Annotated in this window: 114 protein-coding genes (1 of these 114 running past the window's edge); 82 read left to right on the plus strand and 32 right to left on the minus strand. The window is 38.3% G+C overall.

The genetic code is table 11. From position 1 onward, the window contains the following. Together LB467_RS01995 and LB467_RS02000 are read left to right on the plus strand one after the other, a co-directional pair. On the plus strand, positions 1 to 198 hold a 198-nt coding region (locus tag LB467_RS01995), incomplete at its 5' end, for a hypothetical protein (protein WP_394371754.1). Positions 199 to 492: 294 nt separating this feature from the next. After that, a complete protein-coding gene (locus LB467_RS02000) occupies positions 493 to 1,014 on the plus strand; it encodes a DUF4136 domain-containing protein (protein ID WP_224472360.1) in 522 nt (173 codons plus the stop codon). 146 nt (positions 1,015 to 1,160) lie between these two features. Here LB467_RS02000 and LB467_RS02005 read toward each other — a convergent pair whose 3' ends face one another. From LB467_RS02005 to LB467_RS02020, 4 genes are all read right to left on the minus strand, one after another. Beyond that, complete coding sequence (locus LB467_RS02005; protein WP_224472361.1) at positions 1,161 to 1,514, minus strand: hypothetical protein; 354 nt, start codon at positions 1,512 to 1,514, stop codon at positions 1,161 to 1,163. A 240-nt stretch (positions 1,515 to 1,754) separates the two neighbouring features. Next, on the minus strand, positions 1,755 to 3,374 hold the full coding sequence (locus LB467_RS02010; protein WP_224472362.1) for an OmpA family protein: 1,620 nt from the start codon (positions 3,372 to 3,374) through the stop codon (positions 1,755 to 1,757). A gap of 12 nt (positions 3,375 to 3,386) precedes the next feature. Then, positions 3,387 to 4,328 (minus strand): PorP/SprF family type IX secretion system membrane protein, encoded by a 942-nt coding sequence (locus LB467_RS02015; protein ID WP_224472363.1) that lies wholly within the window; start codon positions 4,326 to 4,328, stop codon positions 3,387 to 3,389. A gap of 26 nt (positions 4,329 to 4,354) precedes the next feature. Continuing rightward, positions 4,355 to 8,590, minus strand: coding sequence for a gliding motility-associated C-terminal domain-containing protein (locus LB467_RS02020; protein ID WP_224472364.1), 4,236 nt, complete (start codon positions 8,588 to 8,590; stop codon positions 4,355 to 4,357). A gap of 206 nt (positions 8,591 to 8,796) precedes the next feature. On the opposite strand from LB467_RS02020, the gene LB467_RS02025 reads away from it, so the two are divergent. The 8 genes from LB467_RS02025 (at position 8,797) to LB467_RS02060 (ending at position 17,031) form a co-directional block, all read left to right on the plus strand. After that, positions 8,797 to 9,675, plus strand: coding sequence for a tetratricopeptide repeat protein (locus LB467_RS02025; protein WP_224472365.1), 879 nt, complete (start codon positions 8,797 to 8,799; stop codon positions 9,673 to 9,675). Positions 9,676 to 9,767: 92 nt separating this feature from the next. Then, a complete protein-coding gene (locus LB467_RS02030; RefSeq protein ID WP_224472366.1) occupies positions 9,768 to 11,120 on the plus strand; it encodes a UDP-N-acetylmuramate--L-alanine ligase in 1,353 nt (450 codons plus the stop codon). Positions 11,121 to 11,372: 252 nt separating this feature from the next. Beyond that, positions 11,373 to 12,074 carry a RadC family protein gene (radC, locus tag LB467_RS02035; protein ID WP_224472367.1) on the plus strand — a complete coding sequence of 234 codons (702 nt, stop codon included), beginning with the start codon at positions 11,373 to 11,375 and terminating at the stop codon, positions 12,072 to 12,074. 9 nt (positions 12,075 to 12,083) lie between these two features. Beyond that, positions 12,084 to 13,373, plus strand: a complete 1,290-nt coding sequence (locus LB467_RS02040; RefSeq protein WP_224472368.1) for a polysaccharide deacetylase family protein — start codon at positions 12,084 to 12,086, stop codon at positions 13,371 to 13,373. Further along, the gene (locus tag LB467_RS02045; RefSeq protein WP_224472369.1) at positions 13,360 to 14,049 is read left to right on the plus strand and encodes a YjjG family noncanonical pyrimidine nucleotidase; all 690 of its coding nucleotides are present in this window, start codon (positions 13,360 to 13,362) and stop codon (positions 14,047 to 14,049) included. The genes LB467_RS02040 and LB467_RS02045 overlap by 14 nt, the downstream gene beginning before the upstream one ends. Positions 14,050 to 14,096: 47 nt before the next feature. Then, entirely contained in the window at positions 14,097 to 14,651 is a 555-nt protein-coding gene (locus LB467_RS02050; protein WP_224472370.1) for a hypothetical protein, read from the plus strand. Between the two features lie 2 nt (positions 14,652 to 14,653). Beyond that, complete coding sequence (locus LB467_RS02055) at positions 14,654 to 16,060, plus strand: DUF5723 family protein (RefSeq protein ID WP_224472371.1); 1,407 nt, start codon at positions 14,654 to 14,656, stop codon at positions 16,058 to 16,060. A 104-nt stretch (positions 16,061 to 16,164) separates the two neighbouring features. After that, complete coding sequence (locus tag LB467_RS02060; RefSeq protein ID WP_224472372.1) at positions 16,165 to 17,031, plus strand: hypothetical protein; 867 nt, start codon at positions 16,165 to 16,167, stop codon at positions 17,029 to 17,031. Here LB467_RS02060 and LB467_RS02065 read toward each other — a convergent pair. Next, on the minus strand, positions 17,025 to 18,299 hold the full coding sequence (locus LB467_RS02065) for a replication-associated recombination protein A (RefSeq protein ID WP_224472373.1): 1,275 nt from the start codon (positions 18,297 to 18,299) through the stop codon (positions 17,025 to 17,027). The two genes, LB467_RS02060 and LB467_RS02065, sit on opposite strands and share 7 nt — an antisense overlap. Positions 18,300 to 18,384: 85 nt before the next feature. Between LB467_RS02065 and LB467_RS02070 the strand changes: the two genes are divergently transcribed. Next, entirely contained in the window at positions 18,385 to 19,137 is a 753-nt protein-coding gene (locus LB467_RS02070) for a rhomboid family intramembrane serine protease (RefSeq protein WP_224472374.1), read from the plus strand. A 26-nt stretch (positions 19,138 to 19,163) separates the two neighbouring features. Here LB467_RS02070 and rlmB read toward each other — a convergent pair whose 3' ends face one another. The 9 genes from rlmB to LB467_RS02115 all read right to left on the minus strand — a co-directional run bounded on the left by rlmB (position 19,164) and on the right by LB467_RS02115 (position 36,421). Next, positions 19,164 to 19,904 carry a 23S rRNA (guanosine(2251)-2'-O)-methyltransferase RlmB gene (rlmB, locus tag LB467_RS02075; RefSeq protein WP_224472375.1) on the minus strand — a complete coding sequence of 247 codons (741 nt, stop codon included), beginning with the start codon at positions 19,902 to 19,904 and terminating at the stop codon, positions 19,164 to 19,166. Between the two features lie 105 nt (positions 19,905 to 20,009). After that, the gene (locus LB467_RS02080) at positions 20,010 to 21,386 is read right to left on the minus strand and encodes a SusD/RagB family nutrient-binding outer membrane lipoprotein (protein WP_224472376.1); all 1,377 of its coding nucleotides are present in this window, start codon (positions 21,384 to 21,386) and stop codon (positions 20,010 to 20,012) included. 11 nt (positions 21,387 to 21,397) lie between these two features. Next, positions 21,398 to 24,577, minus strand: coding sequence for a SusC/RagA family TonB-linked outer membrane protein (locus LB467_RS02085; protein ID WP_224472377.1), 3,180 nt, complete (start codon positions 24,575 to 24,577; stop codon positions 21,398 to 21,400). A gap of 437 nt (positions 24,578 to 25,014) precedes the next feature. Continuing rightward, positions 25,015 to 25,758, minus strand: coding sequence for a hypothetical protein (locus LB467_RS02090; RefSeq protein ID WP_224472378.1), 744 nt, complete (start codon positions 25,756 to 25,758; stop codon positions 25,015 to 25,017). A gap of 6 nt (positions 25,759 to 25,764) precedes the next feature. Then, a complete protein-coding gene (locus tag LB467_RS02095) occupies positions 25,765 to 29,109 on the minus strand; it encodes a VCBS repeat-containing protein (RefSeq protein WP_224472379.1) in 3,345 nt (1,114 codons plus the stop codon). A gap of 4 nt (positions 29,110 to 29,113) precedes the next feature. Continuing rightward, positions 29,114 to 30,484 (minus strand): aryl-sulfate sulfotransferase, encoded by a 1,371-nt coding sequence (locus tag LB467_RS02100; protein WP_224472380.1) that lies wholly within the window; start codon positions 30,482 to 30,484, stop codon positions 29,114 to 29,116. A 131-nt stretch (positions 30,485 to 30,615) separates the two neighbouring features. Then, positions 30,616 to 31,500 carry a hypothetical protein gene (locus tag LB467_RS02105; RefSeq protein ID WP_224472381.1) on the minus strand — a complete coding sequence of 295 codons (885 nt, stop codon included), beginning with the start codon at positions 31,498 to 31,500 and terminating at the stop codon, positions 30,616 to 30,618. A gap of 17 nt (positions 31,501 to 31,517) precedes the next feature. Then, a complete protein-coding gene (locus tag LB467_RS02110; protein ID WP_224472382.1) occupies positions 31,518 to 33,179 on the minus strand; it encodes a SusD/RagB family nutrient-binding outer membrane lipoprotein in 1,662 nt (553 codons plus the stop codon). 26 nt (positions 33,180 to 33,205) lie between these two features. Continuing rightward, positions 33,206 to 36,421, minus strand: a complete 3,216-nt coding sequence (locus LB467_RS02115) for a SusC/RagA family TonB-linked outer membrane protein (protein WP_224472383.1) — start codon at positions 36,419 to 36,421, stop codon at positions 33,206 to 33,208. 793 nt (positions 36,422 to 37,214) lie between these two features. On the opposite strand from LB467_RS02115, the gene rpsL reads away from it, so the two are divergent. The 39 genes from rpsL (at position 37,215) to ctlX (ending at position 61,917) form a co-directional block, all read left to right on the plus strand. Beyond that, entirely contained in the window at positions 37,215 to 37,589 is a 375-nt protein-coding gene (gene rpsL / locus LB467_RS02120; protein WP_057482239.1) for a 30S ribosomal protein S12, read from the plus strand. A gap of 23 nt (positions 37,590 to 37,612) precedes the next feature. Beyond that, the gene (gene rpsG / locus LB467_RS02125) at positions 37,613 to 38,089 is read left to right on the plus strand and encodes a 30S ribosomal protein S7 (RefSeq protein ID WP_224472384.1); all 477 of its coding nucleotides are present in this window, start codon (positions 37,613 to 37,615) and stop codon (positions 38,087 to 38,089) included. Positions 38,090 to 38,094: 5 nt separating this feature from the next. Continuing rightward, on the plus strand, positions 38,095 to 40,206 hold the full coding sequence (fusA, locus tag LB467_RS02130; RefSeq protein WP_224472385.1) for an elongation factor G: 2,112 nt from the start codon (positions 38,095 to 38,097) through the stop codon (positions 40,204 to 40,206). A 10-nt stretch (positions 40,207 to 40,216) separates the two neighbouring features. Continuing rightward, positions 40,217 to 40,522: a 30S ribosomal protein S10 gene (gene rpsJ / locus LB467_RS02135; protein WP_037319211.1), complete on the plus strand. Its 306-nt coding sequence runs from the start codon at positions 40,217 to 40,219 to the stop codon at positions 40,520 to 40,522. Positions 40,523 to 40,688: 166 nt separating this feature from the next. Continuing rightward, positions 40,689 to 41,300, plus strand: coding sequence for a 50S ribosomal protein L3 (gene rplC / locus LB467_RS02140; protein WP_224472386.1), 612 nt, complete (start codon positions 40,689 to 40,691; stop codon positions 41,298 to 41,300). Next, entirely contained in the window at positions 41,300 to 41,929 is a 630-nt protein-coding gene (gene rplD, locus LB467_RS02145) for a 50S ribosomal protein L4 (protein ID WP_224472387.1), read from the plus strand. The genes rplC and rplD overlap by 1 nt, the downstream gene beginning before the upstream one ends. Positions 41,930 to 41,934: 5 nt before the next feature. Next, the gene (gene rplW, locus LB467_RS02150; protein WP_224472388.1) at positions 41,935 to 42,225 is read left to right on the plus strand and encodes a 50S ribosomal protein L23; all 291 of its coding nucleotides are present in this window, start codon (positions 41,935 to 41,937) and stop codon (positions 42,223 to 42,225) included. 9 nt (positions 42,226 to 42,234) lie between these two features. Further along, on the plus strand, positions 42,235 to 43,062 hold the full coding sequence (rplB, locus tag LB467_RS02155; RefSeq protein WP_224472389.1) for a 50S ribosomal protein L2: 828 nt from the start codon (positions 42,235 to 42,237) through the stop codon (positions 43,060 to 43,062). Positions 43,063 to 43,068: 6 nt separating this feature from the next. Beyond that, positions 43,069 to 43,347, plus strand: a complete 279-nt coding sequence (gene rpsS, locus LB467_RS02160) for a 30S ribosomal protein S19 (RefSeq protein ID WP_057482232.1) — start codon at positions 43,069 to 43,071, stop codon at positions 43,345 to 43,347. An 8-nt stretch (positions 43,348 to 43,355) separates the two neighbouring features. Continuing rightward, positions 43,356 to 43,763: a 50S ribosomal protein L22 gene (gene rplV, locus LB467_RS02165; protein WP_224472390.1), complete on the plus strand. Its 408-nt coding sequence runs from the start codon at positions 43,356 to 43,358 to the stop codon at positions 43,761 to 43,763. Between the two features lie 7 nt (positions 43,764 to 43,770). Next, entirely contained in the window at positions 43,771 to 44,490 is a 720-nt protein-coding gene (rpsC, locus tag LB467_RS02170; RefSeq protein WP_075324949.1) for a 30S ribosomal protein S3, read from the plus strand. Between the two features lie 19 nt (positions 44,491 to 44,509). After that, positions 44,510 to 44,929: a 50S ribosomal protein L16 gene (gene rplP, locus LB467_RS02175; RefSeq protein WP_224472391.1), complete on the plus strand. Its 420-nt coding sequence runs from the start codon at positions 44,510 to 44,512 to the stop codon at positions 44,927 to 44,929. 12 nt (positions 44,930 to 44,941) lie between these two features. Next, a complete protein-coding gene (rpmC, locus tag LB467_RS02180) occupies positions 44,942 to 45,133 on the plus strand; it encodes a 50S ribosomal protein L29 (protein ID WP_037319233.1) in 192 nt (63 codons plus the stop codon). 18 nt (positions 45,134 to 45,151) lie between these two features. Then, complete coding sequence (rpsQ, locus tag LB467_RS02185) at positions 45,152 to 45,409, plus strand: 30S ribosomal protein S17 (protein WP_037319236.1); 258 nt, start codon at positions 45,152 to 45,154, stop codon at positions 45,407 to 45,409. Next, positions 45,409 to 45,777: a 50S ribosomal protein L14 gene (gene rplN, locus LB467_RS02190; RefSeq protein WP_037319239.1), complete on the plus strand. Its 369-nt coding sequence runs from the start codon at positions 45,409 to 45,411 to the stop codon at positions 45,775 to 45,777. Before rpsQ ends, rplN begins: the two co-directional genes overlap by 1 nt. A gap of 12 nt (positions 45,778 to 45,789) precedes the next feature. Further along, entirely contained in the window at positions 45,790 to 46,101 is a 312-nt protein-coding gene (gene rplX, locus LB467_RS02195; RefSeq protein ID WP_037319242.1) for a 50S ribosomal protein L24, read from the plus strand. 2 nt (positions 46,102 to 46,103) lie between these two features. Next, positions 46,104 to 46,655 (plus strand): 50S ribosomal protein L5, encoded by a 552-nt coding sequence (gene rplE, locus LB467_RS02200; RefSeq protein ID WP_224472392.1) that lies wholly within the window; start codon positions 46,104 to 46,106, stop codon positions 46,653 to 46,655. Positions 46,656 to 46,657: 2 nt separating this feature from the next. Continuing rightward, entirely contained in the window at positions 46,658 to 46,927 is a 270-nt protein-coding gene (gene rpsN, locus LB467_RS02205; RefSeq protein WP_079733676.1) for a 30S ribosomal protein S14, read from the plus strand. 66 nt (positions 46,928 to 46,993) lie between these two features. Then, a complete protein-coding gene (rpsH, locus tag LB467_RS02210; RefSeq protein ID WP_224472393.1) occupies positions 46,994 to 47,392 on the plus strand; it encodes a 30S ribosomal protein S8 in 399 nt (132 codons plus the stop codon). A gap of 19 nt (positions 47,393 to 47,411) precedes the next feature. Next, positions 47,412 to 47,954 (plus strand): 50S ribosomal protein L6, encoded by a 543-nt coding sequence (gene rplF / locus LB467_RS02215; RefSeq protein WP_224472394.1) that lies wholly within the window; start codon positions 47,412 to 47,414, stop codon positions 47,952 to 47,954. 12 nt (positions 47,955 to 47,966) lie between these two features. After that, positions 47,967 to 48,320 (plus strand): 50S ribosomal protein L18, encoded by a 354-nt coding sequence (gene rplR, locus LB467_RS02220; protein ID WP_075324943.1) that lies wholly within the window; start codon positions 47,967 to 47,969, stop codon positions 48,318 to 48,320. Positions 48,321 to 48,326: 6 nt separating this feature from the next. Continuing rightward, a complete protein-coding gene (gene rpsE / locus LB467_RS02225) occupies positions 48,327 to 48,851 on the plus strand; it encodes a 30S ribosomal protein S5 (protein ID WP_224472395.1) in 525 nt (174 codons plus the stop codon). A gap of 13 nt (positions 48,852 to 48,864) precedes the next feature. Further along, complete coding sequence (rpmD, locus tag LB467_RS02230; protein WP_224472396.1) at positions 48,865 to 49,047, plus strand: 50S ribosomal protein L30; 183 nt, start codon at positions 48,865 to 48,867, stop codon at positions 49,045 to 49,047. Between the two features lie 9 nt (positions 49,048 to 49,056). Continuing rightward, a complete protein-coding gene (gene rplO / locus LB467_RS02235; RefSeq protein ID WP_224472397.1) occupies positions 49,057 to 49,509 on the plus strand; it encodes a 50S ribosomal protein L15 in 453 nt (150 codons plus the stop codon). Between the two features lie 11 nt (positions 49,510 to 49,520). Further along, positions 49,521 to 50,858, plus strand: coding sequence for a preprotein translocase subunit SecY (gene secY / locus LB467_RS02240; protein WP_224472398.1), 1,338 nt, complete (start codon positions 49,521 to 49,523; stop codon positions 50,856 to 50,858). A gap of 2 nt (positions 50,859 to 50,860) precedes the next feature. Then, positions 50,861 to 51,076, plus strand: a complete 216-nt coding sequence (gene infA, locus LB467_RS02245; RefSeq protein ID WP_013073244.1) for a translation initiation factor IF-1 — start codon at positions 50,861 to 50,863, stop codon at positions 51,074 to 51,076. A 118-nt stretch (positions 51,077 to 51,194) separates the two neighbouring features. Then, on the plus strand, positions 51,195 to 51,311 hold the full coding sequence (gene ykgO / locus LB467_RS02250) for a type B 50S ribosomal protein L36 (protein WP_013305171.1): 117 nt from the start codon (positions 51,195 to 51,197) through the stop codon (positions 51,309 to 51,311). A gap of 2 nt (positions 51,312 to 51,313) precedes the next feature. After that, the gene (rpsM, locus tag LB467_RS02255) at positions 51,314 to 51,688 is read left to right on the plus strand and encodes a 30S ribosomal protein S13 (RefSeq protein WP_224472399.1); all 375 of its coding nucleotides are present in this window, start codon (positions 51,314 to 51,316) and stop codon (positions 51,686 to 51,688) included. A gap of 8 nt (positions 51,689 to 51,696) precedes the next feature. After that, entirely contained in the window at positions 51,697 to 52,083 is a 387-nt protein-coding gene (gene rpsK, locus LB467_RS02260; RefSeq protein WP_037319270.1) for a 30S ribosomal protein S11, read from the plus strand. Between the two features lie 91 nt (positions 52,084 to 52,174). Then, positions 52,175 to 52,780: a 30S ribosomal protein S4 gene (rpsD, locus tag LB467_RS02265; RefSeq protein ID WP_224472400.1), complete on the plus strand. Its 606-nt coding sequence runs from the start codon at positions 52,175 to 52,177 to the stop codon at positions 52,778 to 52,780. A gap of 20 nt (positions 52,781 to 52,800) precedes the next feature. Next, positions 52,801 to 53,793: a DNA-directed RNA polymerase subunit alpha gene (locus LB467_RS02270; protein ID WP_224466047.1), complete on the plus strand. Its 993-nt coding sequence runs from the start codon at positions 52,801 to 52,803 to the stop codon at positions 53,791 to 53,793. Between the two features lie 69 nt (positions 53,794 to 53,862). After that, complete coding sequence (gene rplQ / locus LB467_RS02275) at positions 53,863 to 54,372, plus strand: 50S ribosomal protein L17 (protein WP_224472401.1); 510 nt, start codon at positions 53,863 to 53,865, stop codon at positions 54,370 to 54,372. Positions 54,373 to 54,501: 129 nt separating this feature from the next. After that, on the plus strand, positions 54,502 to 55,614 hold the full coding sequence (carA, locus tag LB467_RS02280; protein ID WP_224472402.1) for a glutamine-hydrolyzing carbamoyl-phosphate synthase small subunit: 1,113 nt from the start codon (positions 54,502 to 54,504) through the stop codon (positions 55,612 to 55,614). An 83-nt stretch (positions 55,615 to 55,697) separates the two neighbouring features. After that, positions 55,698 to 56,306 (plus strand): DUF3575 domain-containing protein, encoded by a 609-nt coding sequence (locus tag LB467_RS02285; RefSeq protein WP_224472403.1) that lies wholly within the window; start codon positions 55,698 to 55,700, stop codon positions 56,304 to 56,306. Further along, complete coding sequence (locus LB467_RS02290; RefSeq protein ID WP_224472404.1) at positions 56,288 to 56,968, plus strand: hypothetical protein; 681 nt, start codon at positions 56,288 to 56,290, stop codon at positions 56,966 to 56,968. The genes LB467_RS02285 and LB467_RS02290 overlap by 19 nt, the downstream gene beginning before the upstream one ends. A gap of 253 nt (positions 56,969 to 57,221) precedes the next feature. Continuing rightward, on the plus strand, positions 57,222 to 58,508 hold the full coding sequence (gene eno, locus LB467_RS02295) for a phosphopyruvate hydratase (protein WP_224472405.1): 1,287 nt from the start codon (positions 57,222 to 57,224) through the stop codon (positions 58,506 to 58,508). 199 nt (positions 58,509 to 58,707) lie between these two features. Continuing rightward, positions 58,708 to 59,991 carry a citrate synthase gene (locus tag LB467_RS02300; RefSeq protein WP_224472406.1) on the plus strand — a complete coding sequence of 428 codons (1,284 nt, stop codon included), beginning with the start codon at positions 58,708 to 58,710 and terminating at the stop codon, positions 59,989 to 59,991. Positions 59,992 to 60,074: 83 nt separating this feature from the next. Continuing rightward, the gene (locus LB467_RS02305) at positions 60,075 to 60,986 is read left to right on the plus strand and encodes a dimethylarginine dimethylaminohydrolase family protein (RefSeq protein WP_224472407.1); all 912 of its coding nucleotides are present in this window, start codon (positions 60,075 to 60,077) and stop codon (positions 60,984 to 60,986) included. Between the two features lie 4 nt (positions 60,987 to 60,990). Further along, positions 60,991 to 61,917: a citrulline utilization hydrolase CtlX gene (ctlX, locus tag LB467_RS02310; RefSeq protein ID WP_224472408.1), complete on the plus strand. Its 927-nt coding sequence runs from the start codon at positions 60,991 to 60,993 to the stop codon at positions 61,915 to 61,917. A gap of 465 nt (positions 61,918 to 62,382) precedes the next feature. On the opposite strand, the gene LB467_RS02315 is transcribed toward ctlX, so the two are convergent. After that, positions 62,383 to 63,873 (minus strand): BCCT family transporter, encoded by a 1,491-nt coding sequence (locus LB467_RS02315; RefSeq protein WP_224472409.1) that lies wholly within the window; start codon positions 63,871 to 63,873, stop codon positions 62,383 to 62,385. A gap of 72 nt (positions 63,874 to 63,945) precedes the next feature. Then, on the minus strand, positions 63,946 to 65,391 hold the full coding sequence (locus tag LB467_RS02320) for an SDR family oxidoreductase (protein WP_224472410.1): 1,446 nt from the start codon (positions 65,389 to 65,391) through the stop codon (positions 63,946 to 63,948). Between the two features lie 69 nt (positions 65,392 to 65,460). Between LB467_RS02320 and LB467_RS02325 the strand changes: the two genes are divergently transcribed. Continuing rightward, on the plus strand, positions 65,461 to 65,664 hold the full coding sequence (locus LB467_RS02325) for a hypothetical protein (RefSeq protein WP_224472411.1): 204 nt from the start codon (positions 65,461 to 65,463) through the stop codon (positions 65,662 to 65,664). Between the two features lie 2 nt (positions 65,665 to 65,666). Here the strand turns inward: LB467_RS02325 and LB467_RS02330 are convergent, their stop codons facing one another. Continuing rightward, positions 65,667 to 66,299: a MarC family protein gene (locus tag LB467_RS02330; RefSeq protein ID WP_224472412.1), complete on the minus strand. Its 633-nt coding sequence runs from the start codon at positions 66,297 to 66,299 to the stop codon at positions 65,667 to 65,669. Positions 66,300 to 66,407: 108 nt separating this feature from the next. Further along, a complete protein-coding gene (locus LB467_RS02335; protein WP_224472413.1) occupies positions 66,408 to 66,833 on the minus strand; it encodes a hypothetical protein in 426 nt (141 codons plus the stop codon). 89 nt (positions 66,834 to 66,922) lie between these two features. Between LB467_RS02335 and argS the strand changes: the two genes are divergently transcribed. From argS to LB467_RS02355, 4 genes are all read left to right on the plus strand, one after another. Beyond that, positions 66,923 to 68,701, plus strand: a complete 1,779-nt coding sequence (gene argS, locus LB467_RS02340; RefSeq protein WP_224472414.1) for an arginine--tRNA ligase — start codon at positions 66,923 to 66,925, stop codon at positions 68,699 to 68,701. Between the two features lie 204 nt (positions 68,702 to 68,905). Next, positions 68,906 to 70,234 (plus strand): signal recognition particle protein, encoded by a 1,329-nt coding sequence (gene ffh, locus LB467_RS02345; RefSeq protein ID WP_224472415.1) that lies wholly within the window; start codon positions 68,906 to 68,908, stop codon positions 70,232 to 70,234. Positions 70,235 to 70,286: 52 nt separating this feature from the next. After that, positions 70,287 to 70,655, plus strand: a complete 369-nt coding sequence (locus LB467_RS02350) for a four helix bundle protein (protein WP_224472416.1) — start codon at positions 70,287 to 70,289, stop codon at positions 70,653 to 70,655. Positions 70,656 to 70,689: 34 nt separating this feature from the next. Then, the gene (locus tag LB467_RS02355) at positions 70,690 to 71,592 is read left to right on the plus strand and encodes a bifunctional 5,10-methylenetetrahydrofolate dehydrogenase/5,10-methenyltetrahydrofolate cyclohydrolase (RefSeq protein ID WP_224472417.1); all 903 of its coding nucleotides are present in this window, start codon (positions 70,690 to 70,692) and stop codon (positions 71,590 to 71,592) included. Positions 71,593 to 71,700: 108 nt separating this feature from the next. Here the strand turns inward: LB467_RS02355 and LB467_RS02360 are convergent, their stop codons facing one another. The 4 genes from LB467_RS02360 to rluF all read right to left on the minus strand — a co-directional run bounded on the left by LB467_RS02360 (position 71,701) and on the right by rluF (position 74,494). After that, positions 71,701 to 72,102, minus strand: coding sequence for a YkvA family protein (locus LB467_RS02360; RefSeq protein ID WP_317196333.1), 402 nt, complete (start codon positions 72,100 to 72,102; stop codon positions 71,701 to 71,703). Positions 72,103 to 72,132: 30 nt separating this feature from the next. After that, a complete protein-coding gene (locus LB467_RS02365; RefSeq protein ID WP_224472418.1) occupies positions 72,133 to 73,152 on the minus strand; it encodes an AI-2E family transporter in 1,020 nt (339 codons plus the stop codon). An 18-nt stretch (positions 73,153 to 73,170) separates the two neighbouring features. Then, the gene (locus tag LB467_RS02370; protein ID WP_224472419.1) at positions 73,171 to 73,593 is read right to left on the minus strand and encodes a VOC family protein; all 423 of its coding nucleotides are present in this window, start codon (positions 73,591 to 73,593) and stop codon (positions 73,171 to 73,173) included. A gap of 85 nt (positions 73,594 to 73,678) precedes the next feature. Further along, a complete protein-coding gene (rluF, locus tag LB467_RS02375; protein WP_224472420.1) occupies positions 73,679 to 74,494 on the minus strand; it encodes a 23S rRNA pseudouridine(2604) synthase RluF in 816 nt (271 codons plus the stop codon). A 133-nt stretch (positions 74,495 to 74,627) separates the two neighbouring features. Between rluF and LB467_RS02380 the strand changes: the two genes are divergently transcribed. The 4 genes from LB467_RS02380 to dnaG all read left to right on the plus strand — a co-directional run bounded on the left by LB467_RS02380 (position 74,628) and on the right by dnaG (position 79,218). Further along, positions 74,628 to 75,188 carry an RNA polymerase sigma factor gene (locus tag LB467_RS02380; protein WP_224472421.1) on the plus strand — a complete coding sequence of 187 codons (561 nt, stop codon included), beginning with the start codon at positions 74,628 to 74,630 and terminating at the stop codon, positions 75,186 to 75,188. Beyond that, positions 75,175 to 75,936, plus strand: a complete 762-nt coding sequence (locus tag LB467_RS02385) for a hypothetical protein (protein ID WP_224472422.1) — start codon at positions 75,175 to 75,177, stop codon at positions 75,934 to 75,936. Before LB467_RS02380 ends, LB467_RS02385 begins: the two co-directional genes overlap by 14 nt. A 56-nt stretch (positions 75,937 to 75,992) precedes the next feature. Continuing rightward, complete coding sequence (locus LB467_RS02390; RefSeq protein ID WP_224472423.1) at positions 75,993 to 77,045, plus strand: porin family protein; 1,053 nt, start codon at positions 75,993 to 75,995, stop codon at positions 77,043 to 77,045. A 208-nt stretch (positions 77,046 to 77,253) separates the two neighbouring features. Then, the gene (gene dnaG, locus LB467_RS02395; RefSeq protein WP_224472424.1) at positions 77,254 to 79,218 is read left to right on the plus strand and encodes a DNA primase; all 1,965 of its coding nucleotides are present in this window, start codon (positions 77,254 to 77,256) and stop codon (positions 79,216 to 79,218) included. Here the strand turns inward: dnaG and LB467_RS02400 are convergent. Both LB467_RS02400 and nadE read right to left on the minus strand, forming a co-directional pair. Beyond that, positions 79,211 to 79,849, minus strand: a complete 639-nt coding sequence (locus LB467_RS02400) for a response regulator (RefSeq protein ID WP_224472425.1) — start codon at positions 79,847 to 79,849, stop codon at positions 79,211 to 79,213. The genes dnaG and LB467_RS02400 overlap by 8 nt on opposite strands. Positions 79,850 to 79,962: 113 nt before the next feature. Then, the gene (gene nadE / locus LB467_RS02405; RefSeq protein ID WP_224472426.1) at positions 79,963 to 80,754 is read right to left on the minus strand and encodes an NAD(+) synthase; all 792 of its coding nucleotides are present in this window, start codon (positions 80,752 to 80,754) and stop codon (positions 79,963 to 79,965) included. A gap of 105 nt (positions 80,755 to 80,859) precedes the next feature. Here nadE and gldB point away from each other — a divergent pair, with 105 nt between their 5' ends. From gldB to LB467_RS02420, 3 genes are all read left to right on the plus strand, one after another. Further along, positions 80,860 to 81,819, plus strand: a complete 960-nt coding sequence (gldB, locus tag LB467_RS02410; protein WP_224472427.1) for a gliding motility lipoprotein GldB — start codon at positions 80,860 to 80,862, stop codon at positions 81,817 to 81,819. Next, positions 81,819 to 82,157, plus strand: coding sequence for a gliding motility protein GldC (gene gldC, locus LB467_RS02415; RefSeq protein WP_224472428.1), 339 nt, complete (start codon positions 81,819 to 81,821; stop codon positions 82,155 to 82,157). The genes gldB and gldC overlap by 1 nt, the downstream gene beginning before the upstream one ends. Positions 82,158 to 82,237: 80 nt before the next feature. Next, the gene (locus LB467_RS02420) at positions 82,238 to 82,597 is read left to right on the plus strand and encodes a GTPase (protein WP_224472429.1); all 360 of its coding nucleotides are present in this window, start codon (positions 82,238 to 82,240) and stop codon (positions 82,595 to 82,597) included. Positions 82,598 to 82,601: 4 nt separating this feature from the next. Here LB467_RS02420 and yihA read toward each other — a convergent pair whose 3' ends face one another. Together yihA and LB467_RS02430 are read right to left on the minus strand one after the other, a co-directional pair. Next, positions 82,602 to 83,219 carry a ribosome biogenesis GTP-binding protein YihA/YsxC gene (gene yihA / locus LB467_RS02425; RefSeq protein WP_224472430.1) on the minus strand — a complete coding sequence of 206 codons (618 nt, stop codon included), beginning with the start codon at positions 83,217 to 83,219 and terminating at the stop codon, positions 82,602 to 82,604. Positions 83,220 to 83,287: 68 nt separating this feature from the next. Further along, positions 83,288 to 84,055, minus strand: coding sequence for an alpha/beta fold hydrolase (locus LB467_RS02430; RefSeq protein WP_224472431.1), 768 nt, complete (start codon positions 84,053 to 84,055; stop codon positions 83,288 to 83,290). Between the two features lie 280 nt (positions 84,056 to 84,335). Between LB467_RS02430 and mraZ the strand changes: the two genes are divergently transcribed. From mraZ to ftsZ, 13 genes are all read left to right on the plus strand, one after another. Next, entirely contained in the window at positions 84,336 to 84,803 is a 468-nt protein-coding gene (gene mraZ / locus LB467_RS02435; protein WP_224472432.1) for a division/cell wall cluster transcriptional repressor MraZ, read from the plus strand. Continuing rightward, positions 84,790 to 85,686: a 16S rRNA (cytosine(1402)-N(4))-methyltransferase RsmH gene (rsmH, locus tag LB467_RS02440; RefSeq protein WP_224472433.1), complete on the plus strand. Its 897-nt coding sequence runs from the start codon at positions 84,790 to 84,792 to the stop codon at positions 85,684 to 85,686. The genes mraZ and rsmH overlap by 14 nt, the downstream gene beginning before the upstream one ends. Positions 85,687 to 85,699: 13 nt before the next feature. Further along, complete coding sequence (locus tag LB467_RS02445) at positions 85,700 to 86,017, plus strand: FtsL-like putative cell division protein (protein WP_224472434.1); 318 nt, start codon at positions 85,700 to 85,702, stop codon at positions 86,015 to 86,017. Beyond that, the gene (locus LB467_RS02450; protein WP_224472435.1) at positions 86,018 to 88,009 is read left to right on the plus strand and encodes a penicillin-binding protein; all 1,992 of its coding nucleotides are present in this window, start codon (positions 86,018 to 86,020) and stop codon (positions 88,007 to 88,009) included. It abuts the gene before it with no gap. After that, positions 88,006 to 89,472 (plus strand): UDP-N-acetylmuramoyl-L-alanyl-D-glutamate--2,6-diaminopimelate ligase, encoded by a 1,467-nt coding sequence (locus LB467_RS02455; RefSeq protein ID WP_224472436.1) that lies wholly within the window; start codon positions 88,006 to 88,008, stop codon positions 89,470 to 89,472. The genes LB467_RS02450 and LB467_RS02455 overlap by 4 nt, the downstream gene beginning before the upstream one ends. Positions 89,473 to 89,507: 35 nt before the next feature. Then, positions 89,508 to 90,746: a phospho-N-acetylmuramoyl-pentapeptide-transferase gene (gene mraY, locus LB467_RS02460; protein ID WP_224472437.1), complete on the plus strand. Its 1,239-nt coding sequence runs from the start codon at positions 89,508 to 89,510 to the stop codon at positions 90,744 to 90,746. Between the two features lie 6 nt (positions 90,747 to 90,752). Continuing rightward, positions 90,753 to 92,120, plus strand: coding sequence for a UDP-N-acetylmuramoyl-L-alanine--D-glutamate ligase (gene murD, locus LB467_RS02465; protein ID WP_224472438.1), 1,368 nt, complete (start codon positions 90,753 to 90,755; stop codon positions 92,118 to 92,120). Positions 92,121 to 92,246: 126 nt separating this feature from the next. Then, on the plus strand, positions 92,247 to 93,455 hold the full coding sequence (locus tag LB467_RS02470) for an FtsW/RodA/SpoVE family cell cycle protein (RefSeq protein ID WP_224472439.1): 1,209 nt from the start codon (positions 92,247 to 92,249) through the stop codon (positions 93,453 to 93,455). A 98-nt stretch (positions 93,456 to 93,553) separates the two neighbouring features. Then, entirely contained in the window at positions 93,554 to 94,645 is a 1,092-nt protein-coding gene (gene murG, locus LB467_RS02475; RefSeq protein ID WP_224472518.1) for an undecaprenyldiphospho-muramoylpentapeptide beta-N-acetylglucosaminyltransferase, read from the plus strand. A 61-nt stretch (positions 94,646 to 94,706) separates the two neighbouring features. Beyond that, positions 94,707 to 96,062, plus strand: coding sequence for a UDP-N-acetylmuramate--L-alanine ligase (gene murC / locus LB467_RS02480; RefSeq protein ID WP_224472440.1), 1,356 nt, complete (start codon positions 94,707 to 94,709; stop codon positions 96,060 to 96,062). Beyond that, entirely contained in the window at positions 96,052 to 96,768 is a 717-nt protein-coding gene (locus LB467_RS02485) for a cell division protein FtsQ/DivIB (RefSeq protein WP_224472441.1), read from the plus strand. The genes murC and LB467_RS02485 overlap by 11 nt, the downstream gene beginning before the upstream one ends. A gap of 3 nt (positions 96,769 to 96,771) precedes the next feature. Beyond that, complete coding sequence (gene ftsA / locus LB467_RS02490; RefSeq protein WP_224472442.1) at positions 96,772 to 98,139, plus strand: cell division protein FtsA; 1,368 nt, start codon at positions 96,772 to 96,774, stop codon at positions 98,137 to 98,139. Positions 98,140 to 98,165: 26 nt separating this feature from the next. Further along, the gene (ftsZ, locus tag LB467_RS02495) at positions 98,166 to 100,217 is read left to right on the plus strand and encodes a cell division protein FtsZ (RefSeq protein WP_224472443.1); all 2,052 of its coding nucleotides are present in this window, start codon (positions 98,166 to 98,168) and stop codon (positions 100,215 to 100,217) included. 82 nt (positions 100,218 to 100,299) lie between these two features. Here the strand turns inward: ftsZ and LB467_RS02500 are convergent, their stop codons facing one another. From LB467_RS02500 to dacB, 5 genes are all read right to left on the minus strand, one after another. Further along, positions 100,300 to 100,503 carry a hypothetical protein gene (locus tag LB467_RS02500; RefSeq protein WP_224472444.1) on the minus strand — a complete coding sequence of 68 codons (204 nt, stop codon included), beginning with the start codon at positions 100,501 to 100,503 and terminating at the stop codon, positions 100,300 to 100,302. Positions 100,504 to 100,631: 128 nt separating this feature from the next. After that, on the minus strand, positions 100,632 to 101,189 hold the full coding sequence (locus LB467_RS02505; RefSeq protein ID WP_224472445.1) for a hypothetical protein: 558 nt from the start codon (positions 101,187 to 101,189) through the stop codon (positions 100,632 to 100,634). Between the two features lie 23 nt (positions 101,190 to 101,212). After that, on the minus strand, positions 101,213 to 102,739 hold the full coding sequence (locus LB467_RS02510) for a helicase HerA-like domain-containing protein (protein WP_224472446.1): 1,527 nt from the start codon (positions 102,737 to 102,739) through the stop codon (positions 101,213 to 101,215). A 193-nt stretch (positions 102,740 to 102,932) separates the two neighbouring features. After that, entirely contained in the window at positions 102,933 to 103,985 is a 1,053-nt protein-coding gene (locus tag LB467_RS02515; RefSeq protein ID WP_224472447.1) for a S66 peptidase family protein, read from the minus strand. A 29-nt stretch (positions 103,986 to 104,014) separates the two neighbouring features. After that, positions 104,015 to 105,349: a D-alanyl-D-alanine carboxypeptidase/D-alanyl-D-alanine endopeptidase gene (gene dacB, locus LB467_RS02520; RefSeq protein ID WP_224472448.1), complete on the minus strand. Its 1,335-nt coding sequence runs from the start codon at positions 105,347 to 105,349 to the stop codon at positions 104,015 to 104,017. 218 nt (positions 105,350 to 105,567) lie between these two features. On the opposite strand from dacB, the gene LB467_RS02525 reads away from it, so the two are divergent. Both LB467_RS02525 and LB467_RS02530 read left to right on the plus strand, forming a co-directional pair. Continuing rightward, a complete protein-coding gene (locus LB467_RS02525; protein ID WP_224472449.1) occupies positions 105,568 to 107,028 on the plus strand; it encodes a M14 family metallopeptidase in 1,461 nt (486 codons plus the stop codon). Positions 107,029 to 107,086: 58 nt separating this feature from the next. Beyond that, positions 107,087 to 107,719 (plus strand): 7-carboxy-7-deazaguanine synthase QueE, encoded by a 633-nt coding sequence (locus LB467_RS02530; protein ID WP_224472450.1) that lies wholly within the window; start codon positions 107,087 to 107,089, stop codon positions 107,717 to 107,719. 195 nt (positions 107,720 to 107,914) lie between these two features. Here LB467_RS02530 and LB467_RS02535 read toward each other — a convergent pair whose 3' ends face one another. Then, positions 107,915 to 108,487 (minus strand): DUF2911 domain-containing protein, encoded by a 573-nt coding sequence (locus LB467_RS02535; protein ID WP_224472451.1) that lies wholly within the window; start codon positions 108,485 to 108,487, stop codon positions 107,915 to 107,917. Positions 108,488 to 108,732: 245 nt separating this feature from the next. Here LB467_RS02535 and asnB point away from each other — a divergent pair, with 245 nt between their 5' ends. The 5 genes from asnB to secDF form a co-directional block, all read left to right on the plus strand. After that, positions 108,733 to 110,352 (plus strand): asparagine synthase B, encoded by a 1,620-nt coding sequence (asnB, locus tag LB467_RS02540; RefSeq protein WP_224472452.1) that lies wholly within the window; start codon positions 108,733 to 108,735, stop codon positions 110,350 to 110,352. A gap of 183 nt (positions 110,353 to 110,535) precedes the next feature. Beyond that, a complete protein-coding gene (gene gyrB, locus LB467_RS02545; RefSeq protein ID WP_224472453.1) occupies positions 110,536 to 112,476 on the plus strand; it encodes a DNA topoisomerase (ATP-hydrolyzing) subunit B in 1,941 nt (646 codons plus the stop codon). A gap of 231 nt (positions 112,477 to 112,707) precedes the next feature. Further along, entirely contained in the window at positions 112,708 to 113,730 is a 1,023-nt protein-coding gene (locus LB467_RS02550; protein WP_224472454.1) for a DUF6588 family protein, read from the plus strand. A 91-nt stretch (positions 113,731 to 113,821) separates the two neighbouring features. Further along, positions 113,822 to 114,748 (plus strand): malate dehydrogenase, encoded by a 927-nt coding sequence (locus tag LB467_RS02555; protein ID WP_224472455.1) that lies wholly within the window; start codon positions 113,822 to 113,824, stop codon positions 114,746 to 114,748. A 165-nt stretch (positions 114,749 to 114,913) separates the two neighbouring features. Next, a protein-coding gene (gene secDF, locus LB467_RS02560) for a protein translocase subunit SecDF (RefSeq protein WP_224472456.1) crosses the window boundary here: on the plus strand, positions 114,914 to 115,343 show its 5' portion. The gene runs 2,579 nt beyond the window's last position; the window shows 430 of its 3,009 coding nt (coding positions 1-430); it begins with the start codon at positions 114,914 to 114,916; the stop codon falls past the right edge of the window.

Below are 115,343 nucleotides of genomic sequence, written 5' to 3' on the forward strand. Positions count from 1 at the left end.
AGTAAGAAAGCTTTAGTAGCGGTCAGCCATAAGATCATCATAGCAACGTATTTTATTCTTAAGAATAAAGAGGCCTATAAAGAGCCCTTGTTGCAAATCGAAAAAGCGGAGCAGAAGCGTAAAGTGAGGGAAGTTCAAAAAACAGTTGGCCACCTGCGAAAACTGGGATTTGATGTAAGGCTTACTCCGGTAGCCTAAAGATAAACCTGGAGCTCGTTTTTTTTACTAGGAAATTAAACCTGTGTATGAAATTGAGTCGAAAACTGGATAAGCACAAACACTTGTCGTAAAGAAGGGTAGCAATACCTTTTGGAAGCACGTATATGAAAATTTACATCTTTCTTATCCTTTTATAATCACGTATCTCTTAAATATAGATCACCATTATAATTGGGCCTATAGCACACTTTAAATAGTGGAAACCGGTCATAGAGCAGTAAGCCCTACGGGAGAGTTTTGGCCCTAATTGATTAAAAATAAAATAAAACACATATGAAACTAATAAAGTTACTATTTGTATTTGCATTGCTGTCATCTTGCAATGCACCAAAAGCGATTTATGATTATGATGACACGGTAAATTTTAATACTTACAATACATACCAACTTTTTCCAGATTTTCAGTCCGGGCTTTCCCAATTAGATGAAACCAGGTTAATTACTAGTTTAAAGAATGGAATGGAAGTGCAGGGCCTTTCAAATTCAGAAGAGCCCGGAATTTATGTGAATGTTTATTCCCGGGAATTTATGGATCAGAACCGAAGCAATGTTGGCATTGGAATTGGAGGCGGAGGCCGGCATGGTGGAGTAGGAGTTTCCGGCGGGATTCCCATGGAGAATAATTCCGTTGTTCTGGAAGTCACAATCGACTTTATAGATGTTGCTGAAGATTCTCTGGTTTGGCAGTCGGTTGTAGAAAGCAAGTTCAACCCAAATGCTTCTCCCGAACAACGCCGGGCAATGTTTGATAAGATCGTTAAGAAAGCCCTTGAGGGGTATCCTCCTAAGGAATAAGCATCCTCAAATTTTCATAAAAACAGTGCAATTTGCGGGATTACCAGCGAGCAAGAAGTTTGGATCGAGATTGATTTTAGCATTGTTTTATTATGCACATTGTTTCTATTTTCTATTCAATTTAGATTCTGTATTTGTTACTTCTTTTATATGTGCATTCCAGCGCTATGACTCCCATTTTTCTCTATTTCATTTAGAAATTGTTTGCCCCGGTTTTTTAATCCCTCATTGGGGTTTAATTCCCCGAGGCTTGCCTCGAAATTATAAAATAGTTCTTCATTCATACCTCGTGGGCTTGCCCCGAGGTTGTTGATTCCTTTTCTTGCATTGCTCATACCTATGTAAAAGATATCCCTCGGTTCAACTGTTTGTCCATTAAGGTTTTTGTCGGTAAAAGCTAAAAGATAGTTTCCCGGGTAATTTCCATCTTCTATATTTTTATAATTCCCAAAAAGTGGTTCCCATTTCTTATTTAAAATTTTCTGAATTTTATCAGTCATACATAAAGCCTTTTTTAATCCCTAATTGAGGTTTAATTCCCCCCGAGGCTGGCTTCGAAATTATAAAATAGTTTTCCAATTCATACCTCTCGGGCTTTCCCCGGGGTTCTTGATTTCATCTTTTAAAATTTAGCAATAAAAAAGCCCCGGAAAATTTCCGGGGCTTTTCACATTTTGGTTGGTTAGTTAGTAGCTAACCTATGGAAGATTATTCTTCCATTTCTTCAGAACTTATAGTGATTAATTCATTATAGTAAATTCACTACGTCTGTTCTTAGCATACTGCTCTACAGTACAACCTGTCGGTTCGGTACAGTCGTTAAGTGGCATGCTTTCTCCATAACCCTTAGAAGTTAATCTGCTACGGTCTATACCGTTTTCAACAAGATACTCTAAAGTAGAAGCTGCACGTCTTTCAGACAGTCCCATATTGTATTGATCTGAACCTCTAGCATCAGCGTGAGAGCCAATTTCAATTTTAAGTTCAGGATACTTGTTCATAATATTTACAACTTTATCAAGAGTTGGTTTAGACTCGTCTTTAATAGTTGATTTGTCAAAGTCGAAGTAAATGTTTCCGACATCTCTTAATTGTTGTCTACCAGTTTCAAGGTTTGTTTCTCTGTCATCAAAATCAACAACCGGAGGAACATAATCTTCTCTGGTGAAAACATAAAGGTTATCTGACCCTCTTCTGTTAGAGGCAAGATATCCTTTTTGGTTTTCTTCATCAATTATAAAAGCGAAATCATCGTGACCACTGTTAACTGTGCTTCCAAGGTTCTGAACTTCAGAAAAATCTCCTTCAGTTCTAAATACATCCAGGTTGCCAAATCCCTGATGACCATCTGAAGAGAAGTAAAGTACTCCTTCTTCACTGATGTGAGGAAATTGCTCGCGGTTAGGAGTATTAACTCCGGTACCAAGATTTTGTGGTTCACCATAAGTTCCGTCTTCGTTTACATCTACTACGTAGATATCAAAAGAGCCTTCAGAACCTGGCATATCGCTGGCAAAGTAAAGTTTGCTGCCATCTGCACTTAGGCTTGGGTGTTCAGTGGAATATTCATCACTTGTGAAAGGAAGGGCTTCAATATTGCTCCATTCGCCATCTACCATTTCAGCACGGAAAATTTTAATATGTGCAACTCTAATTCCTTCTTCGTTCTTCACTCTTTTCTCGCTGTTACGGTCAAAAAACATTACCTGACCATCCTGGCTAAAAGTAGCAGAGCTTTCGTGCTCATCGGTATTAATAGCATCAGAAAACAAAACGATGTCACTTAATTCTCCGTCTTCAGACATTTCAGCTGAGTAAAGATCTAAAGTTGGTTTTTTGTTCCAGGGATAAATTGGTCGCTCTTGGTTTCTTGTTGAAGCGAAAGTAATTCGATCTCCATAAAAAGCAATACCAAAATCGGCTGAAGAACTGTTGTTCATGATTTGATTAGTGGTATAAACGTGAGGACCAGTTGTATCCAATTTACGTGCAAAATCCTCATAGCTTATAGCTTCACCAGTATAATCACTCATATACTCATCAGCTTCATCCTGTTCTCCAATTGCACGTAAAGAATGTGCAAAGCGAAATTGATATTCAGGAGCTGCAATCTCTTCGTGTCTAAGGAAAAGTGTGCGGTAAACTTCCGCAGCTTCTTCCATTTGATTTGTGTAGAAATAAGCATCTCCAAGGTTTTGTAAAACCTCCTGATTTTTATCTACAACTTTTTCATAAGCTTCTGCAGCGTCCATGTAGGCTCTTTGAGCAAACAGTTTTTCTGCCTTCTTTATTTCAGCACTTTGCCCAAAAGCGGCAAGTCCTATAAAAAGAATAAAAAGTGTACTATATAAATTTTTCATATTATTCGTTTTTTAGAAGAATCTAGGTGATTTGTCATATCCTTTGGTAAGGCCAAACAGGTCAAGATCAAATAACAACATGATCTCGTGAGTTCCACCTAAATTGTAGTTGGCGAACCTTGAGGTGAAATGATCGTAAGCATAACCTACACGTAGGGCTGGTGTTATCTTAAAGTTCACCAAACCTGTAATGGTTTCATTAAATCTGTAACCAACACCGGCTTCTAGCCTGTCATATAACAAAACGTTTGCAGTAACATCTACTGCCAACGGAGCACCTTGAACACCTCTTGCCATAAAAGCAGGCTTCAATTTAAGATCTGGGTTAAGTTGAAAAACGTATCCACCGGTTAAATAGTAGTGGATTGCTTCTTCGCCTAAAGCCGCAAGGCCTTGTTCGTTCTCAATGTATTTTGAAGTAAATACGTTAGGGGCAGAAGCACCTAAATAGTAATTATCTCCAAACCAAAAAGCACCTAGTCCAAATACAGGAAAAACTTCGTTTACGTTTTCCAAGGCTGGATCTGTAGGATCGTTTGCACGAAGGCCGGAAAGGTTCGCGTCAAAAGTGGTAAGTCCACCTTTAAGACCGAAAGATAGTTTGCTGTCTCCACCTGTTGGAAGCACATAAGCGAAATCGGCAGTTATATTGTTTTCTTTAACAATACCGCCAATTTCATCGTGAACTACAGTTAGACCAAGCTCTACTCTTTCACTCACCGGGGTGTGGGCAAAGAAGTTGGCGGTGCTTGGAGCACCGTCAACATTTTGCCATTGAGATCTGTAAATACCCCCCAGATTTAGCATACCAGGATCATCGGTAGCATAAGCTGGGTTAATTACACTCATATTATACATATACTGAGTGAACAGCGGGTCTTGCTGAGACATACCCTTAATGGAGAAAAGGATAATGCCTGTAAATATTAAATATTTTGTGATTGTTTTTTTCATTTCTTTCTAATGTTTATCCTTTTATATTATCTGTTCAAGTATACTTTACCCTGACGTGGCGATGTGCTTCCGTCGTTAAAGTCTACCACATAGAAATATACACCTACAGGTAGTACATCGTCTCCCAGACTTCCGGATTGATTAGCAGTTCCATCCCAGGTAGGAGTAGAGGCATTACCTTTATACACTGCATTACCCCATCTGTTAAAGATCGTAATGTTGTAGTTTGGATATTCTCTTTCAATATTTTCTATTACGAACCTGTCGTTTCTACCGTCTCCATTTGGCGTAATAGCTTCCGGGAAAAGTAGTGCGCAGTCTTCAAGAGTAACTGTAACAGCTAATCTTTCTGAACTTTCGCAACCGTTATCTGAAATTAGAGTAGCGTAGTAAGTAGTCCCATCATTTAGCATAGCATTGTTACTTAACGCAGTCATACTTTGGGCTGAATCGTACCAGGTTACTTCTCCGCTTTCATTGATTTCGGCAGTAAGGTCTGCGATTGTTGGATCGTCAAACTCACATAGTTCATAATCTGAACTGATGGTTGGAGCAGGAGAATCTACAATGTTTACCATTATCATAGCAGCATCAGATTCACATCCGTTGTCTGATGATTGAGTCACATAGTATTCACCATTAACCAAAACGTCTTCTTCACTAACCATCATAGTTAGATCGGCATCAGAATACCAGGTTAAGTTGGTTCCTTCAGCTTCAAGACGCGCTGCCGTTTCACCATCTATCGCACAGAATGCAACAGATTCGTTTGTGGTTGGAGCTTCAGGAGCTTCTCCAAGCGTTATAGTGATCGTAGCCATATCATCTTCACCACATTCACCATCTTCAACCATTACGCTATAGATAACTTCGTATGTTCCAACTTCAAAAGCTGAAGGATCCATAATGCCTTCGGCGATAACTTCACCGTCTAAAGTAAACTCTCCATCCATATCTGCATCTGCAGAAATAAATGAGAATAGATCCTGAAGGCCATCGTTACTACAAATGTTTACTTCCATATCCTCACCGGCATGAGCACCTTGTTGAACTTCGATAGTGAAAGTAGTACTTGCTTCACCTTCTACACAAGGAATGTCTTCGCCCACTGTGTAGGTAATTTCAAAGCTTCCAGCTCCTACCATTGATGGACTAAAGATTCCATCTTCGTACCCTTCAAAAACACCGTCTTTATTCGCATCATCAGATAAATAAGTGAATAGATCTATGTCTGCATCACTTGAGCATACTGTTTGATCTTCGATCTCACCGGCATCTGCTTCTACGGTTTCTTTTACGGTAACAGAAAGTTCTACAGAATCAGGGCATTGTCCTTCTCCTACTGTATAAGTAGTGGTAAAAGTTCCAATTTGGTTACCGCTATCGTACTGGTCTATAAATTCCTGTAAGGAAGGACTAAATGTTCCTTCTCTTGAAACGCCTTCATCTAAAAGATCTAGATAAAATTCTCTTAATATAGTTTCAGATCCTTCAAACATACCGTCAAGGATATCCTGGTTGCAAATAATAGTGGAGTTATCTTCACCGGCATCAGCGCTGTCTATCACTTCAATTACAAAAGAAGTACTGGCTTCACCTGTTACACAAGCATCATTATCTTCACTTACGGTATAAGTAATTGTGTATCCGTCTTCATTTGACCCAATAGAAGAATCAAACATTCCGTCATCTACTCCTTCTCCAGTAAAAGTACCTCCTTCAACAGCTCCAGATCCTTCAAGATAATCGGAAAGATCTATCATGCCTTCGTTTGAGCAAACTGTTTGATCGTCAATTTCACCGGCATCCGCTGGTTCTGTGTCAATAATTCTAACTGTTAATTCTGTAGAATCTTCACAATCTTCGTTTGCTAAAGTGTATGTTGTAGTAAAATCACCTAATCCGTCTTCATCGTTCTGATATTGATTGGCTATTTCTGCAGGAGTTGGATTAAAAGTTCCATCTGTGGCAACCCCTTCATCCAAAAGACTTAAATAATACTTTCTTATTTCATCTATACTAGGGAAAGTTTCTTCCACATCAGTGATACAAACTTCACCAATAGCATCTTCGCCGGCACACCCTGGTTCCGTTGGGTCTGTTGGATCACTCGTCACTGTAACAGTTACAATAGCTGAATCTTCACAGCTTTCAGTTCCTATTGTATAAGTATAATCTCCAGGCTCATCAGTTGCAGGATCAAAAGTCCCGTTTCCTGGACTCCAGGTTCCACCTTCGTCAGGAGTTCCTTCCAGAAAGTCAAAAAGGTTAACGGGCTCATCATCTTCATTTAAAGTGACACTTCCATCTTCCCCGGCATCTACGTCCTCTACAATTCTAACTGTAAGTTGTACTGAATCCGTACACTCATCGTTGGACACTGTATAGGTTGTTGTAAAATCACCTAAACCATCTTCATCATTTTGATATTGATCAGCTATTTCTGTAGGTGTTGGATCAAAAGTTCCATCTCTGGAAACTCCTTCATCTAAAAGGTTTAGATAATATTTTCGGATTTCATCTATACTTGGAAAAGTTTCCTGAACATCAGCCTCACATACAACTCCAAGGGAGTCGGTTCCTGCAAGGTTAGGGCATTCTGGTTCTTGCAAATCAACCTCTTCTATTACAACTGTAAAGTTTAAAATCTCACAAGAATTTCCGTTGTAGGATACTTGATAGGTTCCTTCTGGATTTTCTGGGTCTAGTTCTGCGAAGGCTACTTCTAATTGCGGATCAAAAGCATTTTCATCGGGAACTCCATCGAAAAATGGAGAAAATCTGTCCACAAGATCATTCAGAATTTCTTCCTCAGTCATGCCTTCCAATTCAGAGGGATCTATATCAATAGTAATATTTTCTTCGCTTACTTCATTCACTTCTAATGTAAAAGTGGCTTCATCAGAACCGTTTACACAAGAATTATCCTCGTTAACAGAGTAGGTTATAGTATAGGTTCCTGCTCCTTCTTCCGAAGGGTTGAAAACGCCATCTTCAAATGGTGCAGAAAACTCACCGGTTTCAATAGCATCATCACTTAAAAAGCTATAGAGATCGAAATTTTCATCCTGGTCAACACAATATGTGGATGAAAAATCATCACCTGCTTCAGCTTCTTCAGCCGCAATTATTGTAATTGTTAGGTCTACGGAATCAGTACAATTATCTTCTCCAATTGTGTATGTAGTTGTAAACTCTCCCAATCCATCCTCATCGTTTTGATATTGATCTACAATTTGGTCAATCGTTGGATTAAATGTTCCATCTGCTGGAACCCCATCCTCCAATAAGCTTAAATAAAAGTTTCGTACTGCATCATTAGAAGGAAAAATTTCCTCTACATCTGATTCACATACAATTCCATCACCTTCCTGCACTCCGGCATCTGGCCCTTCAACAAGTTCTACTGTAACTGCAGTTCTATCAGCAGCAGGAGTTTCACAAGGTGGTGCAGGACTATCACTATCATTCACTACCTGTGCAGCATAATAAGTTTGACCATCGATTAATTCAGTGCTTTCTGATAATGGTTCATTTGCATTTAGAGAACGATACCATCTAATTGCCTGGGTATTATCATAAGTTCCAGTGGCCTCAAGGTCGGCTACAGTAGCACTTTCGCAAAATGTTTGTGGGGTAGTTGCGGTAGGACCTTCAATAGTAATTGGGTTGAATCTCACCGCAGTTCTTAGGGATGCGCAAACATCGTTTTCCGCATCTTCTCCAGCGGTTGGGACCTGTCCTACAAAGTAGCTTTCTCCACCTTGAAGATTGTCAGTAGAATTCATTGGAGTTGTTCCAAATTCTGAATCATATACTTCAATAGAATAAGCTAAATCGGCTTCAAAGAGTGACGCCAGATCTCCAGCATTAAAATCCTCTGATGCACAGGAAGTAAATTCAAAACCTGGGGATCGTGAATTTGTAATGTTGTTTACGGGGCGTTGTTCACTATTTACAGTTACTGCAACTTCAATTCTGTTACAATCTCCTGATGTTGAGCCGGCCCAATAGGTTCCGCTCGATAGCACTTCTCCTGAAGGAATAGGCTGCGTGTCGTTCTCATTATCTGCAGTTTGGTAGATCGCATCGCCATCGGTCGAAATATCGCCAACAGTTTCTAAATAACAGAAGGTCTGTTCAGCGTCAGTTCCTCCTGTCGTGGGGCATGTTTGTCCAAACGAGGGCAAGGTTCCAATTAACATAATAAAGGCGAAAAGGAACCAGTTTGTTCCCTTCCTCCCAAAAGTAAAATTTTGCATAGGCTAGGTGTTAAAATTCAATTATTAGTATTAGGTTTAAATAATTTTAGCAGCACAAATATTAAAATAATTTTTAACATTGTTAGTTAAAGTATGTACTACTTTAACAATTTTTATCATTTGGCACTGATTGTGTTCATTTATGTTGAACGGCACTTGGTGCTCTATGTCGAAAATCGCAATAAATTTATGAAAAAATTAATAGGATGACCAAGAAATTATTAATAATCAGGATATTTCTCTTTTCAATTGTGACAACAGCTGCGGCCCAACCGTCTATGGAAACCGGGGAAGAATATCTTAAAAAAAACCAAATAAAACAGGCGAAAAAGGTTTTTCTTGATCATCAGGATAATTTAAAGGCCATAGAGTATCTGGGAGATATCGCCAGTTTCGAAAAGAACTGGGATGATGCTATAAATTATTACGAAAAACTGGTGGAATACCAGCCTAACTCTTCGGGTTATAACTTCAAACTTGGAGCTGCTATGGGAATGCAAGCTAGGGAAGCTTCTCAATTTAAAGCAGCTTTAATGTTGGGTGATATTAAATCTTACCTGAACAAAGCAGCCGAATTAGACGAGAACTACGCTGAAGTTCGTCGGGCGTTAGTTGAATTCTATATGCAATTACCTTCTATAGTTGGTGGAAGTAAAGATTTGGCTCAGCAATATGTAAAAGAATTGCAGGCAATTAATAAAGTAGATGCTTATTTGGCTCAGGCTTATATTCATAAAATCGAAGAAGACCGGGAAGCAACAAAAACCGCCATATCTAAAGCCCTGGAAGAGGCGAAAAAGAATAAAAGCCTGGTGGAACGTAATTACCTTAATTTTGAATTAGGGGAAAGAGCTGCTTCTTTAGAGGTTATGCCCGATATGGCTGTAAAATTTCTTGAAAGTTATATAGAAAATTATAATTACAAAGATTTAAAATCTCCTGCCTGGGCGCATTTTTATATCGCTAAAATTCTGGCCTCACAAAATAATCAGGATAAAGCCTTAACTCACATAAATAAAGCTTTGGCCAATAAATTTAATTTTCCGGAGGCAGAAAAACTTAAGCAACAAATTTTAGAGTTGTAAGCTAAAGGCTTTTCCTCATGTCTTAACTATATTTGTAGCCAGTTAAAAGAGTTGGAAATAGCCAGATTAATTGGCGCACGAAAGAAAATCTAATGAAACTTCATTTTATAGCAATAGGCGGTAGCGCTATGCATAGCCTTGCCCTTGCATTGCACGAAAAAGGAAATACTATCACCGGCAGCGACGACGCTATTTACGAACCCTCCAAATCGGCTTTGGAGAAAGTAGGTTTACTACCCGGGGAATTCGGTTGGTTTCCGCAAAAGATAACACAAGATCTGGATGCGGTTGTGCTGGGAATGCACGCCAAAAAAGATAATCCCGAATTAAAGAGAGCCGGGGAATTAGGCTTGAAAATCTATTCTTATCCTGAATTCCTTTTTGAACTCTCTAAAGAAAAAACCCGGGTGGTGATTGGAGGTTCCCACGGAAAAACTACGATTACGGCTATGATAATTCACGTGATGCATTATCACGGAAAAGAAATTGATTACATGCTTGGCGCGCCTGTTCGGGGAATTGAGGGTACAATTAATTTAAGCGATGAGAATGATTTTATGCTGATTGAAGGCGACGAATACCCGGCTTCCGCAATAGATCTTCGGCCAAAATTTCATTTGTATCAGCCTAATATAGCTTTGCTAAGTGGCATCGCCTGGGATCATATTAATGTTTTTCCAACTTTTGAAAACTACGTTGAGCAGTTTCAAATTTTTATAAGCTCAATAGTAAAAGGAGGCATTCTTGTTTATAACGTAGAAGATGAAACCCTAAAAAATCTGGCTGAAAATACCGAAAACCAAATAAGAAAGCATCCCTATTTCACGCCGGAATATCACGTAGAAGATGGAGAAACTATTCTGGAAACTTCGGAAGGTGATATGCCATTGGAAATCTTCGGGAGACATAATATGAATAACCTGGCCGGCGCAAAATGGATTTGCCAGCATATGGGGATTGATGAAGATGATTTCTATGAAGCGATGATGGAGTTTGAAGGTGCCGAACGAAGGTTGGAGAAAATTTATGAAAATGGGAATGCAATTCTTTTTAAAGATTTTGCACATAGCCCTTCTAAAGTAAAGGCCAGTAATCAGGCCGTAAAAGAGCAGTATCCCGATAAAAAACTAATAGCTTGTTTAGAATTACACACTTTTAGTAGTCTTAATTCAGAATTTATTCAAGAGTATAAGGATACTTTGAATAAGGCTGATGAAGTAATTATTTTCTACTCTCCAGAGGCAATAGCGCAAAAACAAATGCAGTTTATTTCTGCAGAAGACATAAAAGTGGCATTTAATAAGTCGGATCTGGAAGTAATTTCTGAAACTTCAGAATTAAAAGATATTCTTGAATCTAAAGATTTTAATAATTCCGTTTTACTTTTAATGAGCAGCGGGACTTTTGGAAATTTAGACCTGGAGGAGGTGAAGGCTTTATTTTAGTTAGTCCAATGTCCATTTGAGACGAGATATTAATCATCTTTTTATCGATGTGATTTCGGTCAGGTTGGTGTTGTAAATTTTGCGTCCATCATCATATTGGTTTCATTTCAAATCCCTCAATGAGGGATTGATTCCCCGTGGCTTGCCTCGAAATTATAAAATAGTTTTCCAATTCATACCTCGTAGGCTTGCCCCGAGGTTCTTGATTAGTTTTGAGGATGATAAAGAATCATTTTTTATCTTTATAAAACTATGAGGCAGGAAAATCAAATTGGTTTTGGAATTAAATCCTGGGCAGAAGACGATCGGCCCAGGGAAAAATTGCTTCAAAAAGGTAAACTAAGCCTAAGTGATGCTGAACTCATAGCCATTTTAATCGGGTCTGGAAGTCGGAATGAATCTGCCGTGCAATTAAGCAAACGTATTTTAGCTTCCACTGGAAACCAATTGGGTGATCTCGGGAAACTTTCAGTAAAAAAACTTTGTGAATTTAAAGGAATAGGTCCTGCGAAAGCCGTAAGTATTGTGGCAGCGATGGAACTTGGCCGCCGTCGAAGGACAGAAGAAGCTTTAGAAAAAAAGAAAATTACCTCCAGCGCTTCGGTTTTTGAATTAATGCAGCCTATAATCGGCGAGTTGTATCACGAGGAGTTCTGGATTATTTATCTTAATAATTCGAATAAAGTTATTGAGCAATTACAACTCAGTAAGGGCGGGATTACCGGTACACTTGTAGATGTGCGTATCACGCTAAGAAAAGCGTTGGAAGTTGGCGCTACGTCTATAATCCTGGCGCATAATCATCCTTCGGGAACTTTAAAGCCCAGCGAAGCCGATAAACAACTTACACAAAAGCTTAAAACAGCGGCTCAAAGTTTAGATATTAAGGTGCTGGATCATCTTATTGTAACTGAAAAATCATACTTTAGCTTTGCAGACGAAGGCGTACTTTAAATTGTTTAGATGCTACTAATTTATACCCAGAAGATCACCCCGAGAATAGTTTATACCTTTAAACATATTTGCACAAATGTTCTGGGAATTTCTATAAAATTCACCACTAAAATCGAAGAATTCATCGCTCATGAAGGGATGAAACTTTCTTACGGAAAACAAGCCCTGGGAAACGAATTATTTGTGCAAAAAGTAGGGCTTTTGCTTGAGCAGGGTTTAAGTGAAGTAGATATTAAAGTGCAGCCCTGGGGCGATAATTTTTGTTTCTTTCCGGTCTCAGAAAACAGCGCATTGCCCTTTGATATTTTTGCGGCTTCTTTCTTTCTGCTGAGTAGATATGAAGAATATTTGCCGCATGTGAAAGACGATTTAGGTCGATTTCCGGCTTCAGAAAGTCTAGGGTTTCAGGAAGGCTTTTTACAATCTCCTGTGGTAGATGTCTGGGCTTATAAATTTAAAGAGGTTCTTCTGGAAAGATTTCCTGAAATCACCCATGCCGACAGAAAATTTCATACCCGGGCCGTTATTGCGGTAGAGCATGTTTTTAATTTTCAGAATAAAGGATTTTTGCGAAGCCTGGCGGGAATGCATCTAGATTTGGTGAAGCTTCAGTTTAATAAAGTTGTAGACCGTATTCAGGTGCTGATGCGGATAAAGAAAGACCCTATAAATATTTTTGAAGATTTAATTGCTTTTATCAAAAAACACAAGGTGTCTTTACTGTTTATGTTTCAGATAAGTGATTTCTCAATTTACGATCGTAATATTAATTACAACCGGAATCCTTATCGTTCCATTATTAAATACGTTGGGGATTATGCTAAGGTGGGTTTAATGCCGGGATATTTTGCTTTAGAGAACTTTAAAACACTTCGGAAGGAAAAACTGCGAATGGAAAACACCGTGCATACACCACTTGAAAGTGTGATTAATGTAAAATACAACCTGAATATTCCTGAATTTTACAATTTCCTGACAGAACTGGAAATTCCGCAGGATTATTCTATGGGATACCCAGAGACTCCTGGTTTTAGGGCAGGAACCTGCAGTCCTTTTTTTTTCTATGATATTAATACAGAATCAACACTTGATTTAAAAATACATCCTTACGTCTTCAATTCGAGTATTGTTGAAAAAATGGATTTTGGGCAATTGACCAGCGATGTTGGAAAAATGTTAAGTGAAGTAAAGGAAGTTGACGGTAGTTTTAAAGCCATTTTCAAAAATCAGGATTTTTCTGAATATTCTAATCACCAGAACTATTACGCGTTGTTAAAACAGATTTATGAAGTTAGATAATATCAACCATATTTTTTTTGATCTGGATCATACCTTATGGGATTTCGACAGGAACTCTGCCCTGGCTTTTGAGCGTGTTTTTAAGTTTAGGAATATTCCGCTGGGAATAAATGATTTTCTTAAGGTTTATATGCCGGTAAATTTTAAATACTGGGAACGTTATAGAAATGATGAAGTTACCAAGGAAGCTTTGCGCTACGGAAGGCTGAAAGACAGTTTTGATCTTTTAAAATTTGAAGCTGATAAAGTTTTGATAGATAATATTGCCATAGATTATATAGAATACCTGCCAGATCATAATCATCTATTAGACGGAAGTAAAGAGGTGCTGGAGTATTTACAGGAAACTTATGTTTTGCATATCATAACCAATGGTTTTGAAGAAGTGCAGCATAAAAAACTTATCAATTCGGGAATAAGTAAGTATTTTACTACAATTACTACTTCCGAAGAAGCGGGTGTTAAAAAACCTCACAAACAAATATTTGAAACAGCATTGAAAAAATCTTCGGCTACTCCGGAAAACAGTATTATGATTGGAGATAATTTTGAGGCCGATTGTACCGGTGCTGTAAATTGTGGGATTAAACCTATCTTCTTTGATTACTACGGGGACAAGGAGGATGTCGGCATAATACATATAAAAACGTTAAATGAACTGAAGATCTATTTGTAATAATAATCTTTTGTTAATTTCGTTAGTACAACCCAATCCGGTGGCTAATGAAATTTTATTCTTCTTTACTTACTAAATTTGTAAGGCTTGCTACTGTGAGTTTTCTTTTAATGGGTTGTGTTAAGGATGTAGACCTTGATCAACGCAACGATATCACCCTTGGTCCCGATTTGCAAATTGATCTTCTTATCTACGATATAGATCAATCTCATTTTAGAGATACTGCTACAGGAAATATTAAGAACCGTATTAGTGATACGGTGCGCCTGGAATTTTTGGACGATTCCTATATTCAGGAGGATCTTACTTCGGTAGAATTTTATTTTAGGCATATTAATACGTTTCCACGAGAAATTGAAAGTAAGATCAGGTTCCTTTCTGAAGGCAACCGCGAACAGTTTGCGGTAAATTATAGCATAACCCCAGGGGCTGATGGTAATCCCGTAACTACAGAACAATATGAGTTAATTGAAGAAGATCGTATAAATTTAGTGCGTAGAAGCATAAAAATGGTGGTGGAATTAGAGGTGCAGCCGGGTACAGCGGTTTTTGAAGGAGAATTGGATTTCGCTTCAAAAGGCTTCTTTTCGTTTGAATTTTGAAGATGTGGAGACTAATATTTTTATTTTTTCTTGTTTGCAGTTCGGTTGTTGCTCAAAACAAACCGCTTCTTTTCAATGTGGATGATCTTCCGCAAACTTTAATGAGCAATCCCGGAGCTCAAATTAATTTTACCGGGCATATTGGAATTCCGCTTTTTTCTCAAATTCATCTTTCTGCAGGTACTACCGGTGTCGACCTCTACGATATCTTTGCTGATGATGGCACTAATATCAATACCCGAATTCAGGAAACCATGCGAAGTATGGATGCCAGAGATTATTTTGCGATAAATCAGCAGCTTGAAATAATTTCCCTGGGATGGAAATTAGATAGGAAGAACTATCTCTCTATGGGGATTTACCAGGAAATGGATTTATTTGCATATTTCCCAAAAGGTCCTGCAATTCTCGTCAATGAGGGAAATAATGATTATTTAAATGAGCCTTTTTATTTCGACGATGTCTCTTTTACAGGCGAAATTCTGACGGTTTATCACTTAGGAATTAATCATAAATTTGATAGACGACTTACAGTGGGAGCCAGGGCTAAATTCTATTCAGGGGTTTTTAATGCTGAGAGTACGGGAAATTCGGGAAGGTTTACTACTTACACCACTCCCAATGGCAGAAATGTTTACAAGCACGAAGTTGTAGATCTGAATGTTTTAGTCAATACTTCCGGTTTTGCATCTTTAAGGGAAGAAGAAGAAGTTATGACCGTAGAACAGGCCACAGCCGAATTACTAAGCCGCTCTTTTTTTGGGGGTAATGTGGGTTTCGGACTTGATTTGGGTCTTTCTTATATTCTTGACGAACAATTTATACTTTCCGGGTCTGTACAGGATCTTGGGGCTGTTTTCCAAAGAAAAGACGTTGAAAATTATAGGTATTTTGGGGCTTATGAAACCAGTGGTTTAGAGCCTCTTTTCCCAGATTTAGATGAGAATGATGAAGCCATACCCTATTGGGATATTTTTGAAGACGAGGTAGACAGAAATCTTAGAGACCAAACAACCTACGAATCTTATACAACCTGGCGTCCCATAAAAGCGAATTTCGCTATGGAATATGGCTTCGGTCCGGGATTTTTACCCTGTCATTATCTAAGCGACAAAGAAGTGAGGTATATGAATTTGTTAGGAATGCAGCTCAGCGGGGTAAAAAGGCCCAAAGGTTTTGTTTACGCTTTAACCGCATATTATGACCGAAAAATTAATGAAAACCAGCGTTTTAAGCTTACTTACACTTTAGATGACTATTCTTTAACCAATATCGGTTTGATGTATACCAAGACTTTTAATAAATTTAATGTATATCTTGCAGTAAATAACGTATTGGCATATCCAGATCTGGCAAAAGCACATAGTGCTTCTATACAGTTAGGGATGCAGTTGGTTTTTAATGACTAGAAGAGTTTAATGAAAACCGGCAAAATGGTGGCCTCGGAAATGGCAACATTTTCGAGAGAATTTGGTAACCTAATTTCACTTCATTTTGCTGAAAATATAAACACATGAAAAAAATACTTTTTATACTATTTGTAATTTCTGGAGCACTAAATGTTTCTGCACAGGATCTAAATGAATATAAATACGTAATTGTACCGGAAGATTTTGAACTTTCAAAAGAAAAAAATCAATATCAATTAAACGCACTTACCAAATTTCTATTTGAAAAATACGGGTTTGAAACCCTGATGAAGAACGAGGAAAAACCTCTCGATTTACAGGAAAATTATTGTTTGGGCCTAAGCGCTAAAGTAAAAGACAATTCGGGTTTGTTTGTTACTAAGTTGGTAGTTCAATTAGAGGATTGTCGCGGAAATATTGTTTTTGAAACAAAAGAGGGGAGAAGTAGGGAGAAAGATTTTAAAGCAGCACATCACGAAGCTTTGCGCGATGCTTTTAGTGATATTGAAGAATTAAATTATCAATTTAATCCTGGGGAAGTTTCAGCTGCTGCTCCTTCTAGTGATAAGCAACCGCAAGCTGTAGAAAATGCTGAAATTGCACAGAGTGAACCAGAAACCCAGGCCCCTGAAGCTTCCGAAGAAGTTAAAACTCCTATTTCTGCACCCGCTGAAGTAGTGGTGGAAAATCCTATGATAAATAATGCTTCAGCAAAAGAACTGAATTTTGAAAAGGACGGTATTACCTATTTACTCGAAAAATCTGATGCAGGATATTCATTTTATCAAACAAATTCCGAAGAGCCATTTGCGGTTCTGGCAAAGTCCGGTGATGAGGATAGCTTTATATATAAATCCCTTACCCGTCAAGGCATAGCCTATTTTGATGATGGAGGTAATTTGATAATTGAATATTTAAATGCAGAAAATAAAAAGGTAAAGCTGGTTTATAAAGCTTCGGCGAATCAATAATTATACTTGGTTTTCCAACGTTTTTTAAGAAATTCCCGTTGCGCATTTTCCCTCGGATTGTTCCCCGGATTATAAAATTTGGTGCTTTTTAATTCATCGGGTAAGAATTCAGCTTTCACAAAATTGTTCTCGTGGTTATGAGCGTATTTATAATCTTTTCCGTAGCCAATATCTTTCATTAACTTGGTTGGTGCATTTCTAATCGATAGAGGCACCGAGAGATTCCCGGTTTTCTTTACAGCACTTTGTGCCTGATTAATTGCCATATAAGCCGCGTTGCTTTTAGGTGAAGTTGCCAGATAAGTGACACATTGACTCAACACGATTCTGGCTTCGGGAAAACCAATTGTGGTTACCGCCTGAAACGTGCTATTTGCGATTACCAGCGCAGTAGGGTTCGCATTCCCAATATCCTCACTGGCAAGAATAAGTAATCTTCTGGCGATGAATTTTACATCTTCACCGCCCTCAATCATTCTTGCAAGCCAGTAAACCGCAGCGTTGGGATCGCTACCTCGAATAGATTTAATAAAAGCCGAAATAATATCGTAATGCTGCTCGCCGGCTTTATCGTAAAGCACCGTATTCTGCTGAACCCTATTGAAAACCAGTTCGTTGGTGATTTCCAGGTCTCCTTCAGAAGAGGTGACTAAAAGTTCAAAAATATTAAGCAATTTTCTCGCATCACCACCGCTTAATCTAAGCAAGGCCTCGGTTTCCTTTAGTTTTATATTTTTAGCAGCAATTATTTTATCTTCCCGCATAGCTCTCTCTAAAAGCGCCACCAAATCTTCTTTACTGAAAGGCTTTAGAATATACACCTGGCAACGGGAAAGTAGGGCTGAAATCACTTCGAAACTCGGATTCTCGGTAGTGGCACCAATTAAAGTTACCCAACCTTTTTCTACTGCTCCTAAAAGGGAATCCTGCTGCGATTTGCTGAAACGATGAATTTCATCAATAAAAAGGATAGGATTTTTAGTGGTAAACAAGCCATCGCTTTTCTTAGCCTTTTCAATCACTTCCCGAACATCTTTTACTCCGCTGCTTACTGCGCTGAGTTGAAAGAATGGTCTGTCTGAAGTTGTGGCAATAATATTGGCCAAAGTGGTTTTTCCGACTCCCGGAGGCCCCCAGAAAATTATGGAAGGAATAATACCTTGCTTGAGCTGCTGGCGCAAAGCTCCTTTAGGGCCAATAAGGTGCTGCTGACTTAAATAATCCTCTAATGTTTGGGGTCGTAATCTTTCTGCTAATGGTTTGCTCATCTGACAAAATTAGTAATTTGAATAACACTTTGTCATCTATTAACAAATGGATTCTTTTTTGTAATATTAAATTAAACTTATTCATTTGAAACAGTCCAGTCCATTTGTTTTTACCACCGGCGTTTTGGGATATCCCATCCTTTTTGTGCTGCTTATATGGGTGGTTTTCTGGTTTGAAATCCGTTTCGGAATAAGTTTTAACGATTTTGGTGTGCGCCCCAGGGATGTTAAAGGTTTACGCGGAATTATATTTTCACCTTTTATTCACGGGGATTTAAAACACCTTTTCAATAATACCATCCCGCTTTTTGTACTCTCGATGTCACTCTTTTATTTCTACAGGAGAATTAGCTGGAAGGTACTTTTAATTGGTTTATTATTAACCGGAATACTTACCTGGGGTATAGGCAGGACAGCCAATCATATAGGTGCCAGTGGCATAATTTATATGCTTGCTGCATTTTTATTTTTTAAAGGTATTTTCTCGAAATATTATCGGTTGGTAGCCCTTTCTTTAATTGTTGTTTTTCTTTACGGTGGAATGCTGTGGTATGTTACCCCTATAAATCCTGAAATATCCTGGGAAGGGCATCTTTCAGGGCTAATATCTGGTTTTGTTTTGTCTTTAATTTACCGAACTAATATTGCGAAATCACCTAAATATGACTGGGAAAGACCCGAATACAAGGAGGAAGAGGATTTGTTTATGCGGCATTTTGATGAAAACGGAAATTTCATCGAAAGGCGGTTTGAAATAGAGGAAGAGGATAATACTGAAGATAACTCAGGAATTACCTATCGCTATTTTTATAAGAGATCAGAAGAAAATAAGGAGTAAAGACTGGAGATCCTTTATTTGTTTGTTTAGGAGTGCTGTCTTTGTCTAATCGCTTCATATAGAAAAACACCACAGGCCACAGAAACATTAAGCGATTCTATTTTACCAAACATGGGCAGTTTAGCTTTTTTGTCTACGCTTTTCAAGGTTGAATTAGAGACTCCTTTCGCTTCGTTCCCCATTACAATTGCAGATGGCTGATTAAAATCAACATCATAAATTGTATCATCTGTTTTTTCGGTAGCGGCTACAATTTGCACGCCTGAAGATTGTAAGTAAAAAACAGCATCCTTGATATGATTTACTTTTACAATAGGAAGGTTAAAAACCCCACCGGCCGATGTTTTAACGGTATCGGCATTTAAGGGTGCACCACCTTTTTCAGGAATAATTATAGCGTCAACTCCTGTGCATTCTGCAGTTCGAATAATCGCACCGAAATTTCGAACATCGGTAATTTGGTCGAGCAATAGGAAAAGGGGAGTGGTTTTTTCTTCAAGAATCTTTTCAATGGTTTCTTCCAGGTTCCCAAACTTTATTGGAGAAATGGTAGCTACGACACCCTGGTGGTTTCCTTTAGAAAGTTTGTTGAGCTTCTCTACCGGAACAAAGGAAATGTTATATTCACCTTTTTGAACCAAATGGTTTAATTCCTGAAATAAAGGTCCTGAAAGCCCTTTTTGTATATAGACCTTATCAATGCTCTTTCCTCCTTGTATTGCCTCTATAACAGCTCTAATTCCAAAAATACGCGTAGTTTCTTCCATGGTGCAAAGGTATGTTTTGTTTTTAAAAATTATAAGGTCTATAAAATAAAAAAAGCTGTCTCGGTTTAGTGAGACAGCTTTTTATAAAATCTAATGAAAATTAATTTAATTTCTTGGGAAAACCCAAATATCATCATCAAGTAAATGTCCACCTTGAGCTTGAATTGCAGCTTCATAGGCGTCAGGGTTTGATTGTCTTTCAGAAATAGGGTATAATAACCTTCTTGGTATAATTCCAGAAGGGTTATTACCATTTTCACCATCAGGATTAGGTGTTAAATTTGGAAATCCTGTGCGTCTATATCCATTCCATACCTGCATTGGTGATTGGCCATACAGAGCTTTATATTTTTCATTAATTATGGTTTCTATGCTAGCGTCTCCAATACTGGAAATATACTCGTTTGCATTTGCGGTGGTTACACCTAAATAGTTCATATTCGCCATAATAGCTTCCTCGAGGGCTTCAGAGCCATCCCCGCCAGTTCTTTCCAATGCTTCTGCTTCAATAAATTTAACTTCAGCATAGCTAATTACCGGAGAAGGACTGTCTAATTTGCTCCAGAATAGATTAGGATCGGCTGCATCAAAGTAAAGAAAAGTTCCTCCCTCACTCTCGGTCATATACAAAGGCATTCTTGGATCACCCATCATAACATCTGCGAAATATTCTGCAACAACCATGGTATTAGGTCTTTGGAAACCAAACAATGCTAATGGATGACCTCCATTCTGAGTATTCTCAAAAAAGAAATCCAGTTGTTCTGCATTACCGTTTGTGGCCATATCCAATTCATCCAATGCCATTTGTGCAGCGTTAGGATTAACACTGGTTTGTTGAATATAAAAGCGTGCCTTTAAAGCATGGGCAGCACTTATCCATTGCTGGTTGCTTCCTCCAATTAGATCGCCCTGGATACCTGCAGGATCTTCGGCATTCAAATCTGTAATTGCTTCTGATAATAATGTTTGTAAAACACCATAAAGTTCTTCCTGATCATCATATTTAGGTGAAAGGTTTTCCTCTCCCTCGAAAGCTTCAGAATATGGTACATCTCCCCAGGCATTTGTTGCTAATCCTAAATTAATGGCCATATATATTTTGGCCAGACCCCTTGTGTTAGGGGCGTCTCGATTTGTGGCTCTTTCAATAATATCATCAGCGTCTCTCATAGCACCGGTGTAGAGGCCAAAATCCCAGGGGTTGTTTGTATCGTTTTCACCAATTATATAAGATGTATATGCAAGCTGTTGTGCATCTACTCCTTCCCATTGTTGGGTTAGAATCCCGGCATAACGGCCCAGAACAGCACCAATATTTCTATGGGTTTGAGTTTGCATTGCCGGTACTATGGCTACCAGTTCCACATTATCGCCCCCTGGGCGCGTGGGATCCTGGTTGGTAGAGTGATAGTCACACGAGCTCAAAATTGCAATAAATATTATCGCTAATTTTGATATGTTGTTTTTAATATATTTCATGATAAAGCTTATTAAAAGTTGAGTTTTACAGTTAACGCATAACTGCGAGTGTTGGGTTGGTTAAAGTAATCCAAACCTATACCGTTCGATGCGCCGGTTAAGTTGGTTTCAGGATCAATACCAGGATAGTCGGTTATAAGGAATAAGTTCCTGCCCGCAAGAGTAAAAGATCCACCTGATAAAAACGTATTATCTAAAAGGCTTGAAGGTAATGCATACGAAATTGAAGCTTCCCTTAGTCTTACCCAGGAAGAGTCAAATACATAATCTTCTGAAACTCCTCCAAAACCATATCTTACCCATCTGTTGGCTCCCAGGCCATCGGCGGGATCTGCCAATGCCACCTCGGTAGTATTAGACTCACCGGTATTTTCATTTACCCCGTCAAATACGAAATCTGTAACATCTCTTTGATCTGCAGTAGTTTGGGAAACACCAAAATAATCGATAATACCACAGGTTCCACACCATACGTCACCACCTTGTCTTACATCTAAAAGAGCAGAGACGCTGAAGTTTTTATAAGATAGTGAGTTACGAATCCCCATAGTCCAATCTGGAATAGGGTTTCCTATAACCGCATCTTCCGAATCAACAATAGGAAAACCATTGTCTCCAATTAAAACCTCTCCCTGTTCATTTCTTTGAAATCTAGACCCGAATATTGCGCCATAAGGTTCACCTGCAATCACCCTACTGGAGGTGGAAGTAAATCCGGCTAATAGAATAGACTCTACATCTGGGGCGAGTTCTAAGACATCGTTCGTAAAAGTAGTCCAGTTTACGTCTATATTCCAATTGAAATCATCGGTTCTTACGGGTTGGAAACCGGCAGATACTTCCCATCCTTTGTTCTCTATAACTCCGGCGTTTAGAACCCTTGCGGTATATCCAGTTACTGCAGGCTGGTCAACCTGAATAATTTGGTCCTCTGTAGTTTTGTTGTAATAAGCTACATCAAGTTTTATTCTGGAACTAAAGAAATTAAATTCAGCTCCTACTTCGTATTCTGTAGTAACCTCTGGTCTAATATTGGCATTACCAAGTAAAGAAGATCTTTCAAAAGCTACAGTAGAAAAGATAGGAAACTGGTTAGCATCTATAAAGCCATCACCTCCGGCTGCTGCTGCACCATAATAAGTAAGCGTAGAAAATGTCGGAGCATCGTTACCGGTTTTACCATAAGATCCTCTTAATTTACCATAGTTCATTATTCCGCTGTCCCATAATTCTGTAAAAACAAAACTGGAACCAAAGCTATAGGACTGGAAAGAGTTATTATCTTCTGGAAGTGTTGAAGACCAGTCGTTTCTAAATGTACCGTTTATAAAGAAGGTGTCATCATAAGAAAAACGTGCATCTGCAAGTACAGCATCAAGCTGTCTTCTATCTATAGTTTCTGATACCGCCTGGCTTGCTGTATTAGAAATAACGAAAAAGCCTGGTATAGTCATTCCAAGTCCGGTAACCTGGTCAAACTGGGTTTGAGTTTTATACCCATCGTAACCAAGAACATCATTAAATGACCATTTATCGCTTATTTCTTTTTCTGTTAGAAACAAAAGCTGTGTATTGATGTCTTCGTTAAATATAGTTTGGTTAAAAACCGATCCTTGTGGGTTTCCGGCAGAATTTACATCTATTCCCTGTTTTCTTTTATCGGCATATTGATCGTATCCTAAAGTACCCTGAATGGTAGCCCATTCAAATGGCTTGTATTCAAAAGATAGTCTACCAATAAAACGTTTTACATCATCAAAGGAAGGGTTTTGAGTTACCGTCCAGTATGGATTGTCATAAATCCCGGCTCGGTAACTTCTTTGTCTTCCATCAGGCAATAGGTAGGTAGCCGGTGTATTGGCTGCCTCTCTTCCAGATAGGCCATTTCCGTTATCGAAAGTGGGTGTTGAGCGAAGTAATCCAAGCATAACACCAGAAACGTTCGATCCACGCTGTACTCTACGACCACCAGAATTAACGAAATTTGCACTCCCAGATATTTCAAAGTTATCAGTTAAAGCAGCACTTATATCACTTCTAAAAGATGTTCGGTTGAATTGTTCCTGTGGAGCAACACCAGTTTGATCCAGGTGGGACCCCGAAATGTAATATTTCACATCTTCGCTTCCTCCCCGAACAGAAACATTATTGTCCTGAAGAATACCGGTTGTAAAAAAATCATAGGAATCATATGCATTAGCAGGTTGACCATTACCCTCACCGGCAGGCACTAATCTACCATTACGATCGTAAGGATAGGAAGTGTCTCCGTCAAACTCAAGGGAAGAAATTCTTGGTCCCCAGCTAAAACCTTCGAAGGTTTCAGGTCCTCTGTAAGTAGCAACACCACCAACAGGCCGTCCCTGAGCGAATTGACTTTGTAATTCTGGCAACTTATTAACTTCACTAAATTGAAGCGTGGAGGAAACCGAAACCACTGGTGCTCCTGTTTTACCCTTTTTGGTTGTAATAAGTACAACCCCGTTAGCAGCTCTAAGCCCGTAGAGGGTTTGAGCAGCAGTACCTTTTAAAATCTCGATAGATTCAATATCTGCTTGAGCGATGTCGACAGCCCTGTTCGAGGAATCTACTCCACCAACTCCATTACCAGCAGAAGAATTGTCAATTGGAACACCATCTATTACAAATAGGGGTGCATTAGATCTGTTAATAGAAGTGTTTCCTCTAATACGAATATTAGATGAAGCACCTACAGAACCTGAAGAGCTTACCACACTTACTCCGGCAGCTTTAGATGATAGGGAATTAACCAAATTAGTTTCCCCAGTGTTTTCAATATCATCTGCAGTTACCGTTTCGGCGGCATAGGTTAATGACCGTGGGTTTGCTTTAATACCTAATGCTGTTACTACAACTTCGTCAAGTTGTGCTGCATCAGTTCCCATGGTGATCTCCACTTCAGTGGTTTCATTAGTAATGGGGAATTCTGTGGTTTCCATACCAACAAAGGAGAGAACGAGTATATCTCCTGTTTCAGCATTAATGGTAAACTCACCATCAAAATTAGTTTGGGTACCCGTGTTGGTTCCCTTAATTAAAACGGTAACACCTGGTAGGGGTAGCCCGTCCTCATCGATTACCGTACCGGTAATCGTTCGTTCTTGTGCAAAGGTGATTTGCACAGCCAACACTAATAATAGTGTTAAAATACTACTAAACTTTGTTCTCATTTTTACTTTTGTTTGAATTAGCCAGTTCCAAAATTGCTAATAAATGGTTAGCTGAACAAGCAATAAGTTTTAAATAAATTCTTGAATGTTAACTAAAAGTTAATCCTGAATATTAATAATCTGAAATACAGAAATTTATAAAAATCATTTATTTTGTTAAAAAATAGGGAGGGTTTTGATAAATCCCAATAAGCTAATGATTAGAACTAAAAATTGAAATTATTTTGATTTCTTGAGGGGTATTTGAGGAAATAAAAAAGGGAATCAAAATTTTTAGTGCCTTTCTGTTAATAAAAATAAATCTTAAGATTGAGGAAAAATATCATCAACTAATAGATGGCTATACTATACTTTGAGGACCTTGTAAGTGTCATAGATTTGCTACATTTCATTTTACTAATATGCCTAGCTATGTGTAAATAATTAAAACTTTAACTCTAGTTTAAAAATTGAATAGCTTTAATTAGATCAATTTCGTTTTTAATTTTTAGATTGTTGTCTTTTATAAAAACTTCTAGCTCCTTTTTCTTCGCTGTATCAACCATCTTTAAGAGCTTTCTGTTTTTTAAAATTATTTCTTCAATTTTATTAACACCTTTTTTTTGAAGATAGTATTCTGTGAAATGCGTAAATCTATTGGAAGTTGCTTTTACAAATGAATTTTGGGCCGGCTGGGCTTCTGTGAATTTGACCTTGGTTCTTTTAAAAAGATCATATATTTCACCATCATAGAGTTTTGTTAGGTAGCCATTTAGTGTATTGTCACTTTTATCGATGAAGGTCTTAAAAGAAAGACGTTTTCCCCCTCCCAATTCAATACTTATTGCTTTGTCGGTATGCAGTGCGTTTATAGTTTCTTCCTCCAACGGATTTTTTTTGATTTCTATTTCTTCATTATAGGCATTATAACGATAGTAAACCTGTCCCTGGTTTTCGTCCTCGTAGAATAGAAGGGCTGGTTTAAAATTATTATCAGTATATGGCGACCCTATAAAATCATCTGAGATATACCGGTTAGATTTATTTTTATTTAATGAAGAACTTAGCATTGATATAGCTGCTCCATTTACATTCTGGGCTCCGGCACCCGACAAATTGGTTGCGGGTTGCCCGGCGTATTGCGCCGATCCGGCAAAAGGCATGATTACCAGAGCACATATTAATAATATTATGGTTTTCATAATCATTTAATTTATTAAATATGTTTTCAAAGTTCCATTGTTGGATCCGGTAATGATTAATTTTTTATCGTTTAGCTGGATTAGCTCAATATCTTTTATATTTCCTTTAAGATATAATCCCGATTCTTCATAAGTAGTTGGATCGTAACCATCTTTACCATTGGAGAGAAGAACTTGCCCTGAGATAGCATCCAGCCGGGGAGTTTCTACTTCAGTTTCATAAATATTCCCCGCTAAAACAGCATCCTCGAAACCGTCATTATTCAAGTCTATAAAAATAGTTTCAAAAACCGGAAACATTTGCGCTTCAATAGGCAGAATACGGATATCAAACTCGTTATTCCCTTTATTGATCAATAGTATGGAATTAAATTGTGTTGCTTCAGCTTTATATGAGTCCTCAAGGGAATCACCAAAAATATCTTTAAGATTGGCATTTGCGAAATCTGAATATGTAGAAAATTTATCGTTGAGAAAAGGCATTTGTTGTGATGAACATTCCTTTCCTCTAACCGGGACATATTCATTAAAATATTGTTTACCCAGCACAATATCGTTAGTTCCATTTCCATCGAAATCGTTGGCAAATATTTTTAGTGGTTTTTTTAAAGAAGCTTTGAATTTAATATTCAACCCAACATTTCCTAAAATGTAATCTTTAAGGCCGTCATTGTTAATATCTGTTTCAGCTATAGAGTACCACCAGCCTTTTTGTTCAGATAAATTCTCATTGGACAAAAGCTGGAATTTGCCATTCTTATTTTCAAAAAATCCAATTCCGGTCCATTCACCCACCACTATAATGTCTTCCCATCCATCGTTATTAAAATCTGTGGTCACGATGCTATTTACTATTCCAAAATCTTGTAAATCGGGGGCCTTTTCTTTTGTGACATCTTTAAGTTCACCATTCACATTCTCGTAAACAACAGAGGGACTAAACCTGGGATAGGCCTGGGGGATTATACGGTTGCCTATAATTATATCGTTGTCTCCATCTTTATCCATATCCAGAACAGTAATACTTTTTCCGCTATAAGGATTAGAATTAAGGGCATTGCTTTCATGACGGGTAAATTGTTCATTGCCATTGTTGATATACAATCTGTCAATATAGCGTGGATCACCACTTTCAAATTCATTCCCTCCGCTTACCACGAATAAATCCTGATCACCATCACCGTCAAAGTCAAAAAAGACTGATTCCATATCTTCATAAATGCTATCTTTTAAAAAGTCTTCCACAATTATTTTTCTAAACTTTTCACCATCCTGTACATAAAGCTCCCCAGGTTGTCCGGCCGCTCCCCCTATGTAGAAATCAGTTTTTCCATCATTGTTGATATCTGCTTTTGAGATATATGGTCCGAAAGTGGATTGCTTATATGGGAGAAGGACTTCAGTTTCAAAATCATCATAATGGTTTTCCCGATGTTGATAAGATATATTTAAAGATTCAGAGGGAATCTCCTGAAATAAAACAGGTGTTTTTTTCTCCGTTAATTCTTGTTTTAAAGTCTCAGTTTTTGCAAAGGCTATAGTTTGATTTGCCTCGATGTTATGATGAATATTTTCAGTTCCATCTATCCACTTTATTTTAATACTATCTATCTTTTCATATTTGCCAATACCAAAATGAGCAATATTTTGTTGTGAAGACCTGTATCCCCTAATATTTTTCAGCTCTATAAATTGATTTTTACCATCATAAAAAAGGCTAATCTTAGGAAAAAACTGTGAATCTTGTCCCTCTATTTTTACCTTTAAAAAATTACCCAAATTTCTGTCGCTAGAGAGATTTTTATATAGAAAAGCTTCCTGGTCTATATTATTCACCAGGATATCCAGGTCTCCATCATTATCCAGATCGGCTACTGCTGCACCGTTACTGAACGAATAATCTGTTAACCCCCATTGAGTAGCTATGTCTTCAAATTCAAGGTTGCCCTTGTTTTTATACAGGATGTTTCTTAATTTTTCAGAAGGCATACTTTGATAAAGTTGAGATTTTACTCCCAGTGGGACATTCCTTCCATATTTTCTTTTTGCTTCAAGGACTCTTTGCTGTAGATCATTATCCAGAGCATAGCGTCTGTAACCGTTGGTGATAAATATATCCCTCCTTTCGTTCAAATCAAAATCATACATCAGTACAGACCAGCTCCAATCTGTATTGGCAGTATTTGAGAGTTGAGCAATATTGCTGAAATTGTTGTTTCCCTGATTCAATTGAAAAGAATTATACATATATTGATGATGGAAATCTAAAGTATCGGTTAGATAACTAAACCTTTTTGTATCCATAGAAGCCATTAAAGTTTTTGACCGAACATGATCCCTTGCGGCCATATCTAATACAAAAATGTCCTGAAGCCCGTCATTATTTATGTCGGCGATATCCAATCCCATTCCGTAGAAAGAAATTTGACTGGTATATTCTTTTATTTTATCTGAAAAAGTGCCATCCATATTGTTTATAAATAGCGCATCTGGTATGTAATAATCACTGGCAATATAGATATCCAGCCAACCATCATTATTTATATCGCTAACACCAAGCCCAAGTCCGAAAATAGGTCTTTCCAGTCCGGCTTCTTTGGTGACATTTTTAAATTTTCCATTATCGTTTCTGTAAAGATGAGAGCTATTAAAGTATTTACTCTCCTCGTCGCGGGCAGCCAAATTATAGAGATTGTAGGGATCTACCCCATAAAGTTCATTTTCATTCATTACCAGACAGTCCAGATCACCATCCTTGTCATAATCAAAAAATACAGCATGAGTGCTTATGCCCATATCGGCTAAGCCATAGTCTGCGGCTTTTTCTGTAAATGTATTATCTTTATTGTTTATAAAAAGCAAGTTTTTTCGTTGTAATCTTTGATTGGGACCCCCTTGCGAAATGTAAATGTCCTGCCAACCATCCTGATTGATATCTACTATAGTTACAGCATTAGACCATACTTTACCTACGTTAATTCCTGCTGAATTTGAGATGTCTTCAAATTTGAGATCTCCTTTATTAAGGTATAGTTTATTCTCCACCTGGTTGCCGCAAAAGAAAACATCGGGTAGCCCGTCATTATTAAAATCCCCAATACCAACACCAGCGCCATTATAGAAATAATCAAAATCGAAAAGGTTTGCGATGCCAGATAAATCTTCTTTTATATTGTTGGAAAATTTAATATTACTAACACTGCCCGGAACTTTCTCGAAGATTTTATTTTCTGGCTTGCTTAAAGCATCTTCACTTGCTTTTGTTGCGATTTCATCTTTTTTATCAATCTTATTATCACAAGAAAAAAATAGAAATGAGGATAAAATCAATATTGAAAACTTGTAGCGCATAATTTTAAAGTTCTAATAATTTTAATTCTGGAGCATTCTGTGGATAATGATAAATTCTCCAGTAGAATCCATCACCTTTAAATTTCCAAACTACATTTCCGCTGTTAGTTACCTCCCAACCACCATGGTCCCCTTCGGTAATTAAAGTGTTTCCGTTAGGAAGACGAACACCACCGGAGACTTTAGGTGAAAAAAGATTTGTAGAAGTAAAACTCCATAAAACATCAAGTTCATTGTTTTGATTGGATGCCAGGTCATATTCAGCTGGTAATTTTAACTCATAGAGAATTGACTGTTCAGCGGTAATATTGTTGTTGAAGACCAAAATTGAGCCGGTGTCTTCTCCGTTCAATAAATTGGGGAAATGATTTCTATCAAACATTCTTGTGCCTTCAGGATTTTGGTATGCTTCAGGGTTTCCAAACCTATACACGAGATCTCCGCCTTTATTAAAATTACCGCCTGATGAATCTTTAGCTTCAGCTGTAGTTGTGCTGTGGTCAATTACCCAAACCTCACTATAAAAGTTGATACTCAGAAAAATTAGATCCTTATCAGGATCATAGGCAATACCATTGCCATGCATTATATCACCTTTTTCATCTTTTACGTAGTTGATGTCAATTAATTCAGGATGGTCAGCAATAACACCATAATTTGCCTTTTCTGAATCAAAATCCTGAACTATATGGTCCCAGGAACGCCATTCCCAAACAATTGCATTAGTTGCAGGGTCTATTTCTATGATCTTCTCGGGGAAAATATCGGTATTGGTATCTACACCAGACTCTTTTGCTTCCTGGATGGGGATCTTTTCCCATACCATAGCCAGTATATTTCCATTAGGAAGCATTTCAATATCATGATGGAGATTGTAATCTTCTGTAGAGTATGGGAATTCCCATAAGATATTACTGTCTTTATCCAATAACTGGATAAGCCCACCAAAGCCGCCAAAATTTATAATGGCATCTTCATCCATTAACAGAGTAAGAAGGTTTCCATCAGGTAATAGGGTAGAATCGTTTCCTATTCCTGCAACTAAATCCCATTCATGAAGAATATCCAGGTCATAGTTCATAAGGAATACCCTATTATTGCCTGCATCATTAACGAGTAAATATCCCCCATTGACCAGGGAAGGGGAGAACACTTCAATTTTACCAGCTTTTTCATATTCTGAGCTTCCCTCATTTCCTCCTCCTTCTTGTCCTTCCTGTCCTTCCTCTTTATCAACAGGTTCTTCCGGAGTTGAATTATTCTCGTCTGGTTCAGAAAATAATTCATTATTATCACTGGAACAACCGGCAATCATAAATATTACAAGAAAGAGCACTGCCGAAGTTAATGTTCTTATTTTTAATTTTTTATCCATTCTTATTTTGTTAAAAAAATCAAAAAAAAATACTAGAGTCTAAAAGTAAGCAAATTTTCTTATTCTGGATTTTGCCTAAAACAAAAAAGTCGTCTATTTTAGACGACTTTTTTTTATATAGGTTTTGTGATTTATAAATTGTTAGGACAGTAATCCAGTAATTGCAAACCTGCTGTTGGAGAAGGTCCTAAATCCAGAACCTCGTTTCCGTTAGCGGAGGTAACCTGGAATGTAACCTCACTATCCCAGTCTCCAGAAACGTAATTGATAGCTATTTCAGAAGTTCCTTCTGGAACATTAAATGTTCTGGTGCCTGAAGCTCCATCTTCCAGAGTATAGCTGGTTTCCGTTCCATCTATGGTAACCACTAAAGCGGCACCATTCCAACCATCTCCATAAGAATCCTGAAGTTCTATTGTCCATTCTCCAGCTGTAGGTGGAGAAGGCGCACAAACTATAGGGGCAGTATATTGGAAAGGAGACCTGAAGAAAGATCCTGTTAAAGTACCGGTGTTCTGATCGAAAGAAAATCTTCTTCCATCTTCAAGAACAAGCTCAAATCTTATCCTGAATTCATCGCCCCCATCTATTGCGCTAATGGGAACTCCTGTAGAGCTTGCCAATTCAGTTGCCGGGATAGAAAAATCTAATCTTGGCAACCCGAATTCACCAGTAAAAAACTCTGAACGTGGAATTGTAGTAAATAGGTTATCCTCGGTATCTAAATCGGTACCATCAGTATTTGTATTATCTACGAATCTGGTGTATACTTCTACGGATTCTACGAGAGCACCCATTTCGCTGTCCTGAACTTCAAGGGTTATATCAAATTCACCCTGAAGTGCATTTTCGCCTACCAGTAATTCATCAGCGCGAATTTCAATTGTCCTTAAAATAGCGCCTCTGGTGGTGTTTTCTGTGATATCATCTATCAGTGCATCTCCATCGTCACAGCTCTGCATAAACAGGCCGCAGAACAAAAATAAAGGGAGATAAATTTTTATATGATCTTTCATGTTTCTAATTTTTATTTTTAGTTAGCTGGAGGAAAAGCTGGACTTGAAGGATTTGTATCCCAAAATACCTGTTCTGTTAAACCTGACTTTTGATCCAGATTAGGATTTGTTACAACCTCTGTTTGCGGGTACAGGAATGTCCTTGGGAAAGGGCCCGGATCTACTGACCAGTTAGGTGTTAAAGTAGTAGGGAATCCGGTTCGTCGGTAAAAGTTATAGGCGTGGGTTCCATCACCATAAAGCGTCACAAAGTACTGCCTTGCAAAAATGTTCCATTTTTCATCTCCTGAAGCAGCTTGTAGGGCTGAAACCTGATCGTTAATGAAATCTTCAACTTCATCACTATTTGGTGCGATTGAAAGATCGGCATCGCCATCAAGCTCACCAAAGCTTTGTACTTTTTCAATTGATTTTTCAAGAGCAGTTCTGAATAAGTCAGGATCGGCATCCTGCATTTCAGATCTCCAGAAATATACGTAAGAAGAAAGTATTATTGGTTCAATCCCGGCACCAGCGCCTCCTTCACCTAAACCAACGGTGCCAAAACTATTGTCGTCAAATTTTCCTCCTGCAGGATAGACACCTACAGCGGTTCGACGGAAATTATCTGGAGGGGTACCTTCGTTGTTACCGTGAGATCTTCCCCAATACCCATTAGGCACTGCGCAATAAGTGAAGCCACCATCCAGAAAATGTTGAGGCGGAACTGCAAGAGAGCAGGCCAAAGTTTCTTCATTAGGGTCTGCATCAGCGCCAGGTGTTGCACTAACCTGTCGATAAAAATAATATCTTATTCTTGGGTCATCATTGTTTAACATTAATTCCATTAACCAGTTAGACCTATAGAGATCAGAACCGCTGGGAGTGTAGTCTAATACATAGTCCTGGTGTCTGGTATCTGGCTGTAATTCTCTTGAACCAAAATTAAACTGAAAATCATCTGCAATATCATCTATATAGTTCCCACCATTTATTACTGCATCGAATCCCTGGGAATTACCTGTTGTAACATAAGCTCGCAAACGTAAGGTGTTTATCAATTTTAGCCATTTACCAGAATCACCCTGGTAAAAGAAATCTGTTGCTCCCTGTGGCGAAGGAGATTCAGAAAAGAGTGATTCTGCTTCATCCAACAAAGCAAGTGCGCCATCATATACTGCTCTACCTTCATCAAGTTGTGGGGCTGGAAATTCATTTGGGTTACCAGCTTCAGATAAAACTGCTTTACCTAAGTAGTCTACCAATATCATTAGCATGTGGGCTTTTAAAGTCTTACCCATGGCGATATGGAAGCTGTAGTCTACCTCAGATTGTTCATCAAATTCCTTCAATGCTTCTACGTTAGTGTAGATACCTACACTAATAGGTCTTCCTATAAGATTGGTGCCGCTACTATAGGTTCTTTCCCATACACCATCCAGCGTACTACCTGGGTAATTGTTGAAGTAATCCCGTCCAAACATATAGTCAATCCTCGTAAGCTCAGATCCCAAATCGTTTACTGAAGTCATATTACTGGCGTATGCCAACTGTATGGAATTAAGTAGCAAATTGGGATCGGCTTGATCTGAAGCCAAATCATTAGGACTGACGCGCAAGTCCATATCTACTGTTTCACAAGAATTGAATACACCTAAAAGGATAGACAATATTGTGAAAAATTTAATTGTTGTTTTCATATTTAAAATTTTTTCTACAATTTGTATTAAAAGGTTGCTTTAAGGCTCAGTCCAATTCTACGGGCACTGGGACCATTAAGGAAGTCAAACCCTTGTGAATTCCCAATTCCAGCTCCCTGTACGTTTGGATCAAAATTAGCGCCATCAGGAGTGTTGTAGGCATTGTACCACAGGTTGAATCCTTGTGCTGTGATAGATAGAGATCCAAATGGTGACTGTCCAAGAGCATCAGATGAGAATGTATAACCCAGAGATACCTCCTGTAGGCGAACAACTGAAGCGTCATATATCTTGGCCTCTGCCGGTCCAAATAATATGTTATTAAAGTAATAAGTTGAGTTGTTAATCTGAAGATCATTTGGTTCACCTGTACTTTCTCTTATTCCCGGTAAAATATAGGTGTTTTCTCTATCAAGGGTTTCTGTAATAAGTCCTCTACCTAAAAGAGTAGCAATGGTGCTCGACATGATGTCACCACCTTTTATGTGAGATACCAGGAAACTAAAGTTCCAGTTTTTGTACTGGATGTTATTACTTAGGTTCATTGTGTAATCAGGGTTGGGATCACCTATTACTGGAACATTTCCATCATTATCAGCTTCAGTAATAATATAGTCACCACCTTCATTTACTAGGAGCTCTCCGTTTTCATTACGATCAAACGCCGTTCCAACAATGGCTCCCAAAGGCTGTCCTTCTATAGCCGCGTTACCTCCAATAAAGAGCTGTGTACTACCTGCGTAAATGATGATGTCCTGTTCTTGTTGAGTCACAACAGGATTATAAGTGGCAAAATTAACATTTGTGTTCCAGTTAAAATTATCTCTTCTAATCCAATTGATGCCTAGATCGGCTTCAACTCCATCTCCTCTGATTTCACCAACATTACTTTGTGTGAATGTAAAACCTGTAGAAGGGGATAGCGGTTCATTAACAATAAGGTTTTCAGTTGTCCTTTCAAACCAGGTGAAATCTAAAGATACACGATTATCAAAAAACCTTGATTCAAATCCTAATTCAATTTCAGATAACAATTCGGGTTTTAAATCTGGATTTGCTCTAAAGCCAGCTACCTGGTTCGTAGTAACCTCACCTCCTTCTCCAAATACCTGGGTATTTTGTTCAACAATACCTACAGTAGGGTAGCCCGTTGGGAAGGTTGCAGATTGCCCTAAACCTCCTCTCAGTTTCAAGAAATTGAGGCCGTTGGTTGATCTTAAGCCCTCAAAAGCCTGGGTTGGAAGAAAGGATACACTGGCACTAGGATAAGATTGGCTGTTGTTTTCAGAGGTAAGGTTTGAAACCCAATCTGTTCTCGTAGAAGCCGTTAAGAATAGCATGTTGTCGTAGTCAAGGGTAACCTGGCCAAGTACACCTGCAATATTCCTTTTTTCAGAAAATTGGATTGGAGCCTGGTTTCTGTAGTTAAAATGTCTTTGTACACCATATACTAATTGACCGGTACTGGCAACCCCCTGCTGATCGTAATCGGTCAAACGGGAAGTGGCGCCCACGTTAAATGTCAAGCCTAATTTATCTGAAAGATCATACTCTCCATTTAAAGCCAGGTAATGGTCCCAAATGAGATTGTTGTTATCATATGTATTAAGATAACCGAAGATTGCATTTTGGAAATTTACTCCTCCTTTATTAGAATGCTGTGTGTTTCTTTCAGTATAAAAATCCAGACCAGCCCTGTAGGTTGCGTTTAAATTGTCATTAAACTCATAGGTTAAAGAAGTATTCCAAAAAACCCTATTCGTTAATTGGGAATTTTTAATGTTAGCTGCAATCCATCTTGGATTAATAATATCATTACCATTACGATAATAAACACTGGAGCCGTCTATAGGGTTTTGAAAGGGTAATCCCATTAAATCAACACTTCGCGGGGTAAAAAAGACATTCGCGAAAAGTGATAACCCAAGAGTACCGTTACCCCTACTTGCTGCAATAGGAGGAGAAGTATAATCTGTCCTGGAATAATTCATAGACCCAGAAATTGTAAACTTATTAGAAAGTTTAGAACTCCCTCCAATAGACATGGTTAGTCTCTCTAATGAATTGCCGGGAACAAAACTCTCATCATCCAAATGGCCCATATTCACGTTGTAATTAGAGTTTCCGTCTTTTGAAGAGCCGTTTATATTTACTGAGGTTGTGATTATTCTTCCATCCTGGAAGAAATTCTCTACAGAGTTATACGGCCTCCATTCATATCGTGCGCCCTGTAATTCAGGGAAAGCTTCTCTGGTACTCGCTACAGAAGTCGTTGAGTAAGGATGTTCCAGGGTTCCATTATCATCAATAGCAGGTTGACCTCCCCATCCTGATACTCCTTCTCTATCAAAACTTGGTCCCCAGTTGCTAAAGAACCAGCCAAAAGATTGATCAAATCCATTTCCATATTGATTTTGGTAATCTGGCATAGAGGCCATTTGATTTACAAAATATGATTGACTTACGGAAATTTCAGATTTTTTGGCAACGCCCTCCTGAGCCCCTGCTTTAGTGGTGATTAAGATCACCCCATTCTTTCCTTGAGATCCGTAAAGTGTAGAGGCAGCAAGACCTTTCAAAACTTCGATATTTGCGATGTTATTAGGGTCAAGATCCAGGAAACGCGAAGACCCTGTGTTTCCTGAAACGAAGTCTCCTGATGCGTTGGTGTCACTACTAAATGGAACTCCATCTACTATAAATAGTGCCTGGTTACTACCGCTGAAAGAACTTAATCCCCTAATTACAACGTTAGTACCAGATCCAGACATTCCCCCTGCAGCTGTAATACTAACCCCGGAGGCCTTCCCTGAAAGAACCCTGGCAACATCACCATCTGCTCTTTGTTCGAGTTGCTCAGAATCAACAGAAGATACTGCGTACCCCAAAGCTTTTTTCTCTCTTTTAATTCCCTGTGCTGTAACCACAACTTCTTCAAGTTGAGCAGAATCAGCTTCCATCACGACATCAATTATGTCGACATCACCAACTGAATATTCGACGGTTTGCAAACCAACAAAGGAGAATAGAAGAATGTCTCCTTGATTTGCCTGAATAGAATAGTTACCATCAAAATCAGTTTGTACTCCGGTTGAAGTTCCTTGCACTACAATGTTTACACCTGGTAGCGGAAGTCCGGAATTATCTGTCACTGTACCAGTAATTGTTTGCTCCTGCGCAAAAATTGTATGCGCAAGAAAAACAAAAATAAGCGTAAAAATACGAGTTAATTTTTGTTTCATTTTTGGTTTATTTGAATTAGTTTATTAAAAAGTAAAAAAAATGTTAATAGCATATAATGCACTTTATAAATCATTGGTGATTATAATTTTTTGCATACAATAATTAACATTCAAAGTTGAGTTTATCAGTCTTTAATACGATAAAAACCAGAAAAATTTTCTGAAAACCTAAAGAATTTAATTTCCATCAAAAGTCGGTTTGTTTTACCAGTATAGGGTTCTATTAACTAAAACAGTTGCCTGTTAGGGGTAATCTGCTTCATCGGTTGCTATGCCGGTAATCGTTTGTTTTCGTGTTAAGTTAATTTGCACAGCTAACACCAATAAAAGTGTTATAATACTGCTAAATTTTGTTCTCATTATTTGATTTTGTTTGAATTAGCCAATACCAAAAGTGCTAATAAATAGTTAATAAAACAAAAATTTTTTTTTAAAAGTTAACAATAGTATCATCACATTAACAATATTGACTGATGAATCGCAAGAATTTAGTAGTTATTGGTGAACATTTGAATGTTAAAATAATGCGAATTTAGTATTTTCTTTTGTTTGGATTATGGGTAAAGTGTAATGTAGGTGTGAGGTTATCTAATTTTTAAGCTATGTCTTAGTTGGTTCTAACATTATGATATAACTAGTGTTTTTATGAAGATAATTCTGGATATTAAATTTAGTTGCATCATCCTTCTGAAAATTAATCCATTATAGTTTGATAAATTTGTTTTTATTTCTACATTTGCAAACCCTAAAAAACAGGGGATTAAATTTAAATAATAATTAGGTAAAAGAAATTATGCCAACAATTTCACAATTAGTACGAAAAGGAAGAGCCCAGATGACCAAGAAGAGTAAATCGGCTGCTTTAGATTCGTGCCCTCAAAGAAGAGGAGTATGCACACGTGTGTATACTACTACACCTAAGAAACCAAACTCGGCTATGCGTAAAGTAGCTAGGGTAAGGTTGACTAACGGAAAAGAAGTTAACGCTTATATTCCAGGTGAGGGACACAATCTACAAGAGCACTCGATAGTATTGGTCAGAGGTGGAAGGGTAAAAGATTTGCCAGGTGTGAGATACCACATTGTTCGCGGTGCATTAGATACTGCGGGTGTTGAAGGTAGAAGCCAGCGTAGGTCTAAATACGGAGCCAAACGCCCTAAAAAGTAATTAAAAACTTTTAATGTAAAGAAATGAGAAAAAGACAGGCCAAAAAAAGACCACTTTTACCAGATCCAAAATTTAACGATCAACTTGTGACACGTTTTGTGAACATGATGATGTGGGACGGTAAAAAATCGGTAGCCTTTAAAATTTTCTATGATTCAATCGCAATTATAGAGGAGAAAAAACAAGACGAAGAAAAAACCGGTTTGGAAATTTGGAAAGATGCTCTTTCTAATGTTATGCCTCACGTTGAAGTTAGAAGTAGACGAGTTGGAGGTGCAACCTTCCAGATCCCAATGCAGATAAGACCAGATAGAAAAGTATCAACCGCTATGAAGTGGTTAATTTCATTTGCGCGCAAGAGAAATGAAAAATCTATGGCGTTGAAATTAGCTTCTGAAGTTCTTGCTGCTTCCAAAGAAGAAGGAGCTGCAGTTAAGAGAAGAGTAGATACTCATAAAATGGCTGAAGCTAATAAAGCATTCTCTCACTTTAGATTCTAAAAAAAATGGCACAAAGAGATTTAAAATTTACTAGAAATATAGGAATTGCAGCTCATATTGATGCGGGTAAAACCACAACAACAGAGCGTATTCTATATTACACAGGGATAAGCCACAAAATAGGAGAGGTGCACGATGGTGCAGCTACTATGGACTGGATGGAGCAGGAGCAGGAAAGAGGTATTACTATTACTTCTGCCGCTACACACTGTAAATGGATGTACAGAGATCAGGAATTCACGGTAAATATTATCGATACTCCTGGTCACGTTGATTTTACTGTAGAGGTAGAGCGTTCTTTACGTGTTCTTGATGGTGTGGTTGCGTTGTTTAGTGCTGTAGATGGTGTTGAGCCGCAATCTGAAACCGTTTGGAGACAGGCTGATAAATATAAAGTACCACGTTTAGGATTTGTGAATAAAATGGACCGTCAGGGAGCTGACTTTTTTAATGTGTGTAAGCAGGTTAGAGAAATGCTTGGTGGAAACCCTGTTCCATTACAAGTTCCTATTGGTGATGAAATAGACTTTAAAGGTGTTGTTGATCTTATTTCCAAAAAAGCAATTATTTGGAACGATGAAGATCACGGGATGACCTATGAAATCATAGATATTCCTGAAGAACTTATGGAAGATGTTAATAAATACCGAACTGAGCTTGTAGAAGCCGTGGCCGAGTATGATGAAGCATTGATGGAAAAGTTTTTTGAAGACGAAGATTCAATTACTGAAGATGAGATTATTGCTGCGCTTAGGGCTGCAACCATAGATATGTCTATCATTCCTATGATGTGTGGTTCTGCCTTTAAAAACAAAGGTGTGCAGGCAATGCTTGACGCGGTAATGAGATATATGCCTTCTCCAGTAGATGTTGAAGCTATTATAGGTACAAATCCAGATACCAATGAGGATGAAAGCAGAAAGCCACACGTTGACTCTCCTTTCTCTGCATTGGCATTTAAAATTGCAACCGATCCTTTCGTAGGACGCTTGGCATTTTTCCGTGTATACTCAGGAGCTTTAGATGCAGGATCTTATGTTTTAAATAACAGATCTGGTAAGAAAGAGCGTATTTCACGTATTTACCAAATGCACTCTAACAAGCAAGAGCCTATAGATAGAATTGAAGCTGGTGATATTGGTGCAGCAGTTGGTTTTAAAGATATTAAAACCGGTGATACGCTTACCGATGAGAAAAACCCAATCGTTCTTGAGTCTATGACTTTCCCTGAGCCGGTAATTGGTATCGCGGTAGAGCCTAAGACTAAGGCGGATGTTGATAAAATGGGCATGGCTTTAGCTAAATTAGCTGAAGAAGATCCAACTTTCCAGGTTAAGACTGATGAGATTTCAGGACAAACCATTATCTCGGGAATGGGAGAGCTTCATATCGAAATTCTTGTAGACCGTTTGAAGAGGGAGTTTAAAGTTGAAGTAAACGAAGGTCAACCTCAGGTTGAGTATAAAGAAACAGTAACTAAAACTGCAGATCATAGGGAGGTTTATAAAAAGCAATCTGGTGGTCGTGGTAAATTTGCTGATATCGTTTTTGAGATGGGACCTGTAGATGAAGACTTTGAAGGAAAAGGACTTCAGTTTGTGGACCAGATAAAAGGTGGACGTATTCCTAAAGAATTTGTTCCTTCGGTAGAAAAAGGATTTAGAGAAGCTATGAAGACCGGTCCAATGGCTGGTTTCCAAATGGATACTTTAAAAGTAATCCTTAAGGATGGATCTTTCCACCCTGTGGATTCCGATCAGCTTTCTTTTGAATTGGCTGCCAAAATGGGTTACAAAGCCGCTGCTAAAAAAGCCGGTGCTGTAGTTCTTGAGCCAATTATGAAAATTGAAGTAGTTACTCCGGAAGAAAATATGGGTGATATTGTTGGTGACCTTAACAGAAGAAGAGGTCAGGTAAACAGCATGTCAGACAGGTCTGGAGCTAAGATTATTAAAGCGGAAGTGCCTTTGGCTGAAATGTTTGGATATGTAACAACATTAAGAACATTGTCTTCTGGTAGAGCAACTTCAACTATGGAATTCTCTCACTATGCTGAAACTCCTTCTAATATCTCAGAAGAAGTGATTAAAGCAGCAAAAGGTACATCTAACGAATAATATTAGGAAAATGAGTCAGAAAATAAGAATAAAACTAAAATCCTACGATCATAACCTGGTAGATAAATCTGCAGAAAAGATCGTAAAGACTGTAAAAACTACAGGTGCGGTGGTAACAGGACCAATTCCTTTACCTACTCACAAAAAACTTTTTACTGTTTTGCGTTCTCCTCACGTAAACAAAAAAGCTAGAGAGCAATTTCAATTAAGCTCTTACAAAAGGCTTTTAGATATCTATAGTTCTTCTTCAAAAACCATCGATGCGTTGATGAAGCTTGAACTACCAAGTGGGGTTGAAGTAGAGATCAAAGTATAAGTGTGTCCCCGCGAAGGCGGGGATCCTAAAAGATTCCCGCCTTCGCGGGAATAAACATGTCCCAAGCAGTTGGCGAGGGAAAAACGGAAGAAAGATACATTCAGGGCGAAAGTATTTTTCTGCCCTGAATTTTTTTAAATAAATAAGTAATAATCAATAATTAATTATGTCTGGGTTAATAGGAAAAAAAATAGGCATGACCAGTATTTTTGACGAGAATGGGAAAAATGTTCCCTGTACCGTTATAGAAGCAGGTCCATGCGTAGTTACCCAAGTCAGAACCACAGAGGTTGACGGGTATGAGGCACTTCAAGTTGGTTTCGATGACAAAAAGACTGCAAACAAAGCCGCCGAAGGGCATGCTAAAAAAGCAGGAAGCGTTGCAAAACGTAAAGTCGTTGAATTCAAAGGATTTGAAGCAGATTATAAATTAGGGGATGCTATCACGGTAGAGCACTTTAACGAAGGGGAATTTGTAGATATTGCAGGTACTTCTAAAGGTAAAGGCTTTCAAGGAGTTGTAAAAAGACACAACTTTGGTGGTGTGGGTCAGGCGACTCACGGTCAGCATAACCGTTTAAGAGCTCCGGGTTCTATTGGTGCAGCGTCTTACCCTGCACGGGTTTTCAAAGGAATGAAAATGGCCGGTAGAATGGGTGGAGAGAGAGTTAAAGTAGAAAACCTGAGAGTTTTAAAAGTGGTGGCAGATAAAAACCTTTTAGTAGTAAAAGGATGTGTGCCAGGTCACAAAAACTCATACGTAATCATTAGCAAGTAATGGAAGTAGCAGTTTTAGATATAAAAGGAAAAGAAACAGGTAGAAAAGCAAAGCTTTCTGACTCTGTTTTCGCTATAGAGCCAAACGATCACGCTGTTTATCTTGATGTTAAGCAATATTTAGCTAATCAGCGCCAGGGAACCCACAAAGCTAAAGAAAGAGCTGAGATTGTTGGGAGTACCCGTAAGATCAAAAAGCAAAAAGGTACCGGTACAGCACGTGCAGGTAGCATTAAGTCACCAATCTTTAAAGGGGGTGGACGTGTTTTTGGACCTAGACCAAGAAGCTACAGTTTTAAATTGAATAAAAATTTAAAGCGATTGGCTAGAAAATCGGCTTTATCAATAAAAGCAAAAGGAGAATCAATTTTTGTAATTGAAGACTTTTCTTTTGATGCGCCGAAGACAAAAAGTATGATAGATGTTTTGAAAGCCCTTGGTATTCAGGACAAAAAATCGCTTATAGTGTTGGGTGACTCAAATAAAAATGTATATTTGTCGTCACGTAATTTAAAAGGACTTGAGGTTATAAACTCCTCAGAATTAAGTACTTACGGAATTCTTAATGCTAAGAATATCGTGTTGCTTGAAGGTTCTTTAGAAGGAATTGAGTCGAATTTAAGTAAATAAGCCTTATGAGTATCTTGATAAAACCAATTATTACAGAAAAAGCCACCGGAGATAGCGAGTTGAATAACCGTTTTTCTTTTGTGGTAGAAAATAAGGCGAATAAGATTGAAATTAAGAATGCAGTAGAAGCTGCTTATGGAGTTTCAGTTGAAAAAGTTCGTACCATAAATGTCCGTCCAGATCGCAAAACCAGATATACAAAATCTGGTATGATCACTGGTAAAACCAAAGCTTTCAAAAAAGCATTGGTACAGGTGACGGAAGGTGAAACTATTGATTTATACAGTAATCTTTAAGATTAAAAAATGTCAGTTAGAAAATTAAAACCAATCACCCCTGGCCAGCGTTTTAGAGTAGTAAACGGGTATGACGCCGTGACTACTGATAAGCCGGAAAAAAGCCTTTTGGCTCCGATTAAAAAGTCAGGTGGGAGAAACAGTCAGGGAAAAATGACAATCCGCTACAAAGGTGGAGGTCATAAAAGACGTTACAGAATTGTAGACTTTAAGCGCGACAAGCATGGTATTCCTGCAACTGTTGCGAGTATAGAATATGATCCTAATAGAACTGCCTTTATTGCATTGTTGAATTACCAGGATGGTGAGAAACGATATGTTATTGCTCAAAATGGGTTACAGGTAGGTCAAAATATTGTGTCAAGTACGGAATCTGCTGCTCCAGAAATTGGAAATGCAATGCCGTTATCGAGCATTCCGCTTGGTACTGTAGTTTCTTGTATAGAGTTAAGAGCCGGGCAAGGTGCTGTGATGGCAAGAAGTGCTGGAGCTTTTGCTCAATTATTGGCAAGAGAAGGGAAATATGCAACCGTGAAGCTACCTTCAGGAGAAATTAGAAGAGTATTATCTACTTGTATGGCGACAATTGGAGCTGTATCAAATAGTGATCACCAACTTCAGGTTTCTGGTAAAGCTGGTAGAAAACGTTGGTTGGGTATAAGACCAAGAACCAGACCAGTAGCGATGAACCCTGTAGATCACCCAATGGGTGGTGGTGAAGGAAGAGCTTCCGGTGGTCACCCACGTTCAAGAAAAGGTTTACCTGCTAAAGGTTTCAAAACCCGTTCAAGAACAAAAGCGAGTAATAAATATATTGTAGAACGTAGAAAGAAATAATAAGATATGGCACGTTCATTAAAAAAAGGACCTTACGTTCACTATAAGTTAGATAAGAAAGTTGCTCAAAATGTTGAGTCTGGAAAAAAAGCCGTGATCAAGACCTGGTCTAGAGCTTCAATGATTACTCCAGATTTCGTAGGGCAAACTATCGCTGTTCACAACGGGAAACAATTTGTACCTGTATATGTAACAGAGAACATGGTAGGGCATAAATTAGGAGAATTTTCACCAACACGTTCCTTTAGAGGGCATTCAGGTGCAAAAAATAAAGGTAAAAGATAATTGAAGCTATGGGAGTTCGTAAAAGAGAAAGAGCAGAGCAGATAAAAGAGGCCAAAAAACAGGTAGCTTTTGCAAAGTTGAATAACTGCCCTACTTCACCTAGAAAAATGCGTTTAGTTGCGGATTTAGTAAGAGGTGAGAAAGTAGAAAAGGCGCTTCAGATATTGAAATTCAGTTCAAAAGAAGCTTCTGGACGTTTAGAGAAATTATTGCTTTCGGCATTAGCCAACTGGCAATCTAAAAACGAAGAAGCCAGTATTGAAGAGGCTGAATTGTTTGTAAAAGAAATCCGTGTAGATGGAGGAGCGATGCTTAAGAGGCTACGTCCTGCACCACAGGGTCGCGCACATAGAATTAGAAAGAGATCCAACCACGTTACTTTGGTGCTTGGAGAAAACAATAATACACAAAGCTAAGTAGAGTATGGGACAAAAAACAAATCCAATCGGGAATCGCCTTGGTATCGTAAGAGGATGGGAATCCAACTGGTACGGAGGAAATGACTACGGCGATAAATTAGCCGAAGACGATAAGATTAGAAAGTACATCCATGCTCGTCTATCAAAAGCGAGTGTATCCAGGGTAATTATTGAGCGTACGCTTAAGCTTGTAACCGTTACTATCACCACTGCCAGACCGGGTATTATTATTGGGAAAGGCGGACAGGAGGTAGACAAGCTTAAAGAAGAACTTAAGAAAATTACCGACAAGGAAGTTCAAATTAACATCTTTGAGATTAAGAGGCCAGAACTTGATGCGCATTTAGTAGCGTCTAGTGTTGCAAGGCAAATAGAAAATCGTATTTCTTACCGTCGTGCAATTAAAATGGCTATCGCGGCTGCTATGAGAATGAATGCTGAAGGAATCAAAATTCAGATTTCCGGACGTTTAAATGGTGCTGAAATGGCACGTTCAGAAGCATACAAAGATGGTAGAATTCCTTTGTCTACTTTTAGGGCCGATATTGACTATGCTTTGGTTGAAGCTCACACTACTTATGGTAGGTTGGGTGTTAAAGTATGGATCATGAAAGGCGAAGTTTATGGTAAAAGAGATCTTTCTCCGCTTGTTGGCATGTCTAAGAAGCAAGGAGGGAAACCTGGAGCCGGGCGAGGTGGTAACAAATCACGTCGTAGAAAGTAATTTTTTAAAGTAAAGAAAAATGTTACAACCTAAAAGAACAAAATACCGTAAACAGCAGAAGGGCCGTATGAAAGGCAACGCCGGAAGAGGGCATAGACTCTCTAACGGAACCTTTGGAATAAAATCTATGGATTCTAGTTTCATTACTGCCCGCCAAATTGAAGCTGCACGTATTGCTGCAACCCGATATATGAAAAGGGAAGGTTCTATCTGGATTAAAATTTTCCCAGATAAGCCTATCACTAAGAAACCTCTAGAGGTGCGTATGGGTAAAGGTAAAGGTGCTGTTGAATATTGGGCTGCTATTGTAAAACCAGGAAGAATTATGTTTGAAATTGGCGGAGTGCCAATGGATGTTGCTAAAGAAGCTTTAAGGCTTGCGGCACAGAAACTTCCGGTAAGAACCAAATTTATTGTAGCTAGAGACTATCAAGCTTAATATTATAAAGTTATGAAACAATCAGAAGTAAAAGAACTGTCTGTGGCAGAATTACAGGAAGAGCTTGGGAAATCTAGAAAAGCATATTCAGATTTGAAAATGGCTCACGCAGTTTCGCCATTAGAGAACCCAATACAGCTTAGAGCTGTACGAAGAACTATAGCGAGACTTGCTACAGAGTTAACTAAAAGAGAACAACAATAAGTGTTATTCTGCTGAAAGATGGAAAAAAGAAATTTAAGAAAAGAGCGTATAGGCGTTGTTACAAGTAATAAAATGCAGAAATCAATCGTGGTTTCTGAAGTTAAGAAAGTAAAACACCCTATGTATGGTAAGTTCGTTTTAAAAACGAAAAAATACGTAGCGCACGACGAAACAAACGACTGCAACGAAGGAGATACGGTAAGGATCATGGAGACACGACCTTTAAGTAAATCTAAATGTTGGAGATTAGTAGAAATAATTGAAAGAGCGAAGTAATGGTACAACAAGAGTCTAGACTAAGAGTAGCAGACAATACCGGGGCAAAAGAAGTTTTGACCATTCGTGTATTGGGCGGTACAAAGAAAAGATACGCTTCTGTTGGGGACAAAATAGTTGTCAGCGTAAAAGAAGCTACACCTAACGGTAATATCAAAAAAGGTGCAGTTTCAACAGCAGTTGTAGTTCGTACCAAGAAAGAAGTACGTAGGCAGGACGGGTCTTATATCCGTTTTGATGATAATGCCTGTGTATTGTTAAACCCTACCGGAGAGATGCGCGGAACCCGTGTATTTGGACCGGTTGCGAGAGAACTTCGTGATAAGCAATTCATGAAAATTGTATCATTGGCACCAGAGGTGCTTTAATACATTAACAAGATGAGAAAGCTTAAAATAAAATCTGGAGATACTGTAAGAGTTATTGCCGGTGACCATAAAGGTCAGGAAGGTAAAGTTCAAAAAGTTCTCATAGAAAAGAATAAAGCCATCGTGGAAGGTGTAAACACTATCTCAAAACATGAGAAGCCTAGTGCATCTAATCCTCAAGGTGGTATTGTAAAGAAAGAAGCTCCTATTCATATTTCTAACCTTTCTTTGTTAGACAAAGATGGTAATACTACCAGAGTTGGATATAAAGAAGAGGATGGAAAGAAAGTAAGATTTTCCAAAAAATCTAATGAAGTAATTTAGTTATGGCATACGTACCAAGACTTAGAGCAGAATATGCAGAGCGAGTAAAGCCTGCATTAAAAGAAGAATTTAGCTACGCTAACGTAATGGAGGTTCCAAAACTTGAGAAGATAGTTTTGAGCCGTGGCGTTGGTGCAGCTGTAGCAGATAAAAAGCTAATTGACCATGCTGTAGATGAACTTTCTACAATTACAGGTCAAAAAGCGGTGCAAACCATTTCTAAAAAGGATGTTGCTTCCTTCAAACTTCGTAAAGGAATGCCAATTGGGGCAAAAGTTACTTTGCGAGGATACAGAATGTACGAATTCTTAGATCGTTTAATAACATCAGCACTTCCACGTGTTCGTGACTTTAACGGGATTAAGGCTAATGGTTTTGATGGAAGAGGAAACTATAATTTAGGTGTTACCGAACAAATCATCTTTCCGGAGATCGATATTGATAAGGTAAACCGAATTAATGGTATGGATATCACCTTCGTAACCACTGCAAAGACAGATAAGGAAGCGAAATCATTGTTAACCGAACTAGGATTACCTTTTAAAAAGAATTAATTATGGCTAAAGAATCAATGAAAGCCCGTGAGGTGAAGAGACAAAAAATGGTAAAAAAGTATGCTGAAAAGCGCGCAGCTCTTAAAGAGGCTGGTGACTTTGAAGGTTTGCAAAAATTACCAAAGAATGCTTCTCCTGTACGTTTGCACAACCGTTGTAAACTAACTGGTAGGCCAAAAGGTTATATGAGACAGTTTGGTCTTTCTCGTGTGATGTTTAGAGAAATGGCTAATCAGGGTTTAATTCCTGGAGTTAGAAAAGCTAGTTGGTAAAATTATAAATTGGTTGAAGGTTCTCCCGAGTGTCGGGAAGAAAACCACATCCGCAAATTAAAATAGATGAATACAGATCCTATTGCAGATTATTTGACGAGAGTTAGAAACGCTGTGGCTGCAAACCACAGGGTGGTAGAGATACCAGCTTCTAACCTCAAAAAGGAGATTACAAAAATATTATTCGACCAGGGATATATTCTTAGTTACAAGTTTGATGATGCTACTGCTCAGGGGACAATTAAAATTGCCCTGAAGTATGACAAAATCACAAAAGAGCCTGTAATTAAAGATATTCAGAGAATAAGTAAACCTGGTTTACGTAAGTATGCCGGCGCTGATGAATTACCACGTATCCTTAACGGTCTTGGTATCGCTATAGTTTCTACTTCCCACGGTGTAATGACGGGGAAACAAGCTAAAGCAGAGAAAGTTGGTGGTGAAGTATTGTGTTACGTTTACTAATACTTAAAAGACTAAAGAAATGTCAAGAATAGGTAAAAGCCCAATTACAATTCCAGAAGGTGTAAATGTAGACCTTAAGGATGGCGTTGTAACGGTAAAAGGAAAATTAGGAGAACTTAGACAAGAGGTTAGCGACATTGATGTGAAAATTGAAGATGGCGTAATTACTTTTGAACGTTCTTCAGAGAAAAGTGATCAAAAAGCAAAACACGGTCTTTATCGTGCTTTGATAGATAATATGATTGAAGGGGTGTCTAACGGATACACAAAATCTTTGGAATTGGTAGGAGTAGGATATAGAGCTTCTAACCAGGGACAAAAATTAGAATTAGCCGTTGGGTTTTCCCATAATATTGTAATAGATTTGGCGCCAGAAGTTAAAGTAGAAGCAATTTCAGAGAAAGGGAAGAACCCTATCGTGAAATTGACCTCTTATGATAAACAGCTTGTGGGCCAGGTAGCTGCTAAGATACGCTCCTTTAGAGCACCAGAACCTTACAAAGGTAAAGGTATCAAGTACGTTGGAGAACAATTACGTAGAAAAGCAGGTAAATCAGCTTAATAAAGTTTAGATATGGCAGTTTCAAAACAAGATAGACGAAATAAGATAAGAAAGCGTGTTCGTAAGTCAATTACGGGTACCGCTAGCCGTCCAAGATTATCTGTATTTAGAAGTAATAAAGAAATTTATGCTCAAATTATAGATGATGTAGAAGGAAAAACCCTGGCTGCAGCCTCTTCGAGAGATAAAGGCGTGTCAGTAGAAGGTGATAAATCCAAGCAAGCAGAATTGGTTGGTAAAGCACTTGCTGAAAAAGCTTTGAAAGCCGGTGTAGAAACCATTTCCTTTGACAGAGGTGGTTACCTGTATCACGGTAGAGTTAAATCATTAGCAGAAGGTGCTCGAGAAGGAGGACTAAAATTCTAGAAAATTATGTATCAAGATTATAAAAACGTAGAACATGTAAAACCGGGCGGACTTGAATTAAAAGACCGTTTGGTAGGAGTACAACGTGTGACCAAAGTAACCAAAGGTGGTAGAGCTTTTGGATTTTCTGCTATCGTAGTAGTAGGAGATGAGAATGGTGTTGTTGGGCAAGGTTTAGGGAAATCTAAAGAAGTTGCCGATGCTATCTCTAAAGCTGTGGAAGATGCAAAGAAGAATTTAGTACGTATTCCTTTACATAAGGGAAGCATTCCTCACGAACAAAAAGGTAAGTATGGTGGCGCAAGAGTTCTTTTGCTACCTGCTGCAACTGGTACCGGGATTATAGCCGGTGGTGCAATTCGTGCCGTACTGGAATCTGTTGGTGTGCATGACGTACTTTCTAAAAACCAGGGGTCTTCAAACCCACACAACGTGGTAAAGGCTACTTTTGATGCGCTACTTCAATTAAGAAGTGCAGATACAGTTGCTAAACAACGTGGTATTTCATTAGAAAAGGTTTTTAAAGGATAAATCAAGGAGAAAGATGGGAAAGATAAAAGTTACAAAAGTAAAAAGTGCTATTAACCGTTCTAAAAACCAGAAATTGGTTTTGGAGTCTCTAGGTCTTAAGAAAATTGGCCAGACGGTAGAGCATAACGATACGCCAAACATCCTTGGTATGGTAAATAAAGTTAAACATTTAGTTTCCTTTGAGGAAACAAAATAATAGATTCACATGGAATTAAATAACTTAAAACCTGCAAAAGGTTCAGTTAAGAGTAACAACAAGCGTGTTGGCCGTGGAGAAGGATCAGGTAAAGGTGGTACTGCTACCCGTGGTCACAAAGGGGCTAAATCTCGTTCTGGTTACTCCAAGAAGATAGGTTTTGAAGGTGGGCAGATGCCACTTCAACGTCGTGTTCCAAAATTTGGTTTCACTAACAGAAATCGTGTAGCTTACCAGGGTGTAAATCTTGATACTTTACAGCGTTTGGTTGATGAAGGTAAAATTAAAGATACTGTAGATGTTAATGCTTTGATCGAAAACGGTCTTGTAGGCAAAAACGAACCAGTTAAGATATTAGGTAGAGGTGAATTAAAGGCAAAGTTGAAAATATCTGTTCATAAATTTACAGCCACAGCGAAAGAAGCTATAGAAGCTGCCGGAGGTGAAGTTGTTACTTTATAATAGATAGCCAAATGAAATTCATCAATACTATTAAGAATATTTGGAAGATCGAGGAGCTAAAAAATAGAATTTTAGTAACCCTCGGTCTATTATTAGTTTATCGTTTTGGGGCACAGGTTGTGCTTCCCGGGATAGATGCTTCACAGCTATCTAATCTGGCATCCCAAACAGATGGAGGTCTTCTTGGCCTCTTAAACGCATTTACAGGTGGCGCTTTTTCTAACGCCTCTGTGTTTGCTTTGGGAATTATGCCATATATCTCGGCTTCTATTGTTGTTCAGCTAATGGGTATTGCGATACCTTATTTGCAGAAATTACAAAAAGAAGGTGAAAGCGGTAGACGTAAGATCAATCAGATCACCCGTTGGTTAACCATTGCAATTACATTGGTTCAGGGACCCGGTTATATCTATAACCTTTTTGCTACACTTCCTCAGCAAGCCTTTTTATTAGGTGATACTGTTACATTTGTAGCTTCTGCAGTAGTAATTCTTACTACAGGGACCATTTTCGCAATGTGGCTGGGTGAAAAGATAACCGACAAAGGTATTGGTAATGGTATTTCGCTATTAATTATGGTAGGTATTATTGCTACCTTACCACAAGCATTTATTCAGGAATTCGCTTCCAGGGTATTTGAATCTAACGGTGGACTTATTATGATTCTTATTGAATTGGTAATTTGGTTTGCTATTATTCTTGCTTCGGTAATGTTGGTAATGGCTGTACGTCAAATTCCCGTACAATATGCTAGAAGAACCGCCTCTGGAGGTTACGAAAAGAACGTTTTTGGATCAAGACAGTACATCCCGCTTAAGCTTAATGCTTCAGGTGTGATGCCAATTATATTTGCCCAGGCTATTATGTTTATCCCGGCCGCCGTAGCAGGACTATCAGATTCTGATGCTGCACAAGGGGTTACCGCTGCCTTTAGTGATATCTTTGGATTTTGGTATAATGTAGTATTTGCACTATTGATTATTGTATTTACATACTTCTATACCGCGATTACTGTACCTACCAATAAAATGGCTGATGATCTAAAACGAAGTGGAGGATTTATTCCCGGCATTCGTCCCGGAACTGAAACCGCTGAGTTTTTAGATAGAATTATGTCTCAAATTACCTTGCCAGGATCTATTTTCCTTGCACTTATTGCTGTGTTCCCAGCGGTTGTAGTGCAACTTTTAGGTTTGCAACAAGGATGGGCATTGTTTTTTGGAGGAACCTCGCTTTTAATTATGGTTGGAGTTGCAATAGATACTATGCAACAGGTAAATTCTTACCTGCTGAATAGACATTACGACGGATTAATGAAAACAGGTAAAAACAGAAAAGCAGTAGCTTAATTATGGCAAAACAACCGGCAATAGAACAAGACGGAACAATTATAGAAGCATTATCTAATGCAATGTTTCGTGTAGAATTGGAAAATGGTCACGTTGTGACAGCTCATATCTCTGGGAAGATGCGTATGCACTACATTAAATTGTTACCTGGAGATAAAGTAAAACTGGAAATGAGTCCTTACGATTTAAGTAAGGCTCGTATAACATACAGATACTAAAAGTAATTTGAGCTATTTGTAAAATTTTCAGTACTTTTGCAACCTGAAAAAATTATGAATGCTGAAATCCTGATTTTGAGCATATTTCAAAATCAGCGAATTGTAAAAAACTAAAGAGATGAAAGTTAGAGCATCAGTAAAGAAAAGAAGTGCCGACTGCAAAATTGTACGCAGAAAAGGGCGCCTTTACGTAATTAACAAAAAGAATCCTAGATTTAAACAAAGACAAGGCTAATTATGGCAAGAATTGCAGGGGTAGATATACCTAAACAAAAGCGAGGAGTTATAGCATTGACCTATATCTTCGGAATTGGTAGAAGCAGGGCTCAAAAGATCCTTAGCCAGGCCAAAGTAGATGAAAGCAAAAAAGTTTCAGACTGGGACGATGATGAAATTGGTCGTATCCGTGAAGCCGTTGGTGAATTTACAATCGAAGGAGAATTACGTACAGAAGTTCAATTGAGTATTAAACGTCTAATGGATATTGGATGTTATAGAGGTATTCGTCACAGAAGTGGTTTGCCACTTAGAGGACAAAGAACCAAAAACAACTCAAGAACCAGAAAAGGTAGAAGAAAAACAGTTGCTAACAAGAAGAAAGCGACTAAATAGTAATTAATATGGCAAAGAAGACAGTTCAAAAAAAGCGTAAAGTAACCGTTGAGTCCGTAGGACAAGCGCACGTTACGGCTTCTTTCAATAACATTATTGTTTCCCTTACCAACAAAAAGGGGGATGTTATTGCTTGGTCATCTGCAGGAAAAATGGGTTTTAGGGGTTCTAAAAAGAATACTCCTTATGCTGCCCAGTTAGCTGCAGAAGACGCGTCTAAAGTAGCTCACGAAGCTGGTTTGCGCAAAGTTAAAGTTTACGTTAAAGGGCCGGGGAATGGTAGAGAATCTGCTATTCGTTCGCTTCACAACAATGGGATTGAAGTAACAGAAATTATTGATGTTACTCCATTACCACACAACGGATGTCGTCCTCCTAAGAGACGTAGAGTTTAATAATAAGTATAACAATAAATAAGAGAGGAGTTAAGATTATCGAAGGACAGAGACCTTAATTCATAATCCCTTTCTTCTAAATTCAAAGTTAATGGCAAGATATACTGGTCCAAAGACTAAAATAGCCCGTAAATTCGGTGAAGCTATTTTTGGAGACGACAAGTCTTTTGAAAAAAGAAATTATCCTCCGGGACAACACGGTAACAACCGTCGTCGCGGTAAAAAATCTGAATATGCTATCCAGTTAATGGAAAAGCAAAAAGCAAAGTATACTTATGGTATCCTTGAGCGTCAGTTTAGCAATATGTTTAAAAAAGCTACCAGAGCGCAGGGCATCACCGGTGAAGTTCTACTTCAACTTTGTGAATCCCGTCTTGATAACGTTGTTTATAGAATGGGTATTGCCCCAACTAGAAGCGCTGCAAGACAATTCGTATCTCACAGACACATTACGGTTAATGGCGAGTTGGTAAACATACCATCTTACCAATTGAAAGCGGGTGATGTAGTAAGTGTTCGTGAAAAATCAAAATCTTTACAGGCTATCCAGGACTCACTAGCTAACTCTAGCAGTGTTTACGAATGGATTACCTGGAATAACGAGACAAAAGAAGGTACTTTTGTTTCAGTACCCGGACGTATTCAGATTCCGGAAAACATAAATGAACAATTCATCGTCGAATTATATTCGAAATAATAATTCACAGAAGTCGTAATATGGCAATACTAAATTTTCAGAAGCCCGATAAAGTTATAATGATTGATTCAACCGATTTCGAAGGGAAATTTGAATTTCGCCCTTTGGAACCCGGCTATGGATTAACCGTTGGTAACGCTTTAAGGAGAGTGCTTTTATCTTCATTAGAAGGTTATGCAATCACTTCAATTCGTATAGAAGGCGTAGATCACGAATTCTCCGCTATTCCTGGAGTTGTGGAAGACGTAACAGAAATCATCCTAAACCTTAAACAAGTAAGGTTTAAAAGGCAAATTGATGAAATAGATAACGAAGCCGTTACCATTTCTATAACTGGAGAAGAACAAATTACTGCCGGTCACTTTCAAAAATTCATTTCAGGCTTTCAGGTCCTAAACCCAGATCAGGTGATCTGTACTGCAGACAAGAAAGTCAACCTGAATATGGAAATGACCATAGAAAAAGGTAGAGGTTATGTTCCGGCCGAAGAAAACAAAAAAGCCAACGCACCTCTTGGAACTATATTTACCGATTCTATTTATACACCAATAAAGAACGTTAAGTATAGCATTGAAAACTATCGTGTAGAGCAAAAAACCGATTATGAAAAATTGGTTTTTGAAATCGTAAGCGACGGTTCTATCCATCCAAAAGATGCACTTACTGAAGCTGCAAAAACACTTATTCACCACTTTATGTTATTCTCTGACGAGCGTATTACGCTTGAAGCTGACGAGATAGCACAAACTGAAACTTATGATGAAGAATCTCTTCACATGAGACAGTTGCTAAAAACCAAGTTGGTAGATATGGATCTTTCAGTAAGAGCTTTAAATTGCTTAAAAGCGGCAGAAGTCGATACCCTGGGAGACCTTGTATCTTACAATAAAAACGACTTGATGAAGTTTAGAAACTTCGGAAAGAAATCTTTGACAGAGCTTGAAGAATTGGTAAGTAACAAAGGACTTAACTTTGGTATGGACCTTTCAAAATACAAATTAGATAAGGACTAATACATAAGTAGTTTTCCATAAAAGCCGGCAAAAGATCGCGCTTTGGGAAAATGAATTAAGAACAAAACAATGAGACACGGAAAGAAAATAAACCATTTAGGTAGAAAGACCGCTCACAGGAAGTCTATGCTAGCCAATATGGCCTGCTCTCTTATAGAGCACAAAAGAATCAATACCACCGTAGCTAAAGCAAAAGCCTTAAAAGTTTTTGTAGAGCCTTTGGTAACTAAGTCTAAAGAAGATACAACCCACAACCGTAGGTTAGTATTTAGTAAACTTCGCCAAAAGGAAGCTGTAGCCGAATTGTTTCGTGATGTAGCTCCTAAAGTTGGTGACCGCCCTGGTGGATACACAAGGGTAATTAAATTAGGTAACCGTCTTGGGGATAATGCCGATATGGCCCTTATCGAGTTAGTTGATTACAACGAGACTTACAACCTAAGTAAAACAGAGAAGAAGAAATCTACACGTAGAGCGGGTAGAAAGAAATCTACTGAAGCTACTCCAAATGCTCCAAAGGCAGAAGGAAAAACAGAAGAGAAATCTTCAGAAAATAAAGAAGATAAAAAAGAGGAATAGAAATGAATCTTTTAAAAATCTACTTTCTAAAAAGGATAAACTCTCTGGGTTTATCCTTTTTTTATATATTAAAACCAAATAGTCTATTTCCGTGTAAACGGAATCCCACAACATAACAAATTATTTAAAATGAAATACCAAACCCGAAAAAAAGCGATTATCCTCCTGGAAGACGGCACTATCTTTCACGGTAAGGCTGTAGGAGATAAAGACGGTAAAGCCGTTGGAGAAGTTTGTTTTAATACCGGGATGACCGGTTACCAGGAGATTTTTACAGATCCTTCTTACTTTGGCCAGCTTATGGTAACAACCAATGCACACATTGGAAATTACGGAACTCTAGCAGAAGAAAGTGAATCTGATAAAGCCAAAATTTCTGGACTTATCTGTAAAAATTTTAGTTATACCCATTCCCGACAGGCTGCCGATTCATCACTTCAGGAATTTCTTGACGACAGTAACCTTTTCGCGATTTCTGATATAGATACACGTGCTTTGGTGACTTACATTCGGGAAAATGGCGCAATGAACGCGATTATTTCCACCGATGTAGATAATATTGAAGGGCTGAAGAAGGAACTAGCTAAAGTGCCAGATATGAATGGACTGGAACTTGCTTCTAAAGTGTCTACCAAAGAGCCTTATTATTTCGGTAACGAAAACGCTACTTATAAAATTGCAGCGCTGGATATTGGAATTAAAAAGAATATACTTCGCAATTTTGAACAGCGTGATGTCTATGTAAAGGTTTTTCCATACAACGCGACTTACGAAGAAATGAGCGAGTGGAATCCTGATGGTTATTTTCTTTCAAATGGTCCCGGAGATCCACAACCTTTAGAAAGTGCGATTAGGCTTACCAAAGCTATTCTGGAGAAAGATCATCCTCTTTTTGGTATATGTTTGGGGCATCAGGTTATAGCCATTGCTAATGGGATTAAAACCTATAAAATGCATCACGGCCACCGCGGAATAAATCACCCGGTAAAAAATCTTAAAACCGGAAAAGGAGAAATCACTTCCCAAAATCACGGTTTCTCGGTAGATAAAGCTGAAACTGAAGCAAATGCTGAAGTAGAGATCACGCATATTTGCCTTAATGATGATACCGTTGGAGGAATTGCAATGAAAAACAAAAATTGTTTCTCAGTACAATATCACCCAGAGGCAAGTCCGGGTCCTCATGATGCGAGTTACTTATTTGATGAATTTATGGATAGAATAAAAGGTGCAAAAGCTTAAATTTATTTTATAAAAGTTAATGGAAAAGCCCAAAATTTAAAGATTTTGGGCTTTATTTTTGTGAAAACTGATTTTATTCTAAATTGAGGCCACAAATTCATCACAACGCATCACAACGCATCACAACGCATCACAACGCATCACAATTCATCAATGAAAAATTATTACTATTCAGCTTTTACCTTGTCTCATTTTTCTCCATTAATGCTCAGGAATCAGCATCTGTTGAAGATGGACTTTTGTCAATAAACATCTTAACTCCTGGCATGGAATACGAATACGGGCTTACAAATTCTACTACTCTTGATTTAAGGGCTGGTTCCTCTGCTTTTGCTTTTGGGGCGGGTTCATCTGGGAAGTTCTTTGCGATCTTTCCGGTTTTTGCTGCGCAGTATCGTTATTATTATAATTTCGCTAATAGAATTCAAAAGGATAAACCAGTAAAAAATAATAGTGCTAATTATGTAGCGCTAAGTACTGGTTTGCAATCAGGAAAACCCATTATCGGTAACATAGAGTATTCAGCTGATTACTTTGGAGTTGTTGGTCCTGTGTGGGGCTTGCAGCGTTATTACGGCAGCGGCTTTAAATTAGATCTTAATCTAGGTGCGGGTTACGGTTTTGATGAGTTAGGGGATTCCTTCTTTTCTCCAATTATAGGTATAAGATTAGGATGGCTTCTTTCAAATTAACCGCCTTTTGTTTTCTATTTCTTTGCGTCTCTCATTTGCAGGCACAAAAACATCCTGTATTTTATGCGGGCATAGAAATGTACCGGCATACTGATTTTGAGAATAACGGCTTCGCAAAATTTTCAGTAGGCTCTCAAATTTATCAGTTCAAATTTTTTGCTCCAGAAATCGGCTTTGATTTTGGAGGAAGTTCCTTTCGAGAAAAAGAGATATACGATGAAACTGTACTAATCGATAATTTAAGTGAGGGGCTTTTGCGTCAACGTTTTACTTTTTCAGTTTTAACTTTAAATCCCAAATTGAAATTTGGAAATGAAGATGCGTTTATCACTTTTTCGCCAAAATATCACATCGGTTGGTTAACAGGGCGGGCAGATTATCTGGAATTTAGCGATGATAACAGGTACGTTGGTTTAAAAGAGTCCCAGGAATCTCGGGCCAATACTTCTTTTTGGAGTTTCGCTATTGGTTTTGAAGGCTTTCAAATCACAACAAAATACTGGTTTGCGCTCTCACTTCATTATACTTTGGTAAATGCCAATAATGTGTGGGAAACGATGCAATTTTCAGCAGAAGATGCATTTATGCAATCAGCTATAACTTCTACCATAGGTTTGGGATTTAGGTTTTATTATAATCCATTCGATTCAGAAAACGATTAAAAGAATACTGCTTGCGTATTAAGGCTTCTTTAAAATATATATCCTAAAGTTCGGAAATCCTTTCTTTTTTAGGATTTAATCAAATCCGTAACAAATAAAAGCTTTTCCTAAGATTCTTTTAGTCATTTTCTTTTCGAAAACCATTTAGTGTTTCCATAATGTTATAAATGCTTTAAAACTACCTGTTTCACTCGCTATTTTGGGCTTCAATTTGTATCTTGCATTTAAATTAATTAACTAATTAAAGAAGATTATGAGTGTAATAATAAATATTCACGCCCGTCAGATTTTTGACTCAAGAGGAAATCCAACCGTAGAAGTAGATGTTTTAACTGAAAATGGAATTTTAGGAAGAGCAGCAGTGCCTTCTGGAGCTTCTACCGGTGAGCACGAAGCAGTAGAACTTCGTGATGGTGGCGATGATTATATGGGAAAAGGTGTTACTAAGGCCGTAGAAAATGTAAATGATATAATTGCTGAAGAATTATTGGGTTATTCTGTTTTCGAACAAAACCTTATTGATAAAGCAATGATTGAAATTGATGGTACTCCAAATAAAGCAAAACTAGGTGCAAATGCTATTTTAGGTGTTTCCCTTGCCGTGGCTAAAGCTGCAGCAAACGAACTTGGTTTACCATTGTACCGTTACATTGGCGGGGTTAGCGCTAATACGCTTCCGGTACCAATGATGAATATTATAAACGGTGGTTCGCACAGTGATGCGCCTATCGCTTTTCAGGAATTTATGGTAATGCCGGTAAAAGCAGAAAGCTTTTCTCACGCATTAAAAATGGGAACTGAAATCTTCCATCATCTTAAGAAAGTATTACATGACCGTGGTTTAAGTACTGCCGTTGGTGATGAGGGTGGTTTCGCGCCAAAATTAGAAGGAACAGAAGATGCTTTAGAAACAATTCTGAAAGCTATCAAAAATGCGGGCTATAAAGGAGGTGACGATGTAATGATCGCTTTAGATTGTGCCGCTGCTGAATTTTATGAAAACGGAAAATACGATTATAAGAAATTTGAAGGTGAAGGTGGAAAAATAAGATCTAGCGAAGAACAGGCTGAATATCTTGCCGAACTTTCAACTAAATATCCTATCATTTCTATTGAAGATGGAATGGATGAAAACGACTGGGATGGTTGGAAAGCCTTAACCGATAAAATTGGAGATAAAGTTCAGTTGGTTGGGGATGATCTTTTTGTTACTAACGTTGAAAGACTTTCAAGAGGAATTGAAGAAGGAATTGCAAATTCTATCCTTATAAAAGTAAACCAGATTGGTACGCTTACCGAAACTATTGCAGCAGTAAATATGGCGCACAACGCCGGATTTACTTCGGTAATGTCTCACCGTTCTGGAGAGACCGAAGATAATACTATTGCCGATCTTGCTGTAGCTTTAAATACAGGGCAGATCAAAACCGGTTCAGCTTCAAGAAGTGACCGTATGGCAAAATACAATCAGTTAATTAGAATTGAAGAGGAATTGGGCGAAGTAGCTTATTTTCCAAAGCGTAAAGCGTTTAAAATCTAATTAGAGAATTCTAATAAAAATCAAATCCCTTTTGAAGAAAGTTCAAAAGGGATTTTTTTTTGAGATAATTCAGCAAAAAAACGTCCAAAATCGGTTGTCTCAGTGAAAATCTTATCGACGCTTAACGCAAAATTAACAGTAGATTTCTTAAATTAGCAACTCTCGAAAATAAGTTAAATCAAGTATATAAATTTTAGATATGTCAAAAGTCGCGACGATTGAAATAGAAGGGAAAAAATACGAATTTCCCGTTGTAGAAGGAACTGAAAATGAATTAGGAATAGATATTAAAAAACTACGAGCTGAAGCAGGAGTTATTACCCTGGATCGTGGTTATAAAAATACAGGAAGTTGTGAGAGCGCCATTACTTTCCTTGACGGGGAAAAAGGAGTGCTTCGCTATAGAGGTTATGCTATAGAAGACCTGGCAGAAAAAGCCGATTTCCTTGAAGTGGCCTACCTGCTTATTTTTGGGGAATTGCCAACCAAGACCCAATTAGATAAATTTTACGCTGATATTAAAGAAGAGTCTGCGGTAGACGAAGAGATGAAGAAAATCCTCGATGGTTTTCCAAAATCTGCGCACCCAATGGGCGTGCTTTCTTCTTTAACCAGTGCGCTTATTGCCTTCAATCCATCTTCAGTAAATGTTGAATCTGAAGAAGAGATGTATAAGGCTATAGTAAAAATTCTTGGTAAATTCCCGGTTCTTGCAGCCTGGACGCTTAGAAAGAAAAACAGCCTTCCGCTTAACTACGGTGACGATTCACTAGGTTATGTTGAGAACCTTCATAAAATGATGTTTGAAAAGCCGGGAAAAAGCTACAAAGTAGACCAGGCAGTTATTGATGCGTTAGATAAATTATTAATTCTTCACGCAGATCACGAACAAAACTGTTCTACTTCCACGGTAAGAATGGTTGGTTCTTCTCACGCGGGACTTTTCGCTTCAATTTCAGCCGGAATTTCTGCACTTTGGGGACCACTTCACGGTGGGGCTAACCAGGCAGTGATAGAAATGCTGGAAAGAATTAAAGAAGATGGTGGTGATACCAAGAAATTTATGGCAAAAGCTAAAGACAAGGAAGATCCTTTTCGTCTGATGGGCTTTGGTCACCGTGTGTATAAAAACTTTGACCCTCGTGCTAAGATCATTAAGAAATCTGCAGATGATGTTCTTGGGCAACTAGGTGTAGACGATCCGGTATTAGACATTGCTAAAGGCCTTGAAAAAGAAGCTTTAGAAGATCAATATTTCGTAGATAGAAAATTATATCCAAACGTAGATTTCTATTCAGGAATTATTTACCGTGCATTGGGTATTCCGGTAGAAATGTTTACCGTAATGTTCGCACTCGGTAGACTTCCGGGTTGGATTGCTCAATGGAGAGAAATGAGATTGATGAAAGAACCAATAGGGCGTCCACGTCAAATTTATACCGGTGCAAACCTGCGTGACTTTAAAGAAGTTGAAAAGAGATAAGAATATCTTTTATATATTAATAAATTCGGAAAAAGCTTCATCATCGTATGAAGCTTTTTCTATATTTGACGAAAATTTAACTAGTGAAATTGAATATCAATAATGAGACTTCCCGCCTTAAAGCGGTGGTTTTAGGCACAGCAGAAAGTAACGGTCCTGTACCATCTCTTGAAGATGCCTACGATCCAAAATCAGCCGAATTCATCAGGATGGGGTCGTACCCCAAAGAGGAGGATATGGTAGAGGAAATGGAAGCTGTAGCCAAAGTTCTTAAAAAGTATGATGTACAGATTTTTAGGCCAAAAGTCATTAAAGATTACAACCAGATTTTTACCCGGGATATCGCCTTTGTTATAGAGGATAAATTAATAAAATCTAACATTCTGCCAGATCGCGAACAGGAAATTGAAGCTATTAGCCACGTAATTGAGCAAATAAATCCTTCAAAAATACTTCAATTGCCCGAAGAAGCTCATATAGAAGGCGGCGATGTCATGCCTTTGGGCGACTACATTCTGGTGGGAACTTACCGTGGTGCAGATTATAAAGATTATATCACGGCACGCACCAACGTGCAGGCAGTAGAAGCATTGCAGGAGTTATTTCCGAATAAAAAAGTGGTTTCTTTCAACTTAAGAAAGTCAAATACCGAGCCTCGTGATAACGCTTTACACCTGGATTGCTGTTTTCAGCCAGTGGGAAAAGGCAAGGCGATAATTCATAGAAATGGATTCCTCGAAGAAAAAGAGTATAACTGGCTGGTAGATCTCTTCGGAAAAGAAAATGTTTTTGAAATTTCTCGTGATGAGATGTATTATATGAATTCCAATATTTTCTCTATTGATGAAGATGTGGTAATTTCAGAAAAGAATTTTACAAGATTAAACTCCTGGTTGAGGGATCAGGGCATTACGGTAGAAGAAGTACCTTATGCTGAAATTTCTAAGCAGGAAGGGCTTTTGCGTTGTTCAACCTTACCTTTAATTAGAGAATAGAATTATGAGACAGATTACAGATACGATTTTAATGGTACGCCCGGTAGCGTTTAGAATGAACGAGCAAACCGCGGTAAACAACTATTTTCAAAAAGACCTTACGGCCGATAATGTAAATGAACGTGCTCAGGAAGAATTCGATGAATTTGCTTCAAAACTTAGGAAAGTTGGGGTGAATGTGGTTGTGGTAGATGATAAGCTGGAAGACGATACGCCCGATTCTATTTTTCCAAATAACTGGGTTTCTTTTCACGAGAATGGTCATATCGCTCTATATCCGATGTTTGCCGAAAACAGGAGGAAAGAGCGTCGTATGGAGTATTTCGCCAAATTAGAAGAAAACGGCTTCAAGATCACGCAAATAGTAGATTATACTTCAGCTGAAGAGCACGATCTGTTTTTGGAAGGTACCGGCAGCCTTTTACTGGACAGGGAAAATCAAAAAGCTTATTGCGCTTTGTCTCCTAGGGCGGATGAAGATCTTTTGATAGAATTTTGCGAGGATTTTGAATTTACGCCGGTTATATTCAATGCCAATCAAAGTGTTGGCGGAAAAAGAAAAGCTATCTATCATACCAATGTAATGATGTGTTTAGCTGAAAAATTCGCTGTTATTTGTCTGGATACTATAGATGATAGCAAGGAACGTAAAAATGTATTGAAACATTTAAAAGATGACGGCAAGGAGGTAATTACAATTACTGAAGCCCAAATGCACGAATTTGCCGGAAATATGTTGCAGGTACAGGGTGCGTTTGATAAAAAATACCTTGTAATGAGCGCTAAGGCTCATAAAAGTTTAACCCGGGATCAAATCACCAAAATAGAGAAACATTGTGAGATTTTAAGCAGTGACCTTGAAGTGATAGAAACCTGCGGTGGCGGCAGCGCCCGTTGTATGATGGCTGAAGTGTTTCTACCGAAGGCTTAGTTTTACATATTTTTTTAGACAAAATAATTAAGAGACTTTCGTCAAGCTGAGACCCGTGATAAAAAAAATTACCTAGCGGAGGAAAATGACGTTTTCGAGCAAAGCGAGTTTTAAACTCCGTGTGTGAGTGTAGAAAATCAGCAGCGTTAATAATTTTTGAAGCCTTGGAAAAAATTTAGCTGCTGATTTGCGATTTTTTGGCCCTGTTGCCAAAAAAAACACCTCCACATAGGACGCCCTTTTTTGTTTCGTTTTTTGGGCGAGCAAAAAATGAAAAAAAGAAACTTCCATACCAGTTAAGTTTCATTTTGAATTATAAAAACAAGCCTGAATAACAGGATTTTAAAAATACGTCAATGGTAATTTATTTCAGCTTCTAACATGATGGAAATTATAAACAACTTAGATCTCCGAATAAATTTCGGAGCAGGCTCTGAAACAAGTTCAGGATGACGATAGGACAAATTAGTGCTTTTTGTATAATTCCCTTAAAAACAATACCATAATCCCGGCGGTGAAAAACGCAAAAGGTAAAGAGCTTATTATTAAAAACTTTTGCATTGCGGTGAGTACATCGCTATCGGGTTTTATGTTCCCCAATATAATTATTGCTTCTGAAAATACCAGGATTAAAATCGCCCAGATTAATCTGAATTTCTTCCTGGGGTGCTCTTTCCCTTTATCGCTAAACATACTCAATACATAAATGGCTGAATCTACCGAGGTCACTAAAAAACTAACTAGTAAAATTATCGTTACGATATTAATAAAATTTGACAGGGGGAAAGCTTCAAAAAATCGAAATAAGGAAGTGAAAACATTATCAAATTCGCCGCTGTAGGAATTCATATTTCCTATAAGATCAAAAGAAGCAGAACCAAAAATGCTAAACCAAAAGAAACTCCCCAGCGACGGAATAAGTAAAACTCCCAGGATCATTTCTCGAATGCTTCTTCCTTTAGAAATCCTGGCGATAAAAATTCCGGTGAAAGGTGCCCACGCCAACCAGAACGCCCAGTAATAATAGGTCCAGTCGGTTAAAAACTCTTTCCCGGGATTGTACTTTCCAAGTGCCAAGCTAAGCGGAACAAAATCTACGATATAGCTGTAAAAAGACTCGAAGAACCGACTAAAAACCTTCAGCATATCTACCTGGAAAAATACGAAAGACATTAAAATAACGGTCACGTAGATGTTCCAGTTGGAAATTCTTTTTATGCCTTTTTTTATTCCGGCGAAGGCCGAAATAAATGCCAGAAGACAAATCACAAAAACCAGGAGAATTGTAATCCAAAGCGTTCCCGCTGATTTTGAAGTAAGATGACTAATGCCACCTTCAATTTGTGTCGTGCCCAAAACAATTGCCGCTACCAGACCAAAAACTGTAGTAAGAATAGTGAGCAGATTTACACCCTGCGGCAGGTGTTTAATCTTCTTTAATTGAGGTAAGCTTGTACCCAAAAGAATATCAGATTTTCGAACAAAAAGAGCGTAGGCGATAAGTAGGGCGAAAATCCCGTAAAAGGCCCAGGCGGTGAAACCCCACTGGTAAAAAGTATACTCCAGGGCAATTATATCTGGTGCAGAACCGGTTTGTATCGGGGGATTCAAAAACATAAAAACCGGTTCCTGTACTGCTCTTAGTAAAATCCCGGCGCCCATTCCCGCACTGTATAACATCGCGATCCAGGAGAGTCCGTCGAATTCCGGTGGTGAATTCCCAAGTTTTATTTTTCCAAATTTGGAAAAGGCTATGAAAATGAGAAAGAATACGCATAATAAGCCAAGCCATAAATAAAATCCACCGAAAAACTCCCGTACCTGAACAGAGCCGTTTTCGATTATTTTATAGAAAAATTCGGTAAAGAAAAAGATGAAAAGCGCGAGAAAAAACAAAATTCCCGAAGCAATATAAAGCAACGGATTTTTAAGAAATTCCCGGGACAGTTGCGTCAAAATTTACTGCTTTTCAGTTTGTATTTGGTTTGCCAATAAGTGGTATTTCAAATTTAAACAAATAAGAAGGAATCAGGCGATTTGCTTTTTTGGCTCGCCTTTGGCAATTTTATTCAGCATTCCTTCAAAAATAAAATAGTGAAAGGGATACATAGCATACCAATATAACCTACCCCAGATTCCTTTAGGTCTAAACGTGGCGGTTTGGTGCAAAATGTTTTCTTTATCGATACAAAATTCTAACCAGGCCTCGCCGGGAACTTTCATTTCCGCAAATAGCAGGAGCCTTCTTTCTTCTTTATCGGCTAAGAGTACCCGCCAAAAATCTAAAGAATCTCCCGAAGCTATTCTATTAGGATGGGTTCTTCCACGACGTAATCCTACCCCACCAAAAAACTTATCGATATAACCTCGAAATTTCCATAACCAGTTTCCGTAATACCAGCCGTTTAAGCCACCAATAGCCCAGATGCGTTCCAGTACTTTATCAGGATCTTCTACCTTGGCCGATTGTTTATCCTGAAGGCAGCCGTATTTTGGCACTTGTATGTATTTGTTCAATTCTTTGCTAAAGCGACCACTACTTAAAGAATCTTTCCAACTGGAAATTACCTGGTTTTGTTCGATTTTGTAGAAAGCAAGTTCTATGGCTTCGGTATATGAAATGGGTTCAATATTAAGGATATCCTGTAAACGAGTGTCTTTAGTAATCACTTCAACACTCATGCTGTCTACCAGGTTTTGGGCAAGTTTGTAAGAAGTAGAGGTTACGAAATAAAGCCAGTAGGAGGAAAGTTTTGGCGACATAACCGGTACACTCAAAATCCATAATTTGAGTTTACGAACTTCAGCATATTTCAACATCATCTCTTTGTAAGTGAGCACATCTGGACCGCCAACGTCAAAAGATTCATTATAACATTCTTCTTTCCCGATTACCCCGGTTAGAAATTTAATAATATCGCGAATGGAAATTGGCTGGCATTTAGTTTCAACCCATTTTGGGGTTATCATTACCGGTAACTTCTCGCATAAGTCCCTTATGATTTCAAAGGAGGAACTACCAGAGCCCACAATAATCGCGGCTCTAAGTACTGTGACTTTAAAACTGCCACTATAAAGAATTTCTTCAACCTTTTTTCTGGATTTTAGATGTTTGGAAAGTTCTTCTTCATTAATAATTCCGCTTAAATAAATTACCTGGTTAACGGAAGTGCCGGCCATTATTTTATTAAAATTCTTCGCGGCCTCGGCTTCCTGACTTTCAAAATCCTCAGTAGATCCGCTCATAGAATGAATAAGATAATAGGCTACATCTATATTCTTTATTTTTTCGGGAGCTCCTTCATCTTTTAAAAAATCGAGTTCTACGATCTCTACTTTTTCGAGCAATTCTTCGTTGGAAGTAAAACGGTTTTTATTCCGCACTGCGCAAATCACTTCGTGGCCTTGTGCAAGGAGTTCGGGGAGCATTCGCATTCCTATATAACCGTTGGCACCCGTAAGAAGAATTCTCATAGAAAGATTTTAAGCTTAAAATAACAATTAAATTAGTACTTTTCCCCTGGATTAGTAAAACTTTATAAAATGAATAACGTCCTTAAAATAGTGCTTTTGGTAATTGGAATAGGAATGATTGCTTACGGCGTATACCAATTAATTACTCCTGAATTCGCTATAGATGCCGGGCCTCTGCAAGTTGAAGCTCATGGTGATAACACCCAATCTTACGCGATGATAGGTTTCGGCGTTTTAGCCCTTATAGGCGGGCTCGCATTTGGGAAACGCTAACTTTAGTTCAAAGCTGAATTTAATACAGCGACTACTGAAAAGCTGATATATTCAATCCCAATAGCGATTACAACAAACCCAATAATTCTGGAAATAGCATTAATTCCCGAAGCTCCCAGCATTTTCACGATGTAATGAGAACTTCTTAAAACCAGGAAAGTCGCTATACAAACGGCAAGAATGGCGAAAATGGTAATGATTTTTTCAGAAATTACCGTGTAATCATCATACATGCCTATAAGAAGTGAAATAGATCCGGGCCCTGCCAGCATTGGGATAGCCAGCGGAGTAAGGGAAACACTATCCCTCTGAAAAGCATCGTCTTTCACCCTTTCTTTTTCCATTCCTTTATGTTTTGAAAAAGAACCGGTAAGCAAAGCGAATCCCGAAGTTACAATTATTAGTCCGCCGGCAATTCTTAGCGATTCAATGCTGATTCCGAAGAAATGTAAAATAAATCTTCCGGTGAAAAATGAGATCGTCAGGATCACAAAAATATTAATAGCGGTAAGCAGAGAGGTTTTAGAGCGTTCCGACGCAGAATGTTCCTGGGTTAGACCTACAAAAATTGGCACTGTTCCAAGTGGATTTATTACTGAAAACAAAGCAGCGAAAACATAGATAAATAATTCCATTATTTTTTTTTGGCAAAATTGCTTCAGAAGTGCCGATTAAAAATTAAGCCGGAATTAATCTTAGATTATTAAAAATAGATAAACAGAAAAGGTCTTGTAAAGTTATGGTTAAAGATCTTCCACCTGGGTAAGTGCGTTATCCGATTTATAATCCAGAATCTTTTTAAAATATTTATGGATAGCAGGCGTGTCGGCCCTTACCTTAATTTTGGAATGATCCCTGTAAATGGAATATTCCTCAGCTTTGCCTTTGTAAAGGTGAAGTTTATAATAGGGGATAATCAGCGCATAAGTTTCCAGTAAAGACCTAAACATGACAATAATCCCGTTAGGCCGCATTTCAACATTACAGATGTTAGCATTATTATCTAAAACGAGGAGATTGTGAATATCAATACTGGTATCGGTAATCTGTAGTTTAGGCGATCCTGTTCCGTTTAATTTCATACGGGCCAGCAGCGTAAATGGCTTGCCTACTTCCTTATCAATTTTCTCTTTGGTTTTCGCACGGTTATAGGAGATATTTAATAACATAGCTTTTTGTTTAAAGATAGGTAAAATATAGGCAAAAGCCTATTTTCTGTTATCTTTGCAGGGCTTAAAACTATAAACAGAAGTAAGAAATGAAACTCCAAAGTACTCTCGCTGCACACGTAAAGGATGCTGTTAAAAAAACCTATGATGTTGAAATCGAAAACCTGGAATTTCAGCCTACTCGTAAGGATTTTGAAGGCGATATTACTTTGGTGACTTTCCCAATGCTTCGTCAGCTTAAAACTAATCCCGTAAAACTGGGAGAAGAAATCGGAAGTTATTTAGCTGAAAATGTTACTGAAGTTTCCGGATTCAATGTTGTTAAAGGCTTTTTGAATATCGTTTTAAGCGATGCCTATTTTCTTGATTTTTTCAACGAAATGAAAAACAGGGAAGATTTCGGTATTATTCCCGCAGCTGAAAATGCGCAGGGAATTATGGTTGAATATTCTTCACCAAATACCAACAAACCATTGCATTTAGGGCATATAAGAAATATACTTTTAGGCTTTTCTGTTGCTGAAATATTAAGTGCCGCCGGAAATAAATCTTACAAAACCCAGATCATTAACGATCGCGGAATCCATATTTGTAAATCTATGTTAGCCTGGGAGCGTTTCGGAAATGGAGAAACCCCGGAATCTACTGGATTAAAAGGCGATAAATTAGTCGGGAATTACTACGTGAAATTTGACCAGGAATACAAAAAAGAAATTTCCGAATTAATGGAAATCAAAGGTATTTCTGAAGAGGCCGCAAAAGCTGAAGCGCCAATTTTGGTTGAAGCAAAACAGATGTTGCTAAAATGGGAAGCCGGCGATCCCGAAGTTGTTGCCCTTTGGGAGAAAATGAACCAATGGGTTTATAACGGATTTGAGAAAACCTATGACGCTTTAGGCGTAGATTTCGATAAGAATTATTACGAAAGCGATACTTACCTGTTGGGGAAAGATGTGGTAAACCAGGGGCTTGAAAAAGGCGTTTTTTATAAAAAAGAAGACGGCAGTGTTTGGATAGACCTTACCGATGAAGGCCTGGACGAAAAAATCGTTTTGCGAAGCGATGGCACCGCGGTTTATATGACGCAGGATATTGGAACCGCCATTCAAAGGGTGAAAGATTTCGATATTAACGGGATGGTTTACACCGTGGGGAACGAACAGGATTACCACTTTAAAGTCTTGTTTTTAATCCTGAAAAAACTAGGTTTCGACTGGGCAGATTACCTGTATCATTTAAGTTATGGAATGGTAGATCTGCCTAGCGGAAAAATGAAAAGTCGTGAAGGTACGGTGGTTGATGCCGACGATCTCATTGCTGAAATGACCGAAACTGCCAGGAATATTTCTGAAGAATTAGGGAAATTAGAGGGTTATACTGATGTTGAAAAAGAAGAGCTCTACCAAATGATTGGTTTGGGTGCTTTGAAATATTATATTTTAAAAGTAGATCCTAAAAAACGAATCTTATTCAATCCGGAAGAGTCGGTAGATTTTCAAGGAAATACCGGGCCGTTTATTCAGTATACCTACGCCAGGATTCAGTCTATAATTAGAAAAGCCGATTTCGATTTTAAGAAGTTGATAGAAGATTATCAATTTCACGAAAAGGAGCGGTCTTTAATTAAACAGCTTCAGTTATATCCTGAAATAATTCAATTAGCGGCAGAAAACCATAGTCCGGCGCTAATTGCAAATTACACTTACGATCTTGTAAAAGAATTCAATTCATTTTATCAAAATGTAACGATTTTAGGAACCGAAGATCTTTCAGAAAAAACCTTAAGGGTACAATTGGCCAATAGCGTGGGGAATGTTATAAAATCTTCCTTCAACTTGTTGGGAATTCAGGTGCCGGAAAGAATGTAGATCTAGTTAATGAAAATTGAAATAGGAGTGAAATAAAAACTTTTCACTTCAGGCTCAAATCATTAAATTTGCAATTCGTTGGAATACAAAATAAAAACCCCGGGAAAATTCGAGGAGGTTTTAAATGAAAAAAGTTTTCAAAATATCGAGGCTAGCCTCGGCAGAATTATACCCTCTTTGGGAAATTAAACCACAGTAGAAATTATGTTTGATAGTTTAAGTGATAAGTTAGATAATGCCTTACACGTTTTAAAAGGGCACGGCCAGATTACCGAGGTAAACGTTGCCGAAACTTTAAAGGAAGTTAGACGTGCTTTGGTTGATGCCGATGTGAACTATAAAATTGCCAAAGATTTCACTAATGTCGTGAAAGAAAAAGCGCTTGGGCAGGATGTGTTAACTGCATTGAAGCCGGGCCAGATGATGGTGAAACTGGTAAAAGATGAACTTACCCAATTAATGGGTGGGGAAGCCGAAGGGATTAACCTTTCCGGTGATCCTTCTATTATTCTAATGTCTGGATTACAGGGTAGTGGTAAAACTACTTTTTCTGGAAAACTTGCGAATTTTCTTAAAACTAAAAAGACTAAAAAACCACTTTTGGTTGCCTGTGATGTTTACCGTCCCGCGGCGATAAATCAGTTACACGTAGTTGGTGAGCAGGTTGGTGTTGAGGTTTTTTCAGATGAAGGTAACCAGGATCCTGTTGCTATTTCCAAAGCTGCAATTGCGCACGCTAAGGAAAATGGTCACAATGTAGTAATTATAGATACCGCCGGTCGTTTAGCTGTAGATGAGGTGATGATGACCGAGATCACAAATATCCACGAAGCTATTCAACCACACGAAACTTTATTCGTGGTAGATTCTATGACGGGTCAGGATGCGGTAAATACCGCAAAAACCTTTAATGAAAGATTGAATTTTGACGGGGTAATCCTTACAAAATTAGATGGTGATACCCGTGGTGGTGCGGCGATCTCCATTAAGTCTGTAGTTAATAAGCCTATTAAATTTATCGGTACCGGGGAGAAAATGGATGCATTGGATGTGTTCTATCCAGACCGTATGGCCGATAGGATTTTGGGAATGGGTGATGTTGTTTCCCTTGTGGAACGCGCCCAGGAACAATATGATGAAGAGGAAGCGAGAAAACTTCAGAAGAAAATTGCAAAAAACCAGTTTGGGTTTGACGATTTCCTGAAACAATTACAGCAAATCAAGAAGATGGGGTCTATGAAAGACCTTATGGGGATGATTCCGGGAGCAGGAAAAATGCTGAAAGATGTAGATATTGATGACGATGCCTTTAAAGGAATTGAAGCGATAATCCACTCGATGACACCAGACGAAAGAAGTAATCCAAAGATTATAAATTCCAGCCGAAAAAAACGAATCAGCAAAGGTTCGGGAACAACGGTACAGGAAGTAAACCAATTGTTGAAGCAATTCAATCAGATGGGCAAAATGATGAAGATGATGCAAGGCGGTGGTGGCCAGAAGATGATACAGATGATGAAGGGGATGAAGTAGTTGAGTAAGCAGTTTTTAAGTTAGCAGTGGGCAGTCTCAGTTGGCAGTAAATATGAGTTTTAAATCCTTATATGCATATCAAAAAGCCTTTGATCTGGCAATGGAAATTTTTAAACTTTCCAAAACTTTTCCTGTGGAAGAAAGATATGGTTTAAGTAATCAAATTGTACGATCATCAAGAAGTGTTTGTGCTGCAATTGCAGAAGCTTATCGTAAAAGGGAGTATCCAAAATATTTTGCAAATAAACTTACAGACGCTGATTCTGAAAATGCTGAAACCCAATTATGGCTGGATTTTGCTGAAGCTTGTAATTACTTACCAGAGAAAGATAAAATAGTTTTACAATCCCAAAGTGAGGAGGTTGGAAAACTGATAAATTATATGAAAAATAATCCAGGTAAATTTGGAGTCAAAAACTGACTGCTAACTGCCAACTAATTACTGCTAACTGAACATGACTATATTAGACGGAAAAAAAACCAGCAACGATATTAAAGATGAGATTGCTGCTGAGGTTGAAAAGATTAAAAAAAGAGGCGAGAAAGTTCCGCATTTGGCTGCGATTATTGTCGGAAACGACGGAGCCAGCTTAACCTATGTAAATGCAAAAGTAAAATCCTGTAAACGTGTAGGTTTCAAATCATCATTGTATCGCCTTCCAAATACTGTGAATGAAATTGAATTACTGGATAAGATCGAGGAGTTAAACCAAAATGACGATATAGACGGGTTTATTGTTCAGTTGCCTTTACCGCCACAAATCGACACTCAAAAAGTACTAAATGCTGTAGATCCAGATAAGGATGTAGATGGTTTTCACCCTACCAACTTTGGGAAAATGGCTTTGGATATGACTTCTTTTATTCCGGCTACTCCGTTTGGAATCCTGGAATTACTGGAACGATATGACATTCCTACCAAAGGGAAGCATACCGTGGTTATTGGTAGAAGTTATATAGTTGGAAGGCCAATGAGCATTTTGATGGGAAGAAGTGGTTTTCCCGGAAATTCAACGGTAACCTTAACCCATGAATTTACTAAAAATATTACCCAAATTACCTCACAGGCTGATATTATAATTATCGCCGTTGGAATTCCAGATTTCCTTAAAACAGAAATGATTAAAGATGATGCGGTAATCATTGATGTGGGAATTACCAGGGTACCCAATGATGAAGCCGAAAAAGGTTATGTGATAAAAGGCGATGTAGATTTTGAGAATGTAAGCAAACGAGCTTCTTATATCACACCTGTTCCCGGGGGAGTAGGACCAATGACGGTTTCCATGCTACTTAAAAATACCTTGCTGGCAACCGAACGTCATAAAAAAAGAGCGAAAGAAAAAAGCAAAGTTTAATATCTAATTAGAGCTTTTCAGGATATAAAAAGTCCTATCAATCCCAATTAATTTTTCGGGAGCTGATAGGACTTTTTAATTACTATTAATTCAGAAAATATTAAGTGTTTAATCTTCTTCTAATTTCCAGTCTAAATATTTATGAAGGTCGGTTTCAATAAACCTTATGGTGATTGTTAAGATTGCAAAATCATCTACATAACCAAGCCCCGGAATAAAATCTGGTATCAGGTCTAACGGATTTAAAACATATAAGAGCGCAAAAGCAATAGCGGCAATGGTAAACCACGGGACGTTGCTGTAAATTCCGCTGCGATAATCTTTTAGCATCCCAAACATCAATTTGCCAAGTTCGGTATACTTTCTTAAAGCACCTGCATTAACAATTTTATCTTCAATTTCCTCCTGATTTTTTGCAGCAATTTCCACATCACCATCCTTCACTTTGGAAACTCCTTTTTTTAAGTATTCCTCGTCAATCTCTTTCTTCTTTTTACTGAACATGTTCATAATTTCTTCATTTTGTGATTAGTAGCTATTTTAAAGTCGGTCGTGGGCATTGCCGTATTCTTTTTTATAAATTTTCAGAATTAGTAAAAACAAGGAAACCAGCAATGGTCCAAATATCAATCCTATAAAGCCAAAAAGTTGCACTCCTACAATCACACCAAATAGGGTGATAAGCGGGTGTACTGCTGCAAGTCGATCTAATATATAAAGTCTAATTATATTATCTGTAGAGCCAACTACCACAAATCCGTAGATTAACATGGCAATAGCCTGCCAGTTATCACCCTGGGCTAACAATAGGATCACTACCGGAAGAATTCCTATCGCGGTCCCAATGAAAGGGATCATGGATCCTATAGCGGTAATTACAAACCAAAAGAAAGGATCGGGAACCCCAAAAATCAAAAACCCAATAAGGGCAATAATTCCCTGGAAGATCGCAACCAAAGGGATACCCAACGCATTAGATTTCACAAGTTGGTCGCTTTCTTTCCCTATTATTTGTAGATTTTCATTACCTAACGGAATATAGGAAATAAGAGAGGATTTCATAGAATCCCTTTTTATTAGCATATAATATAGCATAAAATACATCAAGCCAATTGCAATAAATGCATCAAAGGTACCACCTGCTAAGCTTTGCAGGTTTCCAGATATCCAATTGGTAACTGAGGAGGTATCTATAGACTCGCTTAAACTATATCCTATATAGGTTTCTGCTTCTGCTAATTGGTTTTTAACTGCTCTTACTACCCGTTCAGAATTGGCTACTGCTTTACTTATTTTTGAAGAAAGCATGATCACAATCAATGAAATTGGAACTAAAATGCCCACAAAAGAACCGGCCATTAATAGCGCTGCCGATATCGGGGGTTTCCAGCCCCTATCCACCAATTTTTTCATCCAGTTACGCAGAAGCACATATAAAGTAATTGCTCCAAGCACACCTGAGAGGTAAGGAACAATTTCTTTAAAAATTAAAACCGTTAAAAAAAGAATAAGCATTAATACGAAAATCTGTCGTACCAGTGCCGGTTTTAATCTATCCATATTTTTATGATTGGTTGGTTATTTTGCAAATATTTGATCTTTATTTTTAAAGGCTTTGAATTCCAGGGCATTTCCGCAGGGATCCTTAAAAAACATCGTGGCCTGTTCGCCTACCTGGCCGGCAAAACGAATATAAGGTTCTATTTCAAACTCAATGTTTTTTGATCTTAATAAATTAGCAAATTCCTGGAATACATCCCATTCTAAAACCACTCCAAAGTGAGGTACGGGTACATCTTTACCATCTACCGGATTGCTATGTGCTTTTTCAGTTTCTTCAACCGGTTTGTAATGAATCACCAATTGATGGCCAAAAAAATTGAAATCTACCCAATGGTCACTGCTGCGGCCTTCACCACAACCCAGGGTTTCTTTGTAGAATTTTCTGGCTTTTTGTAAATCTGAAACCGGTATGGCTAAATGAAATGGTTGTACCTTCATAAATCTTAATAAAATTAAATATTATACGCTATTAAAATTAACAAGTAATCTTAACATGCTGGCAAGTAATAGCGCTAATAATGTGTTAAGATTTGTTCTTGCGTGGTCTGGGACCCGAGCGTGGTTTTGGTTTGCTTTTTAAAGCGGAAGATTTAAGCGCAGATGCTTCTTCTGTCTTGCTGGATTCATCTACCATTTTGTTGATAGTGTCCAGTTCCTCCTTAGTAAGGTCACGCCATTTTCCTACCGGAACATCCAGACTAACGTTCATAATTCTAATGCGCTTTAGTGCGCTTACCTCATAACCTAAAAATTCACACATTCTACGAATTTGGCGGTTTAAGCCCTGGGTAAGTATAATCCTGAAATCGTTCTTCCCTAATTTTTCTACTTCGCATTTTTTGGTGGTAGTTCCCAGAATAGGAATACCGTTTCCCATCCTGCGAATAAAATCTACAGTAATGGGTTTGTTTACGGTAACAATATATTCCTTCTCATGGTTGTTCCTGGCACGTAAAATCTTGTTTACAATATCGCCGTCGTTGGTTAGAAAAATAAGTCCTTCGCTGGGTTTATCCAGCCTGCCAATTGGGAAAATCCGCTTAGGATAATTTATATAATCAATGATATTATCCTTTTCTACGCGGGTATCGGTAGTACAAACAATGCCTACCGGCTTGTTAAAAGCGAGATACACGTTTGGTTCTTTTTTTTCTTCTTCAGAAACTGCTTTCCCGTCAACTTTTACCACATCACTGGGAGCTATTTTAGTGCCCATTTCAGGAACAACTCCATTGATGGTCACCCGGCCCTGATCTATGAGTTTGTCAGCGGTACGGCGGGAGCAATAACCAATTTCACTTAAGTATTTATTTATTCGGGTAAGCTTCTGTTCAGACATAAAAAAGATTGTTAGACAAAGATACAAGAATTCACTGCGAAACTAATTTTTTAAAAAATAATCGAGGTACAGGCAACCTTTTGTAACTTTCATGCGTCTATGTAAATAGAGGGCCTTTTAATTAGAAAATCGGGTGAAAGTAATTCAACTCTTTAAAAACGAAACTCAGTTAATAAAGCGTGCGGCTAAAAAAGACCGTAAGGCGCAGCGCGAATTATATGAGTTGCATTCGGGAAAAATGCTAGGTGTTTGCCGTCAGTATATTAAAGACATGAACCACGCCGAAGAAGTAATGCTAAACGGATTTTTAAAAGTATTCACCCACCTTAATGATTTTGAAGCTAAGGGAAGTTTTGAAGGCTGGATAAGGAAAATTATGGTTAGAGAATCGATTTCTTTTTTAAGGTCACAAAAGAAAATGATTTTTAGGGATGAAGAAATTGCCGATCCTGGTTTTTCTGCGGAAATGAATACAGAGCTGAATGTAGCGCATATTCAAAACCTCATAGACAAATTGCCGGAAGGCTATAAAATGGTTTTTGTGATGTATGCGGTAGAAGGATATAAGCACGCCGAGATTGCGAAAATGCTGAAGATTACCGAAGGGACTTCAAAATCGCAGTTGTCTAAAGCGAGAAAAATGTTGCAGGAGCAGCTAAAAACACAAAATACATCGGATTATGGAATTAAATAAATTCGAAAAACAAGCACGGGAAAAACTGGGAGAAAGGCAGATAAAGCCTTCTGCCAGGAGTTGGGAAAAATTGGAGGTAAAATTAAATACCGAAGAAAACAAAACTTCCAAAACACCCTGGAGATATATCGCCGCAGCGGTTGGAGCTTTGCTTGTTGCAGGAACATTTATGTGGAATAATGATTTTTCAGAAAGCCCGCAGGTTGTTGAAGAACCGGTCAATGAGATGATCCAAAAACCGGAAGTAAAAAAAGAAGTGCCTAAAACTAACCCGCAAATCGCTGCTGAAGAAAATAAAAATGAGAAAGGAATTTCAGCTGAAAATAAAGCGACAAATAAAATTACCGGGAATACTGAAACTTCAGTAGCGGAAGAAAAAACTCCTGAAATGCAAATTTCCGAAGAAAATAAATATGAAGAAGCCATTGCTTTGGAAACCATTAGCCTGGAACCATCAATTTCAGAAGAAAAGCTGATTCAATCTAAACTTGAAGAAATCATCGCCGCAGCTGCAAAAAATGATGAAATCTCTGAAGATGAAGTTGAAATTTTACTGGCCCAGGCAGCTGCCGAGATTAGCAGAGAGAGAAATTCACAAATGTTTATTTCAAATTCTGAGCTAAGTGCAAATGCGCTTTTAGCTGAAGTAGAAGATGAGATTTACCAGTCTTTTAAAGCAAAGGTTTTTGAGGTTTTAAAGGAAGGTTATCTCAAAGCAAGAACAGCGGTTGCTAATAGAAATTATTAATAAATTATTTAAAAACCCACCACAGGGTCATTCATCAAACATCAAAACCAATTATTATGAAAACACTTATTTTTTACGTCACACTTTTATTATTCAATTTTTCCATTCAGGAAGTTTCTGCCCAGGAAATTGCTTCAAAAGAAGTTGAGCTTACTTCAGAGGAGAAAGCGAAAGAATTTTTTGAAAAGGAAAAAGCTGAAATTGTAGAGAAAGAAAAAGGGAAACTTAAATATCAGATTGAACGTATAAACGACGAGCTGGAAAAAGGTAAGATCACCAAGGAAGAAGCCGAATTACAAAAGAAGGAGTTCGCTGAAAAACACGCTAAAAACATTGAAAATAAAATAGCCATTTTAGAGAACGAAATGGAGCTTAGGGACAGAAATGGTAATATGTCAGAAAATGATATTGCTATTGGCGGCAAAGGAAAAGCTCTGGATATCAATATTAATACTAAAAAGAAATATGATAAGAGAACGACAACAGATTTGGTAGTCGCCGCTGGTTTTAACAACGCACTTTCTGATGGGCAAACTTTAAACGATTCAGATTTTAAACTGGCCGGATCTCGTTTCTTCGAAATTGGCTGGGCCTGGAAAACAAGGGTGTTCAAAGAGACGAACTGGTTGCGTGTTCGCTACGGGCTTTCCTTTCAGTTTAATGGCTTAAAACCTACCGATAACCGTATTTTTGTTGAAGATGGTGACGAAACATACCTTCAGGAATTCCCCCTGGATCTCAATAAATCTAAATTTAGAATGGATAACCTGGTAGTTCCTGTTCATTTTGAGATTGGTCCTTCCACAAAAACTGAAACCGAAGATCGTTTGCATTTTTCTACCTATAAAATGTTGAAAATTGGTTTAGGTGGCTACGCCGGGTTCAATATTGGAGAACGTCAAAAACTCAAATATAAAGATGACGGAGACAGGGTGAAAGAGAAATTAAAAAATAACTACAATACCAATGATTTGGTGTACGGGGTAAGTGCTTACCTGGGATGGGGAGGCGCCACGCTTTATGGAAAATACGATCTAAACCCAATATTTCAAAATCCAAATATGGAGTTACATAACTTTTCTTTAGGACTTCGATTTGATGTTGATTAATGAAACCCTATATTTTGAAGCCCGTGCGCCCAAAATTTAGTTGCTTGAATTATCCACTGAAGAGAGGGATCAAAAAACTGCCATCCCTTATAAAATTTTAGAGTTAGCCGCTTTTTATTTAGTAATTTTGTTTACCGTAAAACAGACCTCACAGTCCCGAAGCATCGGGATTAAAACCTGTGAGGTCTAAGGCTTAAATAACCCCAATTTGATTTCAAAAACCACCATAGACAACGTATTTGAAACCTCCCGTGTTGAGGAGGTGATTGGTGATTTTGTTAATCTCAAAAAATCGGGTTCCAATTTTAAAGGTTTAAGTCCGTTTAGTGATGAGCGAACACCGAGTTTTATGGTTTCTCCCGTAAAGCAAATCTGGAAGGATTTTTCCAGCGGAAAAGGAGGGAATGTGGTAGCTTTTCTTATGGAACACGAACATTTCACCTATCCTGAAGCCATAAAATACCTGGCCAAAAAATACGGTATTGAGATTGAAGAAACCCAGCAAAGCGACGAGCAAAAGCAGCAGGCCGATGAAAGGGAAAGTATGTATTTGGTTTCAGAATTTGCAAATAAACATTTTCAGAAAAATCTTCATAAAACCGATCCCGGAAAAGCAATTGGTTTAAGCTATTTTAAAGAACGCGGTTTTACACTGGAAACGATTAAAAAGTTTGAACTTGGTTATTCTTTAGACGAGTGGGATGATTTTACCAAAGAAGCTCTTGCTGAAGCTTATAAGTTGGAATATCTCGAAAAAACCGGACTTACCATTGTAAAAGGCGAGAAGCAGTTTGATAGGTTTAAAGGAAGGGTGATGTTCCCTATTCACTCTATGTCTGGCAGGGTTCTGGGTTTTGGCGGTAGAATTCTTACCAATGAAAAAAAAGCCGCAAAATACCTGAATTCACCCGAAAGTGATATCTACCATAAAAGTAAGGTCTTATACGGGATTAATTACGCAAAACAGGCAATTGCGAAAGAAGACAATTGTTTTTTGGTGGAAGGCTATACTGATGTGATCCAGTTTCATCAAAGTGGGATAGAAAATGTAGTTTCTTCTTCGGGAACGGCATTAACACCAGATCAAATTCGGTTAATCAACCGATTAACAAAAAATATCACCGTGCTTTTTGATGGTGATGCGGCAGGAATTAGAGCTTCGCTTCGAGGAATAGACTTAATCCTGGAACAGGGAATGAATGTGCGGGTTTGCACTTTTCCGGAAGGAGAAGATCCCGATAGTTTTGCCAAAAACAATTCAGATGAAGCTTTAAGCGAATATTTGGAAGAGCACGCGCAGGATTTTATTAGTTACAAAGCTTCGCTGCTTATGGAAGAAGCGAAGAAAGATCCTGTGAAAAAAGCTGAGTTAATCCGGGATATTGTGAACAGTATTTCAAAGATTCCAGATACCATTCAGCAGGAAGTTTATTTGCAGGAATGTTCCCGAATAATGGATATTTCTGAAAATGTCCTGTTTTCAAGCCTGGCGCAGCTTAATGCAAAAAGAGGAAGAACTTCTCCGCAACAACAGCAACAAAAAAAATCTTTTGATGTAGTTAAGGAAGAACCACAGCCAAAAACGGCAAAGGTTGATGAGCAGTACGAGCTGGAGAAAAAAATTATTAGTCTTTTGCTGCAATATGGGACCATTGAAGAAGAATTTGAAGACCTGGTACTTAAAGAAAAAGAAGACGGGGAGCTGAGTTTAGAGAAGGAAGTGCAAAAAACCAGGGTTTTTGAAAAGATCTTTCTGGACCTTCAGGAAGATGAAATTGCTTTCGCAAATCCAAAATTCAGGGATATTTATGCTGAATTAATCGCTCGCTTAAACAGTGAAGAAAAATTTGAAGTTAAAAACTTCATTAATGACATAGACCCAGAGCAGGCTTCTGAAATCACTTCTATTTTAATGGAAGAGGAGCAATATAAATTACACGAATGGGACCGGCAAAACATTTTTGTTAAAGCAAAAACTGAAACCATTTCCAGGCACGTTAGCGAAACCATTCTTTCTTTGCGTAGGTTTTTGATTAATCAGAAGATAAATGAGCTTTCAGAAAAAGTGAAAACTCCCAGCGAAGAGCAGGAAACCCAGCATATTCTGGAAGATGTTAAAGATTATCTTAGTCTGAAAAAAGTCCTTTCTGAGAAGCTGAATCGGGTTATGTAGTGCTTATCTGAAGTAATCTTGACCTAGTAATAAGATCGGCTATATTGTCCACCTGTAGTTTTTTAAGCAGGCGTGTCTTGTAAGTACTTACCGTTTTTTCATTTATAGAAAGTGCTTCAGCAATATCTTTATTTCTTTTTCCGGAAGCGATAAGGTTTAGAACTTCAGATTCCCTTGTAGAAAGTTTCTTAAATTTAGCGATCAAATTTCTTCCGGGAGACATCCCGGCATTGAGTTTTTCGGTGATTTTTTTGTTGAGATAAATTCCCCCCCTTGCCACCTGATAGATGGCTTTTTCAAGATCCTCGGGCTTTGCCAGTTTAGAAATATAGCCTGCTGCTCCGGCTTTTATAGCGCTTAATGCATAGACCTCTTCAGGATGACCTGTACAAACAAGAATTTTTACTTTTGAATAATCAGTTTTAATGGTGCGAAGCGCATTAATTCCATTTATTTCTGGAAGATCTATTTCTATTACCAATACATCTGGCTGGTTTTCACTCAAAAAACCGTAAAGTTCCATCCCGCTATATACGCTACCTACTACCTCTAGCGCCGGATTATTTCTAAGGATGCATCGAATACCCTCATGCACCACAGGGTGATGATCTGCAATTAATACTGTACTCATAATTTTAGGTTGGTTGAAAAACACGCCGGGGTAGGTCAAGCATATTTATACTATTAAATTTAACAGAATTTTCCTATCATTCCATTTTTAGAGCACATTATTCGATAAAAAGATTAATTTTTAAGATTAACGGGAATATCGCAAACTGGTATCGGTTTCATTTTGTGCAAGTTAGCCCTGTGTCGGCTTTTGTATATTTTAAAAACCTCCTGCTTACGACCTTCAAAATCTTCAGCCGATTTTCCCTTTTCGGCTTCGTTCATGGCCCATTCCAATTCAGGATAAGAGGCCCCAATTTGCTCTTCATCGGTACGGCTGTCTCCAAAAAGTCCATCGGTTGGTGCTGCACTTACAATTTCCGGGTCAATCCCCAGGAACTTTCCAATTTCATAAACTTCGGTTTTCGTAAGGTCGGCAATAGGGCTTAGATCTACACCGCCATCGCCATATTTGGTATAAAAACCAACCCCAAAGTCTTCAACTTTATTTCCGGTGCCTGCTACAAGATAGTTATGTAAGCCGGCAAAATAATATAAAGTAGACATTCTTAATCTCGCCCGGGTATTTGCCAGAGTAAGTTTTAAGCTATCAGATGCTTCAACCTGCGGAACCGCATTTTTAAATTCGTCAAAAACAGGAGTTAAATTAACTTGCAGGTTGCTTACATTGGCATAATGTTGTTTTAACCAGCCAATATGTTTTTGCGCCCTGCTTACCTGGTCTGTATGTTGGTGAATAGGCATTTCAAGACATAGTGTGCGTAAACCGGTTTTTGCACAAAGTGCTGAGGTAACTGCAGAATCGATTCCACCGCTAATTCCTAGCACAAAGCCGTTCATTCCGGCATTTGTGGCGTAATCTTTTAACCAGTTAACTATATGGTCTATCACTTTTTCAGTATCCATAATTTTGGGTGATTAAGTTTGTAAATAATACCTTTGCACACAAATCTACTATTTAAACGTAATTATTAAAAGGGCAGGGCGTTAAAGCCTTCATAAAGAATGCCTATGTATAGAAAAATAATTTTGCTGCTTTGTGCTATTGCTTTTGTTTCCTGTAACGAGGAGGCTAAAATTGAAGAGGAGATCGCAGAAGTGCCGGTAGATTTTGAGGTGGTGCGCTTTGACCGTGAATTTGCCGAAGCCAAACCGCAGAAACTTATGGGATTGAAGAAGGAATATCCTTTTTTGTTTCCGCAGCAGTTTTCAGATAGCGTTTGGATAGAGAAACTTAACGATACGATTCAGCAGGAAATTGATACTGAAGTTGGTAAAGCATTTTCTTCTTTTGAAAATGAAAAAGCCGAACTCCACAGTCTTTTTCAGCATGTAAAATATTATTTTCCACAATTTGAGGCGCCAAAAGTTTTTACGGTAACTTCTGAAGTTGACTATAAGAATAAAGTAATCCTACAGGATGATTATTTGTTTATTTCCCTGGATACTTATTTAGGGGATGAGCATCATTTCTATATCGGGATTCAGGATTATTTAAAAAAGAATTTTAGAAAGGATCAGATAATTCCCGATGTTGCCAATGCTTATGCTGAAAAATATGTGGATAGGCCAAGGTCCCGGACTTTCCTGGCGCACATGATTTATTACGGGAAGTTATTGTACTTAAAAGATAAGCTTATTCCTGAAGTAGCTGATGCTGGAAAAATAGGTTATACTGAAGACGAATTCACCTGGGCGCAAAATAACGAGGCTCAAATGTGGCGGTATTTTGTAGAAAACGAATTGTTTTTTGATACGGATACTGAACTTTATTCCAGGTTTCTATATCCTGCACCTTTTTCTAAATTCTATCTGCAGCTTGACTCCGAATCTCCGGCTAGACTGGGGCAATATATAGGCTGGCAGATTGTGCGCAGTTATATGGAAAAAACCAATGCATCTCTGGAAGAAATGATAAATACAGATGCTGAAACGATATTTAATAAAGCCAATTTTAAACCAAGAAAGTAATGTCAGAATTTAAAAAATCAGAAATAAATATAGAAGTGGTTACCGATGAAAATCGCGTGCCCGAAGAAATTACCTGGAGTGCTGAAGACGGGAATGTTTATAAAGAAGATGCCAAGGCTTTAATGCTTTCGGTTTGGGACAGCAAATCCCAGGAAACCCTGAGAATAGATCTTTGGACTAAAGATATGCCCATAGATGAGATGAAAAAATTTTTTCACCAAACTTTGGTTTCTATGAGCGATACCTTTAACCGTGCCACTCAGGATCAAAAAATGACGGCCACTATGAAAGATTTTTGCGATTATTTTGCTGAAAAACTTGAAATCACTCAAAAGTAAACTACCTTGAGTCAAGCCTGAGAGATGTTTGGTTCAATTAATCATACCCGTGGCTTTTAAATCTCGTTTAAAGAAAAGGTTTGGAAAAACTCATTTTTGTCTATAATGCTTATTCCGGAACCCGCAATGTGGTTCTGGATGCACTGCATAAGTTAATTAAACCAAATACTTATGCCTGTAGTATTTGCAAGGTTACCCACGGGGTTTTTTCTGAAAACTCAAGTTGGAAAAAATACAGACAGACTTCAAAAGTAGAAATGGAGTTTCTACATATAGATGAATTTCAGAAGCGGTATGCTTCAAAATTCGGTTATAAATATACTTTTCCAATAGTTTTATGGGAAGATGAAGGCGAAATGGGGATTTTTATTTCTACTAAAGAACTAGAACGCACACAAAATGTGGAAGATCTAATTAAGCTTGTTGAAGAAAGGCTTTAATTGTTTAGCGGGGCGAATCAGAAGAATTCAATTCAATATTTATAGCTTCAATATAATCCAAAATCTCATCCTGTCCCAATTTTGAAGTTGCTGAGCTAATAAAAAACTCGGGCATTTCTTCCCAGCTTTCCAGCATTTTTTCCTGGTAGAAATTGATATTTCGCTCCAGGGCTTTTGGTTTCATTTTATCGGCTTTGGTAAAAATGATACAAAACGGAACATTGTTCTCCCCAAGCCATTGCATAAATTCCATATCTATAGGTTGCGGCTCGTGCCTGCTATCTATAAGTACAAAAGCACAAACCATTTGCTTTCGTTTTTCAAAATATGCCGTGATAAATTTCTGAAACGTCCTTTTAGCCGATTTTGAAACTTTTGCATAGCCATAACCGGGCAAATCTACCAGGTGCCAGTTCTTATTGATCAAAAAATGATTGATAAGTTGGGTTTTTCCAGGTCTGGCTGAGGTTTTCGCCAAGGCCTTCCTTCCGGTAAGCATATTGATTAAGGAGGATTTTCCAACATTACTGCGGCCTATAAAAGCATATTCAGGGAGTTTGCTTTCGGGGCATAGATCTACCCGAGAATTGCTCATTACAAATTCAGCCGACTTGATTCTCATCTTAAAATGTTTAATAAGTGATTTTTGAAATAGGCCTTAATGAAGCTGCCTTAAGCCTCACTATAGAGTTATTTAAAATTTCGTTTTTTCAACCAGTCGTGAAGCAGCTCGTTAAAAACAATGGGGTGTTCCATCATTGCGGCATGACCACATTTGTCTACCCAGTAAAGATCGGCATCTGGAAGCAAACGCTGAAAATCTTCTGCTACTTCAGGCGGAGTAACATTATCGTCTTTTCCCCAAATAATACAGGTTGGGGTTTTCATTTTTGGTAGATCTTTGGCCATATTGTGTCTAATGGCACTTTTGGCAATGGCAAGGGTTTTTACCAGTTTATTACGATCACTTACGGTTTCGTAAACTTCGTCTACTATTTCTTTGGAAGCAACTTCCGGATCATAAAAAACATCCTGGGCCTTTTTCTTGATAAATTCATAATCCCCACGACGTGGGTAGCTCTCACCCATTGAATTTTCATAAAGCCCCGAACTTCCGGTAATTACCAGTCCCTGGACGATTTCAGGATATAATTTGGTAGCCAATAAAGCAATATGTCCGCCAAGTGAGTTGCCTAGCAGGATTACTTTATCGTAACCTTTAAAATCTACAAATTCTTTTAAATATTTAGCAAAAGTCTGCACGCTGGTTTTAAGTAGCGACATGGAGTAAAGGGGAAGTTCTGGAATTACCACTTTATAACCATGCTTCGGAAAATACTCTATAACCCCATCAAAATTACTTAAACCGCCCATAAGTCCGTGTAAAATAACTATCGGGGTTCCTTCTCCTTGCTCCAGGTACGTAAACTTTCCCTCTTGCCTTAAATTATTCTTCATTGATTGGCTTTGCGGTTAGCAATCGCAAATATAGCGATTTCATTACAAGTATAATCATTTTTGAGAAATAGCAAAGGCATTTAAGAAATGCATTTCTTCCTTCATTTTTAAAATTTTTAACACCAAAAGCACAATAAAAACCAAGCCTCTGAAACCTAAACAAATAGCGCTATTTCATAGTCTTTCAGCTAAATACAGTGGAGAAACTTATCAACAAAGTGGTAGAAAGTGGTAAAATGTGGTAAAATTTTCAATATATTTGACTCTATAAAGTATACAAGTGGTAAACCTCATTGGGACATATGAATGTAAAGCAGATGCCAAGGGCCGGTTAATGGTTCCTTCGGCATTAAAAAAGCAGCTTGCGCCTATGTTGCAGGATGGTTTTGTGCTAAAACGTTCGGTTTTTCAGCCTTGTTTGGAGTTGTATCCAATGCAGGAATGGAATGTTTTAATGCAGAAAATTAACGGGCTAAACCGCTTCAAAAAGAAGAATAACGATTTTATTAGAAGGTTTACGGCAGGAGTGAAGATGGTGGAAGTTGATTCTAATGGGAGGCTTTTAATTCCGAAAGACCTTGTAGGGTTTGCCGGAATCAACAAAGAAATCGTGCTTTCTTCAGCAGTAAATATTATAGAGATCTGGGATAAAGATAAATACGAAAACACCATTGGTGAAACTTCAGATGATTTTGCCGAATTGGCTGAAGAAGTAATGGGAAACGATGATTTAGATGCAATATCATAATCCGGTTTTATTAAAAGAGTCAGTAGACGGCCTTAATATTAAGGAGGATGGCGTGTATGTAGATGTTACGTTTGGCGGTGGTGGTCATTCCCGGGAAATTTTAAGCAGACTAGGGCCTGAAGGGAAGCTTTTTGGTTTTGATCAGGACAAAGATGCTTTACAAAATACCATTGAAGATTCCCGTTTTACCCTAATTCACGAAAACTTCAGGTTTCTGAAAAGGTTTTTGAGATTTTATGGTGTTAAACAAGTAGATGGGATTTTAGGTGATTTTGGTGTTTCCTCCCACCAGTTTAATGAGGCTGAAAGAGGTTTTTCTACGCGTTTTGATGCGCGTCTGGATATGAGAATGAACCAGGGGAGCAAACTGAGTGCTTACGAAGTGATCAATGAATATGGCGAAGAACAGCTTAAAATGTTGTTTTATGATTATGCCGATTTGAAAAATGCACCAAAGCTGGCAAGCCTGATTGTAGAGGCAAGAAAAGAGAAACCTATAGAAAGTAGCGAGCAGTTAAACGATTTGTTGAAACCGCATCTTTTTAAAGGAAAAGAAAATAAAATCCTGGCACAGATCTATCAGGCAATTCGAATAGAGGTAAACCAGGAAATTGAAGCTTTAAAGGAATTTTTAAAGCAAACCGAAGAGTTGGTGGTAAAAAATGGGAGAATTAGTCTTATTTCTTATCACTCGCTGGAAGATAGATTGGTGAAAAGATATATAAGAAGTGGTTTGTTTGAAGGTGAGCCTGAAAAAGATTTCTACGGAAATATTTCAGTTCCATTTAAAAAAGTAGGTGGGCTTATAGTTCCATCTGCTGAAGAGATCAAAGGAAATAACAGGGCGAGAAGTGCCAAGTTAAGAGTGGCTAAGAAATTATAGTTTTTAAGGTCTTATGAAAAAAGGTTTTTACAACATACTACGGGCTAATTTTCTTATTAGCAGGGATGCGGTGAACAACTGGCGCTTTATAGTTTTTTGTACGCTGCTCGCTATTATTATGATTGCGAGTTCGCACAGTGCAGAAAGCAAGGTGCATAAGATCGCAAGACTTCATACTGAAGTAAGGGAATTAAAAAGTGAATTTGTAGATCGTCGTTCTGCGCTTATGCGAATTAAAATGGAATCTACAATTACCCAAAAAATGAAAGACCGGGGAATTCTCCCTTCCGAGAATCCACCGTATAAAATAAAAGTGAATATAAAGGAGTAAATGGCTACATCTGAAAAAGGCATATTGAATAGATTATACGTGGTTGCGGCCTGTATGTTCGTTTTCGCCGTTGGGGTGGGTGTGAAGCTGCTTGATATTCAGTTTGTAGAAGGAGATTATTATCGTAACCTGGCTGAAGAACGCACCGTGCGGAGTTTTAAAATTCCTTCCAGTCGCGGTAATTTATATGATGCTAAAGGAAATCTTTTGGCAACGTCGGTTCCCAAGTACGATATCAGGTTTGATGCAGTTACCGTTTCTGATAAAAATTTTCAGGAAAATATAGTGCCGCTTTCCAATAGTCTTACTGAAATGTTTGGAAAGTCTTCTGCTTATTGGTCTCAATATTTAAGACAGGCAAGGGCTAACGGCCAGCGTTATCTGCCTATTGCTAAAAACCTTGGATATTCTGAATATATGAAAGTAAAAAGCTTTCCAATGTTCAATCTGGGAACTTATAGAGGTGGGATAATCGTAGAGCAAAGAACAGTTCGTGAGCATCCGCTTGGAAAAATGGGAGAGCGAACCGTTGGCTACGAGCGCCAGGATGAAAATGGCTATTTCACCCGTGTGGGCCTGGAAGGAGCTTTTAGTTCTTATTTAAGAGGAACCGATGGCCGCCGATTAAAACAAAAAATTGCCAAAGGTCAGTGGAAACCAATCAGTGATAATAATGAAGTAGAGCCAAAAGATGGTTATGATGTGATCTCTACCATAGATGTAAATATTCAGGATATTGCGCACCACGCATTACTAAAACAACTGGAGCATTTTGAAGCCGATCACGGTACCGTAGTGGTGATGGAAACCAAAACCGGCGAGATCAAAGCAATGTCTAATCTTGGTCGCACCGAGAACGGAACTTATTTTGAAAAAAGAAACTATGCGGTTTATGAATCGCACGAACCCGGCTCAACATTTAAGTTAATGGCGATGACTGCCGCGCTGGAAGATAATGTAATTGATACCAGCTCGGTAATAGATACCGAAAACGGCGTGGTGCGATACTACGGAAGACCGGTTAGGGATTCCCGTCATGGAGGTTATGGGAAGATCTCTGCTGCAAAGGCATTTGAAGTTTCATCCAATACTGCTTTTACAAAAATTATTACTGAAGGGTATAAAGACAATCCTGCCAAATTCGTAGACAAGTTATACGAGATGGGCTTAAACAGTAAAATTGGCCTGGATATCAAAGGGGAAGGCTCTCCTAAAATTCCACATCCTAAAGATAAAAACTGGAATGGTTTAAGTCTTCCGTGGATGGCTTTTGGTTATGGGGTTTCCATTACGCCTTTGCAAACTTTAAACTTTTACAATGCCATTGCCAACAATGGTGAAATGGTAAAACCAAGGTTTATTAAAGAAGTAAAGGAATGGGATAAAAGTATTTTGAAGGTTGAACGGGAAGTGATGAATCCAAGGATTTGTTCTCCTGAAACCGCTAAAAAACTTCAAAAAATGATGCAGCAAACTGTAGAGAAAGGTACAGCTGCAAATATTTATACGCCCAATTTTTCAATGGCTGGTAAAACAGGTACCTGCCAGGTAGAATATTGGATAGAACCCGGAAGATATATTTCTTCTTTCGCGGGATACTTTCCGGCAGAGGATCCTAAATATTCCTGTATCGTAATTATTCACAAGCCTAATAAGAGTAAAGGTTACTACGGAAATATCGTTGCAGCCCCGGTTTTTAAGCAAATCGCCCAAAAAATTTATACCGATACCCCGGTGATGGACACCCTGCCATCCCTGGATATTCAGAATGATAAAGTCACAGACGATTTTGAAGCTTATTACGCGAAAATTGACAATGAGAAAATAGTGATGCCAGATGTAACCGGAATGCCAGCAATGGATGCTGTTTCGCTTTTAGAAAACCTTGGTTTGAAAGTGACTTTTCAGGGAACAGGAAGAGTTAGCGGGCAATCAATATCGGCGGGACAGAAAATAAAAACTAATCAGCAAGTAAATTTAAATATAGGTTGAGAGTCTTAAAAGACATATTATATAAAGTACAAATCGATGCCGTAGTTGGAAATACTTCGGTAACTATTAACAAGCTACAGTTTGATTCAAGAAAAGTTGAGTTAAATGATGCTTTTGTAGCTATTCGTGGAAGTATTTCAGATGGGCACGAGTTTATAAACCAGGCGATAAATAAAGGAGCACTTGCGGTAGTTTGCGAGGAATTACCGAAGGAACTCGTAAATGGGGTTACTTATATAAAAGTTGAAAATGCCCAGCGCGCTTTAGCCTTTATGGCTGCCAATTATTATGATAATCCTTCGGAAAAATTAAAACTTATAGGGGTTACCGGGACTAATGGAAAAACCACTATCGCCACACTTTTATATAACCTATTTACAAAAGCCGGATTTAAAGTTGGTTTACTTTCTACGGTGAAAGTGATGGTTGCTGAAAATTCTTATGATGCGGTTAGGACTACCCCAGATTCTATCACTATCAACAACTATTTAAAGCAAATGAATGATGAAGGGGTGGAGTTTTGCTTTATGGAGGTTAGTTCTCACGGCATAGATCAGCATAGAACTACCGCTCTGGAGTTTGCCGGTGGGATTTTTACTAATCTTAGCCACGATCATTTAGATTATCACAACAGTTTCGCGGAATACCGCGATGTGAAAAAACGCTTTTTTGACGAATTACCGGCTTCGGCATTTGCACTGGCGAATACCGATGATAAAAATGGTCAGGTAATGCTTCAAAATACAAAAGCACAAAAATATACCTACGCCCTAAAATCTTACGCCGATTATAAAGCACAAATCCTTGAAAATTCTTTCACCGGATTATTACTGAAAGTAAACGACCAGGAATTATGGACGCGCTTAATTGGAAGTTTTAATGCTTACAATGTATTGGCGATTTATGCTACTGCAGAACTTTTAGGTTTGGAAACCCTGGAAAGTCTAAAGATTATAAGTGAACTCAATTCGGTTAGCGGAAGGTTTCAATATATCATTTCGGGAAAAGAAAAGATTACTGCGATTGTAGATTACGCCCATACGCCTGATGCTTTAAAAAATGTGCTGGAAACTATAAACAGCATCCGTACAAAAAATGAAGAGCTTATTACTGTTGTAGGCTGCGGTGGAGATCGTGATAAAACAAAAAGGCCTAAAATGGGGCATATCGCTTCGGCTTTGAGTACCAAGGTGGTTTTTACCAGCGATAACCCAAGAACGGAAGATCCGGAAACGATTATAGAAGATGTTGAGGCTGGAGTTGAACCGCAGAATTATAAGAAAATCATGTCGGTGACCAACCGCAAGCAAGCTATAAAAACAGCTTGTCAAATGGCGAGGGAGAATGATATTATCCTAATCGCCGGGAAAGGTCACGAGACTTATCAGGAGGTGAATGGAGAGCGTAAAGATTTCGATGACCTTAAGATAGTTACCGAATTTTTGAAACAATTAAATAAGTAAGCCCACTTTTTCCACTGGAAGAATAACCAGAAACTATGTTATACTATTTATTTCAATATTTAGATGCAGAATACCAGGTGCCCGGGGCGCGCTTGTTTGAGTATATCTCTTTTAGATCGGCTATGGCTATAATTTTTTCTTTGGCTATTTCTACTATCTACGGAAAAAGAATAATCAATTATTTACAGGCAAAACAGGTTGGAGAAAGTGTACGTGACCTTGGGTTAAGAGGACAAAGCGAAAAAGCGGGTACACCAACTATGGGCGGGGTGATTATAATCTTCGCCACGCTAATTCCTGTTTTACTGTTTGCCAAATTGGAGAATATTTATGTGATCCTGCTTATAGTAACCACAATTTGGATGGGAGCTATAGGTTTTATAGACGATTACATTAAAACTTTTAAGAAGGATAAAGAAGGCCTTAAGGGAAAATTTAAGGTTCTGGGCCAGGTTGGTTTAGGAATCATTGTAGGCGGCACTTTGTTTCTGCATCCGGGAGTTACCGTAAAGGAAGAGACCAACGAGCCTGCGCCGGAACAACAAGAATTGGTAGATAGTTTTCAGAATATAAGGGAAATGGGGCCTGAAATTAAAACTACCACCACCACAATTCCTTTTGTGAAAAATAACGAATTCGATTACTCGAGTTTAATTAGTTGGATAGACCCGGCATTAAAGAATTACGCCTGGCTGATTTTTATACCTATCGTGATTTTTATTGTGACCGCGGTTTCCAACGGTGCTAATTTAACTGACGGAATTGATGGTCTCGCAGCGGGATCATCAGCCATAATTGTGCTTACACTGGGGATTTTTGCCTGGGTTTCTGGTAACATTATTTTTTCAGATTATCTCAATATTATGTACATCCCCCGATCGGGTGAGATGACGATTTTTATAAGTGCCTTTGCGGGGGCTTTGGTTGGTTTTTTATGGTACAACACCTATCCGGCCCAGGTTTTTATGGGGGATACCGGTAGTTTGACCATTGGTGGAATTATAGCCGTACTCGCAATCGCCACCAGAAAAGAATTACTGATCCCTATTTTATGCGGAATCTTTTTAATGGAAAACCTCTCCGTGGTTCTTCAGGTTGGCTGGTTTAAAATCACCAAGAGAAAATATGGCGAAGGTCGAAGGATTTTCCTGATGTCGCCTTTGCACCATCATTATCAGAAAAAAGGATATCACGAAAGTAAAATAGTAGTGCGCTTCTGGATTATTGGGATTTTCCTGGCCATTGTAAGCATAATCACGTTAAAAGTAAGATAAGAAATAGTGAAAATTGAAACTCAAAATACTAACAATTCCGCTAAAAAACTGGTGATCCTTGGGGGCGGCGAAAGCGGTGCCGGGACTGCTATTTTGGGGGTTAAGGAAGGTTTTGATGTTTTTGTTTCAGATAAAGGAAAAATAAAGGAGAAGTATAAATCGGTTTTTGAAGGATTAAAAATCGATTGGGAAGAGGAAACGCATACTGAAGTTAAAATTTTAGATGCAGAGGTAGTGATGAAAAGTCCGGGAATACCAGATTCAGTAGCTATCGTAAAGCAGCTGGAGCAAAAAGGCATTCCGGTGATTTCAGAAATTGAATTTGCTGCTGCTTTTACTTCGGCAAAAATTATTGGGATTACGGGGAGCAACGGTAAAACAACCACCACGAAATTTGTATACCACATTTTAAAAAATGCTGGCATAAAAGTGGGAATGGCCGGGAACGTAGGAGACAGCTTTGCAAAACAAGTTGCTGAAACCACTCCCGACTGGTTTGTACTGGAATTAAGCAGTTTTCAGTTAGACGGGATTAAAGATTTTAGGCCGGATATTTCGGTTTTAACCAATATCACACCCGATCATTTAGACCGTTACGAGCATAAACTTGTGAATTACGTTTTTTCAAAATTCAGGATTGCCGAAAATCAAACTGAAGAAGATTTTTTTATCTACGATTTAGATGATGAAATTATCACTAACTGGTTAGAGGAACATCCCGTAAAAGCGCAAAAATTGCCGTTTTCACTTCAGCAAAAAGTGGAGAACGGTTCATACATAGAGAACGAAAATATTATTGTCAATATAGAAAACAACCAATTTAATATGCCAACAACAAAATTAGGTTTGCAGGGTAAACACAATACCAAGAATGCGATGGCTGCGGCCACTGTTTCCCAATTATTACGAATTAGAAAAGAAACTATTCGTGAAAGTATGGAGAGTTTTCAGGGGGTGGAACATCGACTTGAAAAAGTGCTTAAAATTAATAATGTGCAGTACATCAACGATTCTAAGGCTACTAATGTGAACGCGACTTTTTATGCTTTGGAAAGTATGGAAAGCGAAACCGTTTGGATTGTTGGTGGGGTAGATAAAGGAAATGTTTACGACGACCTTTTGCCCTTGGTAAATGAAAAAGTAAAGGCAATTATTTGCCTGGGAATAGACAATAGAAAATTGATGCAGAATTTTGGGAATTGCGTAGATACCATTGTAGAAACACAATCTATGAAGGAAGCTGTAAGAATGGCTTACAGGCTTTCCGAAAAAGGGGATTCAGTATTGCTTTCTCCGGCTTGTGCAAGTTTTGATCTTTTTGAGAATTATGAAGACAGAGGCCGACAGTTTAAAGAAGCTATTAGAAACCTTTAAATAGGAAGGTCTGGTTTCGTCAAGCTGAACTCGTTTCAGCTTCTAACATGTTTTTATTACTAAGACCTTAGATTCTGAAACGAGTTCAGAATGACGTAAAAAAATAGACAGATTAAAAAGAATTAAATGAGCAACATTTTTTTAAATCTTAAAGGCGATAAGGTTATCTGGGCTACGGCTGCGTTGCTTGCAATATTTTCATTTTTGCCGGTCTACAGCGCCAGTAGTAACCTTGCGTATTTATATGGTGATGGAAGCACTTTCCAGTACGTGGTGGTGCATTTCTTCCACTTGCTTTTAGGTTTTTGTTTGCTCTTTGCCGTGCATAAAATTCCTTATCATTATTTCAGGGGGCTTTCCATTTTATTTTTGCCGGTTGTAATTGTGTTGTTAATTTATACAGTGGCCCAGGGAACCATGATTGACGGTGCTTATGCGAGTAGATGGATCCAAATTCCGGGCTTAGGTGTTTCATTTCAGTCATCTACCTTGGCATCGGTGGTTCTAATGATCTATGTGGCGAGATACCTCTCTAAAAAGACCAATGAAAATCTCACTTTTAAGGAGTCAATTTTACCACTTTGGCTGCCTGTGGGAGTAGTATTATTATTAATTTTGCCGGCCAATTTCTCCACAACGGCTATCATTTTTTCTATGGTACTGGTGCTTATGTTTTTAGGTGGATATCCTATAAAATACCTTGGAATTATTGTAGCGGCAGGTCTGCTTTTATTGACAATGTTCATCCTAACAGCGAAAGCTTTTCCGGGACTTTTGCCCAACAGGGTAGATACCTGGGCGAGCAGGATAGAGAATTTTTCTAATGATGAAGACACCGAAGCAGATTATCAAATAGAAAAGGCTAAAATCGCAATTGCCAGTGGTGGTGTGGCAGGAACGGGAATTGGTAAAAGTGTGCAACGAAATTTTTTGCCACAATCTTCCTCAGATTTTATCTATGCGATAATTGTTGAGGAAATGGGGTTATTAGGGGCATTCGGAGTAATGCTTGCCTATTTAATGTTGCTTTTTAGAATTGTGATTGTAGCGACAAAAGCGAATACAGTTTTTGGGAAATTACTGGTTATGGGCGTTGGTTTGCCTATAATTTTACAGGCTTTGATAAATATGGGCGTTGCGGTGGAGCTGTTTCCGGTTACGGGGCAAACTTTGCCTTTAATAAGTAGCGGAGGAACTTCCATTTGGATGACCTGTATGGCACTGGGAATTATTTTAAGCGTAAGCGCCAAACGTGAGGAAATGAAAGAACGAGAAGAAGCTGAAAAGGAATTGGACGATGAAAACCCGTTAGATATTTTAAGTGAAGCGATCTAAAAACAGCATGATGCTGGATGCAGAAATTTGCGATAGACAGGAATATGATTATAAGCCTTTGGTGAAAATTCCAATAATGGGATTAAAATTTTAAAATGATGAAAAAGGATTTACGTGTAATATTATCTGGAGGCGGCACCGGCGGGCATATTTACCCGGCGATTGCTATTGCCAACGAGATAAAAGCCCGTTATCCTGAATCAGAAATATTGTTTGTTGGTGCCAGTGACAGGATGGAGATGGAGAAAGTACCACAGGCAGGTTACAAAATAGAAGGTCTTTGGATTAGTGGAATTCAGCGAAAGTTAACATTGGGCAATTTGATGTTTCCTTTTAAACTCCTGAGTAGCCTGGCGAAATCAAGGCAGATAATACGGGGTTTTAAGCCCGATGTGGTAATTGGAACCGGTGGATTTGCTAGTGGGCCATTACTAAAAGTAGCGAGTTCAAAAGGAATACCCAGCCTTATCCAGGAGCAGAATTCTTTTCCGGGTATTACCAATAAGATTCTGGCAAAAAAGGCCGATAAAATTTGTGCCGCTTACGAAGAAGTAAAGCGATTTTTTCCTGCCGAAAAAACCATAGTTACCGGTAATCCGGTACGGCAGGATTTGCTGAAAATCGATAAAAACAGGGAGAAGGCACTTGCGCATTTTGGACTGGAAAAAGATAAAAAAGTTGTCCTGGTTTTGGGAGGAAGCCTTGGAGCAAGAAGAATAAATCAATTGGTAGAAGCCAATTTAGAAAAGTTTAAAAAGGATAATATTCAGCTTATCTGGCAAACCGGAAAGCTGTATTTCGAAGAATATAAAAAATATAATTCAGGTTTGGTGCAAACACATTTATTTCTGAATGAAATGAACCTGGCTTACGGTGCTGCCGATGTGATTATTTCCAGGGCGGGGGCCGGTACGGTTTCAGAATTAAGTATTGTAGGAAAACCGGTGCTTTTTGTTCCTTCGCCAAATGTTGCTGAAGACCACCAGGCAAAAAACGCAATGGCGGTTGTAAATAAAAATGCCGCGATGATGTTGAAGGAAAATGAACTGGAAGAAAAATTTGAAACTGAGTTTTTCGCTTTAATGACTTCAGATAAAAAGCAAAAAGAGCTTGCTGAAAATATTAAAAAACTGGCATTGCCAAATGCGACCGCCAGGATTGTAGATGAAGTAGAGAAATTAGTTAAATAAGATTTTGAAAGAAAATAGATTCTGAAATAAATTCAGAATGACGTGAGATTTAAAACATAAAATGCAGGATTTAAACCACATACAAAATATTTATTTTATCGGCATTGGCGGTATTGGGATGAGTGCGTTAGCGCGTTACTTTAGATTCCAGGGGAAAAATGTAGCCGGTTACGATAAAACTTCAACTTCACTTACCAGAACGCTGGAAGCCGAAAATATTGTTGTGGTTTATGATGAAAAAATGAATGCTGTTCCTGCTGAATTTACAGATAAAAAAAATACACTGGTCGTTTATACCCCGGCAGTCCCGGAGGCACATGAACAGTTGGCGTATTTCAGAAATTATGAATTTACGTTAAAGAAAAGAGCTGCTGTCCTTGGGTTGATCTCTAAAGGAAAAACCACTTTGGCTGTGGCCGGAACTCACGGTAAAACCACGACCACTGCAATTTTAGGTCATTTACTTAAAGAAACCGACGCAAAAGTCACCGGATTTTTAGGAGGAATTAGTGAAGATATTCAAAGCAATTTGATCCTGAAAGGCGACGAAGTTATTGTAGTTGAAGCCGATGAATTTGATAGGTCTTTTCTTCATCTTTCGCCAAATATTGCAGCCATAACCTCTATGGATGCCGATCATTTGGATATTTATGGGAAGAAGGAAGAACTGGAAAATACCTTTAGGCAGTTCGCTAAACTGGTTCCTGAAAATGGGACTTTATTCGTGAAAAACGGTCTGCCTATTGAAGGAATCACTTTTGGAATAGAAGACGATGCTGATTATTCGGCAAAAAATATAAAGATTGAAAATGGGACTTACCATTTTGATCTTAAAACTCCCAAAGGAGTTATTAAAGGTTTTATGTTTAATCTACCCGGCAAACACAATTTGCTAAATGCTATAACCGCCCTGGCGATGGCTATCCAATTTGGATCCCCAATCCCCAAGCTGACCAGGGCGTTATATAGTTTTAAAGGTGTTAGACGAAGATTTTCCTATAAGATTAAGTCAGATAAACTGGTGCTTATAGACGATTATGCACATCATCCGGCAGAGATCGCTGCGGTAAATCAGGCAATAAGGGAAATGCATCCCGGTAAGAAAGTACTGGCGGTTTTTCAGCCGCATTTGTTCAGTAGAACCAGGGATTTTGCAGATGATTTTGGCGAAAGTCTGGCTTTGTTTGATGAATTGCTTTTGTTGGATATTTATCCGGCTAGAGAGTTGCCAATTGAAGGTGTTAGCTCAAGCTGGCTTCTGGAGAAAGTAAATAATAATTCAAAGAAATTAATTCAGAAAGAAAATATCATTGAAGAAATAAAAAAATCAAATCCCGAAGTTGTGGTGCTTATGGGTGCCGGCAGTATAGGGGAAGAAGTGGAATCTGTAAAAAACGCCTTGCAAGATGAAGCTTAAACTAAATTATATAAAACTTCCTGTTTTGCTCATTTTAGTGGGTTTTCTATTTGGTTTTGCTGAAAAACGGAATAATTCCCGAAAAGTGAGCGAGGTAAAAGTGCAATTTGTTACAGGTGAAAACCTGTATGTTACTGAGGAAGCGGTTAATAAGTTGTTGATACAAAATGATGTGGCCGCGGCGGGCATAGACAAAGAAATTTTAGATTTGAATAAGGTAGAAAGCCTTTTGAATAATCACGATATGATAGAAAATGCTGAAGTTTTTTTAAGTCTGGACGGGAAACTCCAGACAAAAATAAGTCAGCGTAAACCCATTGGTAGAATAGTGGGAAATTCTTCTTTTTATTTAGACAGAAATGGCCGTGTAATGCCATTATCGCCATATTATGCCGCACGAGTGCCATTGGTTTTGGGAATAGATTCCAGCAATGTAGAAAAGGCATATCCTTTAGTAGATTATATTCAGAAAGATGAATTTTTGACGAGGCTTATTACCGGCATTAGGCGTTTGCCCGGAGATAAATTTGAACTGGAAATAAGAAAGCTTGACTTTAAGGTGTATTTCGGTAAAGCCGAAGATATAGCCCTGAAGTTCAATAATTTTAAAGCATTTTATAAAAAAGCTTTACAAGACGACAAATTAGAGACCTACAAAAAAGTGAATTTGCAATTTGGAGATCAGGTTGTTTGCACTAAAAAGTAAATTATGGAACACAACGAGATAGCCGTAGGATTAGATATAGGTACCACAAAAATTGTGGCCATGATTGGACGTAAGAACGAATATGGAAAGGTGGAGATCGTAGGTATTGGAAAATCCAAAAGCCTTGGTGTTCATCGTGGGGTAGTAAATAATATTACCCAAACCATTCAGTCTATACAGCAGGCTATTCAGGAAGCGGAAGCAGATTCCGGATTAAAAATAAGCGATGTAGTGGTTGGTATTGCGGGCCAACATATAAGGAGCTTGCAGCACAGCGATTACATAACCAGGACAAACCCCGAAGAGGTTATTGACGCCGATGATATTCACAGCCTTTGCAACCAGGTCCATAAATTGGTGATGTTGCCCGGCGAGGAAATTATTCACGTTTTACCACAGGAATTCAAGGTAGACGGCCAGGCAGAAATTAAGGAACCTATAGGGATGTATGGCGGAAGATTGGAAGCCAATTTCCACGTTGTGGTTGGCCAGGTTTCTTCCATAAGAAATATAGGAAGATGCGTAAAAAGTGCCGGATTGGAACTTTCAGCAGTGACTTTAGAGCCATTGGCTTCAGCTAATGCCGTATTGAGTCAGGAAGAAAAAGAAGCCGGGGTTGCATTAATAGATATAGGTGGTGGAACTACTGATTTGGCCATTTTTAAAGATGGAATAATCAGGCATACCGCGGTAATTCCTTTCGGAGGAAATGTGATTACCGAAGACATCAAAGAAGGATGTTCAATTATAGAAAAACAGGCCGAATTACTGAAAATAAAATTCGGTTCTGCGTGGCCGGGGGAAAATAAAGACAACGAGATTGTATCTATTCCCGGTTTACGCGGAAGGGAGCCTAAGGAAATTACCTTAAAGAACCTTTCAAAAATAATCCACGCCCGGGTTGTAGAGATTATTGAACAGGTTTACCTGGAAATCAAGAACTACGGGCACGAAGAACAAAAGAAAAAATTGATTGCCGGGATGGTCTTAACCGGAGGTGGCGCGCAGTTGAAGCATTTAAAACAACTCGCGGAATACATCACCGGAATGGATACCAGAATTGGATATCCTAACGAGCATTTAGCAGGAAATAACGATACTGAAACTACCAGCCCGGTTTATGCTACCGCAGTAGGCTTGGTAATGAATAGCCTGGAACACGGTGAAAAGAAGTTTCAGGAAGAAGTAGTGCTGAAAAGCAAAGAAGAACGAGACAGAGAAGAAGCGGAGTTGCAGGAAGATTTTGAACAAAATCCCCCGGAAGGTGATGATTTAAAACAGGATCCCGAAGCTCCCAGGAGACAGCCCAAAAAGAGCATTTTTGATAAATGGGCTGAGAAGTTTAAAGATTTTTTAGATAACGCAGAGTAAAAGAGAGAACCAGTAAAACAGAATTTATGAGCAGTACAGAATTCGACAACATTGCATTCGACTTGCCAAAGAATCAATCGAACGTCATTAAAGTTATTGGTGTAGGTGGAGGAGGTAGCAACGCTATAAACCACATGTTCCAGTTAGGGATAAAAGGAGTAGATTTCGTGGTTTGCAATACAGATGCGCAAGCCCTTGATAATAGTCCCGTTCCCAATAAGATACAGTTAGGAGTAAGCCTAACCGAAGGACTGGGCGCCGGAGCTAACCCACTAATTGGGGAGCAGGCAGCCGTAGAAAGTTTTGATGAAATTAAACAAATGCTTGATGTAAATACCAAAATGGTATTTATCACCGCAGGTATGGGAGGTGGTACCGGTACAGGTGCGGCTCCTGTAATTGCGAAACAGGCAAAAGATATGGATATCCTTACCGTTGGAATCGTGACCATTCCTTTTCAGTTTGAAGGGAAAATGAGGAACGAGCAAGCCCAACTCGGGGTAGAAAAACTAAGAAGTCACGTTGATTCCTTAATTGTGATCAACAATAACAAACTTCGCGAGGTTTATGGAAACCTTGGTTTTAAAGCTGGATTCTCTAAAGCCGATGAGGTTTTAGCTACCGCTTCCAGGGGTATTGCTGAAGTTATTACGCACCATTACACGCAAAACATTGACCTTAGGGATGCAAAAACCGTGTTAAGCAACAGCGGAACGGCAATAATGGGATCTGCACAGGCAACTGGTGCCACCAGAGCTCAGGATGCCATTAGCAAAGCCCTGGATTCTCCTTTATTAAATGATAATAAGATTACCGGTGCCCAAAACGTATTACTGCTAATCGTTTCGGGCGGTGAGGAAATTACTATTGATGAAATAGGGGAAATCAACGATCATATCCAGGCAGAAGCCGGCCACAGTGCCAATATTATTATGGGTGTTGGTGAAGATGAAGCTTTAGATGATGCGATTTCGGTAACAATTATCGCTACGGGATTTAACGTAGAACAACAAAACGAAATTGTAAATACTGAAACCAAAAAGATTATCCATACACTGGAGGACGACCAGAAAGCGGAACAGAAATTAGATCCGAAGAAAAGAGGTTTTTATCCGCAACTGAACCAACAGAAAGAAGAGCAAAAACAAGAGGAAGAACCAAAATCGCAGGAGCCTGACAATACCATTGTACATACTTTAGATGATAGTGTAGAAGAAGTAGATGAGGTTGGGAACATCCAGGTGAAGGAGGAAGAATTATATAAAACGCCAAAATCGGCGCGGGATATGGAGGTTTCTTTTGAAGAAATTAATCCTGATGATTTTATTATCAATGATACTTCAGAGGAAGTGAGATCTATGGAAGTGAATGAGCCTGAAGAGGTTCAAAATGATAATGACGATCAAATTATGTTCACTTTCGATTTTCCAATAAATCAGGAGAAAAAAGAGGAGCCTAAACAGGAACAACCTAAGCAAGAACAATCCAGGCAAGAGCAGCCTAAGGCTCAACAACCAAAGCAGGAGCAAAAACAGGAAGTTAGACATCAGCTTGAAGAAGATGAATCTAAAAATATTGAAGTAAATGAACCTGTGGAGGTCGTTCCGGTAACCGAGAGTTCAACACGAGGTGTAAAACGTTACAGCCTGGACGATTATATGGAATTTGAGCAATCTTTAGATAGATCAAAACCTCAGGTTAAAAAGAAAGAAGAGCCAAAAGACGAAACCATCGCTTTTGAAAAGAAAACGGTAAAACCGGAACCTCAAAATCCTGAGAAAAAACAGGAAGAGAATGAAAGAGGGGAGGACCCGTTTAACAATCCTATTTCTGAAGTTTTAATAGAACGTGCTGCAGAGCGTAGAGCGAAAATGAAGGAGTTTAATTACAAGTTTAGAAGTAATGCCGCTCAAATTGATGAAATTGAAAAACAACCTGCCTACAAAAGACAGGGCGTAGATTTAGATAAAAGTGAAAAAGGAGAAGGGAAATTATCGCGGACTACCTTAGGAAAAGACGATAACGATGATCTTCATTTTAGAAGAAATAATTCCTTTTTACATGATAATGTAGACTAATACCAATCTTTATTTTATATTTCTGTTCATAAAAAAAGGTGCCTCGCAATGGGCACCTTTTTTGTTTTATAAAAGAAATTATTTATGCTCTTTTTTCTGCTTCAATATCTTCGGTATCTTTTCTTCTTTTAATAAGGGAAATTCCCGAAATAAAGAAGATAAAACCTATAATTGCCAGTGCCCAGGGGCTTAACATAAGAGCAATACTTCCAAAAATTCCAAGAATCCCCATTACCAGTGCAATAGCACCGCCAACGGTTAAGATAATCCCTAAGATTTTAATCATAACTAAAGTGTTTTGGTTAGGGGAATAAAGGTAGCCAAATGTTTGAAGATCATAGTGTGATTAACATTTCTTAAAGAAACAGGTGATTTTTTGTGGATTGCGATTTTCAGCTTCATCGCTCCAGAATGCTAGTCCCAATAAATCATAAAATACTTTATTTTAGCATCATCGGGAATTTGGGAAGCCCTGATTTTTGAGTCGGTATCGTATCTTAAATCTGAAGGTAATTCTTTTTTATCAATGGTAATGTAGGCGTTTATTTCGTCAAGAAAAACCACTGCGGCGTTTAGGGTATTTTCAATCCTGGAAATATTATAATCTTCCATAATATCCTTGAAGGTACTAGCCGTGTTTAAGCCGCTTTTGGTTTCGTATCGCGGGTCCAGGACCCGTATATATCCGATAGTGCTTGTAGTATCGAATTCCTGTAGTGGTTCTAAAATCATTAAAGGTTTTCCTCCTTTTTCAAAAACCTTAATTTCACTGGTAGCCCGAAATTCTTCTGCACCACTTTTTTGTTTAACAAGAGAATCCCCGGAAAATAGGGAATCTAACTGGTTGATTTTGATATCCCGGTGAACAGGGCCAACCTGGTTGGCAGTAATTAAAAAAGGATTGTCTTCATCTTTTTGACAGGAGGTTAGACCTAAAGTTAAGCCTAGAATAAGTAGCAATGATTTTTTCATTTTTAAATTGAAATTGATGATATTTATTTTAATAATTTATTGAGTACGCCCATTACGCCCCTTATAAAAGTAGCGCTGGTAAGCACTTTAATTAGTGCTCCCTGGGTTTTGTTGTTATTCCTGTTAGTTTTATTACTTGCTTTTTTAAGCTTTCGGGCTTCAGCTGCAGCCTTCTCTTTTGCTTTTTTTCCTTCGGCTTCATCTATTTTTTTATTCAGCAGTTCGTAAGCGCTTTCACGATCAATTACTCCGTTATATTTTGGTCGTAATTTAGATTGTAAAATAAGCTCTTCCAGTTCGGTGTCGGTTAAAATGTCCATCCGGCTCATCGGTGCTCTCAGCATCGTGGCAGCCAGGGCAGAAGGCCTTCCTTTCTCGTCTAATGCCGAAACCAGCGCTTCCCCAATACCTAACGAGGTAAGCTCGTTTTTGGTATCGTAATACCTTGAAATAGGATAATTTTCAGCCGATAATTTAATCGCTTTTCGGTCTTTAGCGGTAAATGCTCTTAGGGCATGCTGAATTTTTAAACCCAGTTGGCCTAGTACTTCGGAAGGCACATCGGTAGGGTTTTGGGTAACGAAATAAAGTCCCACCCCTTTAGACCGAATCAGCTTTATAATACTTTCAATTTGATCCTGTAAAGCAGCTGAAGCTTCCTTAAAAATAAGATGGGCCTCATCTATAAAGATTACCAGTTTGGGTTTGTCACTGTCGCCTTCTTCAGGGAAAGTGGTATAAATTTCTGCCAGCAGGCTAAGCATAAAGGTTGAAAATAATTTAGGCTTATCCTGAATATCGGTAAGCCGCATGATGTTTACAAAGCCGTGGCCTTTTTCGTCTTTTCTTTTAAGATCGTTTACTTCAAAAGATTTTTCACCAAAAAAACGCTCAGCACCTTGTTGCTCGAGGGCTACAATTTTTCTTAAAACAGCTCCGGTGGAGGCACTGGAAATCCTTCCGTATTCGTTTTCTATAGTTTCGCGGCCTTCATTGGTCACATACTGAAGCATCTTCTTTAGATCCTTTAAATCCAGTAATGGTAAATGATGATCGTCGCAATATTTAAAAATAATAGCCAGAATGCCTTCCTGGGTTGGAGTAACATCTAAAATTCTAGATAATAGAACGGGGCCGAACTCGCTAACCGTAGCCCTTAAACGAACACCATCCTGCTCTGAAATTGTAAGAAACTCAACCGGTGATTTTGAACTTTCAAAAGGGAAGCCAAGTTTTTTATGCCGTTCATACAAAAATTCTTCTCCGGCAGAGGGCTTTGCGATCCCACTAAGGTCTCCTTTTACATCCATCAACAAAACCGGAACACCCTTTTGTGAAAGGTTTTCAGCCAGAATTTGCAGTGTTTTTGATTTTCCGGTTCCCGTAGCCCCGGCAATTAATCCATGGCGGTTCATGGTTTTTAGCGGAATTTTCACCGCGGCATCAGCAAAAGTTTCACCATTTAGCATAGCTGCGCCCAAATGGATGTAATCACCTTTGGGTTGGTAGGCACTACTAATATGTTCTACAAATTCTTGCGTTTTATCCAAGATTAAAATTTTCTTAAAAATAAAAAATGTTGTGAATAATTGCGGCTTTAAGCCAATTTACTTTTAACCCCTCATTGAGGGGTTAATTTCCCGTGACCCGCCCGAATCATTCAGGCGGGCCTGCCTCGAAATTATTAAATAGTTTTCTGATTCATGCCTTGAGGACCCACCCCGAGGTTCTTGATTTGGACAATTATTTCACGGGGCTTTCCAGAAGTTCGATGCTACCTTTTGCAGCGTCGATCTTCGCTTTCAATCCGTTAGGGATGGTGATATTATCATCTATATGGCCAATCATTGCTCCCGAAAAAGCCGGGATATGTAAAGGTTTTATATAATGATCTATAACTTCCTCCATAGTTAAGGATCCATAACCCGAGCCGCCGGGATTACAACTTGTACATTTTCCAAAAACAAATCCGCTGATTTTATCCAGAACTCCGCCTAATTGCAACTGACTCATCATACGGTCTACGGCATAAATCTGTTCGCCTACATCTTCTAAATAAAGGATATTATTTTTCCAACCTGAAGGGAAATATTCAGATCCCATAATCCCGGTAAGCACCGAAAGATTTCCGCCAATAAGCCGGCCGGTGGCTTCACCCTGCTGAATAGTTCTAATTCGGTTTTCGATTTGTACAAGGTTATCACCTTTATCGGTGGGATTGGTGAAAGTGATTTTCTCTTTATCGAATAACAAACGTTTAAAATGATCAAAGCTATAGGAATTCCAGGTAGAAACTGCTAAGGGTCCGTGATAGGTTACGAGTCCGGTTTTTTCGTAAATCGCCAGGTGTAGCGCGGTAATATCGCTGTAACCAATAAAAATTTTAGGGTTGTTTTTTATAGCCTGATAATCTAATTTGTCCAGGATTCTCGCCGCACCCGATCCTCCACGTAGTGCCATAACCGCCTGAATTGAATCGTCGCGAAACATATTATTAAGTTCTTCGGCCCGTTCTTCATCGGTTCCGGCTAAATGTCCGTAACGACCTTTTACGAATTTGCCGAATTTTACTTTTAAGCCCATTGCTTCAAGGCTTTCTTTAGCAATTTCGTAAGCTTCAGTTTCAAAAATAGCGCTGGAAGGGCTCACCACTCCAACCGTATCACCTTCCTTTAATCCCTGCGGAATTATAACTGAATTATTTGAATGGGTGATTTTATCAATTTCAGTAAAATTTGCCAGCGGAAAAGCTAAACTTCCTATTCCTATATTCTGAATGAATTTTCTACGTTGCATTAGTAGCGGTGGTTTTTGAAGAATTAAAGTTAATAAATATCGCGAATGTGGAGCAGTACTTTTTCCATTTCGGCTTTTAAAACCGGGGTAGGTACGGTATAATTGCTATTCATAAAACTAAAAATCAGGATCTTTCCGCTTTTGGTTTTTAGGTATCCGCTAAGGCTGTGATTGTTTTTTAGAGTCCCGGTTTTGGCAAAAACATAAGGTTCCTCTGCTTTATAATAATTTTTTATAGTTCCGGAATGTCCGCCCATAGGTAGCATATCCAGTAATTCTTCTTGAGGTACCTCCACTTTGATTTTCTGAAGCAATTTCACCATACTTCGGGGGGTAAAAAGATTATAGCGGGAAAGTCCTGACCCGTCATACCACATAGGTTCATCCGGCAGGTCTTTTAGGTGGTTTTTCTTCATATAATCTATAGCACTTTCAGATTTTAACGTATCTGAAATTATTCCGGCAGCCATTATTAGAATCTGTTCAGCAATGAAATTATCGCTTTCCTTCAGCATTCTTTTATAAACGCTATCGGCGGGTACACTGTATAATGTTTTATCAAGCTTTTTGTTTAATGCGGAATTCTGAACTAAGCTAACCGGTTTTTGAAGGGTATCGTTTAGGAGTTTTACAAGAATTTCTGAAGAATAGTTAAAAGGAACAGATTGTGAAAAATCTGATTGTTTCTTTTGATTGTTAAACTGAAAACGGTTTCTGTTTATATCACGTCTAAGCCGGGTTGAAACCAGGCTGTCTTTAGAGCTTACCAGGGAATCTTTGAAAATTGAAGGCGAAACCACGGGAAACTCCTTATTTTTCTCAAATTCAAATCCTATCATATTGCCATAAATAGGAAAGGCAGTGCGTTCAGCTGAATAGTATGCGTTGTAATCGTCCCAGGCCCACCCGGGTCCCTGGTGTTTTTCGATATAGTTTGGAGCTACATAGGCTAAATGATTTGTGTTATCCCGTAAAAATTCAAAAACTTTGGAATCAGGTAAATTTTCATTTAAAAATGATGGGTCTCCCGTGGCCTTAAAATAAAGGGTGTCATTTTCAATATGGAATTTAAGCGCAGGGATAGAATTGCCCAGGATTTTTAAACCTGCATAAAAAGTAAATAATTTGGTGTTGGAAGCGGGAGTAAAATATTTGTTTTCATTATGGCTATAAAGAATTTTGTTTTCTTCAGGATCTACGACCATAAAACCTGAAAATCCCTGTTTGAATACCGATGAATTGTTAAAAATTTGATCTAAAGGCTTGCTTATTTGGCGGGTAGATGAGCAGGAGCTAAGCAGAATGGGAATTAATAAAAGAGCAAGACCTCTGAGTGTTGGTTTAGTAGTGGAAAAAAAATTCACGATAATAATTTTTTTAAATAGGGTTGAAGATATTTAAGCCTTAGCACAAAGTTAAATTAAATATGAAGAAATGAATGCACCCTAATTCCAGGCTTCACTGAAAGAATCTTCGATGACTACCGAACCAAAAAGACCGATTCCGGAAAAGAATTTATGCAAAGAGTGCGGGAAAAAACTAAAAGCTTTAATTTTAAACCGGTACCCAAAACCAGTAAATAATGATCAATATTAAAAATATAAATGCTTTCATTTTTCTTTTTATTCTGCTACTACCATCACTGAGTTTTACGCAGGAAAGGGAACTTTATAAAGAGTTGTATGATTCTTATGAAGATTTTAAAGAAAAATCTATTGAAAAACGCCGATTTACACAGGCTGAAATTCAACCTTTAATAGATGAGTTTAAGAAGAAAAAGGATTTCGAGGTTGCAAAAGTGGGTGAGTCTATTGAAGGAAGACCGCTTCAGTTGATTTCAGTAGGTTCAGGAGAGATAGATGTTTTTCTCTGGTCGCAAATGCACGGCGATGAATCTACGGCGACTATGGCTATTTTCGATATTCTTAATTTTTTGGATTCCGAAGAATTTTCAGAAGAAAAAGAGGAAATGCTGAAGAATGTAAAACTTCATTTCTTACCGATGCTAAATCCCGATGGCGCGCAGCGTTTTCAGCGTAGAAATTTACTGGGAGTAGATATTAATCGAGATGCCTTACGTTTACAATCTCCGGAAAGTAAAACTTTAAAAAGAGTTCGTGATAGTTTGGAAGCCGATTTCGGTTTTAATCTCCACGATCAAAGCACTTATTATAATGCCGAACGCACGCCAAAGCCGGCAACTATTTCTTATCTTGCCCCAGCTTATAATTATGAAAAATCAATAAACGAGGTTCGTAGAGCTGCAATGCAGGTAATTGTTCAAATGAATGATATTCTTCAGGGATACGCTCCCGGACAGGTTGGACGGTATAACGACGATTTTGAGCCTCGTGCCTTTGGTGATAATATCCAAAAATGGGGTACCAGCACTATTTTAATTGAATCTGGCGGTTATCCTAACGATCCCGAAAAACAGGAAATTAGAAAATTGAATTTTGTTTCCATCCTCGCTGCTGTGTTTTCTATTGCTCAAGGGGATTATAAAAACGCTGATATTTCTGAATATGAAGAAATCCCGAATAACGACAGGAAGCTTTTCGATTTAAAGCTTACAGGGCTTACTTATGAGTTACTGGGAGAGGAATATATTTTGGATTTAGGAATCAACCAACGCGAAATTCAGGACAAAAACCTGGATTATTTTTATGATGCCTATATAGTAGACAGGGGAGATCTTTCTACGTTTTACGGCTATGAAGAAATGGAAGCTTCAGGATATAGATTGGTGGAAGGGATGGTTTATCCTGAAATTTTTCGAAATTTAGATAAGCTTCAACAGGAAAATATTTCAGAAATACTTCAGGAAGGTTATGCCTATGTTGCCTTAAAAGAACTGCCGGAAGAGAATTTTATAGACTTACCAATAAACCTAATTGCTGAGGATTTTATAATTTCTGACAATTTACAAGCTAATTTCTTTCTCGAAAAAGAAGGAAAACTGGAGTATGCAGTTATTAACGGCTTTTTAGTAGATCTTTCCAAGGAAAAGTTTGGGGTGAAAAATGCGCTTATTTTAGATTAGAAAGGAATTCAGCTTTAAGCACAGCTTAAAAATATGAGATTACGTATCTTTGCAGGCTATGATTACAGAAGAGACAAAGGCGCTGGTAGACGATGGGATTATGCTTCCGTTGATGGAAGAGTTTTACACCATTCAGGGAGAAGGATTTCATAAAGGAACGGCCGCTTATTTTATTAGAATTGGAGGTTGCGATGTAGGGTGCCATTGGTGTGATGTGAAAGAAAGTTGGGATCCAACAATTCATCCACCCACTCATATTGGAGAAATTGTAGAAAAAGCGGTGGCGAGTAGTAAAACTATAGTGATCACGGGTGGAGAGCCCTTAACCTGGGATATGACCAGGCTTACCGGTGCACTAAAAGCAAAAGGCTGCGATATTCATATTGAAACCTCCGGAGCTTATAAACTTACCGGGCAATGGGACTGGATTTGTTTATCACCAAAAAAAATAAAACTGCCTAAGGAAGAAATTTACCCGCTGGCGCACGAGCTTAAAGTGATTATTTTCAATAAACATGATTTTAAGTTTGCTGAAGAACAGGCGGCGAAAGTTAGTGAAGACTGTATTTTATATTTGCAACCCGAATGGAGTAACAGGGATAAAATGATGCCGCTAATTGTAGATTTTGTAATGAAAAACCCTAAGTGGAAGGTTTCTTTACAAACCCATAAATATCTCAATATTCCATAATAAGAAATTGACTCAAAAGTTGAGACCGTCAAGCTGAACTGGTTTCAGCTTCCAACTTATTAGATCCTGAAATAAATTCAGGATGACGATTTATTTAATAATTTTTGCAGCAGCTACCTCATAAATATCTCAATATTCCATAAAAAACGGCTATTTACAATTAAACAGCCGTTTTTTTATAATTTCAATTTAAAACTATCCCGCGGGCGAGAATGGTAATTTTATATATTTGTCTGCCCAACCCATAAGTAGGTTTGCACCTGCTTCATCCTCTTTTTGTTCTATAGCCATTGAGAAATTTTCAATATCGTGGCTTGCATCTCTTACCGGAACTTTAATTCTTACATAGTCCTGTTTGTCGGTATACTCATAAGCGCCCCAGGTGTGAACTGACTTATTTAAAATAACAGTCCATTCTTTTTCCTCTGGTATTGTATAAATGGTGTAGGTGCCGGCATCTACAACTTCATTACCAATTTCCATATCCTTGTATAAAGTTATTTCGGTAGCTTCGTTGGCCCCGGTTCTCCAAACTTCTCCATAAGGTACTAGTTTTCCGAAAATTTCCCGACCCCGTGTTTGAGGACGGCTGTAAATTACCCGCATAATAACCTCGTCTTTTTGGTCGCGGTGAATTATCATATCTAATGGACTTGTGTCTAACTTAGGAAAGTTAGGTCCGTTGGTTATTTCTGTTTCCTGGGCCAGTACATCCTGAAATCCAAGAAATCCTATTAAACATAGCGTAGTTAAAAGTAATCTTTTCATTGTGTTTGATTTTAAGGTTAAAGATAGTTCACTGTTATTTCTTAAGGTGTTAAAGATTTATTTAGTTGCTGTTAAAATATTGAATTTTTACAGATGTAAAATTTGTAAGCTTTTCGGGGAGCTTTTGCTTACTTCTGAATTTTAATGTCCTGTAATTTGTTTTCATATTATACCAATATACTATTTTATGTTTATAAACTGTAATCTCTACTGCATATTTGTATGGAATTAATAAAGCAAATGTTATGTGTGGAATTTTAGCAGTAATCGGAAAACGATTATCAGAAGAAAAGATCAGCGGGCTATCAAAAAGAATGTCGCACCGCGGTCCAGACGAAAGTGATGTACATGTAACCGAAGAAGGTTATGTATTGAGTCATGAAAGATTGTCTATTGTAGATCTTGAAACCGGAAAACAACCTATTCAGGGAACTTCAACTGCCTGGATGATTCACAACGGAGAGATCTATAACCACCAGGATTTGCGAAATAATGAATTAAAAAATCATTCTTTTAGAACCACCGGAGATTCAGAAGTAATTGTTCATTTATATGAAGAATACGGTGTAGATTTTCTTGATAAATTAGACGGGGTGTTTTCTTTTGTTGTAGTAGATGGTAAAGATTTTATCGCAGCAAGAGATCCAATTGGAGTAAAGCCACTTTATTATGGTACCGATGATGAAGGTTCTATCTGGTTTGCCAGTGAAATGAAAACTTTAGTAGATCAATGCAGCAGTTTTGCGGCTTTTCCTCCGGGACATTATTACACGCCACAAACCGGTTTTGTAGAATACTATACGCCAGAATGGTTTGATTATAAAAAAGCAACTCAAAAATTAGATCTTTCAAAAATAAGAGAAAGTCTAATTGAGGCAACTCGCAAAAGATTAATGGCAGATGTTCCTCTTGGGGTGTTATTAAGTGGAGGTTTAGATTCCTCTTTAACTTCTTCTATCGCTGCCAGATTAATGAAAGATAGCGGTCAAAAATTACATTCTTTCTCTATAGGTTTAGATGAAACCGCACCAGATTTAATAGCGGCCAGAAAAGTGGCAAAATTCCTTGGAACCGAGCATTCTGAATTTCATTTTACCGTGGAAGAAGGAATTGATATTCTGAAAAAACTGGTATGGCATTTAGAAACTTACGATGTAACTTCTATAAGGGCGAGTACTCCAATGTATTTCCTTTCTAAAGGAATAAAAGAAAAAGGCGTAAAAGTAGTCTTGAGTGGGGAAGGGGCTGATGAGATCTTTGGAGGTTACCTTTACTTTAAAAACGCACCTACTGCCGATGATTTTCAGAAAGAAACCATTAGGAGGGTACAACGACTGGCAACTGCCGATTGCCTGAGAGCAGATAAATCTACAATGGCTCACGGACTTGAAGCCAGGGTGCCATTTTTAGATAAGGCATTCTTAAAAACAGCAATGGAGACTGAAGCTGTTTATAAGTTGCCAAAAACTTATGGTGGAGTAGAAAAATATATTCTTAGAAAAGCTTTTGATACTCCAGAGCAACCATTTTTGCCAGATGAGGTTTTATGGAGACAAAAAGAACAATTTAGCGATGGTGTTGGTTACAGCTGGATAGACGAGCTTATTGCGCACGCTTCAGCCAGGGTTACCGATGAGCAAATGGCAACGGCATCAGAGAAGTATCCTTACAACACTCCGGCCACCAAGGAAGCTTATTTCTATAGAGAAATATTCCACAGTCATTTCCCGCAGGAAAACGCTGCAAAAACAGTAAAAAGATGGATCCCGAAATGGCAGGAAGATCTTGATCCAAGTGGACGTGCGAATACTTCTCACGTAGCAACAAACGCCAAGAAAGAACTTGAAGAATTAGCAGGCGTTTAGGTTAAACAATCGTGTGGTTTGTTATGTCCGTAATACAGCATTTAATTCGCTGTATTGCGGACTTTTTTTTGCACAAATTGTTAATAACTTAAAGCTAGTGAAGACCTTGCAAGCTTATTAAAAATATGCGTTTTGTTATATTTGTTCGTTATTCAAAATAGACGAATTTAATTAGTAAAATATATGAGCGAAGAACCCAAAAAACAAAGTTATTCCGCCGATAGTATTCAGGCTTTAGAAGGAATGGAGCACGTGCGCCTAAGACCTTCAATGTATATTGGGGATACCGGCGTTAGAGGTTTGCATCATTTGGTGTATGAGGTGGTAGATAACTCTATAGATGAGGCTATGGCCGGCCATTGTGATACGATTAAAGTAACCATAAACGAAGATGGCTCGGTAACTACCGAGGATAACGGACGGGGAATCCCGATAGACCTTCACAAAAAAGAAGGAGTGTCAGCCCTGGAAGTTGTAATGACCAAGATTGGTGCCGGTGGTAAATTCGATAAAGATTCTTATAAGGTTTCCGGTGGTTTGCACGGGGTAGGGGTAAGTTGTGTTAATGCGCTTTCTTCTACTCTTAAAGCTACGGTTTACAGAGATGGCCAGGTTTGGGAACAGGAATATGAAATAGGAAAACCGCTTTATCCGGTAAGACAAGCTGGTGAAACCGAATTAAACGGAACGGTAATTACCTTTAAGCCTGATAACAGCATTTTTCAGCAAAGTGTAGATTACAACTACGATACTTTGTCCAGCAGAATGCGTGAGCTGGCTTTTTTGAACAAAGGAATTCAAATTACACTTACCGATAAGCGTGAGGTTAATGAAAAAGGGGAATATCTTTCTGAAAGGTTTCATTCTGAAGAAGGATTAAAAGAATTTATAAAATTCCTTGATGGAAATCGCGAACCAATTATAAGCCACGTAATCTCAATGGAAAGCGAGAAGAATGATATTCCTGTTGAGGTTGCGATGATATATAATACCTCGTTTAGCGAAAACCTGCATTCTTACGTAAATAATATTAATACCCACGAAGGTGGAACGCATTTATCTGGGTTTAGACGTGGTTTAACTACTACGCTTAAGAAATATGCCGATGCTTCCGGTATGTTAGATAAGCTGAAATTTGAGATCGTAGGAGATGATTTCCGTGAGGGATTAACCGCGATTATTTCAGTAAAAGTTGCCGAGCCTCAATTTGAAGGGCAAACAAAAACAAAACTTGGTAACAGGGAAGTGACTTCGGCGGTTTCACAATCGGTTTCCGAAATGCTTGAAAATTACCTGGAAGAAAATCCGAATGATGCGAAAACCATTATTCAGAAGGTAATTCTTGCTGCTCAGGCCAGGAACGCGGCTAAAAAGGCTCGTGACATGGTTCAGCGTAAAACCGCGATGAGTATTGGTGGATTGCCCGGGAAACTGTCTGACTGTTCTGAGCAAGATCCTACTCAAAGTGAAGTATTCCTTGTGGAGGGTGATTCGGCGGGTGGTACTGCCAAGCAAGGTCGGGATCGTAAGTTTCAGGCTATTCTTCCGCTAAGGGGTAAAATCCTTAATGTTGAAAAAGCGATGACACATCGTGTCTTTGACAACGAGGAGATAAAAAATATTTACACTGCCCTTGGGGTAACTATTGGTACTGAGGAGGATAGTAAAGCCTTAAATACTGACAAATTAAGATATCATAAAGTAGTGATAATGTGTGATGCCGATGTAGATGGTAGTCACATTGAAACACTTATTTTGACTTTCTTTTACAGATACATGAAGGAATTAATAGAAGGAGGACATATTTATATAGCGACTCCGCCTTTATATTTAGTAAAAAAGGGTAGCAAAAAACGCTATGCCTGGAGCGAGGAAGAACGCGACGAGATCGCTGAGAGTTACAGTGGAGGCGTGCAGATTCAACGTTATAAAGGTCTTGGTGAAATGAATGCAGAGCAACTTTGGGATACAACTATGGATCCAGAAAGGCGTAAATTGAGACAGGTAAACATAGATAATAGTGGTGAAGCCGATAGAATTTTCTCTATGCTAATGGGAGATGAGGTGCCACCAAGGCGTGAGTTTATTGAAAAGAACGCCAAATATGCGAATATTGATGCGTAACTAATAGGAGTGCAAAAGTCAAAATAGGCTGTTTGAAAAGTGTAATTTTGTCAAGCTGAACTTGTTTCAGCTTCTAACATGTTTTGATTATCAACATCTTAGATTCTGAAATAAATTCAGAATGACGATTTAAAAAACTTTTCATACAGCCTTTTTTTATGCTCTTTATTAGCATTATAATTGGAATACTTTTTTTGCTATTTTTACCCACTAACTTAACACCTACTTATTTTGAAATTTCAAACCAAATACCTCATTCTATTTTTTTTATTTTCAGTTTATTCCTATTCTCAGGAAGATGATGTTACAAAATTCGCAAATGAAATGCTTTATATTGCAGATGAATTTGCTGGTCCTGCAGCCGAAGGAGCCGCTTATCAGGCTGGTGCCGGTTGGTTTACTTCTGCTACTGCATTAAAGCCATGGCAGGTAGAAATTTCTTTTCAGGGTAACGCATTATTTGTGCCTTCTAATAGACGGTCGTTTACGATCTCAAATGGTGATCTCGGGGGTGTACACGAAAGTGGTGGACGAATATTGAGTATTGAGGGAGATGGAAGCAACGCCGTTGTGCCCACTGCATTTGGTGGAGAGACTGAAACCTACTTCGTTGGAGATATTAATTATGCAGGAAATAATGTGCCGATTAGATTTCAGGCAATAGAAGGAATTAATAAAAGTGTTCTTGCGTATCCTTTTATTCAGGCGAATGTTGGTTTGCCTCACGAAACAGAATTTTCCGCCAGAATATTGCCGCAATTAACTGTAGATGGTGTAGCTTTTACTAATTATGGTGCTGCTATAAAACATAATTTTTCACAATACTTTAGATTTAATCAGGAGGATGATTTTCAGGCAGCTGCAATAATTGCATTTAACAAATTTGATGTAGAGTATGAATTTATTGATCCGGTAAACCTGTCTTCCTCAGGAAGTTCTTTTGGAAACTTAACCCTTGTAAATGTAAATTCCAATCTTTGGATGGCTTCGGTTCTGGGTTCTAAAAAATATGGCGATAGTTTTGAGGTTTTTGGAGCGCTGGGAGTAACCAACTCAAACTTCAACTATGCAATGGGTGGTTCAGGTATTGCTTTGGGGCCAATTAATGCAGCGCTACGTGGTCTGGATCAAAGTCAGGCTCAAATTAAAGCTGATTTAGGCTTTAATATTTATTTCGACCGTTTTAAGATAAGTACTATGGCGACTGCAGGTAAATTTTTTCACCTGAATGCCGGCTTGCATTTTAAAATATAAAACCTGTAGTTTTAACCATATCTTATAGTAATACTATATCAATATTTGTATTTTTGGGATCAAATATTAATCGATTTAAATAAAATATAAGATGAAAGTTACTATAGTAGGAGCAGGTGCCGTAGGTGCCAGTTGTGCAGAATATGTTGCTATTAAAGATTTTGCTTCAGAAGTTGTGCTGCTCGATATTAAAGAGGGTGTAGCCGAAGGTAAAGCAATGGATTTAATGCAAACCGCAACGCTAAATAAATTCGACACTAAAATTACAGGAACAACAAGCGATTATTCTAAGACCGCAGGTAGTGATATTGCGGTAATTACCAGCGGTATTCCGCGTAAACCAGGGATGACCCGTGAGGAATTAATTGGAATAAACGCCGGGATTGTAAAAGAAGTTTCTGCAAACCTTATTAAGCATTCTCCAAACGTAACCTTAATCGTGGTAAGTAATCCTATGGATACAATGACTTACCTTGTGCATAAAACAACCAAACTTCCAAAGAATAAGATTATTGGTATGGGTGGAGCTTTAGATAGCGCACGTTTTAAATTTAGATTGAGTGAAGCTTTAGAATGCCCACCATCAGATGTTGATGGGATGGTAATTGGAGGCCATAGTGATACTGGTATGGTACCGCTAACAAGATTGGCTACAAGAAACTCAGTTCCGGTTTCAGCATTTTTGTCTGAAGATCGCTTAAACCAGGTTTCAGAAGATACTAAAGTTGGTGGAGCAACCCTTACCAAATTATTAGGAACCAGTGCCTGGTATGCGCCGGGAGCTGCTGTTTCGGCTTTAGTTCAGGCAATTGCTTGTGACCAGAAAAAGATGTTCCCTTGTTCAGCAATGCTGGAAGGTGAATACGGTTTAAATGATATTTGTATTGGAGTACCTGCAATTCTAGGAAAAGACGGACTTGAAAAGATCGTTGAAATAGACCTTAATGATGCAGAATCTAATAAAATTAAGGAAAGTGCTGAAGGTGTAAAAAAAACCAATGCACTTTTAGAACTCTAAGAAGGTTTAAACCTTGAAAATACAGCATAAAAGGCCGCAAATTATGCGGTCTTTTTTATGTTTAAAAGTTAAATTATTCAAAAAAAAATTGTTGGGATTTCATTTTTGAAACCCTATATTTGTCCGTTTTTAAAATCGACCTAATTAATTATAACTTAAGGAATAATGCAGAACAAAGGACTGATTAAGGTTTTTGCAATTTTATTTGGACTGGTATGTATATATCAGTTGTCTTTTACTTTTATTACAAATAGTGTAGAACGTGAAGCTGAAGATTTTGCCAGGCAACGAATTAGCGAAAATGTAGAGAACTATTCAGCATTAAGAGATGTTGAAGAGCAGAGGTATCTTGATTCGGTAGCGAATAACGAGATTATTGCCGGGATTACTTATAGTGATGCCAAAGACAAAGAACTAAATAAAGGGCTTGACCTTAAGGGAGGTATTAACGTAATTCTTCAGATTTCGGTTAAAGATATTCTTTCTGGTTTAGCGAATAATACCAATGATCCTGCTTTTAATAAGGCGTTAGCTGAAGCTGATGAAGCTGCGAAAGATAGCCAGGATGATTATATAGACCTTTTCTTTGGGGCTT

This window comes from Salegentibacter tibetensis (assembly GCF_020164485.1).
Taxonomy (GTDB): domain Bacteria; phylum Bacteroidota; class Bacteroidia; order Flavobacteriales; family Flavobacteriaceae; genus Salegentibacter; species Salegentibacter tibetensis.

Excerpts from the sequence above, each read along its gene's own strand:
- LB467_RS02000 (WP_224472360.1), top strand. The coding sequence starts at position 493 with ATGAAACTAATAAAGTTACTATTTGTATTTGCATTGCTGTCATCTTGC.
- LB467_RS02005 (WP_224472361.1), bottom strand. The coding sequence starts at position 1,514 with ATGACTGATAAAATTCAGAAAATTTTAAATAAGAAATGGGAACCACTT.
- LB467_RS02010 (WP_224472362.1), bottom strand. The coding sequence starts at position 3,374 with ATGAAAAATTTATATAGTACACTTTTTATTCTTTTTATAGGACTTGCC.
- LB467_RS02015 (WP_224472363.1), bottom strand. The coding sequence starts at position 4,328 with ATGAAAAAAACAATCACAAAATATTTAATATTTACAGGCATTATCCTT.
- LB467_RS02020 (WP_224472364.1), bottom strand. The coding sequence starts at position 8,590 with ATGCAAAATTTTACTTTTGGGAGGAAGGGAACAAACTGGTTCCTTTTC.
- LB467_RS02025 (WP_224472365.1), top strand. The coding sequence starts at position 8,797 with ATGACCAAGAAATTATTAATAATCAGGATATTTCTCTTTTCAATTGTG.
- LB467_RS02030 (WP_224472366.1), top strand. The coding sequence starts at position 9,768 with ATGAAACTTCATTTTATAGCAATAGGCGGTAGCGCTATGCATAGCCTT.
- radC (WP_224472367.1), top strand. The coding sequence starts at position 11,373 with ATGAGGCAGGAAAATCAAATTGGTTTTGGAATTAAATCCTGGGCAGAA.
- LB467_RS02040 (WP_224472368.1), top strand. The coding sequence starts at position 12,084 with ATGCTACTAATTTATACCCAGAAGATCACCCCGAGAATAGTTTATACC.
- LB467_RS02045 (WP_224472369.1), top strand. The coding sequence starts at position 13,360 with ATGAAGTTAGATAATATCAACCATATTTTTTTTGATCTGGATCATACC.
- LB467_RS02050 (WP_224472370.1), top strand. The coding sequence starts at position 14,097 with ATGAAATTTTATTCTTCTTTACTTACTAAATTTGTAAGGCTTGCTACT.
- LB467_RS02055 (WP_224472371.1), top strand. The coding sequence starts at position 14,654 with ATGTGGAGACTAATATTTTTATTTTTTCTTGTTTGCAGTTCGGTTGTT.
- LB467_RS02060 (WP_224472372.1), top strand. The coding sequence starts at position 16,165 with ATGAAAAAAATACTTTTTATACTATTTGTAATTTCTGGAGCACTAAAT.
- LB467_RS02065 (WP_224472373.1), bottom strand. The coding sequence starts at position 18,299 with ATGAGCAAACCATTAGCAGAAAGATTACGACCCCAAACATTAGAGGAT.
- rlmB (WP_224472375.1), bottom strand. The coding sequence starts at position 19,904 with ATGGAAGAAACTACGCGTATTTTTGGAATTAGAGCTGTTATAGAGGCA.
- LB467_RS02080 (WP_224472376.1), bottom strand. The coding sequence starts at position 21,386 with ATGAAATATATTAAAAACAACATATCAAAATTAGCGATAATATTTATT.
- LB467_RS02085 (WP_224472377.1), bottom strand. The coding sequence starts at position 24,577 with ATGAGAACAAAGTTTAGTAGTATTTTAACACTATTATTAGTGTTGGCT.
- LB467_RS02090 (WP_224472378.1), bottom strand. The coding sequence starts at position 25,758 with ATGAAAACCATAATATTATTAATATGTGCTCTGGTAATCATGCCTTTT.
- LB467_RS02095 (WP_224472379.1), bottom strand. The coding sequence starts at position 29,109 with ATGCGCTACAAGTTTTCAATATTGATTTTATCCTCATTTCTATTTTTT.
- LB467_RS02100 (WP_224472380.1), bottom strand. The coding sequence starts at position 30,484 with ATGGATAAAAAATTAAAAATAAGAACATTAACTTCGGCAGTGCTCTTT.
- LB467_RS02105 (WP_224472381.1), bottom strand. The coding sequence starts at position 31,500 with ATGAAAGATCATATAAAAATTTATCTCCCTTTATTTTTGTTCTGCGGC.
- LB467_RS02110 (WP_224472382.1), bottom strand. The coding sequence starts at position 33,179 with ATGAAAACAACAATTAAATTTTTCACAATATTGTCTATCCTTTTAGGT.
- LB467_RS02115 (WP_224472383.1), bottom strand. The coding sequence starts at position 36,421 with ATGAAACAAAAATTAACTCGTATTTTTACGCTTATTTTTGTTTTTCTT.
- rpsL (WP_057482239.1), top strand. The coding sequence starts at position 37,215 with ATGCCAACAATTTCACAATTAGTACGAAAAGGAAGAGCCCAGATGACC.
- rpsG (WP_224472384.1), top strand. The coding sequence starts at position 37,613 with ATGAGAAAAAGACAGGCCAAAAAAAGACCACTTTTACCAGATCCAAAA.
- fusA (WP_224472385.1), top strand. The coding sequence starts at position 38,095 with ATGGCACAAAGAGATTTAAAATTTACTAGAAATATAGGAATTGCAGCT.
- rpsJ (WP_037319211.1), top strand. The coding sequence starts at position 40,217 with ATGAGTCAGAAAATAAGAATAAAACTAAAATCCTACGATCATAACCTG.
- rplC (WP_224472386.1), top strand. The coding sequence starts at position 40,689 with ATGTCTGGGTTAATAGGAAAAAAAATAGGCATGACCAGTATTTTTGAC.
- rplD (WP_224472387.1), top strand. The coding sequence starts at position 41,300 with ATGGAAGTAGCAGTTTTAGATATAAAAGGAAAAGAAACAGGTAGAAAA.
- rplW (WP_224472388.1), top strand. The coding sequence starts at position 41,935 with ATGAGTATCTTGATAAAACCAATTATTACAGAAAAAGCCACCGGAGAT.
- rplB (WP_224472389.1), top strand. The coding sequence starts at position 42,235 with ATGTCAGTTAGAAAATTAAAACCAATCACCCCTGGCCAGCGTTTTAGA.
- rpsS (WP_057482232.1), top strand. The coding sequence starts at position 43,069 with ATGGCACGTTCATTAAAAAAAGGACCTTACGTTCACTATAAGTTAGAT.
- rplV (WP_224472390.1), top strand. The coding sequence starts at position 43,356 with ATGGGAGTTCGTAAAAGAGAAAGAGCAGAGCAGATAAAAGAGGCCAAA.
- rpsC (WP_075324949.1), top strand. The coding sequence starts at position 43,771 with ATGGGACAAAAAACAAATCCAATCGGGAATCGCCTTGGTATCGTAAGA.
- rplP (WP_224472391.1), top strand. The coding sequence starts at position 44,510 with ATGTTACAACCTAAAAGAACAAAATACCGTAAACAGCAGAAGGGCCGT.
- rpmC (WP_037319233.1), top strand. The coding sequence starts at position 44,942 with ATGAAACAATCAGAAGTAAAAGAACTGTCTGTGGCAGAATTACAGGAA.
- rpsQ (WP_037319236.1), top strand. The coding sequence starts at position 45,152 with ATGGAAAAAAGAAATTTAAGAAAAGAGCGTATAGGCGTTGTTACAAGT.
- rplN (WP_037319239.1), top strand. The coding sequence starts at position 45,409 with ATGGTACAACAAGAGTCTAGACTAAGAGTAGCAGACAATACCGGGGCA.
- rplX (WP_037319242.1), top strand. The coding sequence starts at position 45,790 with ATGAGAAAGCTTAAAATAAAATCTGGAGATACTGTAAGAGTTATTGCC.
- rplE (WP_224472392.1), top strand. The coding sequence starts at position 46,104 with ATGGCATACGTACCAAGACTTAGAGCAGAATATGCAGAGCGAGTAAAG.
- rpsN (WP_079733676.1), top strand. The coding sequence starts at position 46,658 with ATGGCTAAAGAATCAATGAAAGCCCGTGAGGTGAAGAGACAAAAAATG.
- rpsH (WP_224472393.1), top strand. The coding sequence starts at position 46,994 with ATGAATACAGATCCTATTGCAGATTATTTGACGAGAGTTAGAAACGCT.
- rplF (WP_224472394.1), top strand. The coding sequence starts at position 47,412 with ATGTCAAGAATAGGTAAAAGCCCAATTACAATTCCAGAAGGTGTAAAT.
- rplR (WP_075324943.1), top strand. The coding sequence starts at position 47,967 with ATGGCAGTTTCAAAACAAGATAGACGAAATAAGATAAGAAAGCGTGTT.
- rpsE (WP_224472395.1), top strand. The coding sequence starts at position 48,327 with ATGTATCAAGATTATAAAAACGTAGAACATGTAAAACCGGGCGGACTT.
- rpmD (WP_224472396.1), top strand. The coding sequence starts at position 48,865 with ATGGGAAAGATAAAAGTTACAAAAGTAAAAAGTGCTATTAACCGTTCT.
- rplO (WP_224472397.1), top strand. The coding sequence starts at position 49,057 with ATGGAATTAAATAACTTAAAACCTGCAAAAGGTTCAGTTAAGAGTAAC.
- secY (WP_224472398.1), top strand. The coding sequence starts at position 49,521 with ATGAAATTCATCAATACTATTAAGAATATTTGGAAGATCGAGGAGCTA.
- infA (WP_013073244.1), top strand. The coding sequence starts at position 50,861 with ATGGCAAAACAACCGGCAATAGAACAAGACGGAACAATTATAGAAGCA.
- ykgO (WP_013305171.1), top strand. The coding sequence starts at position 51,195 with ATGAAAGTTAGAGCATCAGTAAAGAAAAGAAGTGCCGACTGCAAAATT.
- rpsM (WP_224472399.1), top strand. The coding sequence starts at position 51,314 with ATGGCAAGAATTGCAGGGGTAGATATACCTAAACAAAAGCGAGGAGTT.
- rpsK (WP_037319270.1), top strand. The coding sequence starts at position 51,697 with ATGGCAAAGAAGACAGTTCAAAAAAAGCGTAAAGTAACCGTTGAGTCC.
- rpsD (WP_224472400.1), top strand. The coding sequence starts at position 52,175 with ATGGCAAGATATACTGGTCCAAAGACTAAAATAGCCCGTAAATTCGGT.
- LB467_RS02270 (WP_224466047.1), top strand. The coding sequence starts at position 52,801 with ATGGCAATACTAAATTTTCAGAAGCCCGATAAAGTTATAATGATTGAT.
- rplQ (WP_224472401.1), top strand. The coding sequence starts at position 53,863 with ATGAGACACGGAAAGAAAATAAACCATTTAGGTAGAAAGACCGCTCAC.
- carA (WP_224472402.1), top strand. The coding sequence starts at position 54,502 with ATGAAATACCAAACCCGAAAAAAAGCGATTATCCTCCTGGAAGACGGC.
- LB467_RS02290 (WP_224472404.1), top strand. The coding sequence starts at position 56,288 with ATGGCTTCTTTCAAATTAACCGCCTTTTGTTTTCTATTTCTTTGCGTC.
- eno (WP_224472405.1), top strand. The coding sequence starts at position 57,222 with ATGAGTGTAATAATAAATATTCACGCCCGTCAGATTTTTGACTCAAGA.
- LB467_RS02300 (WP_224472406.1), top strand. The coding sequence starts at position 58,708 with ATGTCAAAAGTCGCGACGATTGAAATAGAAGGGAAAAAATACGAATTT.
- ctlX (WP_224472408.1), top strand. The coding sequence starts at position 60,991 with ATGAGACAGATTACAGATACGATTTTAATGGTACGCCCGGTAGCGTTT.
- LB467_RS02320 (WP_224472410.1), bottom strand. The coding sequence starts at position 65,391 with ATGAGAATTCTTCTTACGGGTGCCAACGGTTATATAGGAATGCGAATG.
- LB467_RS02325 (WP_224472411.1), top strand. The coding sequence starts at position 65,461 with ATGAATAACGTCCTTAAAATAGTGCTTTTGGTAATTGGAATAGGAATG.
- LB467_RS02330 (WP_224472412.1), bottom strand. The coding sequence starts at position 66,299 with ATGGAATTATTTATCTATGTTTTCGCTGCTTTGTTTTCAGTAATAAAT.
- LB467_RS02335 (WP_224472413.1), bottom strand. The coding sequence starts at position 66,833 with ATGTTATTAAATATCTCCTATAACCGTGCGAAAACCAAAGAGAAAATT.
- argS (WP_224472414.1), top strand. The coding sequence starts at position 66,923 with ATGAAACTCCAAAGTACTCTCGCTGCACACGTAAAGGATGCTGTTAAA.
- ffh (WP_224472415.1), top strand. The coding sequence starts at position 68,906 with ATGTTTGATAGTTTAAGTGATAAGTTAGATAATGCCTTACACGTTTTA.
- LB467_RS02350 (WP_224472416.1), top strand. The coding sequence starts at position 70,287 with ATGAGTTTTAAATCCTTATATGCATATCAAAAAGCCTTTGATCTGGCA.
- LB467_RS02355 (WP_224472417.1), top strand. The coding sequence starts at position 70,690 with ATGACTATATTAGACGGAAAAAAAACCAGCAACGATATTAAAGATGAG.
- LB467_RS02360 (WP_317196333.1), bottom strand. The coding sequence starts at position 72,102 with ATGAACATGTTCAGTAAAAAGAAGAAAGAGATTGACGAGGAATACTTA.
- LB467_RS02365 (WP_224472418.1), bottom strand. The coding sequence starts at position 73,152 with ATGGATAGATTAAAACCGGCACTGGTACGACAGATTTTCGTATTAATG.
- LB467_RS02370 (WP_224472419.1), bottom strand. The coding sequence starts at position 73,593 with ATGAAGGTACAACCATTTCATTTAGCCATACCGGTTTCAGATTTACAA.
- rluF (WP_224472420.1), bottom strand. The coding sequence starts at position 74,494 with ATGTCTGAACAGAAGCTTACCCGAATAAATAAATACTTAAGTGAAATT.
- LB467_RS02385 (WP_224472422.1), top strand. The coding sequence starts at position 75,175 with ATGGAATTAAATAAATTCGAAAAACAAGCACGGGAAAAACTGGGAGAA.
- LB467_RS02390 (WP_224472423.1), top strand. The coding sequence starts at position 75,993 with ATGAAAACACTTATTTTTTACGTCACACTTTTATTATTCAATTTTTCC.
- LB467_RS02400 (WP_224472425.1), bottom strand. The coding sequence starts at position 79,849 with ATGAGTACAGTATTAATTGCAGATCATCACCCTGTGGTGCATGAGGGT.
- nadE (WP_224472426.1), bottom strand. The coding sequence starts at position 80,754 with ATGGATACTGAAAAAGTGATAGACCATATAGTTAACTGGTTAAAAGAT.
- gldB (WP_224472427.1), top strand. The coding sequence starts at position 80,860 with ATGTATAGAAAAATAATTTTGCTGCTTTGTGCTATTGCTTTTGTTTCC.
- gldC (WP_224472428.1), top strand. The coding sequence starts at position 81,819 with ATGTCAGAATTTAAAAAATCAGAAATAAATATAGAAGTGGTTACCGAT.
- yihA (WP_224472430.1), bottom strand. The coding sequence starts at position 83,219 with ATGAGAATCAAGTCGGCTGAATTTGTAATGAGCAATTCTCGGGTAGAT.
- LB467_RS02430 (WP_224472431.1), bottom strand. The coding sequence starts at position 84,055 with ATGAAGAATAATTTAAGGCAAGAGGGAAAGTTTACGTACCTGGAGCAA.
- rsmH (WP_224472433.1), top strand. The coding sequence starts at position 84,790 with ATGCAATATCATAATCCGGTTTTATTAAAAGAGTCAGTAGACGGCCTT.
- LB467_RS02445 (WP_224472434.1), top strand. The coding sequence starts at position 85,700 with ATGAAAAAAGGTTTTTACAACATACTACGGGCTAATTTTCTTATTAGC.
- LB467_RS02450 (WP_224472435.1), top strand. The coding sequence starts at position 86,018 with ATGGCTACATCTGAAAAAGGCATATTGAATAGATTATACGTGGTTGCG.
- mraY (WP_224472437.1), top strand. The coding sequence starts at position 89,508 with ATGTTATACTATTTATTTCAATATTTAGATGCAGAATACCAGGTGCCC.
- LB467_RS02470 (WP_224472439.1), top strand. The coding sequence starts at position 92,247 with ATGAGCAACATTTTTTTAAATCTTAAAGGCGATAAGGTTATCTGGGCT.
- murG (WP_224472518.1), top strand. The coding sequence starts at position 93,554 with ATGAAAAAGGATTTACGTGTAATATTATCTGGAGGCGGCACCGGCGGG.
- murC (WP_224472440.1), top strand. The coding sequence starts at position 94,707 with ATGCAGGATTTAAACCACATACAAAATATTTATTTTATCGGCATTGGC.
- LB467_RS02485 (WP_224472441.1), top strand. The coding sequence starts at position 96,052 with ATGAAGCTTAAACTAAATTATATAAAACTTCCTGTTTTGCTCATTTTA.
- ftsA (WP_224472442.1), top strand. The coding sequence starts at position 96,772 with ATGGAACACAACGAGATAGCCGTAGGATTAGATATAGGTACCACAAAA.
- ftsZ (WP_224472443.1), top strand. The coding sequence starts at position 98,166 with ATGAGCAGTACAGAATTCGACAACATTGCATTCGACTTGCCAAAGAAT.
- LB467_RS02500 (WP_224472444.1), bottom strand. The coding sequence starts at position 100,503 with ATGATTAAAATCTTAGGGATTATCTTAACCGTTGGCGGTGCTATTGCA.
- LB467_RS02505 (WP_224472445.1), bottom strand. The coding sequence starts at position 101,189 with ATGAAAAAATCATTGCTACTTATTCTAGGCTTAACTTTAGGTCTAACC.
- LB467_RS02515 (WP_224472447.1), bottom strand. The coding sequence starts at position 103,985 with ATGCAACGTAGAAAATTCATTCAGAATATAGGAATAGGAAGTTTAGCT.
- LB467_RS02525 (WP_224472449.1), top strand. The coding sequence starts at position 105,568 with ATGATCAATATTAAAAATATAAATGCTTTCATTTTTCTTTTTATTCTG.
- LB467_RS02530 (WP_224472450.1), top strand. The coding sequence starts at position 107,087 with ATGATTACAGAAGAGACAAAGGCGCTGGTAGACGATGGGATTATGCTT.
- LB467_RS02535 (WP_224472451.1), bottom strand. The coding sequence starts at position 108,487 with ATGAAAAGATTACTTTTAACTACGCTATGTTTAATAGGATTTCTTGGA.
- asnB (WP_224472452.1), top strand. The coding sequence starts at position 108,733 with ATGTGTGGAATTTTAGCAGTAATCGGAAAACGATTATCAGAAGAAAAG.
- gyrB (WP_224472453.1), top strand. The coding sequence starts at position 110,536 with ATGAGCGAAGAACCCAAAAAACAAAGTTATTCCGCCGATAGTATTCAG.
- LB467_RS02555 (WP_224472455.1), top strand. The coding sequence starts at position 113,822 with ATGAAAGTTACTATAGTAGGAGCAGGTGCCGTAGGTGCCAGTTGTGCA.